Below are 115,343 nucleotides of genomic sequence, written 5' to 3' on the forward strand. Positions count from 1 at the left end.
CAGATTGGCAAACGCCGTCTTGGTTTGCTCACCGATGAACGTGGCTTGCGACAGCTCGCGCAAATACGCTTTCAGGTCGGTGCCGTTGCCCGAGGAGAGCTTGTAGATCCGCCCGATCGTCGGGAACAGGAGAAACTTTTTGGGCGTTTTGCGTTTGCATTTCTCGTCAAACTCTTCAAACGAGTAGAGCGCAAAGGCAGCGAACGCATTGCGCGCTTGGCTGACCCAGAACTTCTGATCGTCCGAACCGTCCGGATAGAGCATCGCGGCGATGGCTTGGATGTCGGAAATGCGAAAGGCCGGATCATGCGAAATATAGGTCAGCGGGTTCCAGCGATGGGTGCGCCGGTCTTCCGCAAAGGGGTTGAACAGGAAAATCTCCTGCCCCTGGGACTTGCGCCAGCCACTGGTGAGATCGAAGTTCTCCTGTTTGATGTCCAGGACCACCACGCTTTCCTGGTAGTCGAGCAGATTGGGGATCACCACACCCACGCCCTTTCCGCTGCGCGTGGGCGCAGCCAGAATCACAAACTGCTGACCCGCCAGCCGAACAATCTTGTTGCCGTATTTTCCCACCACGATGCCATCGAGCGCCTCGCTGAACATGCCTTTACGGGAGAGCTCGCCACTCGACGCAAAGCGCGCATCGCCGTGCAACGACTGCTTTTCACTTTTGAACAAAGGAATGAGAAGACCGAGCCAGACCAGTCCCGGCACGCCGAAGCCCACCACCCCACTGATCTTGATCTTCTGGACGTAGGGCGCGACCTGAGGCATATCGAGCGCGCGGAAGTAGTCCCAGTAAGTGTTCCACCGCAGTGGGGCACCGTGGATACTGAGCCACAACAAAGTGATGTAGCCGGAAAGGAACAAGCCGCCGATCAGCGCCGCCACGAGCAACACAACGGCTGTGCCGGCTTTCAACGAACCACCCATTTTCTGCACTCCATGCGCGGGGTCTGGCCCAAGTCTATCGCCAAATGGGCTGTTGCCAAACGTCAAAAAATCAAAAAAATGATGTCAGGAACAATTTGAGGAACGTGGGGGTCGTCGGACAGTCGCACTGCGGTGGGTTCTCATCCCCGTCGTCTCCGCCAAAAAAGCAAAACGCCCCACTTGGGGCGTTTTGCTTTTTTGGCGGAGAGAGTGGGATTCGAACCCACGGTAGGCTCACACCTACGGCAGTTTTCAAGACTGCTGCCTTAAACCACTCGGCCATCTCTCCAAAACTTGGTCTATGCAAGATTGCGCTTTTGCTCAGCGCCGCAGTTTATCAGGAACCTGGCGCTGGACGAACTGGTGAATCTTTCTTGGATAGTGCAATCAAGCAACCGACGACGATGGCGATGGGGATGGCGGCGGCCAGCAGCGGAAATAACAGCACCGGTTCGCGGCAGACCATCGGCACGATCTGGGTAGCGCTGGCCAGGGCGATGACCCAGAGGCGCCAACTGCGGCGGTGGCGGGCGAACCAGAAGCTGGCCAATACCAGCACCAGTGCGGCGATGGAAAGAATCAGGTCGAGCGTGGGCAGCTCCCACACCGTAGCGAAAGCCAATCGGGTGCCGATGAACGAGGCAAGCACGACCAGCAGGCAGATGCTCGTGACTTTCTCCACCTTGCTCCAGCGACCCTGCGGCTGAGCCTGGCTGCCCTGCATCGACGCATTCATGCAATGCGATCCAGCCCGGCCATATAGGGGCGCAACACGTCGGGCACGATGATGGAGCCGTCGGCCTGCTGGAAGTTTTCCATCACCGCAATCAGGGTGCGACCGATGGCAAGGCCGGAGCCGTTCAAGGTATGCACGAGTTCGGGCTTGCCGGTGTCGGCGTTACGTACACGTGCCTGCAGGCGACGCGCTTGAAAATCCTCGCAGTTGGAGCAGCTGGAGATTTCGCGATAGGTCTGCTGACTGGGCAGCCAGACTTCCAGGTCGTAGGTCTTGGTTGACTGGAAGCCCATGTCGCCGGTGCACAGCAGCAGCTTGCGATATGGCAGACCCAGCTTTTGCAGCACGGTCTCGGCATGACCGACCATTTCTTCGAGCTGGTCGTAGGAGTCGCTGGCGCGGGCCACCTGCACCATCTCGACTTTCTCGAACTGGTGCTGGCGGATCATGCCGCGCGTATCGCGACCGTAGCTGCCGGCCTCGGCGCGAAAGCACAGCGAGTGCGCGGTGAAGCGCAGCGGCAATGCATCGGCGTCCTGGATGGTGTCGCGCACCAGATTGGTCAGCGACACTTCGGCGGTGGGAATCAGGTAACGCGTCGTGTCGCCGATCTCGGTGGCGAACAAGTCTTCCTTGAACTTCGGCAGCTGAGTGGTTGCCAGCATGCTGTCGGCGTTGACGATTACCGGCACGTTGCATTCGAGGTAGCCGTGCTCGCCGGTGTGCAGATCGAGCATGAACTGGCCGAGCGCGCGATGCAGCCGGGCGAGCTGACCGCGCAACACGGTGAAGCGCGCGCCGGAAAGCTTGGCACCCGCGTCGCCGTCAAGCCAGCCGTGTTTTTCGCCGAGTTCGACGTGGTCCTTGACCGCGAAATCGAAGGTCGCGGGCGTACCCCAGCGGCTGACTTCGAGGTTATCGCCTTCGTCCTTGCCTATCGGCACGGACGCATGCGGAATATTGGGGATGACCAGCGAGATATCGGCGAGTTGGGCCTGCACCTCGGCCAGCACCTGCTCGTTCGCTTTGAGGTCGTCGCCGATGCCAGCGACCTCGGCCATCAGCGGCGCGACGTCCTCGCCCTTGCCCTTCGCCTGACCGATCGCCTTTGAAAGCTTGTTCCGCAGGTTTTGCAGGTCCTGCGTCTCAGTGGACAGTTGCTTGCGGGTGTTCTCCAGCGCCTCGACTTCGGACACGTCGAGCATGAAGCCGCGGGTTTCCTTCAGGCGCGCGGCGGTTTCGGCCAGGCGCGAACGCAACAGTGCGGGATCCAGCATGATCGAGTCCAAATAAAGGCTTGAACCGCTAATTATCGCTGCCCGGCCCTACCGGCCGCAATGAAAGCGCTCGGCACGAGATAAACCGCGATGTGCCAGCACGGCCGGATCAGGATGCCAGCTTGCGCTCTTGCCGACCGATCCACCACGCCATGACCGCACCAGCGAGCAGCCAGCCGACCAGTTGTTCGACCAGCGAAGCCCAGGTGAAATCGAGCGGAAAGCGATACCAATTCCAGTACGGAATCTGCAGGTTAAGCCAGGCGAACATCACGGCAGCAGCAGCCATTGCAAGGCGGCGGCGAAAGCTCAAACCAGCGACGCCAATGACAAAGGCAAGCGCCAGCGCGGCCAGCGTATCCGACGCCCACTGGCGCGGAAGTTGTTTTCCCATTTGGGTCAGATCATCGCCTTGCGGGAGGTAGACCAGCCATGCATAAGGCGAGGATTTACTTTTTTCCGAATAGGCTTTAACTGCTGTGGCATCGCTCATCTTATGCGGATCGAGTGATGGCAGGATGTACACGCCGGCCTGATCACCAAGCCCCTCGCGCAAACTGCTCAGCACCGCGTTCTCGCTGGCGGGCTGCCTAATGCCTACGTTGCCGAGGCCCAAAGCCATATGCGCTATTGCGCCCCAGACAAACATCACGATGCCGCCGATCAGACCTGCATACAAGATACGCATGACATGAGCTCCCCAGCTATCTGCGTTGCCGACAATCTAGGACCGCTTGTGGCTCAGCTGCAAGGGCACCCGCACAATCGTTCCCGGTTCACCGACGAGCGCGCCAGCGCATCGACTCGTGCTCAGGGATTTTTGCGTGCCACTTTACGCGCGGCACGCAACGCCAGCAGTTTTTCGCGCAACTGCAGCTCCAGCCCGCGTTCGACCGGCTCGTAGAACACGGTACCGGCCAGTTCGTCGGGCAGGCACTGCTGATCGAGCGCGATGCCGCCTTCGGCGTCGTGGTCGTACTGATAGCCCTTGCCGTAACCGAGGCCTTTCATCAGCTTGGTTGGCGCATTGCGCAGATGCATGGGTACTTCGAGTGTGCCCTGCTCCCGAATCGCCGCGCGTGCCTTGTTGTAGGCCATGTAAGCGGCGTTGCTCTTCGGCGCGATGGCCAGCCAGATGGCCAGCTGCGCCAGGCCCAACTCACCCTCGGGGCTGCCGAGGCGTTCGTAGGTATCCCAGGCGTCCAGCGCCATGCGCCAGGCACGTGGTTCGGCCAAGCCGACGTCTTCGACCGCCATGCGCGTCATGCGGCGGGCCAGATACAGCGGATCGACACCGCCATCGAGCATGCGGCATAGCCAGTAGACGGCAGCATCGGGGTCGGACGAGCGCACGGATTTGTGCAGGGCCGAAATCTGGTCGTAGAACTGCTCGCCCTGCTTGTCGAAGCGGCGCGTGCGGTCGGCCAGCACCTGACTCAGGGTGGCGTCGTCGATGCGGCCCTCTTCTGCCAGCTCGGCGGCGATTTCCAGCAGGGTCAATGCGCGGCGCACGTCGCCGTCAGCAGCCTGGGCGATCGAATCCAGCGAGATATCCGCCACTTGCAGATGCAGGTCGCCAAGGCCGCGCTCGATATCGACCAGGGCACGTTTGAGAGCGGCGACGATGTCGTCTTTCGAGATCGGCTCCAGCACGTGTACGCGGCAGCGCGACAGCAGCGCGGAGTTCAGTTCGAATGACGGGTTCTCGGTGGTGGCACCGATAAAGATGATCACGCCCTTTTCGATATGCGGCAGGAACGCGTCCTGCTGGGTCTTGTTGAAGCGGTGCACCTCGTCGACGAACAGCACGGTCTGCCGACCCTGCGCGAAATTCACCTCGGCCTCGGCCAGCGCCTTGCGCACGTCGGGCAAGCCGGAAAGCACCGCGGAAATCGCGCGGAAATCGGCATCGGCATAGCGCGCCACCAGTAGCGCCAGCGTGGTCTTGCCGCAACCGGGTGGCCCCCACAACACCATCGAATGCACCTTGCCCGCTTCCAGCGCGCGGCGCAGCGCCTTGTCGGGCGCGACCAGGCGCTGTTGGCCGACGATCTCGTCGAGACTGCGCGGACGCATCCGCTCGGCCAGCGGCTTGAGCGCATCGGATTCGGGGAACAGGCCCGGGGACAAAGAGGAAAGAGGCATGGCAACAGCGACCGTGGCGATCAGGGGAAAAGTCGATCAGGTCTGGTCATTATCGCGCCGGGATTGTTTAAGCAGGCTCAATGCCATCCAGACAACGAGCAGCGCGCCACCGACAAGCACCAGCCAAAGCAGTGGCTTGCTCCAGTCGTATGGCTGCTTGGGCGGCAACAGCATGGCGTCCCCGCCGGCATCGCTGCGGGCACCAAGCACAGCCAACGGCGGTTGCCAGTTGGCCGTGGCATCGGTCGGGCGCATCTTCACCAGTGCGGCATCGACCGGATAGTCACTGCGGCGCGCGGCGTAACTGCCAGCGAGCAGGCTGTAAGGGCCCGCTCCTTCGGCGAGAAAAACAAATGTATCCGCGTGCCAACCCACGGCTAACGTCGGTGCCTGCGGCAGCGGCGTATCCGTGTGCAAACGCAAGTGCTGCACTCGCAACGAATCGAATGTGCTGGCCGATGAATCCGGTTTGGCGTTGCCCACCTGCACTACCGTAACCGTCGTCAGCGACACGGCATTGACGTCCCCGTCATCGTTTGCCGACAACGTAAAGCGTGCGGCGGTGTTGGCATCGATCAGCGTGACGCGCGCCGCGTCGACCGGCAGCGCTGCCGGCAAAGTGTAGTCATAACTGATGCCGCCGCCGGTTGTCGCGATGGCCGCCGATGGCGACAACGTGAGCCACTGCCGCGAAGCGACTTGGTCGGCCAGTGGATCGGTAAAACTGCCGCTCAAGCTCACTGCCGGTGTCTGCTGGCTGTCCCACGGCGCGTCGCCGTCGATCAACCGCAGCCGGTAATAACGGGCGGGATCACCACCGACGCTGATCTTGCGCTGCTCGACGGCATCTTCACCGCGCTTGACGCTGACAATGTCGTTGCCCTCACTGCGCGTTTGCCATTGCTGCAGATCGTTGCTGGCGTCCACGGCCAGTCGAACACGCAAATCCTGCATGAGTGCGGATGGATCGATTTCGATGCTGTCCAGGCTCACCGCGCGACGCGCATCGAGTAGCCATTGCGTCGGCTTGGCCGTGCTGCCGGCGGGCGACTGTCCGATCACGATGTCGCCGTTTACGCTGCGCTGCACGCGCACGTTGCCCGCCATGTTCGTATTGTCGCCGGGCAACGGCAGCAATCGGGTGTTCAAGCTGTAAGGATGCGATAGCGGCGGCGCTGGCGGCAACGGCGCGAACGGCACCTCACCTCCTTGCGCGTTGACCACGACCAGATCGCGTAGCTCCGCATCGCGTTTTGAAACGGCATACACCGCGGGCGTCAGTTCGACCCGCCATGCCTCGCTTGTGCCATGCGTATTCAGTGCAAAACGGTAGGCGTAATCGGCGCTGGCCAGTGCCATCGCGTAGCTCGATAGCATCAACAGCATGGCAGCGAGCAAAACGCGCCGGCTCCATCGAATATCACGACGCATCAGCAGTCTCCAATGGTGCAGGCTCGGCGCGCTTCGGCGGCGCCGGCGCGAGATAACCGATCACCGTACACAGCAACCCGTACGCAATGAACGAGCCGATGCCGAAAAGATTGCCCAGATGGCTGCGATCGATCAGCAGCAACTTGGCCAGCACGACCGCCATGGTCACGGCACCAGCCAGCCACACGACCCGCTGGCCGCGACGCGAACCCCATACCCAGGCCAGCAGGCCGAGTGCGCTCCACACCACCGTGAGCGACATCTGCGCGAGGCTCGAATCGCCGAGTGCGTCATCCCACGGCACACCCGCCAGCTGATGCACTGCACGCAGCGTGACGCTAGTGGCGAAGGCCATGAAGAGCAGGCCGAGCACGATCGGTCGGCGCTGTCGCAGTACTGGTGGCGTGGCGGCATCGCCCATCCATCGCGCCACGCAAAAAAGAACCATCAGCAACAGCAGCTCGATCGGATTGAGTATCGGCAGGTAGCGCAGCGGTGACACATCGCCATCCATAAACAGCGCACCTGCCCAGATGATGCCGAGCACGATCAGCACCGAATACTGCAGCGGCGCGCGCAACTGTGGCCAGTACTGGGGCAGCGGTCGCGCAATCCACAATGGCCGCGTCAGGCTCAGCCAGAGAACGATGCACATCGGCGCGGCTGTCAGCAGCATCGCCCAGCTATCCGACAGCTGCAGCTTCGGCACAAGCAATACTCGCAGGGCAAAAACAACCAGCAGCATCCAGCGCCAGCACCATAGCCACTGGGCCAGCAGCACGGCTCGCGGCCGATCATGCAGGCACCGCAGCGTGCGCCATCCCAGCACCGCACTGACAAGCACCGCCAGCAGGTTCCATGACGACCAGAAGAATTGCAGCGGCAGCATGAACAGAAACATCAGCGATGCGGTAAACGCCAGCGCTCGGCCCAACACGTGCTGCTCGATCCGCCGCGCCAACTCGGCAACGACCCAGCCGGTTAGCGCAAACAATAAAGTTGAAGCGGCCACCTCGGTATTGATCGTCAGGTAACGATGGATCTCGACGCCACTGGCGCCCAGCCAGCAGCACAGGCCCCATGCGTACAACAGTACAGACGCCAGTTTCTGCAGCGTGTTGTTGCTGCCCATACGCACATAAAAGCCGCTGCTCGCAAACGCTCCGGCAGCCAGCAGAAGCAAGCCGACGAAGCCGCGGTCAAGCCACGGGCCGAATCCAATCGAAAAACCATCCGCAACGCTGATAACCAGTGCGATGGCTGCGAACAGCTGCAGCGCGATGCCGCTCCAGCGCGACAGCCAGCGCTGCTGACGCAGACCCAGCCAGATCAGCCCCGCGCCTTCCAGCGCAAACACGCTGCTGGTAAGGCTGGCGCTCAAAACCAGCGGCACCGCCAGCGTGGCGAACGCCACCGCCATTACCGCCCACGCATCGCGCAGTAAACCCAGCCCGACATGATCGCGGATGCGCCAGGCCACGGCCAGATAGATCACCGCGGCTGCCAGCGCCGAGATGGCCAGCGGCTGACCGTGCCAACGCAACAACGCAGCCTGCAGCAACAGGCTGATCAGTGGATTGCCGAACAACAGGCAGCCATCAATGACTCTGCCACGGTCCGCTGGTGCGCGCAGCAGATAAAGCAGAGGAATGACCAGATAGAAAAAGAAATTGAGGATCAGAAACGGTTCGGTACCCGCGAACAGCGCCGGCTGATATTTCAATACGCCCCACGCCGTGCCGATGCCGAACGTGGCCACGAAGCCCAGCAGATTGAGCACCCGCCACGAGCGTTTCCACGCGATGCCGAGAATCGCCAGATTCAGCAGCGCGTAGTAGGAGAACAGCGCGACCTGACTGCCGCTACCGGTCGACACCAGAATCGGTGCGGCGAAACCGGCGATCAGACCCAACACGGCAAGCGCCAACGCATCCTGCAGAATCGCCAACATGCCTACGCCCGCCACCAGCACGATCAGCAAACCGAACGCTGCCGTTGGCGGCAGCAGACGATACAAGCGAAACGCAGCAAACACGGTGATCAGCAGCACGCCGATCGCGCCGCCCTGCAGCGACAGCGCAAATACCCGCCGCATGTCGCGCTGACGCCAGCCAAAGGCCAGCGCGGCGATCGCCGCCAGCGCTACCAAGGCCACGCGCAATCCGATCGGCAAATTCAGCAAACCGGTATCGGACGCATATTTCAACAGCGCGGCCACACCGGCAAACAGCACCAACATGCCTATCTTCACCGGCACGTTGCCTTCGGTAAACCAGCCTTTGAAGCGCGCCATTGCCAGCTCGACGAAACCGGGCTTGGGCGGCTCGAACGGCGGTGCGGCCGTGGAAATTCTCACCGGTGGCGATGCCCGTTCGGGCACAGCGCGCACTGGCGACGGCGTAAAACGAACGGCCTCATCAACGGGAGCGGCAGCAACAGTTGGCGGCGCCGCGGGAATGGGCGGCGCATTCGATGGCTCGATCACCGATCTTGGCGCGACAACTGACGATGGCACAGCAACGCGATGCGCGATCAACTCGTCGAGCTGCTGGCGAGTTTTCTTCAGATCACGACTGACGCTGGACAACCGCGCCCACATCAGACCCAGCATTGCACCGAGCGCCAGCCCCAAAAAAATCTGGCCGCCACTAGCGATCAAACCAAACAACGACAGCCCTGCGACTGCCCAGACGATATACATGACCTCTCCCTGGATAACGCACCGTCCCATCGCACCCAAGCTTTAGGTTGCGTGCAAACCGATGCGCAGCGAGTCTGTCATGGAAGCCGATGGCTGCAAAGCTGCCGCTCGTTATCGCCAACAGGATCGCTAAAGCGAACGGCCAGACCGACTTGCATACACGTGGTAGCAGAGCCCGGTGATACCTGTCAGGGCAGCAGGGATCAGCAAGGTATCTTCCTGCAGCCAGCGATACGCCAAGCCGCCCATTACGCTGCCGACAAGAAAGCTACCGATCAGCATCACGCACAGCCGTACGCGCAACATGTCGGCCTCCAGCCCACGCAACAGTTGGCCCAGCGCAATACCCAGATCGGTGAACGATCCCGACAGATGCGTGGTGCGCAGCACCGTGCCTGAGTACGTACTGACCATCGCATTTTGCAGGCCGCAGGCTACGGAGGCGGCATAAAGACCCAGATCCATCTGCGCATGCAGCAGCGGCACCGCCAGCAACAGCAGCCCTGCCTCCACCAGCAGTGCCACGCCGTAACGACGACCGAGTTGCAGCGTGTGATGCTGCACGATAAAACCACTGAGCATGGCACCAAGCAGAAAAGCCAGCAGTACCAGCAGCCAGTGCAGGCCTTCGCCAAGATCGCCATCCGCAGCAGCGATACCCAGCAACGTGGTGGTTCCGGTCAGATGGGAAATCGCCTCGTGGCGAAAGCCGAGATAACCAACTGTATTTATCGTCCCCGCAATACACGCCAGCAAACCACCACCGAGCCAGGCCCAGCGCGGCAGCTGCCGAATCATGCGGGTGGTCGATACATGACGACAGGGTCTGAGTTTCGGGTCAGTCCTTCAGCGGTTGCGTGCTGATCACCGGGGCATCACCAATCACGTCGGTACCTTTCGGCGGCACGAAGTTGAACGTCGACGGTGGCACCGGCGCGTTGCGCTGCCAACCGGAAAAGCGGATGTCGGTGGTCGAGCCCAACTGATCGCGGAAGGTCATGCGTGCGAGGCCGTTGGCGTCGAAGCCGAGGTCGGCATAGTCGAACTGCGGATCCTTGCTGGTGGAGGTGAGTCGAAGCCACACCAGGCCATCATGCTCGCCCTGCTCGCTTACCTTGAAGTTCTTGTCGATCTGCTTGACGTCGGTGAGCACGGTCAACGGGCTGTGTGCCTCTTCGCTGCTCTGCACGCGTACCGTGACCTGCTCGAGCTCGGGGTCATAGATCCACACGCGGCTGCCGTCGGCGACGATAGTCTGCTTGTACGGCGTCAGCGTGTCCCAGCGGAACTGGCGTGGTGCCTCCAGCGCCAGCGTGCCGGCACTGGTCTTGCTGGACTTGCCGTTGATGTCCGTCAGCGACTGATTGAACTGACCGGTCAACGAATGCAGGTTCTGCGCAAACGCATCGAGCCGCGCACGCGCCGCGCCGGCCGGCTCAGCCTGGGCGACGAAGACCAGTCCCAAGGCGAGAAAGGTGGTCGATAGAATGAGCATCAGGCGCTTCATGAAGTTTCCTGCAACGATGGATGGGAGTATCAGCACGCAGTTTGCTCAGCGGTGACTTAATGGCGGCTAGTCTAAGGCCCGGGCCTCGGTGCCGATACTGGCGACGCCTGTTGACGATCCAATCAGACAGGCGGTGACTTGCCGGGTATCCGTTTGACCACGGCACGTCATTACCATGCAAAACCGACCATTCACAGTAACTTTCCCACTTCTTCGGCAAGCTCGCTCCATGAATTCAAAAAACACGACACACCCGGAAATCTGGCTGATCCGCCATGGCGAAACCGAGTGGAGCCTGTCCGGGCAACACACCGGCCGCACCGACATCCCGCTGACCGAGAACGGCCGCCGCCAGGCCGCGGCGCTGAAGCCGGTGCTGGCGCAACAGCCTTTCGACCTAGTGCTATGCAGCCCACTGACCCGCGCACAGGACACCTGCCAATTGGCAGGTCTCGGCGGGCAGATGGAGCTGGAGCCGCGCCTGCTGGAATGGAATTACGGTATCTACGAAGGCCGCAAGACGCAGGATATCCGAGAAGAAACGCCGGACTGGTCGGTATGGAATTCCCCCATTCCCGAAGGCGAGGATGTCGCCGCGATCCAGCAGCGCGCCGAGTCCTTGATCGATCGCCTGCTGACGGTAGACGGTCGCATCGCTCTATTTGCCCATGCGCACATCCTGCGCGTGCTGGCCGGCTGCTGGATGGCCGACGATGCACGCCTGGGCGCGCACCTGGTGCTGGGCACGGCGTCGGTCAGCAAGCTCGGCTTCGAACGCGAAGATCGCGCCATTACGCAATGGAATGCGCTGCATGGCTGACAGCAAAAACATTGTCGCCAACAGGCCATACCGATGACACCTATCCGTACCGGCTTGATTGGCTACGGTGCCGCCGGCACCACTTTTCATGCGCCCCTGATCGCGGTCGAGCCGCGCCTGCGGCTGACCCGCATCGCGAGTAGCCGGCGCGACGATATCGCCCGCGCGTTTCCCGATGCGATCATCGACGCGTCGCCTCAGGCGCTGATCGAAAACGCAGACATCGATCTCGTCGTCATCGCCACCCCGAATGAAACACACTTTCCGCTGGCGCTCGCCGCGCTGCAGGCGGGCAAGCATGTGGTGGTCGACAAACCCTTCGCCGTGACGGTCGATGAGGCGCAGGCTCTGATCGCTGCCGCGCAGGAGCGCGAGCTGAAGCTGAGCGTGTTCCATAACCGGCGCTGGGACGGCGACTTTCTCACGGTCGCCGATCTGATCCGTCGAGGTGTGGTGGGTTCGGTCAATTATTTCGAATCGCATTTCGATCGGCATCGCCCGGCCATCAAGGAAGGCTGGCGGGAGCATGCCAAACCAGGCTCGGGCGTCTTTTTCGACCTGGGCGCCCACACAATCGATCAGGCCCTGCAGCTGTTCGGTCTGCCCGAGGCGGTGACCGCCGACATCGCGATCCAGCGCGAACAAGCTGAAGTCGACGACTATTTTCATGTCGTGCTGCGCTATGGCCAACGTCGGGTCGTGCTGCATGCCTCGACGCTGGCTTCGGCACCCGGCCCACGCTTCACCGTGCATGGCTCGCTCGGCAGTCTCGTCGTAACGGGGCTCGACGGCCAGGAAGCCGCCCTCAAAGCGGGCAAGACACCAAGCGGCAGCCACTGGGGCAACAGCACCTACACATCCACAGCCACGCTGACCCGTGCCGATGTGGCAGAAATCATCGACGTCGCCGCGGGTGCCTACCCGAGTTTCTACCGCAGCATGGCTGCGGCAATTGCAGACATGGGCCCGGTGCCAGTCGACCCGCGCGAGGCGCTCGACGTGATCCGCATCATTGAAATTGCCAAGATCAGTGCGCGCGACGGCCGCACGATAACGCTGCTGTAAAGTTGCTGCGTGGTTGAGCAGTGGCCGGCGTGGCGTCAGTCGCGCGGGAAAGGAAACCGTCGATCAGTGCGAAGCGCATCAAGTGCGCTTAAAAACGATGGAAGGGGAAAGACGGCCAGACGCGACGAGAACACAGCACCATGTCGCAGCAGCAACCACGCAAGCGCGTAGAGCACAGCAGCAAAAGCCAGTGAACCAAGCTTGGCGTGCAGCAAGTCGCGGTGACTCATTGAAATGGAGCGCCGCATCGGATCAGTTCTTTGGCGGTGGTGGCGCCAATACTTCGCGGTTGCCGTTGTGTTGTGGCGCGCTGACCACACCATCGGCTTCCATCTGTTCGACCAGGCGTGCTGCGCGGTTGTAGCCAATGCGCAGGTGGCGCTGCACGCCGGAGATCGATGCGCGACGCGTCTGCGTGACGATGGCGACGGCCTTGTCGTACAGCACGGTTTCGGCATCGCCACCGCCTTCTTCACCATCCTGTGGCAGGCCGGAGTCGCTGATGAACTTGCCATCGCTAGTAGCCTGCACTTCTTCCAGCACACCTTCGATGTACTGCGGCGCGCCCTGCGATTTCAGCCAGGCAACGACCTGATGCACCTCGTGATCGTCGACGAAAGCGCCGTGCACACGCTCGGGCGTCGCGGTGCCTGGCGGCAGATAAAGCATGTCGCCATGACCGAGCAGTGCTTCGGCGCCGGACTGGTCGAGAATGGTGCGTGAATCGATCTTGCTGGATACCTGAAACGCGATGCGCGTGGGGATATTCGCCTTGATCAAGCCGGTGATTACGTCAACCGAGGGACGCTGCGTGGCCAGGATCAGATGCACGCCAGCGGCGCGCGCCTTCTGCGCCAGGCGCGCGATCAGCTCTTCGACCTTCTTGCCGACGATCATCATCATGTCGGCGAACTCGTCGATGATGATCACGATGTACGGTAGCGGTTCCAATTGCTCGGCCGCCAAGTTGGGCATTTCGGGATTCGGCCGGAACAGCGGATCGAGCAACGGCTGACCGGCGTTCTCGGCGTCCTTCACCTTCTTGTTGAAACCACCGAGGTTGCGCACGCCCACGGCAGCCATCAGTTTGTAGCGGCGTTCCATTTCGGCGACGCACCAGCGCAAGGCGTTGGCGGCCTCCTTCATGTCGGTAACCACGGGCGCCAGTAGATGCGGAATACCCTCGTACACCGAGAGCTCCAGCATCTTCGGGTCGATCATGATCATGCGCACATCTTTGGCACTGGCCTTGTACAGCAGGCTCAGCACCATCGCGTTCACCGCCACCGATTTACCCGAACCGGTGGTGCCGGCAACCAGCAGATGCGGCATCTTGGCCAGATCGACCACGATGGGCTTGCCACCGATGTCCTTGCCCAGCGCCAGCGCCAACGGCGACTTCAGCTGGTCGTATTTGTCCGAGCGCAGAATCTCCGACAGGTAGACGATCTGCTTCTTGGTATTGGGAATTTCCAGGCCGATCACGTTCTTGCCCGGAATCACGTCGACCACGCGCACGCTGACCACCGACAGGCCACGGGCGATATCCTTGTCCAGGCTGGACACCTGCGAGCCGCGCACGCCAGCCGCCGGCTCCATCTCGAAACGGGTAATCACCGGGCCTGGATAGGCGCCGACGACCTTGGCTTCGATCTTGAAGTCCTTGAGCTTGAACTCGACCTGGCGCGAGAGGACTTCGAGCGTTTCTTCGGAATAACCCGGCCCCTGCGGTGGCGCTTCGTCCAGCAGCGACAGCGGAGGCAGCTCGCCGGGCGTAGCAGCGCCGGTAAACAGCGGAATCTGCGTTTCCAGCTTGGCGCGCTCGCTCTTGACGACCGGTGCTGGCGGCGACTCGATACGCACCGGCTCGCGGTTGGCCTGCTTCACCGCGTCGGCCTTCTTGACCACCTCGCGTTCGGTGCGGGCCTGACGTGCGGCCATCGCCTGCGGCGCTTCACGCAGCTTGCCCTTGAACCAGTTACCCAGACGCAACACGGTCTGTCCGGTCCAGTCCATCACCTTGAACCACGACAGTCCGGTAGCCAGAGTCACGGCCACGAGGAATAGCGCCAGCAACAGCAGCGGCGCGCCCTTCTCACCGAAGGCGCGCAGCAGCCCGTCGCCAACCCACAGGCCGATGATGCCGCCGACACCTTGCGGCAGCACAGGATCATCCTGGAAATTGAGATACAGCAACGCCGGGCCGGTGATGAAGAAAAACACCAGCCCGATCAGACGCAGCGACGGCTCCCAGGCGTGCACCGTGCGCACGCCGCGCTGGCGCAGCACCTGCACGCCAAGCAGCAAGAGCAGCAAGGGGAAACAGTAGGCGGCGAGCCCGAAGATCCAGCGCAGCACGTTGGCGATATTCGCGCCGACTGCACCGCCAAAGTTGCGCGCATGGTCGACACTGCCGACATGGCCCCAACTGGGGTCCTGATCGTTGTAGCTGAACAGGCAGACCAACAGGTACAGGGCCAGCGGCATCAACAGCAGGGCGCCGGCTTCACGCAGCCGGCGCTTCAGCTCCTCGCTGAGGCCTTCCTTCGGTTGCTGTTTTGCGGTTGCAATGCGCGCCACCTTGGAGGGCTTCCTTTTTTCCGTCTTGATCAGAGCATACCCTGCAATGCCGGATGCACCAGCTTGCCGCCGTCAATATTGATGCCGACGCGCAGCGGTTCGAAATCGCGCCACTCGTTGCCGCCGGCCAGACGCTGCACGTACGGCAGGATCGCCGCCGAAATGGCGACCGACGAGGTCTGCGGCACCGCGCCCGGCATATTGGTGACGCAGAAATGCGTCACGCCGTGCACGTCATAGGTCGGCTCCTTCCAGGTGGTCGGCTTCGAGGTTTCGAAGCAGCCGCCCTGATCGATGGAGATATCGACCAGCACGCTGCCCGGCTCCATCGTCTTGACCATGGCTTCGGTGACAACCCGCGGCGCCTTGGCGCTAGGGATCAGCACGGCGCCGACCACGATGTCGGCATTGCGCACTTCCTCGGCCACCGACGACTCATAGGCGTAAAGCGCCGTCACGTTCGGGCCCATCGCCATCATTTCGGCCAGGCGATCCTGACGCTTGTCGAATACCACCACATTGGCACCGGCAGCGGCGGCCAGCGCAGCCGCATTGCCACCGGCAGCACCGGCGCCCAGCACAACCACCTTTCCGCGCGGCGTGGAGGCCATGCCGCCCAGCAGCTTGCCCTTGCCGCCCTGCGGACGATGCAGCAGCGTGGTGCCGATCTGCGTGGCGATACGGCCGGCGATCACCGACATCGGCAGCAGCAGCGGCAACACGCCGTTTTCTTCCACCGATTCGAACGCCACGCCGGTCAGACCGATATCCAGCAGGCTCTTGGTCAGCGCCGGCTCGGCGGCCAGATGCAGGTAGCAGAACAGCAAATGATGCTTTTTCAGCAGTGCCAGATCGCCAGCGACCGGCTCCTTCACCTTGACGATCAGCTCGCCGGCTTCATACAGCGCCGCGGCATCCGCCGCGATCTTGATGCCGGCGCTGCTGTACGCCTCATCGGAAAAGCCGCTTTTCAGGCCGGCACCGGCCTGGATGAACACTTCGTGCCCACGGCGCACCAGATCGGCGGCGGCGGCGGGTACCAAGGCAACACGACCTTCGAGGGTCTTGGTTTCGGAGGGGATACCGATACGCATGAGGAGGCAGTCCTGTTGTTGTCATTGCAGGCGCTGTGGGGAGGCGCCAGATAGGGTTGGTTTCTAAGTTGTATTGGGGTTGGTAAACGTCAATAGCCGTAACGCTTGAATCGCAGGGCTGCGTTCCCCATCCTTGCGGATGGAAAGCTGCCGTCCCGAACAGTCCTTTCGACTGACACAGGGACGACGCGAACGACTATCAAGCTGCGATCAAAGCGTCCAGCAAACCCAAGGATTATACCCATGAGCACCGTCACCAAACACAGCCGCCTGTTGATCCTCGGTTCCGGCCCCGCCGGCTACACCTCGGCGGTGTACGCCGCGCGCGCCAACCTGAAGCCGACCATGATCACCGGCCTGCAGCAGGGCGGCCAGCTGATGACCACCACCGACGTGGATAACTGGCCGGGCGATGTCGAGGGTCTGCAGGGTCCGGAACTGATGAAGCGCATGGCCGAGCACGCCGAGCGTTTCCATACCGAAATGATCTTCGACCACATTCATTCAGTGGACCTGAAGCAGCGCCCGTTCGTGCTCAAGGGCGACTCCGGCACGTATACCGCCGATGCGCTGATCATCTCCACCGGCGCTACCGCCAAATACCTGGGCATTGCCTCGGAAGAGAAGTTCAAGGGCCGCGGCGTCTCCGCCTGCGCCACCTGCGACGGCTTCTTTTTCCGCGAGCAGGACGTGGTGGTAATCGGAGGCGGCAACACCGCCGTCGAGGAAGCGCTATACCTGTCCAACATCGCGAAAAAGGTTTACCTGGTACACCGCCGTGACAAGCTGCGTGCCGAAAAGATCATGCAGGACAAGCTGTTCGAGAAAGCCGCTGCCGGCAAGATCGAGCTGGTGTGGAACGCAGGTATCGACGAGGTGCTGGGCGATGACTCCGGCGTCACCGGGGTGCGCGTGAAGGATGTCGAGACCGGCGTCACCCGCGAGATCGAGGCGACCGGGTTCTTCGTGGCGATCGGCCATACGCCAAACACCGGCATCTTCGACGGGCAGTTGGAGATGCACGACGGCTACATCCAGATCCAAACCGGCCTCAAGGGCATGGCGACGATGACTTCAGTACCCGGCGTGTTTGCCGCCGGCGACGTGGCCGATCACGTTTATCGCCAGGCGATCACCTCGGCCGGTTTCGGTTGCATGGCCGCGCTCGACGCCGAGCGATGGCTTGAGCAGGAAACGCACGCGGTAGCAACACCCGAAATCGCCGTGCCTGCGACTGTCGGCTGACCACCACGGTACGAGGCTGATCAAATGCAGGCTGCGCCGGCGTTGGCAGCCTGCGTTACCGTAACAGCGTCATGACCGAAATCCATGTTCTCGACAATCTGGCCAGCGTCGATGCTACGCAGTGGGATGCGTTGATCGCCGATGGCAACCCGTTCGTCTGTTACGCCTTTCTGCGCGGCATGGAAGAACACGGCTGCCTGCGCCACGACTACGGCTGGCAGGCGCATCATCTGGCTATTTACCACGACGGCAAACTGGTCGCCGCAGCGCCGGCGTATCTGAAAGGCAACTCGCACGGCGAATTCGTGTTCGACTTTTCCTGGGCCAATGCCTTCGAACGCGCGGGCGGCGATTACTATCCGAAGCTCCTCGGCGCCGCACCCTACTCGCCAGTGCCCGGCCCGCGCCTGCTCGCCACCAACGATACCGACAAGAGAAAATTGGTCGCCGGGCTTGTGGCCGAAACCGAGCGGCTCGGGCTGTCGTCGGCACACGTCAATTTTCTGCTCGAGACCGACCTCTCCGCGTTCGATGAGCGCTGGCTGCAGCGCTTCGACTGGCAGTTTCACTGGCACAACCGCGGCTACCGGCACTTCGAAGCGTTTCTCACCGGGCTGACGGGAAAGAAGCGGAAAAACATCCGCCAGGAGCGCCGCCAAGCCAGCGACTCCGGCCTGCAGATCGCCATGGAAGCGGGCAGCACGATCAGCGACAGCGACTGGCGCGTGCTGCACGCGCTCTACGAAACCACCTTCGACATGAAAGGCAACCATGCCGCGATGACGCTGCCGTTTTTCCGGCACCTCGGCCGCTCGCTGGGCGATCGTGTGCAGGTGGCCACGGCGCGCATGGACGGACGCATCGTGGCGATGGCGCTATTCATGGTTGGCAACAGCACGCTCTATGGCCGCTACTGGGGCAGCGTGGTCGAGGTGCCTGGGCTGCATTTCGAGCTGTGCTACTACCTCGGCATCGAGTTCTGCATCGCCAATCAGCTGCAGACTTTCGAGCCCGGCGCGCAAGGTGAGCACAAGATGGCACGCGGCTTTCTGCCAACCCGCACGCATTCGCGCCACTACCTGGTCAACGAGAGTTTTGATCTCGCGGTGCGCAACGCCCTGGTGCATGAAGCGCATTCGCGCGAGGCTTATTACGGAGAGTTGATGGAGCACTCGCCATATGCCTCGACTCGCCCAGGGCCATGATTATTTTGCCGGAGCAGAAGAGTAGAACTCAACGGGCTGCTCGTGTTGATCCAGACAAAATATTCTCTGAACTCCAAAAGCCAACACACATAATCCTCACCCATAAAAAGGCCGAGGGAATCTCTCCCCTCGGCCTCCAAACCTAGCCGGCTATCGGTGGATAGCTACGCTGGACTTCAGTTCGACTCGGTAAACTGAATCGACGGCGACGATCCGCCGGAGGCAGTACAACTGCCCGCAGTCAGGTTATTGGTTTCTCCGGTCGTGCCGGCATTCGCAACACAAGTCGGCGCCGCCGTGCTGCCGGAGGTCACGGCGACATTCACCGTAACCGATGAGCCCGAGTTGAATTCAGCGTCCGATCCGCCGGCGTTGCCGACGACATTGAACTCCGACTCATTCCACACAGTGGCAATTTTAAGAACGCTATCATTGGCGCTGATGGTGTAGGCCTCGGTGCCATCGGTGAAGACCGTCGTATCGCTGCCGCCGGACGCAACGGTGCCCGAGAGCTTCAGATTCGCAAGCTGGGTAATCGGCACATCGGGTGCTGTTACGGCCGCACTGTTTTTATAGCAATCGCCACCGCCATCGCTTCCAAATCCGCTCGGACACGAACTGCCGCCATAGCCGATCAGCCAATACTGCATGAACACCGCCGCCTCGCCCTGGGTGCTGTAATCCGGCGAATAAATGAATTGCTGCCACACCGTGCAACCGGAGTGGCTCTTGCAAACGGAGGTGGTCGCATTCGCGTTGGAATTGATCTGAAGCGTATATTCGTTCGAGCCGAGAATACCGCCACCACCAAACGCGGCAACGCCGACGCTTTGTTCCGATGTCACGCCAGTCACCGAGGGAAAGGTTCCGACCGTTCCGGTGATCAGCCCCGAAACTTCTGCAGCATAATCATCACCGTTGCCTGTCGTTTGCGCTCCGCCAGACAGCGAGCTGAGGCGCGACACCTTGCGTGGGAGCGGATGGCTGCGTGGGGTCACCACATTGCATCCGACCTGCTTCCAAAGGATGCTGGGATATGTGGCGTGAAAGCAGCCTTCCGTCGGCGGAGTGGTGTGCGAGATGTCTTCGCGCCAGCTCGCTCGCGCCTGCGTTTCTGCCTGACTGACCATTTGCTCATCGCCCGCTGCTGGCGCGGCGACAGCGGATGGAAGCCACGCCGCGCCTGCAAGGCTTGCCAGAACCGCGACCTGAACCATGCAACGTGCAGCCGGTTTCATCTTCAAATGCATACATCTCTCCCATTGTTTTCGGCTCTGGACCATCCAAGAGTCGACTTCCCAAAACATGTACAGCACCATCAAATGAAACTTTGGAAACGAGGTTTTTCAGCTTTAACGTTGAAATCTATCTCTGCCCAAAAAGACTTGGCTACTGGAGGTTTTTTCAGTGATGCTCATAGGTTGTTGGCGCAAGAACATGCGAAAAAGACACGCAACTGTCTGGCCCGACGACCTTGACTACTGGATGGCTTTCAAGGTTCTCTCTGTAGAAATGAACTCATATCTCCATCCAGCGGATTTTCCACTTTGCCATGACGACCTTGACGTCGAGTTCCGCATCGCCCGCAAGCTGCAGGCCTTCGAGTCTGCGCGAGGGAGAAGCGCAAGATGATGCGTCGCTTTCTGCAAGCCAGTTCGCATTTGCATCACTGCCTAGTCAACGCGAATTTTGATTTGACGGCGCACAAATCGTTGATGGAGCACTCGCCATACGTATCCACCCGCGTCGAACCATGATCGTCTTGCCGCAGCTGCATGCAGGAGTCCTCGAAGCCTTTCCAAATCCGCAGCGTGCGCTGAGCCAGCCGAACGGGCTGCTTGCCTTCGGTGGCGATCTCTCACCCGATCGCCTGCTCGACGCCTATCGCCACGGCATCTTTCCCTGGTTCAACGAAGGTGAGCCGATCCTGTGGTGGTCACCTGATCCGCGCTGCGTATTTCACACCGACGCTCCGCATGTCAGCCGGCGCACGCGTCGATCGCTGGCGAACTGTGGCTGGACGGTGACGGTAGATCGCGCGTTCGATCGCGTTATTCGCGCTTGTGCCGGTGAGCGGGCGAAGGAACGCGGCACCTGGATCAGTCCTGCAATGATGCAAGCGTATGAAGCGCTGCATCATCGCGGCGATGCGCATAGCGTGGAAATCTGGGATGGAACGAATCTCGTCGGCGGTATCTACGGCGTGGCAACCGGCAAACTGTTTTGTGGCGAGTCCATGTTCAGTGCCGTCAGCGGTGGATCGAAAGCTGCGCTGATCGCGCTATGCGCGCTACTGGCGGAGCGTGGCTATCCATTGCTTGATGCGCAGGTGACTAATCCGCATCTGATCAGCATGGGCGCTGTCGAAATAGCGCGAGACGATTTTCTCGCGCAGGTAGCCGCGCTCACGGCCATGCATGTTCCTTCTGGAAACTGGCAAGACGCGACGCCCACTTTCCTGCCTTGACGGCGCGGCCCGAATGAGCCGTTCCGCCACTTCAAACCAAGCTCAGTTGAGCTCGTCGGGATTCGGACCCATGCGGTTGCCACCATCGAGACCGTTGATCCTTTTCAGCTGATCGTTGCTCAGCTCGAAGTCGAACACGTCGAAGTTTTCCTTGATACGCGACGGGGTCTGCGATTTCGGGATCACCATATGACCCAGCTGCAGATGCCAACGGATGATGACCTGCGCAGCAGTCTTGCCATGCGCGTCTGCGACTTCCTTGATGATCTTGTTTTTCAGCAGATCGCCACCCTGCCCGAGCGGACTCCAGGCTTCGGTGACGATGCCCTTGGACTTGTTGAAGCCGGCCACATCGACCTGGGCAAAATCCGGATGCAGCTCGATCTGGTTGACTACCGGTACGACGTCGGTTTCCTTGATCAGTTTCTCGAGATGCTTCGGCTGGAAATTCGATACACCGATCGACTTGATGCGCCCCTCATCGCGCAAACGGATGAAGGCTTTGAACGTATCGACGTACAGGTCTTTCGCGGGACACGGCCAATGGATCAGATAAAGGTCGACGTAATCCTGCTTGAGCTTGTCCATGCTGGCATCGAAGGCCTTCAACGTGGCATCGAAGCCCTGATCGCCGTTCCACAGCTTGGTCGTCAGAAAAATGTCGCTGCGCGACAGGCCCGAATCGCGGATGGCTTCACCTACGCCTTTTTCATTCTTGTAGAACGCCGCCGTGTCGATCGAACGGTAACCAGCCTTCAGCGCGGTGGCGACTGCGTCAGTGGCCTGCGCGTTGTCGATCAGAAAGACGCCGAAACCGAGCTGCGGCGCGTAAATACCATCGTTGAGCTTCAACAGGGGTTGCTTGTCAGTCATGCGGTGTTGCTCCATCAGTTTCAAAACCTAAGGAGCAACCATGCACCATCCACCCCTGAAAGCGGCGTGATCAATCCGTGCGCGAAACGTAATGACTGGCCACGTAGCCATCGAGAATGCCGACGAATTCGCTGGCGATATTGTCGCCACGCAGGGTCATTGCCTTTTCGCCGTCGATGAACACCGGCGCCGCCGGAGACTCGCCGTTGCCCGGCAGCGAAATGCCGATATTGGCGTGCTTGGATTCACCCGGTCCATTGACGATGCAACCCATCACCGCCAGCGTGAGGTTCTCCACGCCGTCGTACTTGATACGCCACACCGGCATCTGCTCGCGCACGTGTTCCTGCACCTTTTTCGCCAGCTCCTGGAAAAATTCGCTGGTGGTACGACCGCAGCCCGGGCATGCGGTGACCAGCGGTGTGAACGAGCGCAGGCCCATCGTCTGCAACAGCTCCTGCGCCACGATCACCTCGCCGGTGCGTGCGCCACCGGGCTCGGGCGTGAGCGAGATGCGAATGGTGTCGCCGATGCCTTCCTGCAGCAGCACGGCCAGCGCGGCGCTGGACGCGGTGATGCCCTTCGAGCCCATGCCGGCCTCGGTCAAGCCGAGATGCAGGGCGTAGTCGCAGCGCGCGGCCAGATCGCGATAGACCGCGATCAGCTCCTGCACACCCGATACCTTGCACGACAGGATAATCCGATCGCGGGCTAGGCCGATTTCCTCGGCGCGCGCGGCGGAATCCAGCGCCGAACGGATCAACGCCTCACGCGCCACGTGCGAAGCATCCCACGGATCGGCACGTTTGGCGTTCTCGTCCATCAGCGTAGCGACCATGCTCTGATCGAGCGAGCCCCAGTTGGCGCCGATGCGTACCGGCTTTTTGTATTGGATCGCCTTCTCGATGATCGCGCCGAACTGACTGTCTCTCTTCTTGCCAAAGCCCACGTTGCCGGGGTTGATGCGGTACTTGGCCAGCACTTCGGCGCAGGCCGGCTCGGCCTCCAGCAGTTGGTGGCCGTTGTAGTGGAAGTCGCCGATGATCGGCACGTCCACGCCCATCATCGCCAGCCGTTCGGCGATTCGCGGCACCGCGGCGGCGGCGGCCGGTGTATTCACGGTGATGCGCACCAGCTCGGAACCGGCGCGCGCCAGCTCGGCGATCTGTTTGGCGGTGCTCACCGGGTCTTCGGTGTCGGTGTTGGTCATCGACTGCACCACGATCGGCGCACCGCCACCGACCATGATCTTGCCGATCTGCACACTGACACTGGGGCGACGCTGGGCGGACTCGGCGAGGCGGGGTTTGTACGAGGAATCGTGGCTCATAAGAGGTAACCGGAAACGCGAAGCGCAACGAGGCGCGACAAACGCCAAGGATACCCGATGCTCCGCATGCACCAAGACAACCTCAAGACAGTGGCTTAAGCTGCGCCGACTTCGCGGCTTCCCAGCATGCGCCCTCCCCTTTTCTGCCTGCCTCATCGCCAAATGACCGAGCTTGACCACTCCGCCTCGCCTCACGTGGCGAACTGCACCCTGCCAGCACCAATGCCGGCCGAAGCCATGCGACTGGGCGCCCTGCACAGCTACGGCATTCTGGATACCCCGCGTGAAGGCGCCTTCGACGACATCACCCGGCTGGCGGCGCTGATTTGCGGCGCGCCCATGGCGCTGGTCAGTCTGGTCGATCGTGAGCGGCAATGGTTCAAGAGCGAAATCGGTATTGGTGTCAGCGAAACGCCGATCAGCAGCTCGATCTGCGCGCATGCGATCCAGCAGACCGACGTATTTATCGTGCCCGACACGCTGCAGGACGAACGCTTTCGGCATAACCCGCTGGTCACCGGCGAACCGCATCTGCGCTTCTATGCTGGCGCATCACTGCGCACCGCCGACGGCTTGCCGCTGGGCACGGTATGTGTGCTGGACACGCAACCACGCGAGCTGAGCCCCGAGCAGGCTGAAGCGTTGCGGGCACTGGCCCGCCAGACCATGGCGCAGATCGAATTGCGCCGACTGCTCACGCAGGCGCAGGAATCCAACCACTACCGACGCCAACTGATGGCGATTGCCGGACACGATCTGAAGACACCGGTGCGCTCGGCAGCGTATGCCATCCGCAAAGTGCAACGCGAGTTGAGCCCCGAGCAGGGCGCGCCGCTGAATGTCGCCACCGAGGCGCTGGCGCGGATTGATCGCGAGTTCACCCAACTGGCGACGATCGCCGGTACCGAAGGAACAACGGTCGCGCCCGATCAAGCTGGCTTCGACCTCAGCGAGGTGCTGGAGCCGATACTCGGTAACTGGCAACAACCTGCGCTGGCCAAGGGTCTGCGTTTGCGAAGCGTGCCGACCCACCTGCGTGTGCTCAGCAACCCGACCCTGCTGGCAACCCTGCTCGGCAACCTGCTGGGCAATGCGATCAAATACACCAAGCACGGTTCCGTACTGATCGGCTGCCGTCGCCGCGGCGATCGCGTCGTGGTGGAAATCATCGATACCGGCATGGGCATGGACGATCTGCAAACCGGTGAAATGTTCGGCGCGTTCCGCCAGGTCGATACACGCAGCGAAGGCTTGGGGTTGGGGTTGTGGATCGTGCGCAGCACGGCCGAATCACTCGGCCACCGGGTTCGCGTGCAATCGACGCTCGGCCGCGGCAGCCGGTTTTCGGTAGAACTGCCGCGCGCCTGAATCAGCGCATCCTGGATTATCCAGTCTGGCCGCTCGACGTTTTTCGGCGGAGTGCGGCGAGCAGCAGACGCCGCTCAATACGCTCGGCCAAGGTCTGCGGATGTTCCAGATTCATCCGCACCAGCGCCGCCAGCTCTTCGTATACGGGTGCGCCCGGATTCACCGCCGCGCGCAACAGTTGCCACTTGCCGAGCCATGTCGCTTGCGCTGACTGCAACCACGTCAGCGCGCCAAGCAGCAGCTGTTCGGTCTCGGTGAAATCGCTGCCGAACGGAAACTTCGGCAGCAAGCCTTTCTGCTGAAACGGCGCCAGCGCCTCGTGCAAATGCTCCGGTGTATGGCGTCGCCAGATGTCGGGAATCACAAAGTCCCTGGCCAGCTTGCCGTGCGATTTCGCCTCGGCACACAGCGCTTCGAGAAAACGCGCATCGCTGATCGACAGCATCGCCTCGATGCATTCGCTGTCACTCTTGCCGCGCAGGTCGGCCACGCCGTATTCGGTGATGTACAGATCGCGCAGATGACGCGGAATCGTGGCCTGACCGTAGTTCCAGCGGATGTTGCTGTCGATGCCGCCGCGCACTTTGCGGGTTGCACGCAGCAGCAGTGCCGAGCGACCGTCCGGCAATTCGTGCGCCATCGCCACGAAGTTGTACTGGCCGCCCACACCGCTGACCACACCGCCATCGTCGAGCGTGTCGGACACCGCTGCACCGAGCAACGTGGCCATCATGCAGGTGTTGAAGAAACGTGCACCGCGCCGCTGCAGTGTCGCCAGCGCCTGATGATCGCCGTACAGATGATTGACGTTGGAAACCGGACACATGTCGATCGCGTCCGGATCGGCCGCCTCGGTCGCGGCAAGCCAGTCGTAGAGTTCGCGCGTACCGAGAAAAAACGCGCCACGCAGATAATGGCCGCCCGGCGTCGCCGGGTTCAACCTGCCGCTGGCGGAAGCACGCTCCAGCGCCAGATTGTCCCAGCTGCGACGCTTGAGCACGCCAGCGCGCTGCAGGTGCATGAAGCCATCGAGCACCATTTCGCTGGCGCCGTACAAACCCTGCTCGAATGGCGCTAGCCCACCGACGCGTTCGGCTATCGCCTGCGTATTGCCCGTCGTATCCAGTGCCGCCAACGCACGCTGCCACTGGGCATTTTCCTGCTGCCGCAATAACAACCCTTTGACCAGCGCATCGGACAGCGCACCGATGCCGATCTGCAGGCAGCCACCGTCTTTCACCAACGCGCTGGCATGCAGGCCGAGGGCGTATTCGGCGGTATCAACCGGCAGACGCGGCAAAGCGAACAGGCGCGGCGAAGCATCGGGACGCAGCTCAAGATCGAAAAAATCTTCAACCACTTCGGCCATGCCGCCCATGTACGGAAGATCCGGATGCACCACTGCCACACACAAAGGCCGCGGCTTCCCGGCGGCTTCGATCTGCCGCAGTAGATCGAGCGTGAGATCCGGATTGCACGACAGGCTGTAACGCACGCCGTCAGAGCCTTCCCGCCGCGCCACCAGCTGCACCAACACGTTGATGTCCTGCAGCGCCAGATCTCGCGCCACGTGGGTGTAGTTCTGGCTGATGTAGTTGCGCTGCGCTGCGCCGGAATGCAGCAACGCGCCCGACTGCATGTAGAACTCGTGCACCTCGATATTCGACGGCAGCGCGTCACGGGCCTGATCCAGCGCGTATTGCGGATCGACTTGATCAGCGCCAAAGTGCCGCTGCAGAAATGGCTTGAGAAAACGCGCCTCAAGTCCCGGCTTTGGCTGCGGTCGCGTCAGGGACAGTGCCGTGAACAAGCGCATCGAGCGGCCGGCGTCATCCGCTGTCAGCCGATACAACGCGTTGAGCAACCCATGCGGCTTGCCCAAACCCAGCGGCGCAGCCATGCGCAGATCTACGCCAACGTGATCGGCAATCTGCTTCGCGCACGCTTCAGTGTTGCTCAGTCGGTGCTGGATCGGCATGCGCAGGATGATGCCAGATCAGGTCGACAAATATAGCGATGCGAAAGAATCGAGTGTGCGAGGTGTCGGCACCTTGACGAACCATGACCTAGACTCATCGCATGCCTGCAAAACCATTGATCGCCTCCCCTATTCATCGCCTGCTCGCGCAGCAGGCGCTTAGCCGTGCCGCCGGCGCGCCGCTGATCACCGGCAATGCTGTCGAGCTGCTGATCGACGCACCCGTGCATTACGCCGTCTGGCTCAAGGCCATCCGCGGCGCGCAGCATCGGGTACTGCTGGAGAACTACATCATTCGCGATGACGAAGTCGGCCGCGAATTTCGCGATGCGCTGATCGAACGCGCGCAGGCCGGCGTGTTGGTGGCGGTGATCACCGACTGGGCCGGCTGCCTGGGACAATCGCGCAGCGCGTTCTGGCAACCGCTACGCGCCGCCGGCGGCAATGTGCGCGTGTTCAACCCGCCGCAGCTGGGCGAACCGTTCGGCTGGATCAGCCGCGACCATCGCAAACTGCTGGTGATCGACGGCCTACAGGGCTTTCTCTCCGGCGTATGCATCAGCGCGAAGTGGCTGGGTAATGCCTCGCGCAACGTGCCGCCGTGGCGCGATACCGGCGTGGCGATACGCGGCCCGGCGGTGACCGAGATCGAGGCCGCGTTTGCGCAAAGCTGGAGTGGCATGGGCGCGGCCCTGCCCGAGTTTTCAGGCTCCATGGAGCCTGCAGAACCGGCCGGCTCGACCGATGTGCGAGTAATCGCCACGCAACCGGCCAGCGCCAGCATGTATCGGCTCGATCAATTGATTGCCGCCATGGCCAGTAAAACCCTATGGCTCACCGATGCGTACTTCGTCGGCGTGTCGCCGTATGTGCAGGCGCTGATCTCGGCCGCGCGCGACGGTGTGGACGTACGCCTGCTGGTACCAGGCAGCAGCGATATTCCGGCGGTCGCCGGCATGTCGCGCGCGGGCTACCGACCGCTGCTGAAAGCCGGTATCCGCGTATTCGAGTGGAATGGCTCGATGCTGCACGCCAAGACGGCGGTGGCTGACGGCCAATGGGCGCGCGTCGGCTCGTCCAACCTCAATATCGCCAGCTGGCTGGGCAATCACGAAATCGACGTAGCGGTAGAGGACGAAGGCTTCGCCGGCCAGCTCGCCGCGCAATATGAACGCGATCTGGAAAACGCCACCGAGATCGTGCTGGTGCCGCGCAAGCGCCGTCATCGCACCACCGAAAAAGTGCGCAGCAGCGAAACACGACCACCACGCGTCCGCCATGCCGGCGGCAGCTCCAGCCGCGCTGCCGTCGGCGCACTGCGAATCGCCAACAGCATGAGCGCGGTACTGACCAATCGTCGCGTGCTCGGCGATGTCTCGATAGGTCCAATGCTGATCGGCACGCTCGCCCTGGTTGCGCTGACTATCGTGGCAATTCTCTGGCCTGCGTCGGTCGCGTGGCCTTTCGCACTGTTCGCTGCATGGTTTGCGCTGAATCTCGCGATTCGCAGCTGGCGACTGCGCAAGCGCCAGCTGCGCAATGCACAAGCCACTGACGACGACTGATCCGGAGCCGATGGCATCGCTGCAATGCCGCTTGCCGCGTCGGTAAAACTGCACCCGATGGATATTTTCGTACAGCTGGGTGACATCACCCATGCTAGGCTCGCCCTCCCATGTCTGCGCCCAACGACACCCCCACCCGATCGATTCTGACCCCCAGCACGCTCAACCGGCTGGTTCGCGACCTGCTGGGCGACGTGTTTCCGTTCGTGTGGATCGAGGGTGAACTGTCCAATGTGGCAAAGCCCGCCTCGGGGCATTTGTATTTCACCCTGAAGGACAGCGGCGCCCAGGTGCGCTGCGCGATGTTCAAACCAAAGAGCGCATCGCTGCGCTTTCGCCCGGTGGATGGCATGCAGGTGCTGCTGCGCGCCAAGGTCGGCCTGTACGAGCCACGCGGCGAATTCCAGCTGGTCGCCGAATCGATGGAGCCAGCCGGCGAAGGTGCACTGCAGCGCGAGTTCGAACAGCTCAAGGCGCGGCTCGATGCCGAGGGACTGTTCGCGCAAGCGCGCAAGCGTCCACTGCCCCGCTATGCCAAGCGCATCGGTGTAATCACCTCGGCCACCGGCGCTGCCGTGCGCGACGTGCTCAGCGTCCTGTCGCGACGATGGCCACTGGCCGATGTCGAGGTGCTGCCGGTGCCCGTGCAGGGCCGCGAAGCCCCACCAGCGATCGTCAAAATGCTCAACAAGGCCTCGGCCAGCGGACGCTACGATGTGCTGCTGCTGACCCGCGGTGGCGGCTCGCTCGAGGATCTGTGGGCGTTCAACGACGAGGCTGTCGCACGCGCCATCCACACCAGCGCCGTACCGGTCGTTTCCGCCGTCGGTCACGAAATCGATTTCAGCATCGCCGACTTCGTCGCCGATCTGCGCGCACCGACGCCGTCAGCCGCCGCCGAACTACTGGTGCCCGATGCCGTGGCAACCATCCGTCACCTGCAACAACTGCAGCAGCGCCTGCTCACCCTGCAGCAGCGAAAGCTGCAGGCACACTCGCAGCGCGTCGATCACCTTTTCGCACGCCTGCAGGCGCAGCGACCGCAGGCGCGCTTGGCACGCGACCGCGAGCGCCTGATCCACTTGCAGCGCCGCCTGACCGGCGTGCTGCGCGAACAAAGCCAGCAGCGCCAGACGCGACTCGAACGCCTGCACAATCGCCTGCTCGCCCAACACCCACGCGCACGACTGCCATTGCTTGCACGCCGGCTGGCCGAACAGGATCAGCGCCTGCGCCGCGCAATCGCCCTGACGCTCGAACGCAAGCAGACGTCCATCCGCCATACCAGTCGCGCACTGCATGCGGTGAGTCCGCTGGCCACACTGGATCGGGGTTACGCCATCTTGTTTGATGAAGGCGGGCACGTGTTGCGCTCTGTCGCTGCGACGAAGCCGGGGGATCCCTTGGTGGCCCGCCTTGCCGATGGCCAGCTGCGAATCAAGGTGCAGAGCGACTGATCAACGGCTGGCATCAACCCGATTTACCCGTCGCATTATCCGCCAACCGCACCAGCGCACTCGCTGCACTGACAAACTCCGACGGCATCATCACGATGGTCATCGTGTTCTGCTCGGCGCCGACTTCGGTCAGCATCTGCATACGGCGCAGTTCCATCGCCATCGGCATATGCGCCATCTTGGCGGCCGCTTCGGTGAGCTTGAGCGCGGCGTCGTGCTCGGCTTCGGCCTTGATGATGCGGGCGCGCTTTTCGCGATGCGCTTCGGCTTCCTGCGCCATGGCACGCTGCATGGATTGTGGAATTTCCACATCCTTGATCTGCACACGATCGACCATCACGCCCCATGGTTCGGTGACCTTGTCGATGATGTCGCCCAGCATGCTCGAGAGCTTCTCCTGTTCCTTCAGCAATTCGTCCAGCGAGTGCTGGCCCATCACGCTGCGCAGGCTGGTGAGCGCGGTCTGACGTACGGCGTCCTCGAAATTGGCTACCTCAACGATTGCGCGTTCGGGGTTGATCACCTTGTACCAGACCACCGCACGCACCTTCACCGGCACGTTGTCGTTGGTCATGGTCTCCTGCGGCTCGATGTCCTGGGTAACCACGCGCATGTCGATCATCAGCATGCGATCAATGACCGGAATGATCCAGGTCAGACCCGGGCCTTTGGTGGTCTCGTACTTGCCGAGCCGGAACACCAGACCGCGCTGATACTGCTGCAATACACGAAGACCGGAAATAAGCAGAAACGCGATAAAAACAATCGGTATCAGAACGGACATGGACGTTGCACCCACGACATGAGGAAGTTGCAGGCGATCATTGTACGCCCGCCCAGTCGGGCCAGCGCCTTGCGCCAACGGCGACTCAAGCGAATTGACTGCATCTCACAATCGCTGAACATGCCGCTCTTCTATGCTTGGAGAATTACAGCTCGCAGGACTCCCCGCCATGCTCAAGAAAACCTACCCCTACTACCTCGCCAACCAGCCGCAGCAGCCGAACACCGACTTGGAAGTGCTGGACAAGTACACCGGCAAGGTCGCCACCCGCGTTGCCGTGCCGGATGCCAAAGCGACTGAAAAGGCGATCGTCGCGGCCGTGAAAGCGACCAAGCCGATGCGCGATTTCAAACCGTGGGCGCGGCAGGCGGTTTTGCAGCATTGCGCCAGGCGCTTTGCGGAACGTCGCGACGAGCTGGCTGAAGCGCTGTGCATCGAAGCCGGCAAACCGATCAAGGATTCGGCGGGCGAAGTGACCCGACTGATCGAGACATTTCAGATCGCCGCTGAGGAATCTGTGCGCACCAATGGCAAAACGCTGAACCTTGAGCTGGCCAGCCGTCTGGACGGTTACCACGGCTATACCCGTCGCGTGCCGCTGGGTCCTGTTTCGCTGATCAGTCCATTCAATTTTCCGCTGAACCTGGTCGCGCACAAAGTGGCGCCGGCCATCGCCGCCGGCTGCCCGTTTGTACTGAAGCCCTCGGAAAAAACGCCGATTGGCGCACTGATCATTGGTGAAGTACTGGCCGAGACCGATCTGCCGAAAGGTGCGTTCTCGATCCTCACACTGGACGGCAAACATGCCGATCCGCTGGTCGAAGACGAACGCTTCAAGCTGCTGTCCTTCACCGGCGGCCAGATCGGCTGGGATCTCAAGGCGCGCGCTGGCCACAAAAAAGTGACGCTGGAACTTGGTGGCAACGCGGCCTGCATCGTCGATGCTGACCAAGGCCCGAAGCTCGACTACGTGGTCGAGCGGCTGGTATTCGGTGCGTTCTACCAGTCCGGCCAGAGTTGCATCGGCGTGCAGCGAATCTACGTGCATGACGCCATCTACGACACGCTGAAAAAGAAGCTGGTTACCGCCGTGAAAAAGCTTAAGGCTGGCGATCCAAAACTGAAGGAAACCTTTCTCGGCCCGATGATCGACGTGGCCGCGGCAGAACGCCTGCACGGCTGGATCGAAGAGGCGCGCAAGACCGGCGGCAAGCTGCTGTGCGGCGGCAAGCGCAACGGCAACATGCTCGACGCCACGCTGATGGAGAACGTGCCGGCCGATGCCAAGGCCAACCGGATGGAAGCCTTCGGCCCATTCGCCCTGCTCGCCCGTTTCAGCAAGTTCGACGACGCCATTGCGATGGTCAACGACTCGGACTTCGGACTGCAGGCCGGCATTTTCACCGACAGCCTGGAGCACGCCATGCGCGCGTGGAACGAACTGGAACAAGGCGGCGTGGTGGTCAATGACATCCCCAGCTTTCGCGTCGACAACATGCCGTACGGCGGCGTAAAACTCTCGGGCCTGGGCCGCGAAGGTGTGCGTTACGCGATCGAGGATATGACCGAGCTGCGGTTGATGGTGATGCGCGAACGCTGACCGCGCATTGCTACTCCCACCATCGGCTGCTTATGCGTGGCCGGCGGGCTTTGCCACGGGCATCGTGTTCCATCCCAGCGCTTCGTAGACGTGATACTGCGCGATGCCGATGTATTCATGCAGGGCAACGTCGAAAAGTCCAAGATTGAACGCCTGTGGCCAAAACGCCCATGTCGCCTCGACTTGATCGCCTCTGACGGGGATCGGCTGCATGCTGAAATGCTCGAAATAGATCAGGCTACGACGCAAATGAATGCCCGATGTCACCAGCACCAGCGTTTGCGGATCGTAGGCAAGCATCAGACTCCGGCTGTAGCGGGCGTTCTCGAAAGTATTTCTACTGAGCGTTTCGGCCTGGATATCCTGCGGCGACACGCCCAGCTTGGATAACACGCCGGCGTAAACCGTCGATTCGGCCATGCCGTGATGCTGCGGATCACCACCGCTGACCAGCACCAGGCACTGTTTGCCGGTCGATTTACAGTTGCGATAAAGCACAGCCGCTTGAATGATGCGGCCGTTGGCAAATAGTGTCGGCTGCAGCGGATCACCGTCGCTGATCCGGGTGGTGCCAGCGGTGAGAAGCACGATGGCGTTGCGCGATGACCATTGCACGAAAGGCGTCGTCGCGTAGTTCTGCTGCAGGTTATCGAGCAGCCAGGCCGTCACCGGGCCACAGGCTATCGCCAGAAAAAGCACCACTGTAAAAAAAGCAATACTGCGCGCCAGCAAATGCCTACGCGCCCAGCTGGCTGCTGCTGACAAAAGAACAAGCACTCCGAACAGGCTCAGCGTCATGACACCGGTATCTAATGGCGAATGTGTCCAGCGTAACGCAGCCCGCTAGCCAGCGTCTTCAGGACGCCCTACCGATTGGCTGAATCGTTCTTTGCAGGAAACACAGCGGTGACGAATGACCTATTGAACGGGTGACCTGTCGTGACCACGTTGGTCGCATCAAACCGGACGCCCGTCGTGAACAAACCTCTGCTACATCTGCTAACCGCCTTATTTTTCGCCATTGCTGCGCTACCCGGAGTTTCCCAAGCCGCGTCGGAGGGAGACGACTACGTTGCAGTGCAAGTCCCCAACGTGAACCAGGCTGTGGTCTTTTTTCGTGATGTCATGAATTGCAGCGTGATAAGCGACGACAGCCAGGCCCTGACGGCACAGGCTGCGCTGATGGCCTGTGGTCGCGAGACCACCGTTGAAATCACCCAGGCTTCTGGGCACACGCAGCATGCCAGTGCCCTACCACAAGGTCTGACGCTCGATACGGATGATGCCACCAGCGTTGCTGCTTGGCTGCGCGCCAATCACGTTCAACTGATCGGATCGCCTACCCGTCTGACTACTGGGCCGGATGCAGGCAAGATCGCCGTGAGCTTTTTTACACCTTGGGGCCAGCCGTTGCAGTTGGTCAGCCGCATGAAAGCCGATGATTTGCTGCAGACCACAACGCCTGCGTCCAGGGTGGCGGTGCAATAGAGGGGTTCAAAGGCCGAGGCGAAGCATCTATTTTGAGGCCCTCTACCGAGCCCGCAACAGTGTCGCGACAGCATTCAGCATGGTCTTCGAGTCGTATGGTTTCAGCAGCATGTCGTAGTTGTGAAAATCTTCCGGGATTTCATCCTTGCTGTAACCGGAGGCGAATACAAACGGCACGCCTTGCTCTCGCAGCTGCTCAGCCAGCGGAAACACCAGCTCTTTGCCCAAGTTGACGTCAAGAATTGCCGCATCGAAGTCCTCGCGCTGCGAAACCTTCAGTCCTTCGGCCACGCTGGACACGCCATGCACCTGATAACCCGCGTCAGACAGGACGTCTTCCAGCACCATTGCGATAAACATCTCGTCTTCAACCATTAGAACGTGAGGCCTGTAACCCATAAACCATCTCCTGACCGGTGCGGGACTTCATGCGCCTCGAAAACAAAGCAACCTGAGTGGCTGCAGAATGGCTTTCCATCAGTGACGGGCCTGTGTCGCATCAGTGAATGGCCAAGCCGTGATTCATAACGGATTGAGCGAATTTCTGATCGGTCCGAGAGAAAGCACCGGCCTCGGAGGGCGAATAAGTTGCGCGATCCGGCGTCGGGGTCCACCTCTGGGTTAGATCCGGAAAACGGCTAACTACCGCCTTCGCCGTACCAAGCCCGTTTCAGCAAGCCGCTGTAGCTGCCGCCATCGGCCGAGGTGTACGCTCCACATCCTCGCCGCGATCAACGCCGGCGACACTCAGGGGAATGGAAAGTCACATGAAAAATCTACTGCTGAACGGCGGCACCGGTCTCACTGGAAAATTCACCGCCTGGAAGATTCTCGTTCCTGTTGTCGTCATCGCGGTTTTTTTGAATAGCGTTTTCGTCATCTCGCCCAGCGAAGAGGCCGGTACGCGCTGGCTCGGCGGTACGCCGATGACTACTGCACCGCTGACCACCGGCATGCACTTCAAAGTACCGTTCTTCGAAAATGTGGATCGTATCCAGACCAGCCGCTCGGTCTACACACTCAACGCTTTGGACGTCTATACCAACGACAACCAGAAAGTCACCATCGACCTCAGCATCATCTACCAGATCCCCAGTGCTGCGGTGATGAACCTGCTTTACCACGTCGGCCGTGCCGGCAACTTCGATATCGACGGCACCATTCTGCCGGTTGTTCGCGATCGCGCGCTGGCTGCCTTCGCTCAGTACAACACGCTGACCATCTCCGATCAGCGCGCGCAGATCACGCTGCAGATGCGCAAGGACGTCAGCGAGGCCTTGCAGCGACTGTTCGGCGTCGACACCATCGATGTGCAGCTCACTGGCATCCACTACTCGCCGGTGTTCGATCAGTCCATCGAAGAAGCGGTACGTGCGAAGAACCTTGCCGTGCAGGCCGAAAACACCGTCGCGCAAAAGAAATTCGAAGGCCAGCAGAAAACCGTTACCGCCTCCGCCGAGGCCCAGGCCTCCGTCGAACGCGCCACCGGCGAAGCACAGTCCACCGTGCTGCAAGCCGATGCCCAAGCCAAGGCCATTGCGACCGTCGGCAACGCCCTGAAAACCAACCCCGACTACGTCCACTTCTACGGCATGCAACGCTGGAACGGCATCCTGCCACAAGTCGTCGGCTCCGGCTCGATACCGATGATTGATCTGAAGAGTGGCGACGCAGGGAAGTAGTCGGAAATGACGACGTACTTTGCTGACTCAATATATTAAACGACGTAATGCCCGCTATCGACCCGGGCATTGCGCCGAATCGGGTTGACTGCACACTTTTTGCCTCAAATTTGCCATTGCAAAGGCTGTGTCAACACTCGCAACAAGGGTATCGTTTTGGTAGTTGTTGGCGCCGTCACGCTTGGCGCACATCATATGAAAGGCTGCTCGTTTATGAAGTGCTTTGCTCTTGTGATGTTGATGGCAATTTCTAGTGCGGCATCAGCTTTGGATTGCCAGCATCCAAACAGCACGCCAGAAAATAACCAATGCGCGGCGCTTGATGCAGCGGCAGCGGATACCAAGCTCAACGAGACATATCAGCGTGTTCTTGCGCTGTTCGAGGGGCCTAATGATGAGGCCGGACGATGGTACCCGGCGTCCACGAAGGCCTCTTTAATTGCTGCGGAAAGAGAATGGATCAAGTATCGCGACGATAACTGCACCGCGATCTTCAATAACTACAAGGCGGGAACTATCCACACGGTCATGGAACTGGAGTGCCGCAAGGAACTTACCGACCAACGCATCAAAGCGCTGGAACTCTTTTCGGGACCTGGATGACCTCTATGCGTTTGGGTCAGCGTGGTCTGAACGTCCGCTATTGGCCATAGCAGACGTTACGTCGGGATAAGTCGCAGCACTTTTCCATCTCAGCCGTTGGCAGACGCAGCAGGAAATCCATCAGCTGCCACCGCGCACGCGCAACGTCAGCCCCTTCAAAAAATTCCGCAGCAGCTGATCCCCGCACAGTCTGAAATTCTTGTGGTCGGGCTGGCGAAACAGCGCGCTGAGTTCCGGCTTAGAAATCGGAAAGCCTGCGTCGGCGAGGATCTGGTGCATGTCCACGTCTTTCAGCTCGAAAGCCACGCGCAGTTTCTTCAGCACTACATTGTTGGTGACGCGCTTTTCCACCGGCCGCGGCGGCAGGCTTTCGTCGCGGCCGCGGCGTTGCACCACCAAACCATCGAGGAAGTGCGCCAGTACGCTGTTGCTGCACTCCACGTAGCCGGCGTCCTCGTCCTTTTTCAGAAATTCCTGCACATTTTCTTTCTCGATCGGGAAACTCGCATCGGCGAGTTTGGTGATTTCCACCACCTTGCCATCGCTGAGGTCGAGCATGTAGCGGATGCTGCGCAGTACGTCGTTGTTGATCATGTCGTTCCGATGGTGTCGCCAAAGCCGACATGCTACCGCGCCTTGCACCCTCAACCCCTTTTTCGCCGTGGCTGCGTTTCATCTAGCACACCACCGGAGGAGGACCCGTCCCATGAATCTGAAAACCCTGTTATGCAGTCTGCTGGTCGCCCTGCTGGTATGGCTGGCCGGCTGCGACGTATCAAAGCCCCAACCGGACAAGCCGGCGCTGCCCACGCCGCCGCCATCCCATCCACAACAAACCCAGCCTAAGACACCGGCGGATTCATCAGGACAGTCATCCACGACACCGCAGCCGTCGGCCATGGCGACCACGGCGGTACACGCCTCGACAAGCTCACATAGCGAGGCTCTGGCCGTTAACGCTCTTCAAAGAAAGACCCTGCCGATGATGCCTGCACCCATGCCTGCGCCTACGCCGCCCATGCCGATCCAGGAAATGTCGATGCCGGCGCCAGCCCCCGCCATGGCGATGCGGATCACCGGCGGCAACGCGATGCGTATCGGCTACATGCCGCTGCAGCCGATGCCGGGCGACATCGACCGCGAGAATTACACGCACCGCGATACCAATTCCGTGCAGCTGGTCAGCGAACAGCCGGTGTCGACCTTCAGCATCGATGTCGACACCGGCTCGTACACCAACGTGCGACGCATGTTGAACGAGGGGCAGTTGCCGCCGGCCGATGCGGTGCGCGCCGAGGAATTCATCAACTACTTCGACTACGGCTATACGCCGCCGGCCAGTCGCGAGCAGCCTTTCAGCGTCACCACCGAGCTGGCGCCAGCGCCGTGGAACGCCAAACGACAGCTGCTGCTGGTCGGCATCCAGGGCTACCGCGTGCCGAAGGAAGAGATTCCCCCATCCAACCTGGTCTTCCTCATCGATACCTCCGGCTCGATGAACGAGCCAGCCAAGCTGCCGCTGCTGCAGGCATCACTCAAGCAGCTGGTGCGCGAGCTGCGCAAGCAGGATCGCGTGGCCATCGTCACGTATGCGGGTACTGCCGGCATTGCCCTGCCCTCCACGCCCGGCGATCAGCACGCCACGATCGATGCTGCCATTGATAGCCTCCAGGCCTACGGTTCGACCAACGGCGGCGCCGGTATCGACATGGCCTACGCCCAGGCCGAGCAGGGTTTCATCAAGGGCGGCGTGAATCGGGTCATCCTTTCCACCGATGGCGACTTCAATGTCGGCACCGTCAGCGAAGACGCGCTGAAAACCAAGATCGAGGACAAACGGAAAACCGGCATTACGCTCACCACACTCGGCTTCGGCGAAGGCAACTACAACGACGCGATGGGCGTGATGCTGGCCGATGCCGGCAACGGCAGTCACCACTACATCGACAGCCTGCAGGAAGGACGCCGTGTTTTGGTCGATGAGATGTCATCCACTTTGTTGACGATTGCCAAGGACGTGAAAATCCAGGTCGAATTCAACCCCACACAAGTGCAGGAATACCGTCTGATCGGTTACGAGAAGCGCATGCTCAAGCGTGAGGATTTCAACAACGACAAGGTCGATGCCGGTGAAATTGGTGCCGGCGCCAACGTCACCGCCATCTATGAGATCACACCCAAAAGCTCGGACGCTGGTCGTATCGATCCGCTGCGCTACGCGCAAGATGGCGAACAAAAGCCTTCCGCCACGCGTAGCGGCGAACTGGCCTTTCTGCGCTTGCGCTACAAGCTGCCCGACCAGTCGCAAAGCCGGTTGATCGAAACGCCGATCGCAGCTCAGCCACAAACTACCGCGAGTAGCCGTTTGCGCTATGCCGCGGCCGTGGCCGCATTCGCCGATGCACTGCGCGGCGGCAAATATCTGGACGGCTACGGCTATGCGCAGATCGCGAAGCTGGCGGCTGGCGCGCGCGGCGACGATGCCAACGGCTATCGCGCCGGTTTCGTACAGCTGGTGAACCTGGCTGATGGACTGTCGACGCGCACGCAGGCGGAAGCTGCCACGGCCGCGCGCTGAGTGGCTGACTCGCAGGCACGGCGGCGATATCGGGATCGCTATTCTCCGATCGCCGCCGCTCTCCAGAACCCGTAATGATGTCGTTTTCGGCAAACGCTTCCCCGCACCGCGCCGTAGGATTAACCTCGACCGCCATGGATGTGGCGGTCGACCCCGATGCAATGCTGATGCTTGCCTACGCGCGCGGCGATCTCGTCGCGTTCGAAACCTTGTATGCGCGACACCGAGGCACGCTATACCGCTACCTGCTTCGCAGCCTGCGCGATCCACATCGCACCGACGAACTTTTTCAGGAAACCTGGAGCCGTGTGATTAACGCACGCGCGAGCTATCAGCCACAGGCGAAATTCAGCACCTGGCTGCTGCAGATCGCGCACAACCTGATCGTGGACAGCCTGCGTCGGCAAAAACCGATGGCCGTCGGCGACGAAGCGGAGGCTGCGCTATCCAACGTGGCGATGCCCGAACGCGAACAGCCCGAGCACGCGCTGTCCAACTTGGAGCGTCGTCGCAACCTGCAGCATGCGATCGACCGGTTGCCCGACGAGCAGCGTGAAGTCATTCTTCTGCGTCTGGAACAGGAATTGAGTCTGGAGGAAATCGCCTCGGTGACCGGCACCGGCCGCGAGACGGTCAAGTCGCGCCTGCGCTATGCCATGAATCGATTACGCGAAGTACTCTCCGAATGACCACGCATCTGCCACCGCAAGACCCGATGGAACCGGACGACGCGCTACCCGGCGAAGCGGAGCTGTCGGCGCTTTATCGCCAGCTGCTGCGAAACGAACCGGGACCGGCGCTTGATGCCGCAGTGCGGCTTGCCGCAGCGGCAGCCATCGCATCCGAGACACAACAGAGTGAGCAGCGCCTTCATGCCGAAGCTTCAGCGGCGACGTATGCAGCTCCAAAAAATGCGTCCGATGTGGTTACACCGATTGGCGCTGCTCGCCCAAGGAAAGCCGCGCCGCGCTGGCTGATCGGTTTGGCCACTGCGGCCACGCTGGTGCTGGTGGCCGGCGTGGCGTGGCATATGCGCGAAATGCCGAACAGCGCTTCGACCGCCGCGGACGGTGCGGACTATCGGGCTGCCATACCCGCGGCTTCGACAGTTGTGCCTGCCGCGCGCGAGGGTACTCCGATGGCGCCGGTCGCCAGTGCAGTCGTGGCGGCACAAGAAAGTTTGCGCACGCCAGTGGTGCATCCCACCGAACCCGTAAAGCCGCGCGCGAGAACTATCGATTCAAGTATCGTCTCCAACGCGATACGCAAATCGCCCCGCGCGGTCGCTGAAAAAGCCATTGCCATGCAATCGCGCGTGGCCAGCATGCCGCCACCTTTCGAAGAAATGTCTTCTAGCGCACCGGTATCGCCAAGCCACGAGGCTTATACATCGGGAAATTCATCGACGTTGCAACCAGAGAAAATGCAGACTGCTCTTGCGCAGCCCGCCCCGACGAATGCGAACATCGTCGCGTTCAGCGCCACAACCATCGCGCGGCCAGCGGCCCCACCGGCACCAAGTCCGCCACCAGCTACCCCGGTGCCAGCACCTGCGCCCGCTCCCGCCATCGCGAATATTCCGTCTGACGCTGCGCCAGTGGTGATGGCCACTCCGTCACCCGAACCATCCATCATCATTGCGGGCAGATCAGCGCCGATGCCGGCCCCCGCGCCGGCACCCGCATTCTCATCGTCAGTGAATCAAACGGACACCGCCAAACAGCCTAGCGATACGCCCGCGCAGGAACTCGCCAAGATCAATGCGCTGTTCGCGCAACACAACGACACTGAAGCGCAGCGCCGCCTGCAGCAATTCCATCGCGATCACCCGACCTGGAGTCTCGATTCATCACTGCGCGCGCGGTTAGGCGAACCGTGAACGCGATGCCGGAAACGCTGGCCCTGCACGGCTGCACGTGACCGCTATCGGCAAAGAAGCGTGTGCTGCAGACGGCTGTATCACGCCTGCGTCTACCTGATCGGTGCTGCGTAGATGACCCAAATAAAAACAGACCTGCCAACCCGCGCAGGCCTGTCAGGCCGATCACATCATGGCGGGCCACTCAGAACGCAAAACCCTTCTGCACCTGCAACCAGAATCGGGTGGAATATTCTTCGTTGAGCAGCGCCGGGGTGTTGCCGACCGGAACCGAGATGCTGGCGCTGACCAGCCAGTTGTTGGGACCGTTCCAGTTCAGGCCGAGGCCGGCGCTGTTCATGCGAGCGCTGTTCGGGCCAGGGACAAAGGTGGTCTTGTACGGCTCGACATGGCCGCTGTCGACGAAGCCGCTGACCTGCCATGCGCCGGGCCAGGACAGCTCCAGGTGATGACGGAACTCGATCGTCGCCAGGTTGCCCTGCGCGCCGGTGAGTTCGCCGACATCGTAGCCGCGCACCGTGTTCGGTCCGCCCAAGAAAAATTGCTCGGATGAGTCCAGATTCTTGCTGGCCCACTGGTCGGTGAAGCCGACATACAGCGCATTGTTGGTGCTTAGCGTCTGCAACCGCGACACGGACAGGTTGTAACGGTTGTAGCTGCCCGCCGTATTGGCGCTGATCGCATCGATGAACTGCGCCAGGTCGTTGTCGAACCGCAGATCGCCGTGGGTGGCGCTGACCATGTAGTTGAAATTGCCATGGTCGTCGATATGGTCGCCGGCCAGCGTGGCAGTCCACGAATCGGTATGGCGATTGGTGTCGATCGCGGTCACGTCGACATCGTCGTTCAGTCGCTTGTGGTCGAACTCGATCTGGCCGTAGAGATTGCTCGTTGCGCTGCGGATGATCGGCTGCGAGAGATAGATGCTCTGCACCTGCGCGGTGCCGTGCGCGTGCAGATCCTGCAGGCCGTTGCCAAGCCGATAGCTCAGCGCCGATACCGAGGCACCGATCGTCGTGCCCTGGCCATTGAGCAGGTACTTGTAGCCAACCCGGCCGTAGCTCATGTCGGCGCCGGAGGTAATCGCGTTGAGGTCGAGCACATCGCCCTGATGCAGCAGGCTGTTGATATCGAAGGTGCCGGTGAAGCGCGCGCGACCGGTATAGGTGTTGCCGAAATTGTCCAGCCCGACGGTACCGGAATAGCGCGGTGCCGGGGTGGCGGTTACCGCGAGATCGGACGTACCCGCCGTAGCGCCGGGACGCAGCACCGAACTGACGATCACGCCCGGGATATCCGACAGCAGCAGCAGGCTGCGATCGAGCGAGCCCTGCTCCACCGGCACGCCCGGCGACAATGGCGACAGCGTGGCACGCAATGGGTGGTCGGACACGGTGCTCTGGTTGTCCAGGCTGACCGTGCCGTAGCGCGCTTCGACCACAGCGATGCGCACCACGCCGCCGTTCAGCGTCTGCGCCGGAACGTACGCGCTGTCCAGCGGATAGCCGAGCTGGTGGTAGACCTGCGTGATGCGCGCGGCCAGCACGTTGAGTTGCGTGAGCGTCAGCGTCTGGCCTTCGCTCGAGGCGACCTGCCGATGCAGCAGATCGGTCGACACCAGCGTGTTGCCGGTGATTTCGATCTTCGTCACCTGGAACGGCACATTGCTGTCCGCCGCACTTTCAGCCGGCCTTTGGATGGTTAATCCCGTATTCGACGACGGGGTCGGCGTGGCCGTGCGTGGCGTCTGCTGCTGCAGGATCTGGCCGCTGTCCGGCGGACGCGACTGCGACTGCGCTGCGCCGGTAGCGAGCAGGCACGCCAGGCCGAGCGCGGAGAGGGGCGGAAAGGTGGAGCGCGTAGTCATAGCAAAATGCCGGAAGCCGAGGGGAGAGAAAAACCGGGACGGGCGTCGCGTGGCGCTGCGTCCCGCAAACTGTCATGTCGCCAGTTCACAGCGGTGCATCCGCCGGCAGCCGCACGCCACCACCGATCACCTTGAGCGCGATGCCGGGACGGAAGTCCGAACGATTGACGTTGGGTTCGATCGGCTGCGTCTGGTCCTGGTTCTTTTTGTGATTGCCGGTGTAATCGCTCACCGTATCCGTCGTCGCCGTGCCATACGGCGTGGCGATGGCGTGCGGCCACAACAGCCACTGTGCCTGCGCGATCGCGCCGTTGACGGCGCTGTTGCCGGTCGCATTGGTGATGTTGGCGGTGGTGGTGGTATCCGGATCGAGCACCATGTAGTTGCCGGCATCCGCGCCGGTGTCGGTGATGCCGTTCACGGCGATCGACTTGTTGTTGCCGACATTGGGATCGGAGAACAGCGCGGTGAGGTAGTTGAAGCCCACTGCATCGCCCGGCAGCACGCCGGTACTGTTCAGCGTGACGGTCGCGTTGCTATTGCCGTCGAACCGCTTGTTCTTGCCGATGGCGTTGACCGTGATGCCCAGCGGCGTGACGTTGGCGGCGATGCCGGTCGGCTGCACCAGGATGTAATTGCCCGCATCGCCACCACTGATGGTCATCGCGGTGGTGATCGGCTTGTTGTTGCCGACGTTCTTGCTGTCGAATGTGCCGCTGGTGTCGTTGCCCAGTGCGACCGCATCGTTGCCGAACAGACCGGACAGCATCGAGCCACTGAGCGTGTCGCCGGTGAGGCCGTTGTAGACGCGATTGGTACCGACCGTGCCGATTACCTGCAGCAGTGCCGGTGTGATCGTCAACGTATCAGTACCACCGACGAAGGTGTAGTTGCTGGCCAATGCGCTGCCGTCGCCAGTGAGGGTGAAGCCAGCCAGACCACCCGGGGCGAACGGCAGGTTCGTACCGACATTCTTGGTCGATACCACACCGGTGCCACCCAGCGTCAGCGTTTCACCGTTGACACCGGTCAGCACGCCGTTGTTGCCGAACAGGTTGGCGCTCGCATCGGTGGCGCCGTCATAGGTACGCGTGCCGTTGAGGTTGAGAATGGCTGGGGTGATGTTGGCCGCCGTGGTCGCGGTGGTGTTGAAGGTGTAATTGCCGAGGTCCGCGCCGCTGCCGCTGATGCCGCTCACCGCGATCGCAATGCCGTTGCCGGCGTTGGGTGAGGCGAACGTGGCCGAGCCGTCGGTAAAGCTGAGCTGATCGCCCGGCAGCACGCCATTGCCGGTCAGCGCGACTGTCGCGGCGTTGCTGCCGTCGTAGGTCTTGTTGCTACCGGTGGCCGTGATGTTGAGCGCCAGCGGAGTGATGGTGACCCAGTCGTTGCTGATCGGGCTCAGTGTGTAATTGCTGGCGGTGCCGGTACCGTTGCCGAGCGCCAGCGTGCCGAGGCTCTGGAACGGCTGCTGGCTGCCTACGTTCTTGGTGGTCAGCACGCCGCTGCCGGTCAGCGTCAGCGTCTGCCCCGGAATGCCAGCCAGCGTACCGCCGGTGAGGAACAGGCTGGCAGCCGCGTCGGGCAGGCCGTCGTAGACGCGTGTGGACTGCAGCACGATCGGCACCGGCGTGATCATCGCCGTGGCCGTCGCGCTGGTGTTGAGGATGTTGTAGTTGGCCAGGTCCTTCCCGCTGCCGGTGATGCCGAGCACGTTGACGGTTTCGTTGCCCACGACGTTCGGATTGACGAAATTCGCCGAACTGTCGGTGAAGCTCAGATTATCGCCCGCGATCACGCCGTTGCCGGTCAGCGTGACCGCCGCGGTGGTGGTGCCGTCGTAAACCTTGTTCGCCGCTGCCGCGCTGACGGTGATATTCAGCGGCGTAACGTCGACCGTATCGCCCGTACCGGTCCCCAGCGTGTAGTTGCTGGCAAGACTGCCGTTGTTGCCACCCAACGTCAGCGAACCAAGCCCGGCGAAGTCTTCCAGTGCCGCGTTCTTGCTGTCCAGCGTGCCGCTGCCAGTAAGGGTCAGGGTCTGGCCAGCGATGCCGGTGGTGAGCGTGCCGCCGATGGTGAACAGGCTGGCATCGGCGCTGGTGGTACCGTCGTATGGCCGTGTCGCGTTCAGCGTAATCAGCGCGGGAAGGATGTTGGCCGGCGTCGTCGAGGTGGTGTTGTAGCTGTAGTTGGATGCGTCGGTGCCAGTGGCGGCGATGTTGACGGTCGTCACCGTGCCGGGACCGGCGTTCGGCGAAGCGAAGTTGGATGGGCCGCTGGCGAAGCTGATGTTGTCGCCGGGAATCACGCCCTCGGGCATCAGTGTGATCGTGGAGGTCGTGGTGCTGTCATAGGTTTTATCTGGCGCCGTAGTGGCCACGTTGATCGCCAGCGGCGTGATGGTGAAATTGTCGACGCCGCCGATCAGCGTGTAATCGCTGGCCGCGGTGCCAGCGTCGCCGACCAGGCCGAGCGTGCCAAGCGTGAAGGTGTTCGGTGCAGTTCCCGCCGAGGCATAGGAGCCGACATTCTTGCTGCCGGTCACGCCCGATCCGGCCACGGTCAGGGTCTCGCCGCCGATGCCATTGATCGTGCCGAAAAGGCCGCCAGCCGCATCGGTCAGGCCGTCATACGCACGCTTGCCCGTGAGGTCGAGGATCAATGGATTGATCGTTACCGTATCGGCGGTAAACGGCGACAGCGTGTAATTGCTGGCCGATCCGGTACCACTGACCAGCGCCAGCGTGCCGAGGCTATTGAAAGCCTGCGTGCCAACATCCTTGCCGTCCAGCACACCGCTGCCGGTGAGCGTCAGTGCCTGGCCCGCGACGCCGGTGTTCACGGTGAACAGGCTGGCATCGGCATCGGTTGTGCCGTCATAAAGACGGGTCGAGTTCAGCGTGATCGGGCGCGGCGTGATGTTCGCCGCGGTCACGGCGCTGGTGTTGAAGGTGTAGTCGCCGGCGGTGACCGCGGCGCCGTGGGCAGCGGTGTTGGCGACGTTGATGAGGATGCCGTCGTTGACATTCGGATCGGCGAAGGCCGCCGAGCCGAAGGTGTAGGTCAACGTGTCACCCGTTGCCAGCGGCGTCGATGACGACAGACCCACGGTCAGGCCGGAATCCGCCGTGGTGCCGTCATAGATCTTGTTGGCACCGGTGGCGATGATGGTGATGGCCAGCGGCGAGATCGTCGCGAGGATGCCGCTCTGCTGCACCAGGATGTAATTGCCGGAATCCGTGCCGCTGATGCCAGCGGCAGTCGTCACGCTCGTCGCGTTCACGTTTTTGCTATTGAACGTGCCCTTGGTCGGATTGGTGAGCGCCACGACATCGCTGAGCAACACGCCACTGAGCTGGGCGCCGCTGACGGCGGCGGCGGTGGTGCCGTCATAGATCTTGTTCGCGGCGGAGCCGTCGATCACGTTCAACGTGGCCTTGGTGATGACGAATTTGTCGGCGCCCCCCACCAAGGTGTAGTTGGTGGCGATTGCTCCGTTCCCGGCCGAGACCAGCCCCAGGCTGCCTAGCTGGAAATTGGCGGGCGCGGCAGACGCGGCGGTATAGGTGCCTACGTTCTTGCTGCCGGTCACGCCTGACCCATCGACAGTCAAGGTGTCACCGTTGAGGCCGGTGAGCGTGCCGAACAGATTGCCGTTGGCGTCGGTCAGGGCGTCGTACACGCGGGTGCCGCTGAGGTTGAGCACGTACGGCGTAATCACGCCGTTGAAGCCCTGGCCGCTGGTCGGCAGGACGTAGTTGGCCAGGTTGGTACCCGAGTTCGCCAGGAAGTCCGACGAAACCAGGGTCGAATCGACCTCCAGATTGTTGCCGGCATTGGGCGACGCATAGTTGGCGGTCGCCGATTGCGGGACGGTCGCGCCCTGCCCGGCAACGAAGCCGCCAAGCGTGTAATCAGCGGCAGTCAACGTGGCCGAGTTGCTGCCGTCGTAAGCCTTGGTCGGCGTGCCGGTGATGTTTGCGGTCAGCTGCCGCGGAGTGATCGTGGCAGCCAGTGGGCCCGGCTGCACCAGTGTGTAATTACCCGAAGCCGTGCCGTCGATGGCAAAGCCACTAGTGTTGACCAGTCGATTGCCGGCGTTGACGTTGTTGAACACGCCGGTACCGATCGTCGACAGATCGACGTTCGCCGTATCCTGGGCAAACACGCCACTCAGCGCGGCCGCAGCGGTATCCAGCGTGGCTGTGTTGGTGGCGTCGTAGGGCTTGTTTTCGGCGGTGACGCCAGTGACCGTGATGGACTTGGCCGTGATGTTGGCGAACAGGCCGGTCGGCTGCATCAGGTTGTAGTTGCCGGCCTGCGTGCCGCTGATCGTGAAGCCGCTCGCGGTCACGGACAGGCCTGTGCCGACATTGACTTGCCCGAACTGGCCCGAATTACCGGAAGTCGACAGGGTCACGTCGCCCGTATCGGTATCGACCAGCCCCGCCAGCGCAGCGTTGGTGACATTCAAGGGATCGGCGTTGGTGGTGTCGTACACCTTGTCGGTGCCGTAGACGCCGGTGATGAACAGCGGCGCCGGGGTGATCGTGCCGGAGCCGGTCGGTGCGTAATCCAGAACGTAGTTGGACTTCAGTGCGCCACCCGTGCCGGTGTAGTTGTTGCCGGTGAGCGTGCCGCTCACCGTCGTGGCGCTGACGTTGGGCGTGTTGTAGTTGAACGCTGCCGTCGGCGTGATGGTGAAGCTTTCGCCGGCCACGCCGGTATCGACGGTGAAATTGGCCGAGTTCAGTTGCGCGCTACTGGTGCCGTCATAGACCTTGGTGATGCTGCCGAGTGTGACGGTCAGCGGCCGTGGCGTGATCGAGCCCGTGCCGTAAGCGATCACCGGATAGGTGTAGTTGCCCGCATCGGTGCCCGGGGTAAAAGTGAAGTCGGCATCCGCCAGGGTGGCAGTGAGCGCGATGCCCGTGCCGGCATTCTTGTTGGCGAACGTGCCGTCGATATTCTGGTTGATCACGGCGCTGTCGCCGTTCACAAAGCCGGACAGAACAAAATTGCCCGGCAGCAGGGTGATGTCGGTGGTGCCGTCGTAGACCTTGGTCGCGCCGTTGATGCTTGCGGAAATGCCGAGGGCCGCCGGAACGATGGTGCCGAGGCCGTTGAATACCAGCGGCAGGATGTAGTTCGATGCTATGGCACCGTTGGCGAACGTCAGATCACCGGCCGTGAGCGTGGCAGTGACGTTTTGCGTGCCGGCGTTGACCGTGGCGTAAGCACCGGAATACGTCCCGTTGTTGACGGTGATCTGTTCGCTACCGATCGCGCCACTCAAGCCCAGGTTGTTCTGCGTCAGCGTGGCCGTGTTGGTGCCGTCGTAGGTCTTGGTCGGATTGTTGACGATGGCCGTGTCCAGCGGTGCCGGGGTGATCGAGCCGGCGCCGTTAACGGTCGCGGGGAAGCTGTAGTTGGAAAGCTTCGTGCCTGAGCCAACCGCAAAGTCGGACGCCTGCAACGCGGTCGTGACCGTCGTCGCACCCAGCACGTTCGGGCTGTTGTACGTACCCGACGCCTGCGCAACGGAGCCGCTCTGGCCGGCGATAAATCCGCTAACGTCGAAGTTGCCGGTAGTCAGGTTGGCGGCATCGGTACCGTCGTAGATCTTGGTAGGTGCGTTGGCGGAATCGAGGGCGATCGTCAGCATCTTCGGCGTGATGTTGGCGGTCAGCACGGGCTGCGAAAGGGTGTAGTTGCCTGTGCCTGTGCCGGCGAGGTTGAAACCGGAGGTGGTGACGGTCAGGGCGTTGCCGACATCGGACTGGCTGAAGCTGCCGGCGGCGCTGCCATCGGCCAGCGTTACGGTGGTGTCGCCGGTAACCAAGCCCGACAGAGTTGCCCCGCTCACGTCGAGGGCCGCGGTGGTGGTGCCGTCGTAGATCTTGTTGGCGGCGGTGGCATCGATCACCGTCAGCGCCTTCGGCGTAATGTCCGCGCTCAGGCCTTGCGGGGCGATCAACATGTAGTTGTTTGCCGCGCTACCACCGATGCTGAAGGTGGCGAGGTTGGCGATGACGGCGAGATTGTTGCCGACATTGGCCTGGCTGAAATCGCCCGTAGCACCGGCAGCATTCAACGTGACATTGCCGTTATCGACGGGAATCACGCCGCTCAGCGCTGCATTGGTCGTGTTGAGCGCGTCGGTGGTCGTGCCGTCGTAAACCTTGTCGGTTGCCAGCAGATTGAGGATATTCAGCGGCGCCTGCGTGATGGTGCCCGGACCGGTCGCGGTGGTCGGCAGGATGTAGTTGGCGAAATTGGTGCCGGCGTTGGCGGTGAAGTTGGTCGGTCGGAGCGTGGCTGTGATGGTCTCAGGGCCCGCATCGACACCGGCATAGGCGACCGAGCTGGGCTGGCTTACCGTCGCGCCCTGCCCGGCCACGAAATTGAAGCTGTAGTTCGATGAATTTAACGTCGCCGTGGTGGTGCCGTCGTAGACCTTGGTTGGATTGCCGACAATGCTGCCGATCAATTGCAACGGGTTGATGGTGCCGATATTCGCGCTCTTGGCGCCTGCGGCGAACTGGTAGCCGTAAGCGGTAAGGCCGCCCGTCGTGGTGACACCAAACGATGTCGGGCTGGCCGCACTCGTTACGCTGATGCCTGTAGCCGCATTCGATGAGGCGTAGGTGCCCGACAATGCCAGGGCATTGAGCGCATCGCCGTTGACCAGGCCGCTGGTGGTGACATTGCCGAGGGCGAGCGTAGCGGCAGTCGTGCCGTCGTAGGTCTTGGCGACATTACCGGTCAGGCCGGTAATCGTGATGGTCGGCGCAAGGCTGTACAGAAAGCCGTTGCCAGTGCCCAGCGCGGCCGTGCCGAATGGCGCGTTGTACTGGACGAAGCTGGGCGTGAGGCCACCGGCCGTATCCAGCGTGGGATTGGTCGAATAGATCAACCAGTTGCCGGTCGTCGCCGTCACCGCCGCAGCGCCCGCCGCGTTGGTGAAGTTGGCGCTGGTACCGAGCGTGGCGCCGGTGCCACCCGTGATCGATCCGCCCGCGGCGATGGCGAAGTTGCCGCCGATCGCATGCATCGCCACCGTGGCCGCGCTATTCACCGCGGCGCCGACGTTGATCGCACCCGCCGCCGTGTTCATCGTTACGCCCGTGTCCGCCTGGGTGGCAGCGTTGATGCTGATCGGGCCAGTGGCAGCGGTCAGGTTCAAGCCGCCAGCGCCAGTGATGGTGTCATTGACCGCGATGCCGTGATACGCCGACAGCGTCAGGCTGGCAGCCGCATTGGTCCAGGTGATATCCGTATTGACGTTGATATCACCGGCGGTGGTCCCGCTGATCACCGGCGTACCGAAGCCGCCTGTTGGCGCACCGGTAGCCGAGGTGGTGAGCGTGACGCTGGTACCGCCGTTCAGTGCGGCATCGAGCGCAGTCTCATCGCCGGGGTTGATATCGAGGTCGGTGGGATCGACCAGCCAGGTGCCCGCTTTGCCGGCTTTCGCACCGGCCGTGATCAGCGCACTGCTGGCCAACTTGAAGTTGGCCGCCGAGGTTTCAATCGAACCGCCGTTGCCGCCGTTCGGCGCGCTGGCGTCGAGCGTGCCACCGACATTCACGGTGCCCGAAGCCATGCCGCCAAGCAGGGTGATGGTGCCGTTGTGGTTTTCCACCGTCTGCGCGCGCACCACGCCGGTGTTGTTGACCAGACTGGCCAACAGTGCATCTTTGGCGCCGGCGGTCATGATTACCTGGCCACCATCGGCCTGGATGATCTGGCGGTTTTCGGCCAGGTTGTCCAGCGTGCTCTGGTCCACCTGCAGGTGCAGTAGCTGGTTGCCCTGGAAGGTGAGCGTTTCGGCCGAGCCGGCACCGAGCGCGACCGTACCGAGCCGCGCACTGACCACCCCCTGGTTGGATACCTGGTTGCCCAGCAGCGCGATGTAACCGCCGTCGGCCGCGTTCAGCGTGCCCTGGTTGACCACGCTGCCCTTGCCGTTACCGCTGAAGGTGCGTGTGTTGGAGCCGAGGTCGCTGTCGTTGACGTCCAGCGTGGAAGCGACCAGGCCGCCGACATTCACCTGCGCGCCCTGACCGAAGATGATGCCATTCGGATTGATCAGCCAGACCTGACCATTGGCATTGAGATGCCCGAGGATCGTGCTGCCCGTACTGCCAAGAATGCGATTGACCGCAATCGAACTCGAACCCGGCTGCACAAAATCCACAGTCTGATTGGATCCGATGTTGAAGCTTTGCCAGTTCAGCGAAAGGTTCTGGCTGCTCTGCTGGATCGTCGTGGTGTTTCCGCTCTGGGTGATCTGGCCCGAGCCTGCCGTGATCTGCCCACCCGTTGCGCTGGCGCACGCCAGCCCGGTCATACCCAAGTACATCGCCAGTACCGAAAACCATGCCGTACGCGGGCCTATTACCCTTGCACGGGAAGGCGCGGGCGAGGTGCTGCGGGCAAACTCACAGGCCGGTACCCACTGTGCGCTGGATCGATTCCAGCACAGGCGATAGACATGATTCATGATGGAATTCCCCTTGTATGGACATCAGATGGGCTCCTAACTCCATCAGTGGCTCAAGCGTTTTCCAGCATTTGCTTGTATAGCCGTGGACCGTGGATCCCCAGCCGTTACTATAAATCAAGTATTGAAGAATGTGACTTTATTCACAAAATTTAACCTAGTTGTTCAGCTACTTGAGCTTTCTCTCCGACATGGACATCAACGCGTCAGGTGTCCACGAAATCGTGTCGATGCATATGAACGCTGCGAAACACACGAGAAGTGCTTGCGAGAATTAGGGTGCCACCGATTTCCATGCCTATTATTTATGGGTCTGCGGGCATCAAGCTTGGCGCCGGCTGCTTACTGTGCGCCTATGACGACACTGCGACGGAATGCCTACGACCGCCGATTGTCGTGATGAGCCAGCTGCTAGGCGTGCACTACGATTTCGCCGAATTGACGTTGTTCAAGGCACGCGTAAAGGAGTGGCAAGCAGATATCGACAGCGGAAAGTTTTGACACCGATGGCGTCCAGCTGCAACAGCAATTGCCGGAAAACCGAGTTGCCGAGGTGCAGGCGCGCATCGTCGACATCAGCCACGAGCGAAGCGCGGCCAGGCGACTGGATTGAATCGGCGACCAGACGCCCCACCTTCAATGGCAATGCCCACGTTCGGTACAAGGTTTCGCTGCTTGGCGAGAGCGGGCCGCGCACCATCGATCCACTCTGCGAGAACTCATGAGCGATTCCGCCAACGACAAACCCCGCTCCGTTCGCCAAATCGGCGCATTGCGCCTGCTCTGGCCATTCCTCAAACCGCATCGCGCACTGGCGATCGGCTGGCTGGTGTTTCTGGGGTTGTCTTCAGGTGCAACGCTGGTATTGCCGATGGCACTGCGGCAGATGATCGATCGGGGTTTCGGCAACTCAAGCATGGTCGTCATCAATGCCACTTTCCTTGGCTTGTTCGGCGTGTCCCTCGTGCTGGCCGTGGCCACTGCAGCGCGTTATTTCTGCATCGCTCTGCTCGGCGAGCGGGCGCTGGCTTCGCTACGCGAGAAACTCTACACCCATGTCATCCGACTGGACGTCGGCTTTTTTGAGCGCAGCCGCGTCGGCGAACTGATCTCGCGATTGGGTACAGATACTGAAGTAGTGCAAGCACTGATCGGTTCGGGTATCTCGGTGTCTTTACGCAGCGCTGTCATGCTGGTGGGCTGCATCGTCGCGATGACATGGACCAGTCCGAAGCTTGCCGGCCTTACGGCCTTGGTTATTCCCGCGGTGATGCTGCCGATACTTATCTTCGGCCGGCGAGTGCAAAAGCTCTCACGTGCCAGCCAGGACCGTCTCGCTGATGCCGCCGCCATTGCCAATGAAACGCTCAACGCCGCACCAGCGGTAAAAGCGTATTCACGTGAGGACATCGAGAGTGAGCGCTACGGCAGCGCGATTCGGCGCGCGCTGAGCACTGCACGCGAGCGCATCGGGATGCGTTCATTACTCACCGCCGCGGTGATTGTGTTGATATTTGGCGCGATCACTTTGGTACTTTGGGTCGGCGCGCGCGAAGTGATGGCTAAAACACTCGATCCCGGTGTGCTCGGCCAATTTGTGGTCTACGCGATTTTAGCCGCCGGCTCAGTCGCAGGTCTTAGCGAGGTCTGGGGCGACGTGCTGCGCGCCGCCGGCGCCATGGGAAGGATCGGTGAGCTGTTCAATGAAAAAGCAGACGTCGCCAGCCCGGCACAACCGATCAACCTGCCCCACCCGATTCGCGCCGCGTTGCGGTTCGAGCATGTGGCATTCAACTACCCCACGCGCCCCGATGCCCCTGCGCTGTACGACTTTGATCTGACCATCCAACCAGGCGAAACAGTGGCGCTGGTCGGCCCGTCCGGCGCCGGCAAGAGCACCGTGCTGGCGCTGCTGCTGCGTTTCTACGATCCGCAGTCCGGCCGCATCACGCTGGACGGCATAGACCTGCGCCAGCTGGCGCTACCAGAGCTGCGCGGCGCTATCGCATTAGTGCCGCAGGAAACGGTGATTTTCGGCGGCAGTGCCGCGGACAACATCCGCTTCGGCCGCCAGACGGCCAGTGATACCGAGGTGCGCGAAGCAGCCCGTGCAGCTGAAGCGCATGAGTTCATCAGCGCGATCGGCGATGGCTACGATGCCGCCTTGGGCGAACGCGGTGTGCGCCTGTCCGGCGGACAGCGCCAGCGCATTGCGATCGCCCGCGCCATCCTGCGCGACGCACCGCTGCTGCTGCTGGACGAGGCGACCTCGGCACTCGATGCGCAATCCGAGGCGGCTATCCAGCAGGCACTGGAGCGGCTGGAAAAAGGCCGCACCACCCTAGTCATCGCCCATCGCCTTGCTACCGTCAAACGCGCCGACCGCATCGTGGTGATGGACGGCGGCCGCATCGTGGCGCAAGGCACGCACGAAAATCTGCTCGCCGAAGGCGGGTTGTACGCTGAGCTGGCGCGACTGCAGTTTGTGGCCTGAGGGACGTCGAAAAGCCCGGTCTTGAAATCATGACTAAGTCATGATCAAAAAAGGGGGCGGTTTATTTATCACCGCCCCTCCTGCCTTGAAATGAACCCGACCCATTTCATAGCCGTGACTTCCGGCAGTGTCAGGCGGGTCACATCCCCTCCAACATGCTCGATTTATACGGGGAGATAGTCATGGAGAGACTTTATATGCGCCGGTTACTGGTATCGGGTATTGCGCTGGCATTGGCTGGCACCAGCCTTGGCGGCATGGCGACTCCAACGACGACGGCCAACGCGCTGGCGCCAACCCAGCTGCCGCGCGGCGTGGTGCCAAGCCATTATGACGTGTCCATCGTACCGCATGCGGCTTCGATGAACTTCGATGGCCAGGTCACCATCACCGTCGATGTGCAGAAGCCGACGTCCAGCATTAGCCTCAATGCCATCGACATGGCGTTCTCCAAGGCGACTCTGAGCTCGGTCGACGACAAGCCGCTGGCCACACCGAAGGTAACGGTGGATGCCCAGACGCAGACGGCGACTTTTACCTTCGCCAAGCCGGTAGCCTCGGGCAGCTACAAGCTGGCGATGACTTACACCGGCAAAATCGGCACCCAGGCCAACGGCCTGTTCGCGCTGGACTACGACACCAAGGCCGGCAAGCAGCGCGCGCTGTACACGCAGTTCGAGAACTCCGATGCGCGCCGCTTCATTCCGTCGTGGGATGAGCCGGCCTACAAGGCCACCTTCAACCTCGATGTGACTGTGCCGTCCGATGAGATGGCAGTGAGCAATATGCCCGCTGCATCGACGACCAAGCTGGCCAACGGCATGAGCCGCGTGACTTTCCAGCCGTCACCGAAGATGTCCACCTACCTGCTGTTCTTCGGTCTTGGCCAGTTTGATCGCGCAACCACTTCCTCTGACGGCACCGAGATCGGCGTGATCGCGCAGAAAGGTTCCGTCGGCCAGGCCGACTTCGCGCTCAAGTCAGCCAAGGACGTGCTGCACGAATATAACCAGTATTTCGGCGTGCCGTTTCCGTTACCCAAGCTGGATAACATCGCCGCACCGGGCCAAAGCCAGTTCTTCAGCGCGATGGAAAACTGGGGCGCCATTTTCACCTTCGAGTACAGCCTGTTGCTGGATCCGGCCATTGCTACGCAGTCGGACAAACAGGAAGTATTCAACACCGCCGCGCACGAAATGGCGCACCAGTGGTTTGGTGATCTGGTGACCATGCGCTGGTGGGACGACCTTTGGCTCAACGAGGGCTTTGCCTCGTGGATGGCCAGCCGCACCACCGAAAAGCTGCATCCGGAATGGAACACCAAGCTTTACGCCGTCGGCGTGCGCGAAGGCGCAATGGCGCGCGACGCGATCGCCACTACGCATCCCATCGTGCAGCACATTGCAACGGTTGAGCAGGCCAGCCAGGCCTTCGACACCATCACCTATTCCAAGGGTGAAGCCGTCATCACCATGCTCGAGGGCTACGTGGGCGAAGACGTCTGGCGCACCGGCGTGCAGCGCTATATCAAGGCTCACGCCTATGGAAACACGGTATCCGATGACCTGTGGAGAGCCATTGATGCCACCGGCGACAAGCCGATCACCGCCATTGCGCACGACTTCACCCTGCAGCCGGGCATTCCGCTGATCACCGTCGATGCTGAGAGCTGCCAGGACGGCGACACCACCTTATCCCTGAGCCAGGGCGAATTCACCCGCGACCGCCCCGACAAGAAGCCCCTGCGCTGGCATGTCCCGGTGATCGCCCAGTCCATCGGCGGCACCCCGGTGACGACCTTGGTGGTCGACGGTCACGGCAACCTCAAAGTGCCCGGCTGTGGTCCGGTGGTGGTCAATGCCGGCCAAAGCGGTTACTACCGCACGCTCTATTCACCGACGGCGTTCAGTGCATTGAGCCAGTCCTTCACCCAGCTGCCTGAGATCGACGAGCTAGGCTTGATGAGCGACACCTGGGCGCTGGGCATGGCAGGTCTGCAGCCAGCCTCCGACGTACTTGATCTCGCCCAACGCGTGCCCGCTGATGCCAGCCCGGAAATGTGGGAAGAAGTCGCTGGCGTGTTGTCGGGACTGGATAACTACTACAAGGGCGACGACGCGCGTCAGGCCGTGTTGCGCGAGTTCGCCATTGCACGCCTGTCGCCTGAGTTTGCCCGTGTCGGTTGGACGCCGACCACCGGTGAAAGCGGTCCAACCAAAATTCTGCGCACCGAACTCATCGATACGCTGTCACAACTCGGCGACAACGACGTGATCGCCAAGGCACGTGACTACTACGCCCATCCGGACACCATGTCGGCGGAGCTGCGCAAGTCCATCCTCTACGTTGTGGCCAGTCACGCCGATGCCACCACCTGGGACAAGCTGCGCGCCCAGGCCAAGGCCGAGACCACGCCGCTGATCAAGGACGAACTCTACAGTCTGCTATCGACCAGCGAGGACGAAACCCTGGCCAAGCGCGCCCTGGATCTCGCCCTCACGCCCGAACCTGGCGCCACCACCAGCGCAGGGATGATCTCCGGCGTCTCACGCCGCCACCCGGACCTGGCCTTTGACTTCGCTGTGGCCCATCGCACCCAGGTCGACAAGCTAGTCGACTCCACCTCCAGCAGCCGCTACTACCCGGGCCTGGGCGGCGCATCGATCGATCCAGCGATGATCGGCAAGATCGAGGCGTATGCAAAAGCACACATCGCTATCGGCTCGCGCCGCGTCGCCGACACCGTCGTCGCCGGCATCCGCTATCGCATGATGATTCGCGAAAAGCGCCTACCGGCTATCGATGCATGGTTGAAGAAAAACGGCGGGTGATGTTGCTGTAGCAAGAACAAAAAAGCCCCGCAATGCGGGGCTTTTTTATGTCGCACGGTCGCTAAACGGTAGTTGGTGCACAAGACTTAATGCACTCACGTCGTTAACCTTTAGGCATACCAAGCACGCTAACTCATAGATAAGCAAGTCCGGCTTGCCGGAGAAATACTCCGAAAGCAGGACCGGATGAAAGGCCTTCGCGGGCAACCGAGTTAAAACTTGCTAAGGAGGCCGATGCCATGGCGCCTATGGCCCGCATGTCCTCTTGCGCTAACCGGCGGTGTGAAACAGCAGCACTGGCAACGACCTCGCTGACCAACAATCAGCACCAGTGGCGATGGCAGCTGATCCGACTCGAAATTGCATGAGTCATTTCAATTTTGATGCCCACGAACGTCATGGAGAGATCACAGCAGGCACGCGGGTCGAACGAATTGAACGAGCTGAACAACCAATCTGGAGTCAAGAACACCGATACCGATATCTCTTTACGACCCGAAGGTGCGCCCACATGGGCATGTGGGGATGTAGGAATGGCTATCAAGCTCTTATGGTTCGGATTGCCACTTATTCATGGCGTAACTGCTGTGTTCGTCTCGCAGCTACTTTGATTGACGTGGTATCTGCCTCTGACGATGCATTAGCAAACTGAACGCGCGCTGGGTTGACGGAGATTCATTTAAAGGGTGTCGATGCAACCATTAACGCGAGCGCCCATGCCAAGGTGATCGCGAGTAAACGAATTCCTTTCATTGCGCCTATCCTTTTACAGATGCTCCAATGATGCCGGATGTGTTCACCAGAATATCGGCGCGCATGAAATCAGCGGCTAATTATTTCACGGCGAAACGGCGTCTTCAGACTGCGGACGCCCTGCTGCTGCGCGCTTCAAACGCGCTGCCCAGCGCCGCCACGATGGTGCGTATCTGCTCGACATCGCTGCGCCACTCACCGTCCTGCATGTCGGTCAGCAACGGCGGTTGCCATTGCATGGCGGAGGGGTGCTGGCATTTAGCCGACGCATGAAATTCGCGGGCACCGGTGACGGCCAGCAGCTCGCCGATATTCCGGGCACTCACCCCAGCGCCCGGCATCACGGCAATGCGAGCAGCCGATAACTCGACCAGTTGACGAATCAGCGCCGCTCCCTCGATCGCACTGGCCTGTGCGCCCGAAGTCAGTACACGCTCGCAGCCGAGTGCGATCACGTCCTCCAATGCCGATAGCGGATCGCGTGTGAGGTCGAACGCCCGATGGAAGGTCACGCCCAAGTCGCCCGCTGCTGAAATCAGCGAACGACAGCGCGGCATGTCGACTTGACCGTCAGCATCCAGCACACCGAGTACGACCCCATCGCAACCTGCCTCGACGCATGCTTCGATGTCACGCAACATGGTTTCGCATTCAAGGTCGCTGTAGAGAAAATCGCCAGCACGCGGGCGGATCAGCACATATAGCGGGATCGTGAGCTGTTCGCGTGCCAATGTAATCTGTGCCGACGATGGCGTAAGGCCGCCCAGCTCCAGCGCCGTGCAAAGCTCAATGCGCCCTGCTCCACCCTCCTGCGCTGCCAGCGCGGAGGCGACGGAGTTTGCGGCGATCTCCAGTATCATGAATTGCTCGTCGCGTAGACGCTTTGCGAGGGGATCAGGCCGTCCTGCTTCTTGGCATCGCACACGGCGTAGGAGAAGCCGTGCTGGATTGCCCAGGCGCCGACCTCGCCATGCTTGTTCATGGCCAGGAAGCCCACCTGCAGATCCTTCGCCGCAGTCGGCCGACGGTGGATGATGCGCATCACTGCCTCGCGGCAGGCGTCCTGCGGCGAGCGTCCCTGACGCATCAGTTCAACGACGAGGAAACTGCCAGCGTTGCGAATCACTTCCTCGCCGACGCCGGTGGAGGTCGCTGCGCCGACCTCACCATCCACGTACAGGCCGGCGCCGATGATCGGACTGTCGCCGACGCGGCCGCGCAGTTTCCATGCCATGCCACTGGTGGTGCAGGCACCCGCCAGCCGGCCCTGCGCGTCGATGGCGAGCATGCCGATGGTGTCGTGGTTACCGGCGCCGCCGGGCATGCCCGTTTTGCTGTTATTACCGGTGCGGCCGTAGTCCTGCACCTCGCTGTTGATCGATGGTTTGTAACGCGCCGTCTTCAGCCATTCGTGCCAGGCCTTTTCGGATTCCGGTGTCAGCAGCTCCTGCTTCTTGAAACCCTGCTCCAGCGCAAACTGCAGCGCGCCCTCACCGACCAGCAGCACATGCGGCGTGCGTTCCATCACCATCCGCGCCACGCAAATGGGGTGTTCGATATGTTCGATCGCGGCGACTGCCCCACAGTTGCCATCGGCATCCATGATGCTCGCATCGAGAGTGACGTGGCCATCGCGATCCGGATAGCCGGCCTTGCCGACGCTGTGGTTCTTCAGATCGGATTCCGGCACCTGCACCCCAGTTTCGACCGCATCCAGCGCATGACCGCCCTTGCCAAGCACTGTCCATGCCACCTGATTCGCCGCCACACCGAAATCCCAGGTCGACACCACGCGTGCGCCGGAAAACGGCTGTGCTGCAGCGGCCTGGTTCGCCGCCAGCTTACTGCCCCACGCAAGCGCCGAAGCCGTAGCGCCAAGCAACGACGCCTTCAGGAAGTTTCTGCGATTGGTCATGCAAGGCTCCATCAGCGGAAAATAAAAAACCCCGCGCAGTGTGCGGGGTTCTTTTATGCGTCACAACACAAGCGTCAGATCAGGCTGCCGCCTCGACAGCAGAAGCCTGGGCACCCTTCGGACCTTGGGTCACTTCGAACTGCACGCGTTGGCCTTCCTGAAGGCTGCGAAAGCCCTTGGTATTGATGGCCGAAAAATGGACGAAAACGTCATCCCCACCGTCCTCAGGCGCGATGAAACCGAAACCTTTGGCGTCGTTAAACCACTTGACCGTACCGAAACGCATTGCGTGAACCTCTGGATCATGGATTGGGTGCGCCAGGTGCGCGCTGAACCACCATATCTCCCCTGGTTCGCCGCCCCGACATGGCGAAAAATATCAACATGACCGGCATCAGCGCAATATCTGGAGACTAGGAAAATACCCTAGGTCGTGACGGCACCCTCAGTTTGCAGCAGCGCTGCGAGGATGCGCGGCACCTCCGCCGTGGCAGCAGCCAGATGTGCAAAGATTTCATCGATACTGATTTCCGCCTCGTCACCGCATCCAGCCGCAAAGTTGGCCACCAGTGCCAGGCACGCGTACTCAAGCGACAGCTCGCGTGCCAGTGATGCCTCTGGCATGCCGGTCATGCCCACCAGATCGCAGCCGTCACGCTTCATGCGGGCGATCTCGGCACGAGTTTCCAGCCGTGGTCCTTGCGTGGCGCCGTAGCAGCCGCCGGCGATCACCGCGATACCGGCCTTGCCGGCCGCTGCCAGCAAAGTCTGACGCAGCGACTCCGTATACGACTCACTGAAATCGATGTGCTTCACCTCAGCGCCCTCGACATCGCAGAAGCTGGTGTAACGCCCGTGCGTGTAATCGATGATCTGGTCAGGCACCACGATCACGCGCGGACCCATGTCCGCACGGATGCCACCCACCGCGTTCACGCCAATGACCTGACGCGCGCCGAGGCTGTGCAATGCCCACAGGTTGGCACGGTAATTCACCCGATGCGGCGGCAGACTGTGGCTCTCGCCGTGACGCGCAAGAAACGCGACACGCTTGCCGGCGAAATCGCCGATCACCACGTCACCCGACGCCGGACCATAAGGCGTGTCCACCGAATGGCGCTCGGTGTTTTCCAGACCCGGAAAGTTGTACAAGCCACTGCCGCCGATAACAGCGAGATCCATTGCGCTCATGCTTAGCCCTCCTTCAATGCATAGATGGCCGACAAGTTGCGCCCCTGCTCGTGGTAATCCATGCCGAAACCGAAAACGTAGCGATCGGGCAATTCGATGCCGTGGAAGTCCGCGGTGATGCCTTCAACCAGGCGATCGTGCCGCTTGGTGCAGAGGCTGACGATAAGCACGCGTTTGGCGCCCCGCTGGTAACAGTCGTCACGCACGGCCTTCAGCGTATGGCCTTCGTCAAGAATGTCGTCGACCAGCAACACCACGCGATCGACCAGCGATACCTGCGGCTCGCGCAGCCAGTGCAGCTCGCTGCCGGTGGTTTCACCGCGGTAGCGAGTCGCGTGCACGTAGTCGAATTCGAGATCGGTGCGGATAGCTAACGCCAGCTGCCCAGCGAAGATCAGAGCCCCATGCATGACAGTGAGAAACACGGCACGTTCGCCATTCAAGGCGACATCGATCCGATGCCCCATCTCGGCGATGACAGCGTCGATCTCGCTGCGGTCGTGCAGCAGATCGGCGCCGACCAGTGCATCAGCAAGCGAAGGTGTGGGCGTATTCATGCATTTCCCCGATCGGCGTTCAACGCCGTGATGCGCGCGACGAAACGATCGCGCTGCGGATTGTTGAGAAGGCCAGCCCAGCTGGCGCCGATGGCACCGCGCAGGGCCGCGAGCTGTGGCGGCATCGATGCAGCGGCCGCGGGTAAGGTTATTTGGTTCTGCACGGCGGCAATTGCCTGCTCAACCACATGGGGGAAACAGGCCAGCACCAGGTCGCAGCCGGCATCCAGATGGGCTTGCACCCGCTCACCCACGCTGCCAGCCGCACCGGCAGCCGCCATGCTGATGTCGTCGCTGATCACCGCGCCGGCAAAACCCAGCTCGCCGCGCAGAATCTGCTCGATCCATACGCGCGAATAGCCGGCAGGCGGTGCATCCACCGCTGGATAGGTGACGTGGGCCATCATCACCGCCTCGACTTTCGCCTCGATGCATTCGGCGAACGGCAACAGATCGTCGCGACGAATCGTATCCAGGTCCCGCGGATCGATCGCTTGCGCCTTGTGCGTATCGGCGGCGACCGAGCCGTGTCCGGGGAAGTGCTTGAGCACCGCCGCCATGCCGCCCAAATGCATGCCGCGCACATAGGCCTCTGCCAATTCGGCGGTAACCACCGGATCGGTGTGGAACGCACGCAGGCCGATTGCGGCGTTGCCGCGCGCCAGGTCGACCACCGGTGCAAAACTGAAATCCACGCCGCTGGCACGCAACTCGCTGGCCATCACCCAGGCGTGTTCCTCGGCCAGTCGTACCGCCTCCACGGGATTGCGATCGTAGACCTCGCCAATACTCGCCAGCGCGGGCAAGCGGGTGAAGCCGTCGCGGAAGCGCTGCACCGGGCCACCCTCCTGATCGACCGCGATCAATAACTCGTCACCGCCTGTCTCACGGATCGCATCGCAGAGCGCCACCAGCTGTTCGCGACTGGCATAGTTGCGGGCAAACAGCAGCACCCCAACAACGCCCCTCGCCTTCAGCCAGGGCTTTTCGTGTTCGGCCAGCTCCAGGCCAGCAACACCAATCATCAGCATGCGGCGTCCTCGGCAGCACGTTCGACCGGTGACCACTGCCGGTAGGGATGGGCAATCAGATTGACGTTGTAGTAGCGCTTTAGCGCGCTCACTTCCGCACCGAGCCATACCGGATGCGGAAATGACGCGTCGACGGCCGGCAGCTCAATCTCGGCGACGACAAGGCCTTCGTTCTCACCGAGAAATTCATCGACCTCGAACAATGCATTGCCGACGTGTACGTGGTGCCGGATCTTTTCCAGTACGCCATCGCACAACGTGGCCAGCAATGCCTGCGCATCGGCCAGCGGGATGGCGTACTCGAACTCCGCCCGCTCGATGCCCGCGACGGCAGCCTTGATGTTCAACCAGGCCTTGTCACCGGCGACGCGTGCACGCACCGATGAACGCGCCGAGCCGTCGCGCAAGGCCTGCGCACCGATCAAGTAACCCTGCGCGATCGTCTCGCTGCACGAGATGCCAGCACGCCAGCTGTCGTCGCGCAGGAGGAATTTTCGTTCGATTTCTACTCCCACCCTCTACCTCTCAAACAGCGCAATGGATTCGACGTGCGAGGTGTGCGGAAACATGTCCATCACGCCGGCGGACTTCAAGGTGAAACCATGCTGGTTCACCAGGATGCCGGCATCTCGCGCCAGTGACGCAGGATGACAGGACACGTAGACGATGCGTCGAGTCTGCTTGTGTGGCAGGTATTCCAGCACCTTGTCGGCGCCCGCGCGTGGCGGATCGAGCAGCATTTTGTCCCAGGGCTGACGCGCCCAGTCGGCGCTGCGCTGATCCTCGAACAGGTTGGCCACTTGGAAGCGCGCGTTGCCGATGCCATTGCGCGCGGCGTTCTCCGCCGCCCGTTCGACCAGCCCGTGCTCGCCTTCCACGCCGACCACTTCCCCCACGCGACGGGCAATCGGCAGGGTGAAATTCCCCAAGCCACAGAACAAGTCGAGCACGCGATCAGTCGGCTGCGGATCGAGCAGTTCCATCGTGCGCGCCATCATCCGCACGTTCATGCCGGCATTGACCTGGACGAAATCGAGCGGCTGGAATTCCAGCTCCACGTCATCGATCTGCGTATCGCCGCTGGGAATGCGGAAGGCCAAGCGCGGGTTTTCCGGCCACAACGGATGCACGCTACTGTTGCCGCCGGGTTGAAGATAGATGGCCAGATCATGCTGCTGGCCAAACGCGGTGAGCGCGGCGAGGTCCGAAGCACCGAGCGGCTGCATATGCCGAAACACCAGCGCCATGGTGTCGTCGCCGGCAGCGAATTCGATCTGCGGAATATCGCTGGCCGCGTCCATACCGTTCAGCAAGTCGGCAAGCAGGCCGATCTTCGGGCCAAGCGCCGGATGCATCACTTCGCATTGTTGGATATCAGCGACGAAGCGCGGGTTTTCCTCTTCGCGAAAGCCGACCAGCACGCGGCCCTTCTTCACCACGTTGCGCACCGAGAGCCGGCCCTTGCGGCGGTAGCCCCATGACTGGTCGGTCAGCGGCGGCAGCCACACTTGTGGCGTGACCTTGCCGATGCGCTCGAAATTCTCGGTCAGCACGCGCTGCTTGGTCGCGATCTGCGAGTCGGCGTCCAGATGCTGCAGCGAGCAGCCGCTGCATTCGCCAAAGTGCCGGCAGCGCGGCTCCACCCGATGCGGCGAGCGGGTGATCAGCTCGACTACTTCGGCCTCATCGAAATGGCGATGGCGCTTGTGCAGGCGCAACACCACGTGTTCGTCCAGCAGCGCACCGCTGACAAAGACCGCCTTGCCATCTACCCGCGTCACGCCACGACCGTCGTGGCTTAGGTCGGTGATCACAGCTTCAAACGGCGTCGCTGGCACAGAGTTGGATCGGGACATAGGCAGTCAATCTAAGCAGTGAATCGGACGTATCGATGGATGGATGACACGGTAACCGCCGATTATCACAGATCGATTGCGCCACCGTGCACCGGCATACACTTACCCGATTACTTCTGCTGCCAGGCACCAGCGTCATTCTGGACGTACCAACCAGCTTTGGCGCGGTCGATCCAGCCCTTGGCGAAAGTCGCCTGGATCTGTGACTCCCATTCCGGATGATTGTTGGCGTTGGCCACTTCGCGATACAGCGCGCTGCGGTCGCGGTTCTCGTCGGCTACGGTGGCATTGGCCTGCGCGCGCTGGCTCAGTGGCACCTTGGCGGCATCACGCATCACCACCATGCCGTCCCGGGTGAAGCCCACGGCACCGCTATCGAGCAAGGCACCAAGCGCCCCCTGGAAGCGATCGCGCATGCGGCCACTGATTGCTTCAGTGGCCGCCGTCTGGATACGGATATTGGGTACATCGGCAGCAGCAGCGGTGGGAATCAACAGATCAAGCAGCATCGCCGATGGATGCTGGCCGCCGCTTTCCGTTGCCTGCGATGGATCCTTCGGCACAGGCTTCGCCGGGCTGGCGCTGTCGATCACGTTGCCGATGAATTGATCCGCCGCTTTCTGCGCCGCTGCCTCGGGGAAATACACGTTGATGGTGACACAGCCGACCAGTGCGATGGCGAGCGTAACCAGTAGTCCGAGGACGAGCTTGCGCATTTGGAACTCCAACAATGGGATAGCAAATAGTCAATGCAAAACCGGTCAGCGCACCTGCGGAGTCGCGCCGTTCATGGCCGCCTGCAACCTGTCCACCAGCGTCGGCCAATCGACCTGGGCCTGGTGGCCGATCACCTGCAAACGCGGCAGGCCGCTGCCTTCGAGAATAGTGTAGCTGTCGGCACCGGACTCCAGCCCGCCCATCTGGCAGACCGAGGCTTGCAAGGTGCAGCTGAGCCCGATGCGCTTGTAGCCGAAGGTCTTGAACAACTTCAGCACAGCGCCCTGCAGACCCGCCGCGATGCCGCCACCACCGACCGTAGTCAGATTGTTGACCGCACGCTGGCTGATTCGCCCACCGCTACCTGCCAACAGGCTGGCCTTGAACGCCACCGGTTTCCAGTCGACCAACTGCAGATTCTTGATCGAGCCATCCATGCGCCCCGTGATGCTGCCGAAATCGAACACGCTGGTCATGGCACCCAGATCAAGCTGGCGCAGGCTCATATCGCCACTCAATGCCGGACTTGGCCCAAACGGCTGCTGCAGCGAAAGCCGGGTGATATCGACAAAGCCGCCGAACAGACTCGCAGACAGGCCACCCTGCAATTCGATCCGATCATCGACCCAACGAAGCGAGGGAATCGCTCCCGCCAGCGTGCCGGGAAACGCCGGCCAACCCATCGCGTGACTGAAGGCACTGATGTCAATGCCAAGCAGCACCAGTGACGTGGTCAGGCGCTGGCCCTTCGCCGCTGCAGGGCGCCAGTCCAACTGACCAACCCGCAGCTGGCCTTTCAGCAACGGCACTTCCAGCGGCTTTTGCAGGCTCAGCAGACCGTCGCGACTTTGCCAGTGCGACTGCGCGGCACCGTTAGGTATCCGGTAAAACTGCAGGCTGCTCCAGCTCAGCGCGGTCGCTGGCCGATCGCCCTGCATGGCCCAATCCAGTCCACCGCGCAGACCTCTGATAGCCACGCGCCCGTTGGCGTCGGCCAGATCCAGATTATCGGTGTTGAACGCAAACGCATGCGGACCATCGGCCCCCATATCCATGCTGCCGCTCAGCTGCCCGGCACTGGTGAGATTGCGCAAACCCATGGTTGCCAGCCACGCTTCACCGTAACGCTGGTAAGCAGCGGGGAAACTGGCGTGGAAACGGTCCATATTCAGTGTTTTCAGCACACCCTTGGTATCGAAGGTCAGCGCACCCTCAAGCTGCAGCGCGTCGGGGTCATCCAGTCGCAGATGGCTAAGTGCGATCGCGCCGCTCTGCGCAGTGGCATGCAACCCAAGCGATACGGGATGACTGGGCAACTTGGCGAAGATGGGCCCGAGCAATAAGTCACCGCCGTGCAGACTGGCTTCCAGATCGATCTGTGCCGGTCCATCGGTCGTGTCGAGATCGAACTGACCATTGCCACTGAGTTGTTGCGCAGCCAGCGTTCCGCTCGGCGTATCAAAACCCGCTTCGTTGAGAGTGAACTGCCCCGACGATTGCAACCCGACGTCGCGCATGTCCAGCGCCAGCTCGGCATCCAGCCGGCCGCCAGTGGGATGCCCCGACCAGACCGTGCTGAGCAACCCTTGCAACCAGCCGACGGGCAAATTTTTCAGGCTGATCTGCACGTGGCTGAGCTGATCCAGCGGCAGCGCCGCACTGGCCTGCGCCTTGCTCTGGGTGATATCGACTTGCAGGGTATTGGCCTCTTCGCTGAGCAGCATGGTCGCGTGCGCTTTGCTCAACGCACCGCCGGGCGCGCCCACCAGTTGCACGCCGCCATCAAAGATCCAGTTCAGGTGTTCGTCGCGATGCAGGCCGCCGTCCAGGATCAGGCCCAACCGATGCCACCCCATCACGGGGATATCCGCCTGCGCCGAGTGCAGTTGCAGGTGCAGTCCACCGCTGCCGTCGTCGCCAATGCGCATCGTCACCGACTGCAACCGAACACCGGGCACGCTGATCGCCTTGGCGGTCAATGCCATGTCCGCCCACGCCGGCGCCACCCACGACAAACCGAGCAGGAGAATGCAGTACAGAAAAAGATGGCTTGATGTCGAACGCATACCGCGCCATTCTGCCAAACTCAGATGAACGATATGGATTTCGTCATGCAACGCAACCCGACCGACTCGCCAACCCATGCTGTTCCTGCCATCGATAGTCCAGCCAATTCATGGCAAGCCACCCATTTACGCGTACTGGTAGCCGACGACGATCCCAGTAGCTGCCGCTTTCTCTGTGATGGATTGCGCTCCATGGGAGCGCGCACCGAAGCCTGCACGAATGGTCTCACGGCACTGGAACGGGCGCAGGCCGAGAGCTTCGACCTGCTGCTGCTGGATTGCCGAATGCCCGGCGCTGGCGCGCTGGACATCCTGACCCAACTCCGTGAAGACGCGCACGCCCGCTCCGCTGACAGCACAGCCGTGGCCACCACCGCCGAACTGGCGCCGGGCGATCGCATGCCGCTGCTCGCCGCCGGCTTCAGTGAAATACTGCTCAAACCCTGTCGACTGACTGATCTGCAGCGTGTGCTGACACTATCGGATCGCAGCGGCATGGCGATACTCGACGATAGCGCCGCGATGATGACAACTGGCGACGCCACCACGATGCGCGCACTGCGCTTGCTGCTTCGCGAAGAGTTGGCCTTGCTGGAACGGGAACTGGATCAGATCAGCGCGGACCGCGCCGATTTCGGCGAACGTCTGCACCGGCTGCGCTCGTCATGCGGATTCTGTGGCGCCACTACGCTGTCGACGCAGACGGCTTTGCTGCAGCGGCAGCTGGCGCGAGCGAATATGGCGCCGGTGTCGCTGACGCGGTTCCGCCACGCATTGGTGGCGACCATGCAGGCACTGGATCGCTGATCCATTGCTTCAACGGCCGCCTCCGGCGGCGAATGATCAACGGCGCGAACCAGCCATCGCCAGTACACGCCAGGCACGCAGTTCACCACCACCGAGATGGAAGCGGATGATTTCGCGCATCAGATCACGCAGTGCGCGCAGGCCGGCGTTATCCGGCATCTGATCCTGCTGCAGTGCCAGCAAATCGCTGCCGCGCATCACTTTTGCATGGCTGGCAACGCTGCGTACGGCACCCTGATCGACCAGATAACGATAGTGTCCATCGGATTCCAGCGGCTCACCGTTTTCGGAGTCGTACTCCAGTTGCAGGCCATAGCCGATCGTTTCCAGCAGGTCGCGCTCGAAGCGGCGCAGCGTCCATGCCAGCGGCTCGCCCGTGGCCAGTCGCACCAGCGTCTTCGCGTAAACATCGAACAAACCAGGGAACGGGTCCTGGCGCTCGGTCAGACGCACCACCAGTTCATTCAGATAAAGGCTGGCCAGCGCAGCGTCGCCGATCATGCGCAGTGGAACGCCGACCGGCTCCACCGCTGTCAACGTCGCCAGTTCGCCGCGAAGCAGCAGATCCATCGCCACAGGCTGAAAAGGTTCGAGCTGCGCACGGCGCAGCCGGGCCTTTTCGCCGCGCACGCCACGCGCGATCACGCCGAGCCGGCCGTGTTCCCGAGTCAGGCATTCGAGCAACAGCGACGTCTCGCGATAAGGCCGCGCGTGCAGCACATAGGCGGGTTGCTGTTCGATGCGCATGGGAAAGTCCAGGGGCGAGGAACGAGGGCGTATCCATGGGAGGCGTTGCGAACCGCAAGGCTAACGCAGGCCAGTCGAACTTGCGTCCTCGCTACTCTCCCCTCGTCTTTCTCTCCTAATCCGTATACCCGAACTTCTTCAACATGTTCTCGTCGTCGACCCAGCCTTCGCGCACCTTCACCCACAGCTTGAGGAAGACCTTGCGCTCGAACATGCGCTCCATGTTGCGACGCGCGCCCGTGCCGATCGATTTGAGCTGGGCACCGCCGTTACCGATCACGATCGCTTTCTGGCCATCGCGTTCGACCCAGATGATGGCGTGGATCTCCGCGATGCCGTCGGGGCGGTCACTGAACTGCTCGATTTCCACCGTGGTGGCGTACGGCAATTCCTGATCGAGCCGCAACATCAGCTGTTCGCGCACCATCTCGGCGGCCAGAAAGCGCTCGCTGCGATCGGTGACTTCGTCATCGGCGTAGACTGGCGGTTGCACCGGCAGGCGCTTCAGAATGGCCTGCTCGAGTTCTTTCAGGCCCTGTTTTTTCAGCGCGCTGACGTAGTGGATTTCGTCATAGCTGTGCTTGGCCACCAGCTCGGTGACAAACGGCAGTATGACTGTCTTGTCCTTGCTCAGGTCGACCTTGTTGATCACCAGGATGCGCGGTGACGATTGCTCGACCAGCGCGGCGTACAGTGCCTCGTCCTCGTCGGTAAAACGACCGGCCTCAATCACCTGCACGACCAGATCGACATCGCTGATCGCCGAACGCGCCGCGCGGTTCAGGCTGCGATTCATCGCGCGCTTGGCGCCGCGATGCAGGCCGGGCGTATCGACGTACAGGATTTGTCCGGCTTCGCTGGTGGCAATGCCGAGAATGCGGTGGCGCGTGGTCTGCGGCCGCGGGCTGACGATCGACAGGCGAAAACCGATCAGCGCGTTCAGCAACGTGGACTTGCCCACGTTGGGACGGCCCGCCAAAGCCACCGTGCCGCAGCGAAAATCATCGTGCGGCAGGCTGGGGCCAGTGTCGTCGGTTAAGTCCAGTTCGTGATTCATGACATGAGTTGCTCGACAAGTCGGACGGCAAGTGTAGTGCTTCGCCGCAAACAGCATGGAAAGGGACCCGCCCGCGCGAGGCACGTGGTGGGTTTCGGTACTCATATCGGCCAGCACCGGCGATGACGAAGAGATCAGGAAGTCTTACGCTGCTTTTCCAGCAGCTGGGTCAGCACGATCTCGGCTGCGTCCTGTTCGGCCGCGCGTCGACTGTCACCGCGGGTCTCGGCACTTAGCGGTAGCGGTTCGCCAATGGCACAACGGATGTCGAACGTCTTTGCATGATCCTCGCCGTGACTGGCGAGCAGATCATATTGTGGCAGCGGCCAGCCACCAGCCTGCAGATACTCCTGCAGACGGGTCTTGGCATCCTTGGACGATCGCCGCAACGCGGTGACACGTTCACTGAAGAGTCCGCGCAGCACCTCGCGGCAGGCATCGAAACCGCCATCCAGATAGACCGCGGCAATCAGCGCTTCGAACGCATCAGCCAGGATCGAATCACGCCTGAAGCCACCGCTCTTCAGTTCGCCAGGACCCAGTTTCAGGCCGTCGCCCAGCTCCAGCTCGCGCGCCACCGCAGCCAGCGCCTGACCGTTGACGAGCTGCGCGCGCAGCCGGGACAGCTCGCCTTCGCTGGCCTTGGGATGAACTTCATACAGCAGCTCGGCAATGACTGCGCCCAACAGCGCATCGCCAAGAAACTCGAGTCGCTCGTTATTCGGCTTGCCGATACTGCGATGGGTCAGTGCCAGCTGCGCCAGCGCCGGATCGCTAAAACGGTAGGACAGCTGCACCATTTATTCCGCTACGTTGCCCTGCAGCGCTACGCTCTTGTCGAAGTGCAGCAGGAAATCGATGTTGTACATGAAGGGGATTTTCTTGTCGTAATCGACATTGAGCGTGCTAGCGCCGCCCGCATCACGCTTGATGGTGACGTCGGCGGGCTTGATCGTGGCATCGTCCACATACTGGAAACCCAGCTTGAACGCCAGGTCGCGGCGGATCTCGTCCAACGACTTGCCGTTGGTACCGGCGGTGGCGATCTGGTTCATCGCCTTGCTTACACCCATGGCCTCGGAATACGACGGCAACAGCTTCATGGCCATGAAAGCGAAGAAGCCCACGATGACGATGATGAATAAAAACCCGATCAGAGTGACGCCCGACTGCTTCGATTTCATAGTCCCCTCACTATGCCGCCCGCAGGGCGTGCCTGTTGTTGAAGTGCTGCTGGATGAAAATCTTGCCGGAATGCTTGGACAGCCACTCGACAGTGTTTGCTGTGGCTTATCGGCATCACTTTATTGATACGCCGAACGACAGATGGCTTTGCTGACGCAGCTCCCAGATAAGCGGATTCTCGCATGCTCAGCGAACTTGTGTTGCAGCCGCACAAAAAAATGTGCGCCGGCTCGAACGCAATCGCTCAGTGAATCAGCGTACCGATGCGCGAAAAATCCACGCCGCCAGTGTGCAAGCCCTTCCAGCTCATCCAGATCAGGAAAGCCTTGCCAGCCAGATTCTGTTCCGGCATGCACCCCCACCACCGACCATCGAGGCTGTTTTCGCGATCGTCGCCCATCACCAGATAGCAGCCCTGTGGCACCTTGGAAGGCACCAGCGGGTTGGGAATGGGATTGGTCGACATACGCAGCGGCATGCGCGCGATCAGATGATCGCGATTGCCCAGATGTTCGTTCCAGATGGTGGCGCCGAAATTCAATAGTTCGCCATCCTCATCACGCAGCGGGTTGCCGACGAAGGGACCGATCTCGTCGGCAACGACCGGCTTGCCGTTGATGATGATCTGGCTGTCGTGCACTTCGATGGTGTCGCCAGGCAGACCAATCACACGCTTGATCCAGTTCTGGCTGGTGACCGGCAGGCGCGGCATTGGGCAGGCATCGTCATCGCCCAACCGCGGCGGGCCACTTTCACTGCCGCCCACGCGGATCAGCTTGCCGCTTTCATCCTTGCACAAATAACCGGGAAACCGGAACACCACTACATCACCGCGCTTGGGCTCGCCCAGGCTCAGGAATTTGTTGTTGAAGGCCGGTAGGCGGAGGCCGTAGGCAAACTTGTTGACGAGAATGAAGTCGCCCACGTCCAGCGTCGGCATCATCGAGCCGGAGGGAATGCGGAACGGCTCGGCCACGAACGAGCGCAGCAGCAACACTACCAACACCACCGGAAACAACGAGCGCGCCCAGTCGACCGGCACAGGATCGGTATATTCGGTACCGGCCGCATCGAGACGTGCCTTGCGTTTCTTGTACAGGAACAGGCGATCCAGACCCCACACCACGCCAAACAGCACGGTGAGGCCAAGCAGAATCGCTGAAAAATCGAAATCCATGTGTTGCTCCGTCGTTGTCCTGTCCAGCCCAGTTTCAATTTGGTTCCGGGCGGATCATGGCCTAAATCAATGGCACAGCGCTTATTTATCCACTCGCAGCACGGCAAGAAAGGCTTCCTGCGGGATTTCCACGCGCCCGACCTGCTTCATGCGCTTTTTGCCTTCCTTCTGCTTTTCCAGAAGCTTCTTCTTGCGGCTCACGTCGCCGCCATAGCACTTCGCCAGAACATTCTTGCGCAGGGCTTTCACGGTGGACCGGGCGATGATCTGCGCACCGACGGCAGCCTGGATCGCCACGTCGAACTGCTGGCGTGGGATCAAGTCCTTCATCCGCTCGACCAGTTCGCGTCCTTTGCGATCGGCATGACTGCGATGCATGATCAGGCTCAGTGCATCGACGCGATCACCGTTGATCAGCACATCCGTACGCACAAACGGGCCGGCCTCGAAACGATCAAAGTGATAGTCCATCGACGCATAGCCGCGCGACACCGACTTCAATCGGTCGAAGAAATCCATCACCACCTCGGCCAGCGGCATCTCGTAACTGATCTGCACCTGTGTCGCCAGATACTGGATCGAGCGCTGCACGCCGCGCTTCTCTTCGCACAGGGTGATCACGTTGCCGATGTAGTCCGGCGGTGTGAGGATATTGGCGACGATGATCGGCTCGCGGATTTCCTGTACCTGCGGCGACGACGGCAGCTTGGACGGGTTGTCCAGCATCATTGTGGTGCCGTCGGTTTTCAGGATCTCGTAGACAACGGTGGGCGCAGTGGTGATCAGGTTGAGATCGTATTCACGCTCGAGCCGCTCCTGCACGATTTCCATGTGCAGCATGCCGAGAAAACCGCAGCGGAAGCCAAAACCCATCGCCTCCGACGACTCCGGCTCAAAGAACAACGCCGCGTCGTTGAGGCGCAGCTTGTCCAGCGCCTCACGCATCGCCGGGTAGTCATCCGAAGACACCGGAAACAGGCCCGCGAACACGCGCGGCTGCATATGCTGAAAGCCGGGCAACGCCTTCTCTGCCGGTTTGCCGGCGTGGGTCAGCGTGTCGCCGACCGGCGCGCCGTGCACGTCCTTGATTGAGGCGTTGATCCAGCCCACTTCGCCAGCGCCCAGGTGATCGAGCTTCTTGCGCTTGGGCGTGAACACGCCGACATCGCCAACTTCATGCGTACGCCCGGTCGACATCACCAGCAGCTTGTCGCCGGAGCGGATCTCGCCCTGCATCACGCGCACCAGAGATACGACACCCAGGTAATTGTCGAACCAGGAATCGATGATCAGCGCCTGCAACCGGTCGGTATCACGCGGCTTGGGCGGCGGGATGCGGGCGATGATCGCCTCCAGCACCTCGATCACGTTGAGGCCAGTCTTCGCGCTGATCGCCACCGCATCGGTCGCATCGATGCCGATGACCGCCTCGATTTCAAGCTTTACCTTTTCAATGTCAGCCGTCGGCAGGTCGATCTTGTTGAGGATCGGTATCACTTCCAGCCCCTGCTCCACCGCGGTGTAGCAGTTGGCGACCGATTGCGCCTCAACGCCCTGCGCCGCATCCACCACCAGCAGCGCGCCTTCGCAGGCGGCCAGTGAGCGGCTGACTTCGTACGAGAAATCGACGTGACCGGGCGTGTCGATAAAATTCAGCTGGTAGGTCTTGCCGTCGCGCGCCGTGTAAGGCAGCGAAACCGACTGCGCCTTGATGGTAATGCCGCGCTCGCGCTCGATCGGGTTGTTGTCCAGTACCTGCGCTTCCATCTCACGATCGGCCAGGCCGCCGCAAAGCTGAATGATGCGGTCGGCAAGCGTCGACTTGCCGTGGTCGATATGGGCAATGATGGAGAAGTTGCGGATCAATTCCATGGAGCGCTGGCGGCCTGTCGAACGTGGGTCTGCCGCCAAACGCATCGCGCAGGCAGCGCATCACCGGCTGGCAATGCTAACCCCGTATTATCGCATGGAACCCCGCAGACTGGCCCGAACCGATGGAAGGACCTGATGGACAGGTCTCACATAGTGAATTTGCTGGCCATTGACCACGTCTCGTCCATGCCCGGCTGATGCCAGACATGAACGAGTCTCTCAAGGCTTTACTTGCCTTCAGGCACCGTGAGCCCGATGAACTGGCTCTGGTCACCCCGGCGAACCAGCAAAAGCACGGTGTCTCCTGGCTTCAGGCCCTTGGTTGCGGCCTGGAATGCAACCGCGCTGCCAATACGTTGCTGGTTCGCCATCAGAATGGCATCGCCCTGCTGCAGACCGGCACTCGAAGCGACCTGCCCGGTGATGCTGCTGATCTCGACACCGTCACCCGACTTCAGTCCAAGCTGCTGGCGCGTGGTTGCGTCGATGTCCTGTACCGAAAGACCCAGTGCCGTCGAGCCTGACGGAGCCGACGGTTGCTGCGCACCTGACGCCGTCGACACGGCACGGCCATCACGCGGTGCGGCACCCACGATCACCTCAATGGTTTTCTTCTTTCCATCGCGAATAATCTCCAACGGCACCTTGGTGCCCGGCTTGGTCAAACCGACCAGCGGCGGCAAATCAGGGGCCTGATTGATCGATTGCCCGTTGTAGCCGACGACGATGTCGCCAGCTTGCACACCAGCCTTGGCCGCGGCGCTGCCGGGATCAACATCGGAGACGATCGCACCATTCGCATTAGGCAGTTTCAGCGCCTTGACTACATCGTCGCTGAGCGGGCCGACATGCACGCCGAGCTGCCCGCGGGTGACAAACCCGTGCTGTTTGATTTGCTCCACGGCGCTCATCGCTACATCGATCGGGATCGAGAAGGCCACACCCTGATAACCACCAGTACTGGAATAGATCTGCGAATTGACGCCGACGACCTGGCCCTGCAGATTGAACAGCGGGCCACCGGAATTGCCACGATTGATCGGCACATCGGTCTGGATAAACGAGGTATACGGCTGATCACTGCTGCCCAGATTGCGGCCGATCGCACTGACGATGCCCTGCGTCACGGTGTAGTCGAAGCCGAACGGCGAACCGATCGCCAGCACCCACTGGCCAGGCTTGAGGCTACGCGAATCGCCGATGCTGACCATCGGCAGATTGTTGCCGTCGCTGATCTTCAGCAGCGCGATGTCGTATTTCGGATCGGTGCCAACCACCTTCGCGGTGAGCGTACGCCGATCCTGCAGGCGCACCGTCACTTCATCAGCACCATCAACGACATGGTTATTGGTCAGCACATAGCCATCGCGCGAAATGATGAAGCCCGAGCCCAGCGACGTGTGCTTCTGATCTTCAGGCGACGGCATCATCGGCATGCCGAAGAAGCGCCGGAGCATGTCCGCCTGTGGATCGTCGGGTGTGCCGTCCTGATCAGGACTTTGCTGGTCGGGGCTGGACCGATCCGGCGACGTACGCGACGGCTTGCGGCTTTTGCCAGTGTACTTGGCTTCGACATGCACCACGGCCGACGCATTTTTCTCGACGATACCGGTGAAATCAGGCAGAACTGCTGCGGTGGACGTGGATGCAGCCTGTGCCTGCGCACCGGCAACAGCAGCAAGGCTTACCCACGCGCAGCACACCGCAGTGCGCAAGATGGACCGATTCATGACTCCTCCTTGTTTGAAGTTGTTTGAAGTTGTTTGGAACGAATAAAGCACGACAGAATTCGCCGATTCATGCAGCCCCAGCAGCTACCGACCTTGGGCAATCGCGACTTGAGACAGGCAGATACAAAAAACCATCGGCCCAGTTAAGGGCCGATGGTCGATGTAACGCTTAGCTGCATGCAATCACCAGCAACTAGCCAGGCTCAGTGGACAGCCGCTGCGGCTTGACGCGATGGATTCCTCGACACCGACACCGGCTGTTGCTGTGGGTCGAGCAACAACAGGTAGCTGCCGTCGTTATTGTTCAACGTGCGATAGCGGTGCATCAGCGGATAGGCCGACAGGCGCTTGCTGCCGTAAACCGGCGGGTTCTCGCCTGGAAAGGCATCACTCGTGGCCGATGCCTGCTGACTCAACATACCCGCCGAATTGCCGCTCAACCATGCCGGCACAGTGGCAGGGACGGCCGATTTATTTATCGGCATGACGTCGGCAGAGACGTCAGCAACTGCACTGTTGGCACGCTGACCTGCCAATGTAGCCGTGCGGTCAACATCACCGGTTGGCTGACCGATCATCAAGGCAGCAGCAGCCACACTGGCAGCGATGGCGCCACCCGCTGACCAGCGTAACCAGTGGTTGCGCTTCGTACTGACGGGCGCCGCTTCCTGCTCGATCGCCAGCATGACGCGAGAGGCGAAAGTGGCGGAGGCCATCATTGGCAGCTGCCGACGTAGTCCGTCGCGGGCGAGATTGTAGTGAGTCCACGACTGTTGCAGCGTCGTATCGTGATCAAGCCGACGTAGCAGAAAGCGCATGGCTTCCTTGGATAGCTCACCGTCGATACCGGCGGAAAGCTGTTCGTTACCACCCTGATTTACATCCGCCTGAGTCATGTCTGCCTTATTCATGTCTTGTCCTCGCGGTCCGACAATAGTGGCCGCAGCTTTTCATCGATCGCTTCACGTGCCCGGAAGATACGTGAACGCACCGTACCGATCGGGCAACCCATCGCCTCTGCGATTTCGTCATAACTGAGACCATCCACTTCACGTAACGTAATGGCGGTGCGCAGTTCTTCAGGTAATGCTTGGACAGTGGAAAACACGGATTGTTCAATTTCCTGGCGCATCATTTCGCGTTCGGGCGTGGCGCTATCGTGCATGCGCTCGGCGCCGGCCATGAAAACCGCGTCTTCCGCGTCGACGTCGTCGGTCGGGGGGCGCCGACCCATCGCAACCAGATGGTTCTTGGCGGTGTTCACCGCAATCTTGTAAAGCCACGTATAGAACGCGCTGTCACCGCGGAACGAACCAATCGCCCGCCAGGCACGGATAAACGACTCCTGTGCGATGTCCTCGCACTCGGCATGACTGCGCACATAGCGGGACACCAGCCCGATGACCTTGTGCTGATACTTGCGCACCAGCAGATCGAAAGCTCGTTTGTCCCCGTTCTGAACCCGCTCGACCAGCGCGCGATCCAGTTCGTTTTCGCCCATTCGGGCTGTATCCATCGTCAATGCCATCATCCGCTGCGGGAACTGGTTTAAAACTGAACATGCGGCTCAGACCGCAATCGGGTGTTCAAGTTCAGCGTACACATAATATCGCGCCAACCATAACGCACCGCCTGTTGGCAGCTTGTCAGACCAGCACATTAGGCTTGTAGCCCACTTCGACCCAGGGCAGAGATTATGGGAACACCGCGCCCCAGCTCAAGCCGCTGTGGTGCTGCGCTCCTCCATCAGGCGCTGCCGCTCGGCCAGCATGTTGTCGAAGCTTAGCGTAGGCTGCGGCCGGCAGAACAGGTAACCCTGTAGCTCATCGCATTGGTGAGCGCGTAGAAATTCGAAGTGCTGCTCGGTCTCCACACCTTCGGCAACCACGGCACGCTTCAAGCGATGCGCCATATCGATGGTCGCGCGCACAATCGCCTCATCGTCGGGGTCGACACCGATATTGCGCACGAAGCTCTGGTCGATCTTGATGCGGTCGGCCGGTAACCGGCGCAGGTAATCGAGCGAGGCGGCGCCGGTGCCGAAGTCGTCGATAGCGATATGGCAACCCAATCGATGCAGCGCATTGAGATTTTCGATCAGGTTCGGCGCGGTCTTGATGCTGATGCTTTCGGTGATTTCCAACTCCAATAAGCTGGGGTCGAGCCCGGTTTCATCGAGTACCCTAGCGACCATGTCGACCAGATCCGGCTCGATCAGCTGCACCGCCGAGAGGTTCACACCCAGCCGCAACCGCAGTCCATAGCGTCGTTCCCACTCCTGCGCCTGCAGACATGCTGTGCGCATAACCCACTCGCCGATCGACACGATCAAGCCCGTTTCCTCGGCCAGCGGAATGAACACCGCCGGGCTGATCATGCCCAGCTCGGGGTGCTCCCAGCGCACCAGCGCCTCCATCCCGACGATGTCCTCGCTCGTTGTATCAACCTGAGGCTGGTAGACCACGCGCAGTTCGCCATTGCCCTCGGCATGACGCAGGCGCGATCGCAGCACCGTACCGTGTTGCTGCGCATACTCGGGACTCATCTCGTAAATTTTGAACGTATTGCGCCCCTGATGCTTGGCCGCATACATCGCTTCGTCAGCATGCCTGAGCAGGGTTTCCGTATCGGTTGCATCATCGGGGAAGAAACTCAAGCCCATCGATGCACCGAGCTGCAGCTCGGTCCCGCTATCCAGGCTCAGCGGCATGCCCATGACCTGCATGATTTTTTCAGCTACCCGCGAAACATCGTCGTTTTTGACGATATGCCGCAGTACCACGATGAACTCGTCGCCCGCGTAACGCGCCACCGTGTCGGAAGCACGAACGCTAGTGCTCAGACGCTGCGCGACGACACGCAAAACCTGATCGCCGGCGGCATGCCCGTAGGTATCGTTGATGATCTTGAAGCGATCAAGATCGACGAAAAGCACGGCAAAGCACTCACCGTTGCGTGTCGCCTCATGGATGATTGTATTCAGCCGGTCGTTGAACAGTAGCCGGTTCGGCAGACCGGTCAACGCATCGACCAACCCCTCGGCACGCCCCTGAGCGCGCGTGCGGTTCAACTCAAGCACCTGCGCAAAGCGTGCGGCCGCACAGCGCAATACTGGTTCGATGATGGACATCTCGCCAAAGCCCTTACGGCTGCCGGCGAGCATCGCGCCAAGCACCGTATGGCGCTCATCGTAGAGTGGCAAGCCGGCAAAACCCACCAGATCAAGCTGCAGCAGCAGCGGATCCATCGGTGCCAGTCGGGTGGCATCGGTGCGATAGAAAAAGGGCTTGCCACCCAGCACTGATTGGAGCGAGCTTTGCACCTGCACGGCAGGCCACTCCAGATCGTCGCCGCTCCACAGCTGCAGCAACTGACTCGGCGCTTCGAAGCCGTCAAGACGGGCGGACCAGACGGTGAGGTAATCCAGCCCCAGTTCGTCGAACAGCAGTCGGGCTGCTGCAATTTGCGTATCCACGCCACTGGTGGACACAAACATGCGCGATAGCAACGAGAGCGCCGCTTCCGCGCGCAAGTCAGCACGATCGCTGCGAAACATCAGCGCCAGCGCGTCGAGCCCCGCGTGACGGATGCGCCGCGCGCTGGCCTGACCGGTATCCACGCCCTGAGCTGATTTGCGCTGGCATGGATACCACCGACGATCAGCGTCGAACAGCACCTGCTCGATCGCAACACCTTCGAACTGCAGCACTTCGGACAATGGCAGCCCTTGCCACTGGCTGGCTTGCAGGCGGCTGTGCCGGGCCACCGTCGGACTGACTTCCAACAGGCATTGGGATTGCGGATCGACGATCAGCCACTCGCTATCGCCCTCGTCGAACAGATAGCGGTAATCGCCCTGCCCTTCGATGCTTGTAACGACAGCGGTTGGCTCCGTTTTCGCGCGGACCGGCAAAGTCATTTCCACGCGACGCCAGCGGGTGGCCAGCTCGCTGCTGATCTGCGTAGCACGCAACCAGTCGGAAACACCTACTGGCAACTCGATCGGATCAAACGACGCCTCCTCCGTAACCACCGCGATCAGCGGTACCTCGGCGCCACCGGATAGATCCTTCAGCTGCTCGCAAGTGATACGTGCCTGCTGCGCATCACCCGAGAATACGGCGATGATCAACTGCAATGCCGGGCGACCTTCCAACAGGATGGCTGCATGCGACACATCGCGTGCGCTGTGGATGCTCGAATAACCCGCCTGATCGAGCGCATCGAACAGGTTACGACGCAGCTCACGCTCCGTAGCCACCACCAGAATGCCGGAATGCGCGCTCATCAGTCTCAAACCAGCCAACGGCCGTCGCGCAGACGCAGGCGCTTGGAGGAGCTGTCTTTGCTGTTCAGACGCACCGTCAAATCGCCAAGATGCTCGGCCAATGCGGCAGGCACATCGATCAACACCACGCGTCGCAAGTGTTCTTTCGGCATGCGTGCGAGCTGGCGCAGCAACGTGGCGTCCATCGCCGATAGTGGCAGTTCCAGCCCAACCAAAAAGTAGATACCGAAATGCATGCTTTGCTGCATGTAGCGCAGCGCACTACCCAGACGTTGACAATCGGGAACGCGCACATGTGCATCGCGAAGGCTGCCCAATCCGGTATCGGGTTGCCAAAGGTACATGGCCTGACCGGTATTGCGCGCGACGGCACGAAACTGACCGATCAATGCCAGAGCGTCAGGACTGTCAAGCACGACAAGCCCGCTCGCAGCACCGATGATGCGCTCGAGAATCTCCGCTGCCTGCGGTGCAGCGGCGGTCATGCCGGAATCCATGGTTTCCCCGTCCTTCGAGATAGCGGTAACGGAGCCCCACACGCCCAGGTCAATCGGCCGTTCATTAAGCGGTGGATGGGGTATCGCTTTTGAGCTGCTGAACCACCGAGCATCGACATCTTCTTTTCAATAAGGCCGAATGCGGTTGCGTTTTCACGCAGCGAGGCTGATCGGTCAGGTCCGTCGCTATTCCGTCCGAGATTTCACACCGGCTTTACTTTACGGTCAAGTACACCGGTCACATCTCGCAATCAAGCCGTCGGAACGGTATGGTTCCAATCTCTCCCACTGACGTTTGCATGCTTATGTTCGAAGGATTGCGATTCAACCATTGGAAGACCAGCCAAAGCGACGATGGCATCGTCACTCTCAGTCTCGACCGAGAGGGCAGCAGCGTCAATGCGATTTCGCGCGCTGTGCTCAACGAGCTCGAGCAGATTGTCGAACGCTTGGCGATAGAGAAACCGGCCGGCGTCATCATCCATTCGGCGAAGCCCTCAGGATTCGCCGTCGGCGCCGACATCAAGGCGTTTCTCGAATACGCAAAAAATGACACTGTGCTCGAAAATATCGAACACGGCCAACGCGTTTATGAAGCGCTTGCAAAACTCCAGTGTCCGACCGTCGCGGCCGTTCACGGCGCCTGCATGGGCGGCGGCACCGAACTGATACTGGCCTGCCGCCAGCGCATTGCGGCAGACGATGAAAAGACCAGGATCGGCCTACCCGAAGTCATGCTTGGCATCCATCCCGGCTGGGGCGGTACCGCGAGGCTGCCGCGACTGATTGGTGCGCCCGATGCGCTGCCGATCATGCTGACCGGCCGGGCACTGTCGGCCAAGCGTGCGTTCGCCATGGGTGTGATCGATCGCCTGTCACGACCCGAGGAACTGCTGGCCGAAGCACGCCATCTACTGCGCCGTCCGCAGACACGTCCGTTCGCTCGCCGCGCCAAAGCGTGGGCAACCAATACCTGGCTGGCCCGACAGATTCTTGCGCCAGTGATGATCAAGCAGACTGCCGCCAAAGTTCGCAAAGAACATTACCCGGCCCCGTTCGCCATGATCGACGTGTGGAAGCGCGGCGGCTCCAGCATCACCCAGCGGCTGAAGCTGGAAGCGCGCTCGGTAGCCAAGCTGGCGAAGACGCCGACGGCGCAAAATCTGATTCGCATCTTCTTCCTGCAGGAACGGTTGAAAGGCCAAGGTGCCGGCGTCGACGCCGCAATCCAACATGTACACGTGGTTGGTGCCGGCGTGATGGGCGGCGACATTGCCGCTTGGGCAGCCTTCCGTGGCTTCGAGGTAACCCTGCAGGATCGCGAGATGAAGTTCATCCAGCCTGCACTGGATCGCGCCCGCCAGCTGTACGAGAAAAAGCTCAAGACACCTGAAAAAATCGAGCAGACCACACGCCGCCTGCGCGCCGATGTCGAGGGCAAGGGCGTGGCCAGCGCCGACCTGGCGATCGAGGCGATCTACGAGAATGCCGAGGCCAAGCGTGAACTTTACGGAAAAATTGAGCCGCAGTTCCAGGGCAATCAGATTCTCGCCAGCAATACCTCGAGTATTCCGCTCGATGAACTACGCATGGGGCTGGCCGCACCACAGCGCTTTCTCGGCCTGCACTTCTTCAACCCGGTGGCGCAGATGCCACTGGTCGAGGTGGTACGACACGACAAGCTTGATCCAGAGATCGAAAAACGCGCGCTGGCCTTCTGCAAGGCGATTGGCAAGCTACCGGTAGCGGTCAAGGGCACGCCCGGCTTCCTGGTCAACCGCATCCTGATGCCCTATCTGCTCGAAGCCATGCGGCTTTACAGCGAAGGCGTGCCTGGCCCGGTGCTCGACCGCGAAGCGAAAAAATTCGGCATGCCCATGGGTCCGATCGAACTGGCCGATACGGTAGGCTTGGACGTCTGTGCATCGGTGGGCAAAGAGCTCGCGCCGTTCCTCGGACTGGAAGTACCACCAGGGCTCGAAGACAAGATGGAGGTCGGCAAACGTGGCAAGAAAGACGGCCAGGGCTTATACACATGGAGTGAAGGCAAGCCGCAAAAGCCCGAAGTCGACAAGGACTACGTCATGCCGCCGGATCTGCAGGAACGCATGATTCTGCCGATGGTCAATGAAGCCATTGCCTGCCTCGCCGATGGCGTGGTCGACGATGCCGATCTTCTCGATGCCGGCGTGATCTTCGGTACCGGGTTTGCGCCATTTCGTGGTGGCCCGATCCAGTACGTTCGGACCGAAGGCGCTGACAAACTCAAGCAGAGGCTGGAGCAACTGGCGCAGCGCTATGGGGATCGTTTTCGTCCCAAGCAGGGCTGGGATCATCCGGCGTTGGCACCACAGACTCTCGAGCAGCAGGCGGGATCACTCGGTGTCGCGTCAGCCTGAAGTGCATTTGGCGTAGTTGCCACCGACATTCTCAGAAAAAGCCCGGCCATGAGCCGGGCTTTTGTTGAGCATAATCGTTGGAGCGTCAAGCGACGAACTTCGCCCAGTCGCTCGTGTTCACCACATCAAATCGTCGGGCACGCCATCGTCGGCCATACCGCCGCTGCCCGGCTCGACCAGCAGCGCCAGTTGATGTGCGTCGATTGCCCGCACCTGCTCGGCGACTTCGCGACTGACCAGAAAATAGCGCCCGGCCTGCTGCACTACGCCAAGCTCACCGGCGTTGAGCGCGGCCAACTGCGCAGCATCCACGTGCACGCGTCGGATCTTGCCGCCGTATTCAAAATTACGCGGCTGATCGGCGTCTGGCTTGTTGAGTGTCTTGCCTTCGAGCAATTGCTGGATCTTCAGCTTGCGCTCGCGGCGCAGCCGTGCCTGCTCGGCAGCCTCCTGCTCGACGCGCTTGCGTTCGCTGGCTTCCGTTTGCGCGCGAATCGCGTAAGCCTTGGCCAGATCGATCTCGCTCTGATCCTTGCTAGGCGGTCGCGAAGTATTTTTATTCTGCGATTGATGCGGCTTGCCGCCAGAGTGCGCTGGCTTGGCGCCTTTGCCTTTGTATGCAGACCGGCTGCTTTGCGGCGGCGGCTTGGGCTTGCTGTCGTGAAGTTGTTTGACGATGCCGCTTTTCAGCAGCAGGTCGCGGAGAGAGTCGGCCATGCTGGCAATCCGTGATCGGAGGATTTGATGATTATTCTGATGGTCAATAATGCGGCGGTGGCGGTTCGCTGTGCGAATCATCCGCCTGTCCGATCCGCATGGACGAAAGTTCGCCCCGCAAATCGCGCAGCGCTCGTTCCAGCGACGCAATGCGCACGGACTGATCGGCATCGGCGGACGCCAGCGCCTGCACCGTATCATCGATAAACGTCAGCTTGACCTCCATTTCGGTCAGCCGCTGCTCGAGCGTATCGATAGGAATGCTCATGGCTTCCTCTCTATGCCTTCAGCTGCAAGCTGCGACCGCGGCCGATGCCGTAATAGGCAACACCCGCCTCTTCGACGGCAGCCGGATCGTAAAGGTTGCGTCCATCGAAGATGGCCCGCTCGCCGAGCATGCTGCCAATACGCAGGAAGTCCGGGCTGCGAAAGGCTTTCCACTCGGTCACGACCGCCAGTACATCCGCGCCTTGCAATGCATCGTATGCACTTTTGCACAACACCAGATCCGTACGCTCACCATAGAGCCGGTGCGTTTCCTCGCTCGCCTGGGGATCAAATGCGCGGACCTTGGCACCTGCTTTCCATAGCGCTTCCATCAGATGCCGACTGGACGCCTCACGCATGTCATCGGTGTTCGGTTTGAATGCCAGCCCCCATAGCGCGATCGTCCGACCGCTCAGTTCGCCATTGAAGTGGCGCGTGATCAGTTCGAACAATTTGTCTTTCTGCTGCCGGTTTACCGCTTCGACCGCAGTGAGCAGTCGCGCGTCATAGCCATAGCTGCGCGCCGTGCGCTCGAGCGCCTGAACGTCCTTGGGGAAACACGAGCCGCCGTAACCCGCACCCGGATAAATAAAATGGTAGCCGATGCGTGGATCCGAACCAATGCCTTGTCGCACCAGTTCCACGTCAGCACCGACACGTTCGGCAATGTTGGCGATCTCGTTCATGAAACTGATCTTGGTTGCCAGCATGGCGTTGGCGGCGTACTTGGTCAGCTCGGCGGAACGCTCGTCCATCACCACCATGCGATCGTGATTGCGGTTGAACGGCGCATAGAGTTTGCGCAACACCGCCACAGCACGCTCGCTGGACGCACCGACGATGATGCGATCAGGCCGCAGGCAATCCTCGACAGCCGCGCCCTCTTTCAGAAATTCGGGATTGGACACCACGTCAAATTCGACGTGGGCGCTACGCTGATTCAACTCGGCGCTGATGGCTGCGCGTACACGATCGGCGGTACCCACTGGCACGGTCGATTTATTGACGACCACCGCATAACGATTCAAGTGGTTGCCGATGGTCTTGGCGACTTCCAGCACGTAGCTGAGATCAGCACTACCGTCCTCGTCCGGTGGCGTACCTACCCCGATGAAAATAATTTCACCGTGTGCAATGGCCGCAGCTGCCTCGGTGGTGAAATTCAGTTGGCCGCTGGCATGGTTGCGTTTGACGATGGCTTCCAGACCAGGCTCGTAAATCGGAATTTCACCGCGTTTCAGCCGTTCGACCTTGCCGATATCGATGTCGACGCAGACGACGTGATTACCCATTTCGGCCAGGCACGCGCCGGTGACGAGTCCCACATAACCCGTACCAAAAATTGTGATCTTCATCATCGCTGGGACGATTTCCTTGGAGCATCAGCCACACATTCTAACTGGCTGCGGATTTTGCATCGAGTTGCCGCTGACAAAGCAAAGGGCGCGAATCGCTTCGCGCCCTTTGCTGTCTCGGGTCGATTAGACCTCGAACTTATTACTGACCACCGGGACCGGCAGCACCCGGAGCGCCACCTGGAGCAGCGCCAGCTGGCGTCGGACCGGTCTTGACCAAGGTCACGTCGAAAATCAACGTGGCATTCGGCGGCATCGGCGGCTGCGGCTCGGCACCGTAGGCCAGCGTCGACGGGATGTACAGCTTGTAGTGACCGCCAACCTGCATCAGCTGCAGACCTTCGCGGAAACCGGGGATCACGCCAGCCAGCGGAATCGAGGCCGGACCCGGCGGATTGTGCTTGGCCGAAGCGTCGAACACCTGACCATTGACGAACGTACCGGTGTAGTCGATCTGCACGGTGTCATTCGGACCCGGACGGGCGCCCGTGCCTTGGCTGACCACCTGATACTGCAGACCGGACGCGGTGGTCTTCACACCAGGTGCGCTCTTGTTCTTGGCCAGGAATGCATCGCCCTCGGTCTTGTTCTTCGCACCGACGCGAACCATCTCAGCCTGATACTTGGCCTGAATCTTTGCCATGAAAGCATCATGCACTTCCTTGGCTTCGGCATCGCTCATGGTCGGCTTCTGACCGGACAGTGCGGCCTGAACAGCACGGCCTACAGCAGCCGCATCCAGTTCGTCGCGCATGATCGGTGGAACCTGGGAAGCAATCTCCCAACCGACCACATAGCTGGCCTTGGCCTTGTCGACCGTGCCCGTGGCGGCGGCGCCGGTTTTGGCAGCCTGGGCGTACACGCTCGCAGTCATGCCCAGCGCAACAGCCATCGCGGCTGCTGTCAGCGTGGGACGCAGAAATTGCTTCATTCGTAACTCCCTCGTGTTTTGATTTGCCGGCATTGCCAACCGGGCCCCCCCAATGGAGGCAGGCCACACATTGTGAGGCGCTAGTCCAATCTTGGCAACGTTGCCATGCAAGGACCGTCATTCAGCATAAAGGTTCATTGCGCGGCGCTTCATCCAGCCTGATGGCCCCGATCAGTCCATTAACTTCATGGTGGTGCGGGCTTTTCCAGGGTTTCCTTGAGCGCCGCCTGCAATCGCGCGTGCATCTTGACCATCCCTCGCCATAGCACGATCGCAAGAACCAGACCGACCAGTATCAGCGAGAGCGCTACACCGCGCGGCGGCAGGATCGCCGAACCTAATGCACCAACCAGCAACGCAAGCGCAAACAGGGTTGCCAACGGAATAACGCGCGCCAGCACGCTTCGAATTGCCTGCGTGTAAGAACCGGTAAACCGCTCACGTATGCCCAGTTCTGCCAGCACCATGCCCAGCGCCTCGGCCTTGCGGTAGACCGCAATCAGCATCGGTAACGAAAGAAATAACGCACACGCCCAGATAACCGTATGACGCAGATCACGCCCGATGCCAAACAGAGTGAACCAGTCCCAGTTGTGCGCATTTATGTAGGCACCGATGATGAAAAGCGCCACCACCAAAAGTACGTTGACCGCGATGTGCCACAGCAATCGGCGGAAAATCGCGGCTATCGCGGCGTTTTCATTGACTGGCTTCAGGTTCTCCAGCCAGCCGCTGTAGCTGGTTGCCAAAAGCCGCACCGGACGTGGTGTGACCGCTCGCAATCCATTCGCCAGGCTGTCGGCGGAGCGCGCCAGATAGGGCGATGCCGCCATGCACACGACGGATACCGCCACCGCAATCGGATAAATAAAGTCGCTGATCACATGTAGTGACAGCCCCAGCGTCGCGATCACAAAAGAGAACTCGCCGATCTGCGCCATGCCCAGACCCGAGCGCAGCGACGTGCGTGCATCGTGACCAACGATAAAGATACCCAGGCTGCAAGCCACCGTTTTGCCGATGATAACTACCGTGGCGATAAGCACCGCGGGCAACGCGTATTGCACCAGCATCACCGGGTCGATCTTCAGTCCAATCGCCACGAAAAACAGCGCGGCGAACATATCGCGCAACGGCTCAATCAGCCGCATCACCCGATTGACGCTCTGCGACTCCGCCACCACAGCACCGGCGAGAAATGCGCCCAGCGCCACGCTGAAACCCATCCAGACGGCGAGCAGGCTCGCGCCAAAACAGATGCCCAGCACGCTGACCAGCAACGTTTCGTCGCGACCAAAACCGGCCACGTAATCAACCAGTCGCGGCAGCAATAGCAGGCCGAGAATCATCCCGACAATGACGAAAAGGCCCAAGTGGCCGATCAGCGTGAACGCCGTTTCAGCTTTCACCGAACCGCCGATCGCCACGGCCGTCAACAAGGTGAGCATCACAATGGTGAGCATGTCCTCAGCCACCAACAGACCCACCACCAGCTTGGCGAATGGCCGATGCCGCTGGCCGCTCTCGGACAACGTTCGGGTTGCCACCATGGTCGAGGACAGCGCAATGATCGCGCCGAGAAACAACGCATCCATGCCTTTCCAGCCGAACAGACTGCCGAGGCCGACACCGATCCACATCATCAGACCGACTTCGGCCACCGCCACCGCCAGTACGCCGATTCCGACTTCGCGCAATTTGCGCACACTGAACTCGAGACCGAGCGTGAACATCAGCAGCACGACGCCGAGATTGGAAATATCGTCAATCGCCTGCGGATCTGCCACCAGCATGCCAGGCGTATGCGGTCCGATCAGCACGCCGGCCAGGATGTAGCCCAGAAGCACGGGTTGCCGCAGGCGCTGAAAAAGAATCGTCGTGGCACCGGCCACGAGCATCACCATGGCAAGATCGCGAATAAAACCGATTTCGTGCATGCCTTGTCCGCTCTTGCATCAAGTCAATCGCAGCTTAAACGAAGCGCTTCGTTTTGGTATTCGCCTGATGTGCTGGCCTGTATCAACCGCGTGATAACAACTCGATCCTCATCGACGGCGCCAGCATGAAATCTGAAAAAAAGTCTTGACGGATATGTGACTCGGACCTATTCTTTCGGGCTTCCAGCAGCGGGGCCATAGCTCAGCTGGGAGAGCGCCTGCATGGCATGCAGGAGGTCGGCGGTTCGATCCCGCCTGGCTCCACCAACTTGAATTGTCCCCATCGTCTAGAGGCCTAGGACATCACCCTTTCACGGTGGCGACCGGGGTTCGAATCCCCGTGGGGACGCCAAGTTGACTCGTAATGCTGGAAAGATGTTGGAAAAATGCGGAGTGGTAGTTCAGTTGGTTAGAATGCTGGCCTGTCACGCCGGAGGTCGCGGGTTCGAGTCCCGTCCACTCCGCCACTAAACGGAAACCCGCCTTGCGCGGGTTTTTTGTTGGGTGTTGTTGATGATCACGCGTCGGTCGTCTGACGTTCCAGCGTACCGGCAGAATGCCCCTGCTCGCCTAGATATTCCAGCCAGCGCGACAGAAAGCTGTTCATCCGCAGGCGATGCTGGAACACCGTATTCGCTGCCGGAAAGGGGCCGAGCACCTGCCAAAGGTGTCGACCCGGATGGCAATGCAGCGCTTCCGCCACGTGGGCATCGGTATACATGCGCAGCTGCGCCGACGGTGAGCGTTGCCCGGTGTGCGCATCGACAAAGTCATAAGTGAGTTCGAGCTCCATCGTATACGGATGGACTTCCTGCAGATGCAGATGCACATCGAGATGGTCATCCACATTGGAGACGTAATGGCCCGGACTCAGATCCTGCGGCGCGAACAGCCGCGCCAGCCGATGATAATTTTCCGCATACAGCCCCATCAGGAACTCGAAGCGCCCGGGCAGCAAATTGGGTCGATGGGGGGGCGTAGCGATCATCGGTAGCAAAAACTCCTGGCGGGCCGGCACTCAGAACATAGTCCGCTCGATACCAAAGCGGGAGAAAATCTTGCTGGAAATTTCTTCAATCGACGTGTGGGTGGTGTTGAGGCTGGAGATGCCGGCGTGACGCATCAGCCTGTCGGCCTGCTCCAGCTCCCAGCGACACTGCTTCAGCGTCGCGTATTGACTGCCGGCACGGCGCTGTTCACGGATCTGCGCCAGTCGCTGCGGATCGATCGTCAGACCGAATAGCTTGTTCTTATGGGGAACCAGCCGTTTCGGCAGTTCAAGTTTGTCGAGGTCATCATCGGTCAACGGATAGTTGGCGGCGCTGACACCATAATGCAAGGCCATATACAGACAAGTGGGCGTTTTGCCCGAACGCGATACGCCAACCAGGATCAGGTCCGCCTTGCCGTAATCGACATCCAGGCCGTCATCGTGGGTGAGCGCGTAGTTGGTCGCATTGATCCGCGCTTCGTACTTCGCGAAATCCACGATACCGTGAGATCGGTTGACTGCGCCCGAACGCTTGGCGCCCAACTCATCTTCCAGCGGACCGATGAACGGTGCAAAGACATCCAGCATCAGCGCACCGCTGTCAGCGACGATATCGCACAGCGCACGCTCGGCCATGGTGTTGACCACGATCGGACGTTCGCCGGTCTGCGCATAGTGGGTCTTGATGCGCAAGGCGGCGGCTTCCGCTTTCTTGGTGTCGTCGATGAACGCCAGACGATGCTTGTCGAACTGCACGCCCTCGAATTGCGCCAGGATGCTGTTGCCGATGGTCTCCGCCGTAATACCAGTGGAGTCGGAGATGAAGAAAACCGTTCGCTGCATACCGTCGCCTGATCACTTCGATGGACTTGTTCGCACCATAACGCAAGCGTCAAACGCTGTCGCCGATTGACTGCCACCTGACTGGTATGCAGTTGGAGTGGCGACGTTTCGCAATGGTCTTCTTGTGCTGTGCATCATCGACAGCGGACAATACCAGTCCTTTGCAGACCGCTTCGACACTGCATCCCGCACCAATCCCACTTTTTACCGCGCTCTTGAGGAGATACCCTTGAACGATCTGGTGCTATGGCTTGACCAACTGCGTATGACCGACCTCGGCAAGGTCGGCGGCAAGAACGCGTCGCTCGGCGAAATGATCGGCAATCTCGCCAAGCTGGGCGTCTCGGTACCCGGCGGCTTCGCCACCACGGCCGATGCCTTTCAGCAGTATCTGGAAAAAAGCGGTCTGGCCAAGCGCATCCAGGAACGCCTTGCTGATCTTGACGTGGATCATGTCGACACACTCGTTGCTGCCGGCAAGGAGATTCGCGGCTGGATCGTCGATACCGCCCTGCCCGCCGAACTCGAGCAGGCGATTCGCGACGCCTACATCAAGTTGTGCAAGGACGCTGGTGCCGAAGATATCGCCGTCGCGGTGCGTTCGTCCGCCACGGCCGAAGATTTGCCGGATGCTTCGTTCGCCGGCCAGCAGGAAACTTTTCTCAATGTGGTCGGCATCGATGACGTGCTGCACAAGGTGAAAGAAGTTTTTGCCTCGCTCTATAACGATCGCGCGATCTCCTATCGCGTACACCAGGGCTTCAAGCACGATGACGTATTCCTCTCTGCCGGCGTGCAGCTGATGGTGCGCTCGGACGTGGGCGCCTCGGGCGTGCTATTCACACTGGACACCGAGTCTGGCTTTCGCGACGTCGTGTTCATCACCGGCTCGTACGGTCTTGGCGAAATGGTCGTGCAGGGTGCGGTGAATCCCGATGAGTTCTACGTATTCAAGCCGACCTTGAATGCGGGCAAGCCCGCCGTGCTCCGCCGCAACCTCGGTGCCAAACAGCTACGCATGGTGTATTCCAGCACCGCCGGCGAGCGTGTCCGTACCGAAGACACGCCAGCGGAGCTGCGTAACAAGTTCTGCATCAATGACGACGACGTGCAGGAGCTCGCCCGCCAGTCGCTGATCATCGAAAAGCACTACGCCCGACCGATGGATATCGAGTGGGCGAAAGACGGCAATACCGGCAAGCTGTACATCGTGCAGGCCCGCCCCGAGACGGTGAAGTCGCGCGCACACGCCACCCAGCTTGAGCGTTTCCACCTCGGCGAACGCGGCAAGGTCCTCGCCGAGGGCCGCTCGATCGGTCAGAAGATCGGCGCCGGCAAGGCGCGCGTGATCCGCACGCTGGCCGACATGAGCAAGGTGCAGCCCGGCGACGTGCTGATCGCCGACATGACCGATCCCGATTGGGAGCCGGTGATGAAGCGCGCCGCAGCAATCGTCACCAACCGTGGTGGCCGCACCTGCCACGCGGCGATCATCGCGCGCGAGCTGGGCGTACCAGCCGTAGTCGGTACCGGCAATGCACTGGACAAGATTCCCGATGGCGTCGACGTCACCGTATCGTGCGCCGAGGGCGACACCGGCACGATCTATGAAGGCATCCTGAAATTCGAGCGTGTCACCGCGGATCTGGGCGACATGCCTGAGGCGCCGCTGAAAATCATGATGAACGTGGCCAACCCGGAACGCGCGTTCGATTTCGGCATGCTGCCGAATGCAGGTATCGGCCTGGCCCGGCTGGAGATGATTATCGCCAGCCATATCGGCGTGCATCCGAAGGCGCTGCTGGAATACGCCAAGCAGGACGCCGCCACCAAGGCCAAGATCGACGAGCGCATCGCCGGCTACGCCGACCCGGAGAGCTTCTATGTCGATCGTCTGGCCGAAGGCATCGCAACGATTGCCGCATCGGTCTATCCGAAAACGGTGATCGTGCGCATGTCCGACTTCAAGTCGAACGAATATGCGAACCTGCTCGGCGGTTCGCGCTACGAACCGGATGAAGAAAATCCGATGATCGGTTTCCGAGGCGCCAGCCGCTATGTCGATCCCAGTTTTGCTGATGCTTTTGGCCTGGAGTGCAAAGCGGTCAAGCACGTACGCGAGGTGATGGGGCTGGACAATGTCTGGGTGATGATCCCCTTCGTGCGCACGCTGGGTGAAGGCGCGAAGGTCATCGAGGTCCTGAGGAAAAACGGCCTGGTACAGGGCGAGCACGATCTGAAGATCATTATGATGTGCGAAGTACCGTCCAACGCGCTGCTGGCGGATGAATTCCTCGACATTTTCGACGGCTTCTCGATCGGTTCCAATGACCTGACCCAGCTCACGCTCGGTCTCGATCGCGACTCCAGCATCGTGGCCGGCCTGTTCGACGAACGCGACCCTGCGGTCAAGAAATTGCTATCCATGGCAATCAAGACCGCTAAGGCCAAAGGCAAGTACATCGGCATTTGCGGCCAAGGGCCGTCAGATCACCCGGATCTCGCCGAATGGCTGATGGATCAAGGCATCGAGTCGGTGTCGCTGAATCCAGATACCGTCGTCGATACCTGGCTGCGACTGGCGAAAAAGAAGGCTGGCTAAGCGCAAGATTCTGCTGTAACTGAACAGACTTTTCGCTGCACTGCAGCAAGGGAGCGAGGAATACCTCGCTCCCTTGAATACCAAGGCGCAAGCGTTCACGGCGTTGTATCGGCGCCATCCCTTGCACAGCCACAAACTCCTGCCATTCCCTAATCTGGATAAGGTTTTAGCACTACCTGTTCACTGCGTTAGTGCAGTGCAGCTTGCTGCGAAACAGCTGGGGATTTAACGTTCACACACATGTTTGAATCCTGGATTTGAAGCAGATGTCTTCACTCACGCTCAACCCAGTTTCGGTCCACCTCGCTTGACTGCGACTCTTCGCAGCGGTGCCGGGGATACGCGTAAGCGCTTGCTGGAAGCGGCCGAATCGCTGTTCATCGAATGCGGTTACGAGGCTATGTCGCTGCGACAGATCACCGCGAAAGCGCATGCCAATCTCGCCGCGGTCAATTATCACTTCGGCAGTAAAGAAGCGCTGATGCAAGAACTGCTATCGCAGCGCCTGGATCGACTCAATCTGGAACGGCTGCAGTTGCTGAGCAATTGCGAGAAACAGTGGCCGGACGGGCTGGGTCCGGCGGCCGTATTCGGCATGCTGTTCATACCCGCCTTTCGGATCAGTCATGAAAGCGTGGGGGGCAAGTCGTTCATGCGCCTGCTGGGACGCGTTTACAGCGATCGATCACCGTTCATCCTCAGCTATCTGCAAGAGCATTACCGGCCAATCTTCGGTCGCTTTTTCGAAGCGTTTTCGCGCACCCTTCCCCAGCTGCCACGCAACGAACTGGGCCTGCGCCTGCACTTTGGGCTCAAGGCGCTATCGGGCATTCTTGCGGGCGAAGACATGCAGAAACTGATTGATGACCTCAGCATGGGCGAGACGATAAATGACGGCGAGTTACTCGCCCGATTGATCTCACTCATTTCGCCAATACTCACCGCGCCATTCGGCAGTCCCGAGCAGATTCGGGTGATTGAACAGGTGCTGGAACTGGACAATGCGACCGCCCTCGCCAGCAAAGAAGCTGTCGCAGAACCCACCGGTGAGCTTAATGCTGCGCCGAGTGTCCTGGAATGGCTCAAGGAAGGGAGGCTGGCCCTCTAAATAAAAACAATAGTTCGACAACGCTTGTAGCGATCCGGTTCTTAAATCGACCAAATTGCCTACTCCCCAATCGTTACAGTCCCACAACACGACTATTCACTCTGAGGCATCACCTCAGGCTGTCGTCACAGGAGAACCACCGTGAACCGTCAAACCTTGCAAGGCTTCACCCGCTTCGGCACCAAGGCAAGTCTCGCCCTTGCTGTTGTTTCCGCGCTGTCGCTGCCGCTATGCGTGCAGGCTGGCTCCTTCCAGCTTCCCACCACAAACGCCGCCGGCTGGGCCCGCGCTGGTGCAGGTGGCTCGCTCTTCCCGGATGATCCCACGGCGGCCTACAACAATCCTGCGGCAATGGCATTTTTCGATGCTCCACTGATTCAGGTCACCGGCACAGGCATTCGCCCCAGCGCTGAATTTCAGGGCCAGTTCCGCGATCAGCAGGGCAATTCAACCACCGGCAGCAATCCCAACGGCTTTGGCAAGTTCATTCCGTTCCCCGATATCGCCTGGGCCCTCCCGGTAAATGACCGCCTGACTATTGGCGGCAGTGTCACTGTTCCCTACGGACTGGCCAGCAATTACAACCCGACCTGGGAAGGTCGTTATTTCGGTACCAAAACCAGCCTGGAGTCGATCGCAGTCAGCATGTCGGCCGGCTTCAAGGTCAATGACGAATTCTCGGTCGGCGCAGGTATTGAGGGTCAGCGCACCAAGGCGCAGCTCAACACTGTGCTTGATCCATACGGTTCGGCGGCCGCCCTGTTCGGTGCACCCATCCTCGGCGCTCCGCAGAGCGGCGATGTGCAGTTGAACGTCAACGTCAAGAAGCGCTTTGCATTCGGCTATTTCGGTGGCTTCGAATGGAAGCCGACGCAGCAGGACAGCGTCGACATCAGCTACCACTCACGCGTCCAGCAGACGTTGAGCGGCACCTACAAGCTGTATGGCTCTGCCGCCAGCTTGCAACTGCTCACGCTGGCCCCTGTCGTGTTCCCGAACGCAGGCCTTCCGACATTGAACTCCGCTGGCGCATCAGCCAATGCAGTGCTAGACACACCAGCATTTGCAAGCGCCGACTGGCTGCACAAGTTCAACGATCAGTTCAGCCTTGCGGCTACTGTCGGCTGGACCGATTGGTCGAATTTCCAGAGCCTGGCATTGACCTCGCAGGGCCAAACCCTGGTCGCGCTGCCACAGAAATATAAAGACACGTGGACATACTCGATCGGCGGCGACTACAAGTTGAACGATGTGTGGACCCTGCGTGCTGGCCTCGGTTACGACGAAACCCCAACCAACATCGTCAGCCGCGATCCACGTATCCCCGACGGCGCCCGCCGCATCGTGGGCCTGGGTGTCGGCTATCAGGCAACCCAGCGTATCTCGATCGATCTCGGCTACCAGCATCAGTTCGTCAGCGACGTGCCGGTTAACCTGACCAATCCGGTTGCATTGGGTGCCGGCACAATGGTCGGCAAGTTCAAGGATCACGGCGACGTAGTCAGCCTGACCGGCACCTATGCGTTCAAGTAAGAAGCAATAAGTTGCAAAAAAGAAGGGCCGCGCAAGTGGCCCTTCTTTTTTGTTTTCCTCGCGCAGAAAGATGAACTGACACACATCATATTTTCACTGTCAGCGGGTTGAACCTCTCCTGGGCTACTGTGAGAGTGTAAGCAGATGCATGAGATCCACCGCCGCTACCATCCTCATTAAAAATGATTAATAAGTGCAAATACATACTGATCGGCCGGAATATCGAGCGTGAATGTCGTTCGATACCAGTCGGCACCAGGCTCGGATGTGGCGCGCGGAAACGTCACTAGCGGCCAGTCCCGATCAGGATATCCGGATAACGTCCAACCCATGCGTTCGCCATAGAGGTCGCCGTTGTTCAAAGAACCGCGTACCGGATCGACCAGCGTTTCGCCACCGCGCCCGCCCTGGATGCACCAGTCGATCGTCGCCGACGAACCCGACAACGTTGCCCTGGCCAGTCCGCGCGCCTCCTTGTAGGCATCGCTGAACTCTTCCTGGTTGTGCCCCATGTTGTCGACATATCAAAGTCGCTGTCCGTCAATCTTCAGCGAATAGCGGCGTAGGTAATGCTATGGGTGCGCGGCGACGCCAGCAGCGCAGAGGCAACGTGCGACGTATCAGCAGCACTCGCTGTCACGAAGGTAGACAGTCCGAACACCATCACACCCAGCAGCCATGCGCACACACGCCAACGCGCGAGCCCGACGCCGAAGGCCATCACGTGTTGAAATAAACGCATCTCGACTCCTGCTTGTTTGGCGTCGAGTCGTCACATTCGCGACTCGCAGATGCACGCAGATGCTGCGTATACAACAACCTCAACGACCGGCAGTAACGACCGGTAGATCGATATAGGTGGACTGCATTACTGAGTGATAGACGCGTTGCGTGGCCTTTCGATAGTCGCCCGGCTTAGCCAGGAAAATGTTCGGTACGAACGTTTGCGGATTGCGGTCATACAGCGGAAACCAGCTCGACTGGATCTGCACCATCAGACGATGTCCCTTCTCAAAGACATGGTTCGATGTCGGCAGAGCGAACTCATAGACCAGTGGCTGATTGGGTGTGATCGGTTGTGCGTGCGCAAGACTCTCGCGATAGCGGCCACGGAAGATATCCATCGCCACGCCAAGCTGATAGCCACCCATCGACGGCTTCTCGCGCACTTCATCCGGGTAGACATCAATCAGCTTCACGACCCAGTCGCTATCGCTGCCACTCGTTGATGCAAACAGATGCACGCTCGGCTCGCCGCTGATCTGCAGCGGCACAGTAAGCACGTCCGACACATAAGTCAGCACGTCAGTACGCGTTGCGAACTGGCGTTGATCATCCACCAGCCATTCGGGCCACGAGTCGACCTGATCAGGTATGCCATGGCTCCACGGCTGGATCGGACGAACGCGATACGGAACCGGTTTGGCCGGATCGGAAACATACTCGTCGTAGTCACCGTCGTCGGATGACGGCGCTGCGAAACCGAGGCTATCGCCACCGTGCAGATACAGCGGCGTCATCTTTGGTGCGCAACCGTTGTCGCAACCGGATGGCCACTGCCGGAGCTTTTCCCAGCGATTGGCACCGGTCACAAACGCATTCACCGGTACGATATCGGCAGCGGGCGCACCGTCCTTCAGATACTGAGCGAGAAACGGCCGCAGGATCTGCTGACGAAAATAGCCGGCGGTATCACTGCCGAGCTCGATTGCACCGATCGTCGGTGCGGTCTCGAGCTGCTTGGCGTGGCGCCATGGGCCTAGCACGAGAAAGAGTTTCTGGCGTTGTGGATCCTTCGACGCAAGCGCGCGGTAGACCGCCATGTCGCCGTAGATGTCTTCCTCGTCCCACAGGCTGTGCACAAGCATCGGCGGCACCGTAAGCGGTATCTCCGCCAGCAACTTGTCGGCCGCCTGGTCCTGCCAGAACGCGTCGTAGGCTGGATGCTCGATCAGCTTGCGCCAGAAGCCCAACTGCTCCATGCCGCGCGAACGCGCAAGTGCGTCGGCAGAACCGGCATGCAGATAAAGATCGTAGTCATCGCGAAAGCCAGACCACCAGCCGTACTGGCTGGAACGATCCGCGACCTGACCGTAGATGTAGGGAATCATCTGCTCGCGGAACGCGCCGTTGTGAAACCAGTCGTCACCCATCCAGCCATCGACCATCGGGTTGATCGGCACAGCCACCTTCAACGCCGGATGCGGATGCACCGTCGCCATCAGCGCTTCGAAACCGTCGTAGGAAATACCGATGATGCCGACCTTGCCATTGCTTTCCGGAACGTGCTTCACCAACCAATCAACGGTGTCGTAGATGTCTGTGGCATCATCCACCGGTGTCTTGTTCTGCGGGCCGCGCAGTGGACGATTCATGACGAAGTCGCCCTGCGAGCCGTACTTGCCGCGAACGTCCTGCACGATGCGGATATAGCCATCCTCGACGATGATGTCGGCAGGATTGTCGTAACCATTGATCACCGAACCCAGGTGTGGGCTGTCGGCGCGATGCGTCATGCCGTCGGCGCCGTAGGGGGTGCGTGTGAGCAGCATGCCGGCATGCTTGGCACCTAGCGGTATCAGGATGACGGTATGCAGTTGCACACCGTCACGCATCGGGATCATTACCTCGCGCCGCGCGTAATCGAAGCCGTCGTTGACTGGCGCGAATTGTGCAGGCGTCTCACTGGGCAGCTGCGCATAGGTCTGATCGCCGCTCCATGCCGCACCGCTTACCACGACGGCAAGCAGACAGAGCAGGAGCACGCTGTATCGAATGGAATGGAACATGCTGGACTCTCTCCGCAGCGGATAAAACACAAACACCATTGCAACCGGGCCGCATAGGCCCGGTTGCAAGCTCTACGCCACGATCAGTAGTCGCACGTGACATCCGAACGTAACGCGGCGTTGCGTAGCTGTCGACACGATCGTAAGAGTTGATGATCGCCGTACTCGCACCCAACCGTGCCGCCGCGGCAAGCCGTTGAGCAAGCTTGTTGGCCGCGCGGGTGCAGTTGAGGCCACCAGGCGGATGTTCGAAATATAGTTGCGTTGTGCGTCGTTGTGACCCACCTGCGGCTGCCGGGTGAGATAGATACCCGTGCTGTCGGCATTAATCAGTCCCGATCGCTCACCGATCAACACCACAACGATGGCCACGTGCAACGTGGCATCGATTTGATCGCCCAATACCACCCGCACCTCGCGCGCAACGACCACCGTGCTGACGCAACTCATGACGGGCATCTCCGCTGTTGGCCGCGGTCACGCATAGATCACCTGCCCGACCACGCGCGCGATTGCCTTCATCCCTTTGACCTTCTGCGCGCGCTTGTCCGTCACCAGCACATCGACGTCCTTCAGCGCGCAGTAGCCAACCCGGCTGCGCACGCCGATCTTGGAGTAGTCGGCAGCAATCACGGTGCAACGTGCATTGGCACTCATGGCACGAGCCACTTCGGATTCATCGAGCACGAAGCTGCTGGCGCCGAACGCAGTATCCACACCCACAGGCGACAGAATCGCCAGATGCGCCTGGTAGCGGCTGATCTCGGCGACCGTGGCAGCGCCGTAGGTTGAGCCCAGCTCACCTTGGAAGCGCCCACCAAGCAACTGCACATGGTTGCTGTTGCTGTTGCCTTGAGTGCCGGCGATGCGCGTGGCAACGTCAACCGAATTGGTGATCACCGTCAAGCCACTGAGTCCGGCGAGTACTTCGGCTACCAGCGACATCGTGCTGCCGGCGTCAAGGAAGATGGTCTGACCGCTCTCGACCAGCGAACCGATGCACTTGGCAATCGAGCGCTTTTCCTTCACCCGCGTCGTTGCGCGCACACCGATCGGCGGTCCGCCGCCTGCCAGCACCGCGCCACCGTGGACGCGCAGAATCTCACCTTTCGCTTCGAGCTCAAGCAGGTCGCGGCGAATGGTCTCGCGCGAGACACCTAGATCGCTGGTGATACGCTCGACCGATACCTGGCCGAAGGTCTTGAGCAAACCCCGTATGCGCTGGTAGCGCTCCTCATGCCACATAGTGCCGCCTCCGGTGCTGTAGATACATGCCAAGACGCGTCGCGAACAGGTGGCACCACAACAGCGCGGTCGTGACCACAACAACAATCCAGGTGGAATACGCAGTCGCCTGCGACACGAAACCGTTCTGATCCAGTTGCATCATCGACACCGATGCCAGGCCGAGATCAGGCCTGACCAGAAACATCACCGCCGACAGTCGGCAGGTTCTGCGTCTGCAATGCCTCGGTATTGACGCACAACGTGACGACATAACCGGTGGTGGCGAATCATGTACCGTTGGCCGCGCGATAGCGCGGCGGCAACCTGGCAATATTGGGCGAAGTGACAGACGCGAGGTTGGTATCGATGCGCGGGTCGAGCATGTTCGTCAGCGCCTAGCCCAAGAAGACATTGTTGCGAGGTGCCGCAGACTCGGCGATCAGTCGCGCTGCAAGGTCGCCGGTGGAGAGCCGCAGACATGCACCTGGATGTCGGGCAGCCGCCAGACAGATAGAAATCTTGTCGTTTTCCAGCGCCGAATAGACCGTGATCGAACCCGCCTGCGCATAGCCGCACGCAAGCACCGATACGGCGAGCGCGAGGACAATTCTGGTGGCGATGCGCATAACACAACTACCCCGTGAAACGTGTGGCGTTTATTCATGAGCGCTCGTGACTCCACATGCGTTACGGAGGGCACCCGCTCACCGTCGTTCCCAGCATGAGCGAAGAATGTGTCATTTTATGTACATTTGCAAATTTGTGGCATTCAACTATTCAAACGATCGCTGCCCTGTCATGATCGGAACATGGGCGAGGATGCAACCCTTGCTCTTTTCTTTCCACGTAAAAAGGAAAGCCGATGATCCTGCTGGCGCCGCCGTCTATTGAGGATTTCGGTGTTTTCGCCGCAGGTGTCGCCGATCGTGCACGCGCCCTGTCGCTGCCATGTTTTCGCGGCGATCTGCACGTCAACCTCAAGCACGATCATAGTCCGGTGACCGCAGTGGATCGCAACGTCGAGGCGATGGTGCGCGACTGCATCCACGATGCTTATCCCGAACACGGCATCCTCGGCGAGGAGCATGGCGAAAGTCACACTGAAGCCGAATACGTCTGGTCGATTGATCCGATCGACGGCACCCGCAGCTTCATCACCGGCTGGCCTCTGTGGGGCACTCTGCTGGCACTGCTGCACCGTGGCGTCCCGCTACTGGGCGTGATCGACATGCCGGTGCTCGACGAACGCTGGATCGGCATCGTTGGCAGCGGTACGACGCTCAATGGCAAGCCCTGCCGCAGTCGACAGAACACTCAGCTGGCGAACGCGACGATTTATGCGACATCGCCGGATGTGTTTTCGCCGCCCGAGCTCGAAATCTTCGAGCTCGTCTGCCGCGCCGCGAAAAGCCGGCGCTTTGGTGGCGACTGCTACAGCTATGCTCTGCTCGCCTCCGGCCATATCGACGCGGTGATCGAGGCGGATCTGAAGCCCTACGATTATCTGGCGCTGGCGCCAGTGATCGAATCGGCTGGCGGCATGATCACCGACTGGGAAGGCAAGTCGCTAGGCATGCACAGTGGTGGTCAGGTGGTTGCCGCAGCGTCACCGACACTGCATCGCGAAATTATCGCGTTGACACAAGATCGTTAACGATGCCCGTTAGCATTTCAATCTGTGGCCGAACGACGGCCTGACGCAACGACAAGACATACGGCTCCATGACCTCCATCGATCGTCGAAGCTTTCTGAAAATGGCTGCCGGAACCATCAGCGCCGGCCTGTCCACCCAGGCCCTTCCGCTCAGCGTACGCCGCGCGCTGGCGACGCCGCCGAATCGCGCGACCGGAACGATCAAGGACATCGAGCATGTGGTGATCCTGATGCAGGAAAACCGATCGTTCGATCATTACTTCGGTTCCCTGCGCGGCGTGCGCGGCTTCGCCGATCCGCGACCCTTTCAGTTTCCCGATGGTCGACCGGTCTGGTACCAGCCAAACGCGACGGTGTATACCAAGCTGTTCCAGTCACGCGGCGTCGCTGTCGACGCGCCATATGTACTGCCCTTCCACGTGGATACACAGCGCAATGGCGATCACCAGCACGGCACCGATCACAGTTGGAGCACTGGACACCTTGCCTGGAACAACGGCAAGTTCAATCAGTGGGTGAATCAGAAGCAGGACGCGCTCACCATGGGTTATCTGCGTCGCGAGGATCTGTCCTTCCACTACGCGCTGGCCGATGCCTTCACCGTTTGCGACAGCTATTTCAGTTCGGTACACGCCGATACGGCGATCAACCGCATCTTCCTGTGGTCTGGCACAGCCGATGTGCATAACAGGTTGGGGAAAAAGCCGAATGGTCCGGGGCTGGCGATGCGTCCGAACGTCGATGGCTACACATGGAAAACCTATCCCGAACGTCTGCAGGCGCATGGCATAAGCTGGCGCCTGTATCAGGGGGGCAGCGGTGAACCGGGTACACCGACCGACAACTTTACTGACAACTCGCTGGAGTTCTTCGCTGCCTATCAAGTGGCCGAAGGCGCTGATCCGAACAGCCCGCTCGTTCGCAACGGTGTATCCCAGCATACGCTGAAGGATCTGCGCGAGGACGTGATGCAGGATCGCCTGCCACAGGTGTCGTGGATCGTTTCGCCATTCAAGTATTCCGAACATCCCGATGCCTCGGCGGTGGACGGCGCGACCTATATCAATCTTGTGCTCGAAGCCCTCACCGCCAATCCGGAATCCTGGAGCAAGACGGCGCTGTTCCTGTGCTACGACGAAAACGACGGCCTGTTCGATCACATCGTCCCGCCCATGCCACCACCAGACAGTCACCGCAACAGTCATGGCATGGTCTCGCCGTCGCTGGTGGAAAGCCTGCAGGATGAATTCCTCGATATGGACATCCATACGTCCATGATCCATCCGTTGATTCCTGGTGCCGATCCGGCAGGCCGACAGCCACTTGGGCTCGGTGTGCGCGTACCGATGATCGTAATTTCGCCGTGGACCACCGGCGGATGGGTCTGCTCGCAGACCTTCGATCACACCTCGATCCTGCAATTCCTCGAGGCACGCTTCGGCGTCGCTGAGCCAAACATCAGCACATGGCGACGCTCGATCTGCGGCGACCTGACTAGCGCTTTCGATTTCGCGGGCGAGCCGCAGACCGCAGTGCCAAGCTTTCACCTGCCGCCAGCGCACCCGGACGCACATGCGCCGATCACGGTGCCGGCTGAACCATCGTTGCCTACGCAGGAAGCAGGCTTGCGACCGGCGCGCGCCATTCCGTATCAGTGGACGGTACATCATCGCCTGGATCTTCGCGTCCAGCGCTCCTGGCTGGAATTTTCCAACACAGGTCGCGCCGGCGCAGCGTTCTATGCATACGACAACACAGCACCCGATACTGCGCCGCGCCGTTACACCATAGCTGCCAGAGACACACTTACCGACTACTGGCCGCTCCAGACAAAAGACATCGGCTATGACGTGACCGTCTACGGACCGAACGGCTATCTGTTTCATGCTCGCGGCGAAGGCGGCAGCACGACGTCGGTGACGAACGATCTCGAAGTGCAACTGCGGCCGGATCCGAACCATCGTTCGATCCGCGTGCTGATGAAAAACAAAGGCACGCTAGCCTGCCTGGCCACCGTCAACAACGCATACAGCAGTGTCGCCGTACGCCAATCGGTAGCACCCAACACGACGATTGAATCGGTCTGCGAGCTCAACGCCAGCAATGGCTGGTATGACATCTCGGTTACCCACGACACATCGACAAGCTATCTGCGCCGATTCGCCGGCCATCTGGAAAATGGCAAGCCGAGCACCAGCGACCCGCGACCCGGTGCCTGACCACAAGCTACCGCGTCGACGCCCCGCGAACGGGCATGATGGCGAGTCGACGCACATTGCTGAATGTTCATCGCATGTCTTGCTGGCAGCTAGCTCTGGGAAGTTAATCTGCCTGCGTACGCGGCACCGGCGACGCGGGTAAGTCATCGCCCTCCTCCGGCGCAGCGTCAGTTTGTCAGCCCTGCGGTGGAAGCCTTTATCAGGCGCACCAAGGCGCTGATCGGATATCCGGAACTGGCGTGGCTGTTCTAGAGCTGCTATCCGAACACGCTCGACACGACGGTGAAGCTGGACACCCGAAACAGCAAGCCGGATACGTTCATCCATCCGAGATGTAATTCTCGGGAAAAACCCACGCGTCGGCGATTACGTAGGCACTCTCACCTACCCTTTGTCCAAACACGAGGGGCAACTGCACAGGGTGGTTGTTCTACCCGATTCACAGACAGGGCAGCTGATGGCTGACGTCCAGCTTTTCAGTGACTCAGAGGCTCCGCGCTACGGAATACTCCTCGGGGAGCTGGCGTAGCCAACCCGGCGGACTTCTCAGCCTTCCGGAGCAAGGTTTCGAACTCAGTTCGCTGAGTTACGCGTTGGGCCAAAAGAACAACTGCGCGGTGATCGCCTTGAACAGTGGAAGCTTCTGCGGAGCTATGTCCGCCATGCGGCCATAGGCTCGCGCGAGTTCGTTGTAGCAAAGAATATCGAGCGCCACGTATGCGGGTGGCTCGTCTGACTCGATAGTGAGGCGCTTAACCTTCCACGCGGCGATCGAAGCTTCGGTTGGCGCTAGCTCGCGAGCGATATCTGCCTCGAGTTCGCAATATCGACGTCGCAGATCGTTGTGCTTGCGTGCCATTTCATTGGTACCAGCGACGAGGTCAACACCGGACATGCACACGACGATGAATGTCGCGGTGAGAGCAACCCAAGAGGGAGCGATCTTACCGAGCGAGGCGATCACAGAGGATCCACCCACTACACCCACGAACGCCGTGGCCTTGTGCCAACGGTCATAGAAAATGCTTCGGCGGGCATGATAGCGCTGGGAGCGCTGCGAAGCCCACAGCACCTTCCATCGCTCCTGCTTGATTTCCGTGGTATCTCCATGAATCAACCATAGCACTGCCACCCGCGCTTCCCGGGTGGCGCAGGTGGAGGGTGGTCAGTGATCAGGAGTCTTTCGGAGCGGCTCGGATGGAAGGCCTGGGCGCGGCTCTGGTGGTGGCGCAGGGACATGGATCATCATGTCAGCATGCCTCACTTTTTCGGCGGTGGCGGCGGCGGAACTCGAGAATCGCGGACCTTAGAGTTGCTGTCCTTTCTAGTGAAACCGTCGTTCGCGTGCTCGCTTTTAGGAGCGGGTTTAGGTGCTACTGGTGGTGCTGGTGGCTTTTTGCTTTTGTCGTTCATGTCCTTCCCCTGTGACTGCGGACGATGCCGCTGAGCTAATTCCTTCAAGCGTCGTCATGGCACTGACGTCGATGCGCATTGCAGACTATCTAATCGAGGGCCTTTATGCATGTATGGGACGAGATTGTGAACGGCATACCGCTCGCACAAAAAAGCCCCTGAAATCAGGGGCTTAAATGCATTCTTGGCGGAGAGGGAGGGATTCGAACCCTCGGTGCGCTTTCACGCACGCCTGATTTCGAGTCAGGTACATTCGACCACTCTGCCACCTCTCCAAAGGTTTTGCATGGTGGTTTATGCGAACCGCGGATGATACGCGGACGCGTCTATCGTGACAACAACCGTGGCATCCGGCATGCTCCGTCCATTCGCCGCACAAGACAAATCATGATCGAATTCGGACACGGAACGCACGTTGGCCTGCGCCGCCTGCGTAACGAGGACACCTACTACGCGGACGCCTCACTAGGCCTGTTTTTGGTTGCCGACGGCATGGGTGGTCACCAGCACGGCGAAGTGGCATCAGCCATGGTGCGGGATGCTGTCGTCGACTTGATCACCCGTGGACATAGCTTGGTTGAGGCCGTGCAAGGTGCTGGCGAGCGGCTACTTACGCATACCCGAGGCAGTTTCGAGGTATTGCCCATGGGTACGACCATCGCCGCACTGCGGGTGACCGCAGACAGCTACGAGGTTGCCTGGGTTGGCGACAGTCGCATCTATATGTGGAAACAAGAGCTGCGGCAGATCAGTCACGATCACTCACTGGTACAGGCATTGGTCGAATCCGGCCAGCTGGATGCCTCACAGACGTCAAAGCACCCACAGCGCAACGTGCTGACCCAGGCACTGGGCGTAACAGCCACCGAACAGCTGCATATCGGCATGTCTCGCGGTCGGCTGGAAGCGGGCACCGGATTTGTACTGTGCAGCGACGGCCTGACCGAGAGCATCGACGATGCATCGATAGCTAGCATCGTCGCGCGTACGGATCTCGCATCGCAGGAATGCGTCGATCAGCTATTGCTGAATGCGCTGGATGGCGGTGGCGACGACAACATCACGGCGGTCATCGTGCGCTACTCCTGAATGGATCGATCAAGCGATCAATTCAGCTGGCGCCACATGCTCCTGCCGCCCACGCTCTTATCCAGTGCATCCAGACGCTGCTCGTGCAGCAATAACTCGTCGCCTGCCGCGCGCAGGATGCGTGGTCGCGCCCGCAGCGTGACGGGTGCCAAGGCAACAGTGTGCTTCTGTTCGCTAGCCGCTTCAAAACCAAGATCAAAAGCCACCTGTCCCGAAGTCATCGCCAGATAAACATCGGCCAACAACTGGGCATCGATCAAGCCACCGTGCAGATCCCGTCGTGAGTTATCCACGCCCAGACGCTTGCACAGCGCATCGAGGCTGTTGCGCTGGCCCGGGTAGCGCTCGCGTGCCATCTTGAGCGTATCGAGCACGTTGCAGCGATCACCGATAGAACCCGAACCGTTTGCCAGCGCAGCGAGTTCAGCGTCAAGAAACCCGACGTCAAAGCTGGCGTTGTGGATGACCAGCTCGGCACCATCGATAAAGGCAAGAAACTCATCGACTACTTCGGCAAACCGCGGCTTGTCGAGCAAAAAATCGTCTTCAATACCGGTGACCTGCCGCGCGCCCTCATCAATGCGACGCTCCGGGTTGAGATAGGTCTGATAGTGCCGGCCGGTGAGCCGGCGTTCGACCATCTCGACGCAGGCAATTTCAATCAGGCGGTGGCCTTGGCGAACTTCAAGGCCGGTGGTCTCGGTATCGAGAATGATCTGTCTCATGCGGAACGCTTCATCGAATCAGCCTTCATCAACTCGGCCTGCGCGCGCGCGGCCTGGTCAACACGTTCGTTTTCGGCATGCCCGTTATGGCCTTTTACCCACTGCCAACGCACCTGATGCGTGCTAACCGCTTCGGACAAACGCTGCCACAAATCCTGATTCTTTACCGGCTTCTTGTCAGCGGTTCGCCAACCATTGGCGCGCCACTTTGGCACCCACTCTTCGATACCCTGCATCACATAGCGCGAGTCGGTGGTGAGCTGCACCTGGCAGGGCCGCTTCAACGCTTCCAGCGCGCCGATGGCCGCCATCAGCTCCATTCGATTGTTGGTAGTGGCAGGGTCCCCGCCTGCAATGACACGTTCACTGCCCTTGGCGCGCAAGAGAGCAGCCCAACCGCCCGGTCCCGGATTGCCCAGACAGGCGCCATCGGTAAATGCTTCCACTTCGTTCATCGTTGCCTGCTTATCTCTTCATGGTCAAAGTACGGCACTACGTCGCGTACTCGGCGACAGCCGCCCGCTTGCCGGCACCTTCAGCGGTGTCGGGCGGATTCTTAGCGGCGTGACCACGCGCCGTCGCTTGCGAGCGATGACCACGTAGCCGCCACCCAATAGTTTCGTGCTGATCGTGTAAGCATTCACGCCAGCCGGCAGAACGCAACCCACGCGCCGCGCTTGCTCAATCTCAAATCCAGCCTGCTGCAAGGCATGCATGAGCCGCAGCGGCATGCTCAGCGTCAGACGCTTGCCACGGGCGCGCCAGCGAAACCAAGGCGCCCACGCGCTCATCGGATGCACGCCAGTTATCGCCAGCACCCCCCCTGGCGCCAACACGCGAACAGCTTCTTCCAGTAGCGAAGCAGGCATCACCGTTGCCTCGAGCGCGTGTTGCAGAAGTACCAACTCGAACGCGTCATCAATAAAAGGCAAGCCTTCATCGCTCGCCGCCAGCAGATCACCTTGATAGCGATTGCCTTCTACCTGCATCCGTATCCAGCAGCCGAGCATCGGCAATGCGGGTGGTGACGCGTCTTCGGCCGATGTGCCAACCAGCAAGGCATAGTCGCCAACACAACGCTGCAAGTCGGGCGTCATTGCATGGGTCTGATCATCCAGCAATCGGCGCACTGGCGCACTGGCATAGATGCTTTGATCGCGTTGGGGCATGCTGCCGATCCGGTTTTCAAACTGTCGAGGGAGTGTAACGGCTCATGACAATCCGATGCCGCCTGAAGTGGAATCACTAACGCGGGAAGCCGGTCGCGTAGCTGAACAACCCGCTGCCCGATTAACACCAGAATAACGAGTCAATGGTCCCGGATGTTTATAGTCGCTCGGCTGACATCTGCCCAATCAACGTATCCGACCGAAGGGGACTTTGAAAACACCACAGATACCGCGGTGAGGCCAGTAGTTAGAGATCTGACTGTGCCGCATGACACATAAGGCATGACGCCAACGAATTTGATAACCGCTCGTCGTAACCGATCCGCTTCAATCGCCGAGTCGTCAGACAGTCGATCAATAGTCCGGAGATCATGGTGCACCTGATACCTTTGCCGGCACTCGCCGATAACTACATCTGGCTGATCCATGACGACGACGGAATGGCCATCGTTGTTGATCCCGGTGAAGCCCCGGTTGTCGAACATGCCCTGGCGACCCGGCAGCTCAGGCTACGGGCGATCCTGCTGACGCATCACCATCCCGACCATATAGGCGGTGTCGCCGAATTGCGTCGGCATCACGACGTCCCGATCTACGCGCCTGTTGACGAACGCATCATCGAAGCGACCGAGCGAGTCGAAGACGGTGATCGCATTGAGCTTTCATCACCGCTGCTGCAGTTTGAAGTGATCGCCATCCCTGGCCACACCCTCAGCCACGTGGCGTACTTCGGAAGCGGTCTGCTGCTCTGCGGCGACACTTTGTTCAGTATGGGCTGTGGCCGGATGTTCGAAGGCACGCCCAAACAGATGCTCGATTCACTGGATCGCCTGTCGGCATTGCCCGGTGAAACCGAAGTCTGTGGCGGACACGAATATACCGAGACCAACGGGCGATTTGCCATCACCATCGAGCCGCAGAATCCCGAGTTGCGCATACGCCAGCAGGAAGTTGCAGCGCTGCGCGCCGAGGGTAAACCGACATTGCCGATTTCGCTTGCGATCGAACGAGCCACCAACCCGTTTCTGCGTGTAGATAGCGAGGCAGTGGCAAACTGGTGTGACCAGCGAGGTGTCGGCGATGATCGTATTGCCCGCTTTGCAGCATTGCGTGGCGCCAAGGACGCGTTCCGGTGACGGTGACAAACAGATCACTGCGACCGCTATTGCCAGCGCTATCGATGCTGCTGACCGCGTGTGTCGGCATGCCCACCTCAGGTCTACACCAGCCAGCCATTCAGAAGCCGGCTATCAAGATCCCCCAGGCGACTGTGCAGCCGGTTACGTCACCCCCAGTAATCGCTCCTCAGGTCGTCGACTTCTGGCAGCAAATGCGCGGCAGCTTCGCGATGAGCGATTGCGATGCCGATCCTTCCATATTGACCTGGGCGGAGCGCTATACCAAAAATCCCGAGCGTTTCGAAGATCAATTGCGAGAAGCGATGCCGCAATTGACCTATGTGCGAGAGGTGGCCGCGCACTATGACGTCGCGGGCGAATTCGTGCTGCTGCCGTGGATCGAGAGTGGCTTTCAGTCATTGCCGGGGCGCAAGAACCGGCCGGCCGGCATGTGGCAGATCATGCCGCTTACGGCCAACAAGATGGGATTGCGTGTCGACGGCCGCTACGACGCACGTCTTGACGTCGATGCGTCGGCCAACGCAGTAATGAAAATGCTCAGGCAATACCACGACAAATTCGACGACTGGCGTGTGGTCGATTACGCGTACAACACCGGCGAATTCAACGTCGCCAAATTGGTGGAGAGATTTGGCACGCCTCCCGCTGAACCCGTGATACCGCATTTGCCCGTAAAAAACGTGACGAGAGAACATTTGACCCGGATGCTGGCCATGGCTTGCGTGGTACGTGAGCCGGGTCGTTTCAATGTCACCCTGCCCACCCTATCCGATGAACAACATCTGGTGCAGGTCAGTATCTCCCACTCCATGCCGATCGCTCAGGCTGCTGGCCAGGCAGGTGTTCCGGTGAGTACGCTGAAAAACCTCAACGCGGCGTTTCGGGGCAACACGATGGATGCCGGCGCCGTTTCGTATCTGATGCTGCCTGCTAACCATGCCCAGCAATTTCGCGATTCATTGGTGCAGCAACCCAGTACTGCGACAACCGCTGGCCAGCCTTTGAATTCCATAGACGACAGCGAAGATAAGCCAAAGCAGACAAACTTCTCAGCATCATCGACCTCGCGCGAGAAAACCCACACCGTTAAAAGTGGCGAGAGCCTTTGGCAAATCGCGCGGCGCTATTCGGTAAGCAGCAAGAAGCTGCAGCAGTGGAACCATCTGCATGGGCAGGCACTCAAGCCGGGACAGGTACTCAAGGTGAGCGGCTCCGATTGAGCCTGCGTAAATAAATAAAAAGGGGCAGCCGTAGCTGCCCCTTTTTATTTCGCGATGACAACTTCATCGCCGCATCTCAAAAACCTACATCTGCGCTTTGTTGATCTGGATCTTGGTTTTCGCTCTCAGCTGATCAATCAGTTCACGCGTTGCTTCGGCACCGTAAGCCTGAGCCATCTGTTGACGCAGCGCATCGTGTTCTTCCGGCGGGATCTTGGACAAATCACCGTCCTGCACTTTATCCACGGCCAGCAGCGCGAAGGTTCCGTCCTGCATATCCACCGCGGCGTACTGCGACTTGCCCGCCGCCGGATGCGGCATCAGGAAAGCCTGCTTGAGCAAGGGCGCTGGCGTCGGGGTTACAGGGGCTTGCGGCGATTGAGTCCGAACCGCTTCAGCCACGGTCTTGATCGTGGCGTGGACCGACGCGGCAACCGTCTGCATCGCATCACCCTTGTTCAGACTTGTGACCATGTCGTCTGCCTGCTTCTTTTCGGCAGCTACCGTGCGCTCGTCGAGAATTTTTTTCTGTATGTCAGCGCGTACCTCAGCCAGCGGACGCAGTGCGGCAGGCACGTGTTTGTCGATATGCAGTACCGCCGAATGGTCGTTGCCAAGATCGATCAGGCCAGAGTTATTGCCCTGAACAAGCACGTCGTCGCCAAACGCCGCCGTGACAAACTTGGGATTTGCAGTCAGCGCATCGCCGCCACCCTGGCGCGAAAACAACGCTGTCGTCTTGATCGGAAGACTCAGCGCAGCTGCCGCCGGCTCAAGTGAAGATGGATTCTGATAGGTATTGTCGGAGAGCTTGCCAGCGACATCGTTGTACTTGCGATCCTTGCCGCCGGCCGACAGTTCCTTGACCAGCTGATCGCGCACTTCGTTGAATGGTTTGGACTCGCCGCTGCGAAGATCCCGCAAAAAGATGATGTGATAACCATCGGGCGACAGCACCGGCTTGGATATCTGGTTTTTCTGCAGGGCAAACATCGCCGCTTCGAACGGTGCATTGGTCACACCCTTCTGCAACCAACCCAGGTCGCCGCCCTGGATTTTGGAGCCAAGATCTTCGGAATCCTGCTTGGCCAGGCTGGCGAAATTGTCAGGGGTTGCCTGGGCCGCGATTTTCTCGGCCTTGGCCAGTGCAGCCTTCTGCTGATCCGGCGTGGCATTGGCCGGCACGTTGATCAGGATGTGCGAAACGAGGCGCTGTTCCGGCTGCACGAAACGCTGCTTTTCATCTTCATAACGCTTCTTGAGGTCATCGTCGCTGGGCGCTGCATCCAGCTTGAGGTCGGCACCGTTGACTTCGAGATACTTCACCGAGACCTGCTCGGGATTCATGTAATCGGCTTGATGCGCCTTGTAATAAGTGTCGATCTGCGCGTCGGTGACCTGATCGTCGGCCAACTGGGGCCGCGGCAAGACGAAGTAACGCAGGTCGCGACGTTGGCTGATCAAGCTCAGGAACCGGTCCGTAGTGGTGTCGGTAATGATCGTGCTGTCGTTGATCGCATCGGGAATCAGCTGACTGGCCAGCGACGAACGGATGTCGCTCTCGAAACTATCCGGCGTCTTGCGCTGGCTTTCAAGGTAAGTGCGGTAGGTGGTCGGATCAAACTCATTATTGAGCTGGAAAGCCGGAACTGTCGCGATGTAATCGCGCACGGCCTGATCGGATACCCGCATGCCCCAGTCGTCGTTGGCCTGCAGCAGAAGCTGCTGGTCAACCATGGCGTCGAGAATCTGCTGCTTGGCTTCCGGCTTTTCGAAAACGCTGGAGTCGAAATGGTCGCCCTGCTCCTCGCTGGCCTGCTGACGCAGCTGATTTACGCGCGTCTGGAAATCATTCTGGGAGATTTCATGCTTGCCGACCTTGGCGACAAACGTGTCGTTGTGTGAGGTGAAATAACTTTCCATACCGAACAGCGACATCGCCAAAACGCAAATACCCAGAAGGATGACCGATGGCCACCCATGCATCTTGTTACGTATTGCCTGCAGCATTGGAATCTTCCCGCAACGTGATTGATGGCGCGTAAAACGGGTGACTCACGAGTAGCGCAAAAACCGCCGCAAGCGACCGCTACTGATTACTGCACCCCAACAACAAACGCGCACTGCTAAAAAAACAAAGGCGCCACAGGGGCGCCCTTGCGAACTGTGGCGGAGCGGACGGGACTCGAACCCGCGACCTCCGGCGTGACAGGCCAGCATTCTAACCAACTGAACTACCGCTCCACATTTTTCTGGTGGGTGCTGTAGGGATCGAACCTACGACCACCGCCTTGTAAGGGCGACGCTCTACCGCTGAGCTAAGCACCCAAAACCAAGCAGCCGCTTAGTTTAGGGCATCCTTGAGGGTCTTGCCAGCCTTGAAAGCGGGTACTTTCGAAGCCTTGATCTTGATCGCTTCGTTAGTACGCGGATTGCGGCCAGTACGTGCTGCGCGCTTGCGCACAGTGAAGGTGCCAAAACCAACCACCGAAACGTCCTCGCCCTTCTTCAACGACTTCTGCACGGTCGCAAAGAAAGCCTCGAGTGCGCGGCCGGCGTCGGCCTTGGTCAACTCGGCGGTTTCGGCGATGGCATTGATCAGATCAGTTTTATTCATTGAGAAACTCCCTTGATTCGGTTTACGGCCGGCGTAAATTAGTTGTGGTAAGAAATGGTGCCGGCACGGATGGTTAACTCTTTACTCTTGCTAGGCGCCGTTACGCAATCCCGCATCACTGCGCTCACAGGTCACGCCGGGATTGCGGTAACGCCTTTATACCAGTGCGTTGCCAGACTCCGCAACACAAGCTGCACCAACGTTTTTGGCCTGTACACACTTGACAAAATCGGTTGCGAAACAAACGCCGAGGAGCCAAGTCCAAACTTTGCTCAGGAATAACCGATATCTACAAAAAAATGCTCCACGAATGCGGAGCATTTCTTCAAATCAGTCTGATCCCATCGCAGCCATCAACACGGGGGAATCAGTGCGTACGTGAATGCACCTCGGGTGGCTCACCGACAGCCGCAGCAGGTGCCTCCTCCTTGGCCTGGTTCGGTTGAAGCGGACGTTCCAGCGCAATATCCAACACCTCGTCAATCCAGCGTACCGGATGAATCTCCAGCGAGGAAGTGATGTTGGCCGGCATGTCCGCCAAATCTTTCTTGTTGTCCTCCGGAATGATGACCGTCGTGATGCCGCCACGATGAGCCGCAAGCAGCTTCTCCTTGAGGCCACCAATGGGCAGCACGCGGCCACGCAGGGTGATTTCACCCGTCATCGCCACTTCCGAACGCACCGGCACCTTGGTCAGCACCGAGACGAGTGCCGTGCACATGGCAATACCCGCACTCGGACCATCTTTCGGCGTCGCGCCCTCCGGCACGTGGATATGCACATCGAGCTTCTGATGGAACTCCGGGTCGATACCAAGCTGATCGGCGCGCGCCCGCACAACGGACAAGGCCGCTTGAATCGACTCCTTCATGACATCGCCCAGCTGACCGGTATGGACAAGCCGACCCTTGCCGGGGACAACCGATGCTTCGATGCTCAGCAGCTCGCCGCCGACCTGTGTCCATGCAAGCCCGGTGACGAGGCCGACTTCGTTCTGCAATTCCTTCCGGCCAAAGTCAAAGCGGCGCACGCCAAGGTAATGCTCAAGATTGCCTGAATCGACCTTGACCTTTCCAGGAGTCTTGGCTTTCTTGGAGGCAGCAACTGCCTTCTTGATCAGGCCTTGAGTGGCCAGTTCCTTGACCTTCGATCTCTTGACCTCGCCCAGCGTCAACTCCTTGACCACCTTGCGGCAGATCTTGGATATCTCTCGCTCAAGATTACGTACACCCGACTCGCGCGTGTAGTAGCGCACGATGTCACGCAACGCTTCTCCGTTGACACTGAGCTCCTCTGGCTTCAGACCGTTGGCCTTGAGTTGCTTTGGCAGCAGGTATTTCAGCGCGATGCCCAGCTTCTCGTCCTCGGTATATCCCGGAATGCGGATCACTTCCATGCGATCGAGCAGTGGCCCGGGAATGTTCAGCGAATTGGCCGTGGCGATCCACATCACTTCGGAAAGATCGAGATCGACCTCAAGGTAATGATCGTTGAACGCATGGTTCTGTTCCGGATCGAGCACTTCAAGCAGGGCCGATGACGGATCGCCGCGGAAGTCCATCGACATCTTGTCGATCTCATCCAGCACGAACAGCGGATTCTTGGCACCCACTTTATTGATGTTCTGCACAATACGGCCCGGCATCGAACCGATGTAGGTACGACGATGCCCGCGAATTTCGGCCTCATCGCGTACGCCACCCAAGCTCATGCGGACAAATTTGCGGTTGGTCGCCTTGGCGATCGACTGTCCGAGTGATGTTTTACCCACACCCGGCGGACCGACCAAACAGAGGATCGGCCCCTTCATCACCGTTACACGTTGCTGCACGGCAAGGTATTCAAGGATGCGATCCTTGACCTTTTCGAGCCCGAAGTGATCGGCGTCCAGCACCTCTTGCGCCATTTGCAGATCTTTTCGAACCTTGCTGCGTTTTTTCCACGGCACGCCAACCAGCCAGTCCAGATAATTGCGCACCACGGTGGCTTCAGCCGACATCGGCGACATCTGCTTGAGCTTGTTGAATTCCTGTTTGGCCTTGGACAGCACAGCCTTGGGCATGCCGGCAGCATCAATTTTCTTCTGAAGCTCCTCGACTTCGTTGGTACCGTCCTCGCTGTCGCCGAGCTCTTTCTGGATCGCCTTCATCTGCTCGTTGAGGTAATACTCGCGCTGGCTCTTTTCCATCTGCGACTTGACCCGACCGCGGATGCGCTTCTCGACCTGCTGCAGGTCCATCTCGCCATCGACCAGCCCAATCAGCAATTCCAGGCGTTCGCCAACGTCGGTAGTTTCCAGCACCTTCTGCTTGTCAGCCATGCGCACGGAAAGATGTGCCGCAATGGAATCGGCAACACGCGACGGATCGTCAATTCCCGACAGGCTGGCGAGCACTTCAGGCGGCAACTTGCGGCTTTGTTTGACCAGCTGCTCAAACAGCGAGATCAATGTGCGTGAAACCACATCGAGCTCGCGCTCCTTGGCGTTGTAAACCGGCTCGATGACACGGGAACGGGCGGTAAGCATGCCGCCGTCCTCGCGAAAATCCTCGACCGCGACGCGTGACTGGCCTTCGACCAGCACCTTGACGGTGCCATCGGGCAGTTTGAGTAACTGCAGCACGCCGGCCAGCGTCCCGATCTGATGCAGGTCAGATATCTCCGGATCATCGATATCCGGACTCTTCTGCGCCACCAGCAAAATCTGCCGCTCGCCTTCCATCGCACGTTCCAGCGCACGCATGGATTTGTCGCGCCCAACAAACAATGGAATGACCATATGCGGATAAACCACGACATCTCGCAATGGCAGTACCGGCAGCGCATCCATCAGCACGGAGGGTAAGGTGTTCTTGGCCATCGAAGAGGGTTCCCTCAGAAAGTCGAATCTAGGTTCGCCCCGACACTGCGCCGGGTGCATCTGTTATTCAAATGGAGGCCAACCGGCTTCCACTCAAGGTGTCACTGTTGCGTAAAACAAAACGGCTCCGGTGATTTACCGGAGCCGTTTTTAGTGCCCGCCTGCGCGCAGTGTATGGCTGAATGAATCAGGCAGCGTCGCTGCCCTCTCCCGCCACGCGTTGCTGCAGGTTGCCACGATAGATCAGGTACGGCTCGGCCTGACCATTGATCACAGCATCATCCACAACGACCTTGCTCACATGCTCGAGCGATGGCAGCTCATACATGGTATCCAGGAGCACCTGCTCGAGAATGGTGCGCAGGCCGCGGGCACCGGTCTTGCGCTTGAGCGCCTTGCGGGCGATCGCCTGCAGCGCTTCCGGCCGGAACTCCAGTTCCACCTCTTCCATCTCGAACAGCTTCTTGAACTGTTTGGTGACGGCATTCTTCGGCTCGGTGAGAATCTTCACCAGCGCAGGCTCATCCAGTTCGTCAAGCGTCGCCACCACCGGCAAACGACCGACAAACTCCGGGATCAGGCCGAAACGCACCAGATCGGCGGGTTCCACGTCGGACAACGTCTTGCCCAGATTCTCCGTGCGCTCCTTGCTGCGCACTTCGGCCGAAAAACCGATACCCGTGTTCTCCGAGCGTTGCTGAATAACCTTTTCAAGCCCGGCAAACGCGCCACCGCAAATGAACAGGATATTTTTGGTGTCGACCTGCAGGAATTCCTGCTGCGGATGCTTGCGACCACCCTGCGGTGGCACCGAAGCGAGTGTGCCCTCGATCAGCTTCAGCAATGCCTGCTGCACACCTTCGCCGGAAACATCCCGGGTGATCGACGGGTTTTCGCTCTTGCGCGAGATCTTGTCGATTTCGTCGATATACACAATGCCCGACTGCGCCTTCTCGACATCGTAATCGCACTTTTGCAACAACTTCTGGATGATGTTC

General features: G+C 60.5%; 91 protein-coding genes, 7 tRNA genes and 1 pseudogene (2 of these 99 running past the window's edge). 31 read left to right on the forward strand and 68 right to left on the reverse strand.

Annotated features, from left to right (window positions below; all coding sequences use genetic code 11):
* The 10 genes from HDE79_RS12810 to lolA form a co-directional block, all read right to left on the reverse strand.
* A protein-coding gene (locus tag HDE79_RS12810) for a type IV secretory system conjugative DNA transfer family protein (protein WP_184602364.1) crosses the window boundary here: on the reverse strand, positions 1 to 936 show its 5' portion. 747 nt of this gene lie to the left of the window's left edge; only the first 936 of its 1,683 coding nucleotides appear in the window; the start codon lies at positions 934 to 936; its stop codon lies beyond the left edge, outside the window.
* Positions 937 to 1,135: 199 nt separating this feature from the next.
* A tRNA-Ser gene (locus tag HDE79_RS12815) sits at positions 1,136 to 1,225 on the reverse strand.
* A gap of 48 nt (positions 1,226 to 1,273) precedes the next feature.
* Positions 1,274 to 1,672, reverse strand: coding sequence for an LrgA (locus HDE79_RS12820; protein ID WP_255488403.1), 399 nt, complete (start codon positions 1,670 to 1,672; stop codon positions 1,274 to 1,276).
* Positions 1,669 to 2,949 carry a serine--tRNA ligase gene (serS, locus tag HDE79_RS12825; protein ID WP_184602365.1) on the reverse strand — a complete coding sequence of 427 codons (1,281 nt, stop codon included), beginning with the start codon at positions 2,947 to 2,949 and terminating at the stop codon, positions 1,669 to 1,671. The genes HDE79_RS12820 and serS overlap by 4 nt, the downstream gene beginning before the upstream one ends.
* Before the next feature lie 109 nt (positions 2,950 to 3,058).
* Positions 3,059 to 3,637, reverse strand: a complete 579-nt coding sequence (locus tag HDE79_RS12830) for a hypothetical protein (protein ID WP_184602366.1) — start codon at positions 3,635 to 3,637, stop codon at positions 3,059 to 3,061.
* Positions 3,638 to 3,759: 122 nt separating this feature from the next.
* The gene (locus HDE79_RS12835; protein ID WP_184602367.1) at positions 3,760 to 5,094 is read right to left on the reverse strand and encodes a replication-associated recombination protein A; all 1,335 of its coding nucleotides are present in this window, start codon (positions 5,092 to 5,094) and stop codon (positions 3,760 to 3,762) included.
* 36 nt (positions 5,095 to 5,130) lie between these two features.
* Entirely contained in the window at positions 5,131 to 6,525 is a 1,395-nt protein-coding gene (locus HDE79_RS12840; RefSeq protein WP_184602368.1) for a DUF3999 family protein, read from the reverse strand.
* Positions 6,515 to 9,226, reverse strand: a complete 2,712-nt coding sequence (locus HDE79_RS12845; RefSeq protein WP_255488404.1) for a DUF2339 domain-containing protein — start codon at positions 9,224 to 9,226, stop codon at positions 6,515 to 6,517. The genes HDE79_RS12840 and HDE79_RS12845 overlap by 11 nt, the downstream gene beginning before the upstream one ends.
* Before the next feature lie 129 nt (positions 9,227 to 9,355).
* Positions 9,356 to 10,024 (reverse strand): YoaK family protein, encoded by a 669-nt coding sequence (locus tag HDE79_RS12850; protein WP_184602370.1) that lies wholly within the window; start codon positions 10,022 to 10,024, stop codon positions 9,356 to 9,358.
* Positions 10,025 to 10,064: 40 nt separating this feature from the next.
* Positions 10,065 to 10,733, reverse strand: coding sequence for an outer membrane lipoprotein chaperone LolA (lolA, locus tag HDE79_RS12855; RefSeq protein ID WP_184602371.1), 669 nt, complete (start codon positions 10,731 to 10,733; stop codon positions 10,065 to 10,067).
* Between the two features lie 229 nt (positions 10,734 to 10,962).
* Here lolA and HDE79_RS12860 point away from each other — a divergent pair, with 229 nt between their 5' ends.
* Positions 10,963 to 11,553, forward strand: coding sequence for a histidine phosphatase family protein (locus HDE79_RS12860; RefSeq protein ID WP_184602372.1), 591 nt, complete (start codon positions 10,963 to 10,965; stop codon positions 11,551 to 11,553).
* 33 nt (positions 11,554 to 11,586) lie between these two features.
* Complete coding sequence (locus tag HDE79_RS12865; RefSeq protein ID WP_184602373.1) at positions 11,587 to 12,618, forward strand: oxidoreductase; 1,032 nt, start codon at positions 11,587 to 11,589, stop codon at positions 12,616 to 12,618.
* A 252-nt stretch (positions 12,619 to 12,870) separates the two neighbouring features.
* Here HDE79_RS12865 and HDE79_RS12870 read toward each other — a convergent pair whose 3' ends face one another.
* A complete protein-coding gene (locus tag HDE79_RS12870) occupies positions 12,871 to 15,144 on the reverse strand; it encodes a DNA translocase FtsK (protein WP_221440168.1) in 2,274 nt (757 codons plus the stop codon).
* An 83-nt stretch (positions 15,145 to 15,227) separates the two neighbouring features.
* On the reverse strand, positions 15,228 to 16,292 hold the full coding sequence (gene ald / locus HDE79_RS12875; RefSeq protein ID WP_184602375.1) for an alanine dehydrogenase: 1,065 nt from the start codon (positions 16,290 to 16,292) through the stop codon (positions 15,228 to 15,230).
* Positions 16,293 to 16,535: 243 nt separating this feature from the next.
* On the opposite strand from ald, the gene trxB reads away from it, so the two are divergent.
* Together trxB and HDE79_RS12885 are read left to right on the forward strand one after the other, a co-directional pair.
* On the forward strand, positions 16,536 to 17,537 hold the full coding sequence (trxB, locus tag HDE79_RS12880) for a thioredoxin-disulfide reductase (protein WP_184602376.1): 1,002 nt from the start codon (positions 16,536 to 16,538) through the stop codon (positions 17,535 to 17,537).
* Positions 17,538 to 17,608: 71 nt separating this feature from the next.
* On the forward strand, positions 17,609 to 18,742 hold the full coding sequence (locus HDE79_RS12885; RefSeq protein WP_184602377.1) for a GNAT family N-acetyltransferase: 1,134 nt from the start codon (positions 17,609 to 17,611) through the stop codon (positions 18,740 to 18,742).
* A 176-nt stretch (positions 18,743 to 18,918) separates the two neighbouring features.
* Here HDE79_RS12885 and HDE79_RS12890 read toward each other — a convergent pair whose 3' ends face one another.
* Positions 18,919 to 20,061: a hypothetical protein gene (locus tag HDE79_RS12890; RefSeq protein ID WP_343205961.1), complete on the reverse strand. Its 1,143-nt coding sequence runs from the start codon at positions 20,059 to 20,061 to the stop codon at positions 18,919 to 18,921.
* Positions 20,062 to 20,495: 434 nt separating this feature from the next.
* Between HDE79_RS12890 and aat the strand changes: the two genes are divergently transcribed.
* Positions 20,496 to 21,209, forward strand: coding sequence for a leucyl/phenylalanyl-tRNA--protein transferase (aat, locus tag HDE79_RS12895; RefSeq protein ID WP_184602378.1), 714 nt, complete (start codon positions 20,496 to 20,498; stop codon positions 21,207 to 21,209).
* Positions 21,210 to 21,251: 42 nt separating this feature from the next.
* Here the strand turns inward: aat and HDE79_RS12900 are convergent, their stop codons facing one another.
* On the reverse strand, positions 21,252 to 22,082 hold the full coding sequence (locus HDE79_RS12900) for an aldo/keto reductase (protein WP_184602379.1): 831 nt from the start codon (positions 22,080 to 22,082) through the stop codon (positions 21,252 to 21,254).
* Between the two features lie 70 nt (positions 22,083 to 22,152).
* Positions 22,153 to 23,412, reverse strand: coding sequence for a flavodoxin-dependent (E)-4-hydroxy-3-methylbut-2-enyl-diphosphate synthase (ispG, locus tag HDE79_RS12905; RefSeq protein WP_184602380.1), 1,260 nt, complete (start codon positions 23,410 to 23,412; stop codon positions 22,153 to 22,155).
* Positions 23,413 to 23,538: 126 nt separating this feature from the next.
* On the opposite strand from ispG, the gene HDE79_RS12910 reads away from it, so the two are divergent.
* Positions 23,539 to 24,780 (forward strand): GAF domain-containing sensor histidine kinase, encoded by a 1,242-nt coding sequence (locus HDE79_RS12910; RefSeq protein ID WP_255488405.1) that lies wholly within the window; start codon positions 23,539 to 23,541, stop codon positions 24,778 to 24,780.
* A 16-nt stretch (positions 24,781 to 24,796) separates the two neighbouring features.
* On the opposite strand, the gene HDE79_RS12915 is transcribed toward HDE79_RS12910, so the two are convergent.
* On the reverse strand, positions 24,797 to 26,758 hold the full coding sequence (locus tag HDE79_RS12915; protein WP_184602381.1) for an acetyl-CoA hydrolase/transferase C-terminal domain-containing protein: 1,962 nt from the start codon (positions 26,756 to 26,758) through the stop codon (positions 24,797 to 24,799).
* 101 nt (positions 26,759 to 26,859) lie between these two features.
* Here HDE79_RS12915 and HDE79_RS12920 point away from each other — a divergent pair, with 101 nt between their 5' ends.
* On the forward strand, positions 26,860 to 28,323 hold the full coding sequence (locus HDE79_RS12920) for a phospholipase D-like domain-containing protein (RefSeq protein ID WP_184602382.1): 1,464 nt from the start codon (positions 26,860 to 26,862) through the stop codon (positions 28,321 to 28,323).
* Positions 28,324 to 28,433: 110 nt separating this feature from the next.
* Positions 28,434 to 29,780: an exodeoxyribonuclease VII large subunit gene (gene xseA, locus HDE79_RS12925; RefSeq protein WP_184602383.1), complete on the forward strand. Its 1,347-nt coding sequence runs from the start codon at positions 28,434 to 28,436 to the stop codon at positions 29,778 to 29,780.
* A gap of 13 nt (positions 29,781 to 29,793) precedes the next feature.
* Here the strand turns inward: xseA and HDE79_RS12930 are convergent, their stop codons facing one another.
* Positions 29,794 to 30,564 (reverse strand): slipin family protein, encoded by a 771-nt coding sequence (locus HDE79_RS12930; protein WP_184602384.1) that lies wholly within the window; start codon positions 30,562 to 30,564, stop codon positions 29,794 to 29,796.
* Positions 30,565 to 30,733: 169 nt separating this feature from the next.
* Here HDE79_RS12930 and HDE79_RS12935 point away from each other — a divergent pair, with 169 nt between their 5' ends.
* The gene (locus tag HDE79_RS12935) at positions 30,734 to 32,164 is read left to right on the forward strand and encodes an aldehyde dehydrogenase family protein (RefSeq protein ID WP_184602385.1); all 1,431 of its coding nucleotides are present in this window, start codon (positions 30,734 to 30,736) and stop codon (positions 32,162 to 32,164) included.
* A 30-nt stretch (positions 32,165 to 32,194) separates the two neighbouring features.
* Here HDE79_RS12935 and HDE79_RS12940 read toward each other — a convergent pair whose 3' ends face one another.
* Positions 32,195 to 32,962 (reverse strand): YdcF family protein, encoded by a 768-nt coding sequence (locus HDE79_RS12940; protein ID WP_184602386.1) that lies wholly within the window; start codon positions 32,960 to 32,962, stop codon positions 32,195 to 32,197.
* 177 nt (positions 32,963 to 33,139) lie between these two features.
* On the opposite strand from HDE79_RS12940, the gene HDE79_RS12945 reads away from it, so the two are divergent.
* Positions 33,140 to 33,652, forward strand: coding sequence for a VOC family protein (locus HDE79_RS12945; protein WP_184602387.1), 513 nt, complete (start codon positions 33,140 to 33,142; stop codon positions 33,650 to 33,652).
* Between the two features lie 42 nt (positions 33,653 to 33,694).
* On the opposite strand, the gene HDE79_RS12950 is transcribed toward HDE79_RS12945, so the two are convergent.
* Complete coding sequence (locus tag HDE79_RS12950) at positions 33,695 to 34,051, reverse strand: response regulator (protein WP_184602388.1); 357 nt, start codon at positions 34,049 to 34,051, stop codon at positions 33,695 to 33,697.
* 368 nt (positions 34,052 to 34,419) lie between these two features.
* On the opposite strand from HDE79_RS12950, the gene HDE79_RS12955 reads away from it, so the two are divergent.
* Complete coding sequence (locus HDE79_RS12955; RefSeq protein ID WP_184602389.1) at positions 34,420 to 35,334, forward strand: prohibitin family protein; 915 nt, start codon at positions 34,420 to 34,422, stop codon at positions 35,332 to 35,334.
* 84 nt (positions 35,335 to 35,418) lie between these two features.
* Positions 35,419 to 35,937, forward strand: coding sequence for a lysozyme inhibitor LprI family protein (locus HDE79_RS12960; protein WP_184602390.1), 519 nt, complete (start codon positions 35,419 to 35,421; stop codon positions 35,935 to 35,937).
* A gap of 120 nt (positions 35,938 to 36,057) precedes the next feature.
* Here HDE79_RS12960 and HDE79_RS12965 read toward each other — a convergent pair whose 3' ends face one another.
* Positions 36,058 to 36,531 (reverse strand): DUF1456 family protein, encoded by a 474-nt coding sequence (locus HDE79_RS12965; protein WP_184602391.1) that lies wholly within the window; start codon positions 36,529 to 36,531, stop codon positions 36,058 to 36,060.
* A gap of 112 nt (positions 36,532 to 36,643) precedes the next feature.
* Here HDE79_RS12965 and HDE79_RS12970 point away from each other — a divergent pair, with 112 nt between their 5' ends.
* The 3 genes from HDE79_RS12970 (at position 36,644) to HDE79_RS12980 (ending at position 40,394) form a co-directional block, all read left to right on the forward strand.
* Positions 36,644 to 38,515: a VWA domain-containing protein gene (locus HDE79_RS12970; RefSeq protein ID WP_184602392.1), complete on the forward strand. Its 1,872-nt coding sequence runs from the start codon at positions 36,644 to 36,646 to the stop codon at positions 38,513 to 38,515.
* Positions 38,516 to 38,649: 134 nt separating this feature from the next.
* Positions 38,650 to 39,204, forward strand: coding sequence for an RNA polymerase sigma factor (locus HDE79_RS12975; RefSeq protein ID WP_184602393.1), 555 nt, complete (start codon positions 38,650 to 38,652; stop codon positions 39,202 to 39,204).
* On the forward strand, positions 39,201 to 40,394 hold the full coding sequence (locus HDE79_RS12980) for a hypothetical protein (protein ID WP_184602394.1): 1,194 nt from the start codon (positions 39,201 to 39,203) through the stop codon (positions 40,392 to 40,394). The genes HDE79_RS12975 and HDE79_RS12980 overlap by 4 nt, the downstream gene beginning before the upstream one ends.
* Positions 40,395 to 40,578: 184 nt before the next feature.
* On the opposite strand, the gene HDE79_RS12985 is transcribed toward HDE79_RS12980, so the two are convergent.
* Both HDE79_RS12985 and HDE79_RS12990 read right to left on the reverse strand, forming a co-directional pair.
* On the reverse strand, positions 40,579 to 42,261 hold the full coding sequence (locus HDE79_RS12985) for a ShlB/FhaC/HecB family hemolysin secretion/activation protein (RefSeq protein ID WP_184602395.1): 1,683 nt from the start codon (positions 42,259 to 42,261) through the stop codon (positions 40,579 to 40,581).
* An 85-nt stretch (positions 42,262 to 42,346) separates the two neighbouring features.
* On the reverse strand, positions 42,347 to 50,770 hold the full coding sequence (locus HDE79_RS12990; protein ID WP_184602396.1) for a YDG domain-containing protein: 8,424 nt from the start codon (positions 50,768 to 50,770) through the stop codon (positions 42,347 to 42,349).
* A 721-nt stretch (positions 50,771 to 51,491) separates the two neighbouring features.
* Here HDE79_RS12990 and HDE79_RS12995 point away from each other — a divergent pair.
* Both HDE79_RS12995 and HDE79_RS13000 read left to right on the forward strand, forming a co-directional pair.
* Complete coding sequence (locus HDE79_RS12995; RefSeq protein WP_184602397.1) at positions 51,492 to 53,264, forward strand: ABC transporter transmembrane domain-containing protein; 1,773 nt, start codon at positions 51,492 to 51,494, stop codon at positions 53,262 to 53,264.
* A 197-nt stretch (positions 53,265 to 53,461) separates the two neighbouring features.
* Positions 53,462 to 56,095, forward strand: coding sequence for a M1 family metallopeptidase (locus HDE79_RS13000; protein ID WP_184602554.1), 2,634 nt, complete (start codon positions 53,462 to 53,464; stop codon positions 56,093 to 56,095).
* Positions 56,096 to 56,952: 857 nt separating this feature from the next.
* Here HDE79_RS13000 and HDE79_RS13005 read toward each other — a convergent pair.
* The 10 genes from HDE79_RS13005 to HDE79_RS13050 all read right to left on the reverse strand — a co-directional run bounded on the left by HDE79_RS13005 (position 56,953) and on the right by HDE79_RS13050 (position 66,181).
* Positions 56,953 to 57,708, reverse strand: a complete 756-nt coding sequence (locus tag HDE79_RS13005) for a copper homeostasis protein CutC (RefSeq protein ID WP_184602398.1) — start codon at positions 57,706 to 57,708, stop codon at positions 56,953 to 56,955.
* On the reverse strand, positions 57,705 to 58,763 hold the full coding sequence (locus HDE79_RS13010; RefSeq protein ID WP_184602399.1) for a N(4)-(beta-N-acetylglucosaminyl)-L-asparaginase: 1,059 nt from the start codon (positions 58,761 to 58,763) through the stop codon (positions 57,705 to 57,707). Before HDE79_RS13010 ends, HDE79_RS13005 begins: the two co-directional genes overlap by 4 nt.
* A gap of 79 nt (positions 58,764 to 58,842) precedes the next feature.
* Positions 58,843 to 59,049 (reverse strand): cold-shock protein, encoded by a 207-nt coding sequence (locus HDE79_RS13015; RefSeq protein WP_179476822.1) that lies wholly within the window; start codon positions 59,047 to 59,049, stop codon positions 58,843 to 58,845.
* A gap of 140 nt (positions 59,050 to 59,189) precedes the next feature.
* The gene (locus HDE79_RS13020; protein WP_184602400.1) at positions 59,190 to 59,954 is read right to left on the reverse strand and encodes an S-methyl-5'-thioinosine phosphorylase; all 765 of its coding nucleotides are present in this window, start codon (positions 59,952 to 59,954) and stop codon (positions 59,190 to 59,192) included.
* Between the two features lie 2 nt (positions 59,955 to 59,956).
* A complete protein-coding gene (locus tag HDE79_RS13025) occupies positions 59,957 to 60,511 on the reverse strand; it encodes a hypoxanthine-guanine phosphoribosyltransferase (protein ID WP_184602401.1) in 555 nt (184 codons plus the stop codon).
* A complete protein-coding gene (nagZ, locus tag HDE79_RS13030; protein WP_184602402.1) occupies positions 60,508 to 61,542 on the reverse strand; it encodes a beta-N-acetylhexosaminidase in 1,035 nt (344 codons plus the stop codon). Before nagZ ends, HDE79_RS13025 begins: the two co-directional genes overlap by 4 nt.
* Positions 61,536 to 62,057: a CYTH domain-containing protein gene (locus HDE79_RS13035; RefSeq protein ID WP_184602403.1), complete on the reverse strand. Its 522-nt coding sequence runs from the start codon at positions 62,055 to 62,057 to the stop codon at positions 61,536 to 61,538. The genes nagZ and HDE79_RS13035 overlap by 7 nt, the downstream gene beginning before the upstream one ends.
* Before the next feature lie 3 nt (positions 62,058 to 62,060).
* Positions 62,061 to 63,398: a 23S rRNA (uracil(1939)-C(5))-methyltransferase RlmD gene (rlmD, locus tag HDE79_RS13040; protein ID WP_184602404.1), complete on the reverse strand. Its 1,338-nt coding sequence runs from the start codon at positions 63,396 to 63,398 to the stop codon at positions 62,061 to 62,063.
* A gap of 110 nt (positions 63,399 to 63,508) precedes the next feature.
* On the reverse strand, positions 63,509 to 64,114 hold the full coding sequence (locus HDE79_RS13045; protein WP_184602405.1) for a YdbL family protein: 606 nt from the start codon (positions 64,112 to 64,114) through the stop codon (positions 63,509 to 63,511).
* Between the two features lie 45 nt (positions 64,115 to 64,159).
* Positions 64,160 to 66,181 (reverse strand): hypothetical protein, encoded by a 2,022-nt coding sequence (locus tag HDE79_RS13050; protein ID WP_184602406.1) that lies wholly within the window; start codon positions 66,179 to 66,181, stop codon positions 64,160 to 64,162.
* A gap of 45 nt (positions 66,182 to 66,226) precedes the next feature.
* Between HDE79_RS13050 and HDE79_RS13055 the strand changes: the two genes are divergently transcribed.
* Positions 66,227 to 66,988, forward strand: a complete 762-nt coding sequence (locus HDE79_RS13055) for a response regulator (protein ID WP_184602407.1) — start codon at positions 66,227 to 66,229, stop codon at positions 66,986 to 66,988.
* Positions 66,989 to 67,024: 36 nt separating this feature from the next.
* Here the strand turns inward: HDE79_RS13055 and recO are convergent, their stop codons facing one another.
* The 11 genes from recO to HDE79_RS13110 all read right to left on the reverse strand — a co-directional run bounded on the left by recO (position 67,025) and on the right by HDE79_RS13110 (position 79,541).
* Positions 67,025 to 67,735 (reverse strand): DNA repair protein RecO, encoded by a 711-nt coding sequence (gene recO / locus HDE79_RS13060; RefSeq protein ID WP_184602408.1) that lies wholly within the window; start codon positions 67,733 to 67,735, stop codon positions 67,025 to 67,027.
* A gap of 115 nt (positions 67,736 to 67,850) precedes the next feature.
* On the reverse strand, positions 67,851 to 68,792 hold the full coding sequence (gene era, locus HDE79_RS13065) for a GTPase Era (RefSeq protein WP_184602409.1): 942 nt from the start codon (positions 68,790 to 68,792) through the stop codon (positions 67,851 to 67,853).
* Positions 68,793 to 68,926: 134 nt separating this feature from the next.
* The gene (rnc, locus tag HDE79_RS13070; RefSeq protein WP_184602410.1) at positions 68,927 to 69,589 is read right to left on the reverse strand and encodes a ribonuclease III; all 663 of its coding nucleotides are present in this window, start codon (positions 69,587 to 69,589) and stop codon (positions 68,927 to 68,929) included.
* Positions 69,590 to 69,592: 3 nt separating this feature from the next.
* On the reverse strand, positions 69,593 to 69,976 hold the full coding sequence (locus tag HDE79_RS13075) for a DUF4845 domain-containing protein (protein WP_184602411.1): 384 nt from the start codon (positions 69,974 to 69,976) through the stop codon (positions 69,593 to 69,595).
* A 245-nt stretch (positions 69,977 to 70,221) separates the two neighbouring features.
* On the reverse strand, positions 70,222 to 71,154 hold the full coding sequence (lepB, locus tag HDE79_RS13080; RefSeq protein WP_184602412.1) for a signal peptidase I: 933 nt from the start codon (positions 71,152 to 71,154) through the stop codon (positions 70,222 to 70,224).
* Positions 71,155 to 71,235: 81 nt separating this feature from the next.
* Positions 71,236 to 73,026 (reverse strand): translation elongation factor 4, encoded by a 1,791-nt coding sequence (gene lepA / locus HDE79_RS13085; RefSeq protein WP_184602413.1) that lies wholly within the window; start codon positions 73,024 to 73,026, stop codon positions 71,236 to 71,238.
* A gap of 227 nt (positions 73,027 to 73,253) precedes the next feature.
* Positions 73,254 to 74,756, reverse strand: coding sequence for a DegQ family serine endoprotease (locus HDE79_RS13090; RefSeq protein ID WP_184602414.1), 1,503 nt, complete (start codon positions 74,754 to 74,756; stop codon positions 73,254 to 73,256).
* A gap of 203 nt (positions 74,757 to 74,959) precedes the next feature.
* Complete coding sequence (locus HDE79_RS13095; RefSeq protein ID WP_255488406.1) at positions 74,960 to 75,667, reverse strand: sigma-E factor negative regulatory protein; 708 nt, start codon at positions 75,665 to 75,667, stop codon at positions 74,960 to 74,962.
* Positions 75,664 to 76,257 carry an RNA polymerase sigma factor RpoE gene (rpoE, locus tag HDE79_RS13100; protein WP_184602556.1) on the reverse strand — a complete coding sequence of 198 codons (594 nt, stop codon included), beginning with the start codon at positions 76,255 to 76,257 and terminating at the stop codon, positions 75,664 to 75,666. Before rpoE ends, HDE79_RS13095 begins: the two co-directional genes overlap by 4 nt.
* A 216-nt stretch (positions 76,258 to 76,473) precedes the next feature.
* Complete coding sequence (locus tag HDE79_RS13105) at positions 76,474 to 79,044, reverse strand: EAL domain-containing protein (RefSeq protein WP_184602415.1); 2,571 nt, start codon at positions 79,042 to 79,044, stop codon at positions 76,474 to 76,476.
* A 5-nt stretch (positions 79,045 to 79,049) separates the two neighbouring features.
* Positions 79,050 to 79,541: a hypothetical protein gene (locus HDE79_RS13110; protein ID WP_184602416.1), complete on the reverse strand. Its 492-nt coding sequence runs from the start codon at positions 79,539 to 79,541 to the stop codon at positions 79,050 to 79,052.
* A 299-nt stretch (positions 79,542 to 79,840) separates the two neighbouring features.
* Here HDE79_RS13110 and HDE79_RS13115 point away from each other — a divergent pair, with 299 nt between their 5' ends.
* Positions 79,841 to 81,940 (forward strand): 3-hydroxyacyl-CoA dehydrogenase NAD-binding domain-containing protein, encoded by a 2,100-nt coding sequence (locus HDE79_RS13115; RefSeq protein ID WP_184602417.1) that lies wholly within the window; start codon positions 79,841 to 79,843, stop codon positions 81,938 to 81,940.
* A gap of 117 nt (positions 81,941 to 82,057) precedes the next feature.
* Here the strand turns inward: HDE79_RS13115 and HDE79_RS13120 are convergent, their stop codons facing one another.
* The 5 genes from HDE79_RS13120 to HDE79_RS13140 form a co-directional block, all read right to left on the reverse strand.
* Complete coding sequence (locus HDE79_RS13120) at positions 82,058 to 82,657, reverse strand: DUF2058 family protein (protein WP_184602418.1); 600 nt, start codon at positions 82,655 to 82,657, stop codon at positions 82,058 to 82,060.
* A 43-nt stretch (positions 82,658 to 82,700) separates the two neighbouring features.
* Positions 82,701 to 82,925: a SlyX family protein gene (locus HDE79_RS13125; protein WP_184602419.1), complete on the reverse strand. Its 225-nt coding sequence runs from the start codon at positions 82,923 to 82,925 to the stop codon at positions 82,701 to 82,703.
* A 10-nt stretch (positions 82,926 to 82,935) separates the two neighbouring features.
* Positions 82,936 to 84,279, reverse strand: coding sequence for a UDP-glucose/GDP-mannose dehydrogenase family protein (locus tag HDE79_RS13130; RefSeq protein WP_184602557.1), 1,344 nt, complete (start codon positions 84,277 to 84,279; stop codon positions 82,936 to 82,938).
* 142 nt (positions 84,280 to 84,421) lie between these two features.
* Positions 84,422 to 85,210, reverse strand: coding sequence for an FKBP-type peptidyl-prolyl cis-trans isomerase (locus HDE79_RS13135; protein ID WP_184602420.1), 789 nt, complete (start codon positions 85,208 to 85,210; stop codon positions 84,422 to 84,424).
* A gap of 185 nt (positions 85,211 to 85,395) precedes the next feature.
* Complete coding sequence (locus tag HDE79_RS13140; protein ID WP_184602421.1) at positions 85,396 to 87,147, reverse strand: cation:proton antiporter; 1,752 nt, start codon at positions 87,145 to 87,147, stop codon at positions 85,396 to 85,398.
* Between the two features lie 191 nt (positions 87,148 to 87,338).
* On the opposite strand from HDE79_RS13140, the gene HDE79_RS13145 reads away from it, so the two are divergent.
* From HDE79_RS13145 to HDE79_RS13155, 3 genes are all read left to right on the forward strand, one after another.
* Positions 87,339 to 87,414, forward strand: a tRNA-Ala gene (locus HDE79_RS13145).
* Between the two features lie 9 nt (positions 87,415 to 87,423).
* Positions 87,424 to 87,499, forward strand: a tRNA-Glu gene (locus HDE79_RS13150).
* A 38-nt stretch (positions 87,500 to 87,537) separates the two neighbouring features.
* Positions 87,538 to 87,614: transfer RNA gene (locus HDE79_RS13155), tRNA-Asp, on the forward strand.
* A 50-nt stretch (positions 87,615 to 87,664) separates the two neighbouring features.
* Here HDE79_RS13155 and HDE79_RS13160 read toward each other — a convergent pair.
* Entirely contained in the window at positions 87,665 to 88,135 is a 471-nt protein-coding gene (locus tag HDE79_RS13160) for a DUF1249 domain-containing protein (protein ID WP_184602422.1), read from the reverse strand.
* Between the two features lie 30 nt (positions 88,136 to 88,165).
* Positions 88,166 to 88,981: a pyruvate, water dikinase regulatory protein gene (locus HDE79_RS13165; RefSeq protein ID WP_184602423.1), complete on the reverse strand. Its 816-nt coding sequence runs from the start codon at positions 88,979 to 88,981 to the stop codon at positions 88,166 to 88,168.
* A 229-nt stretch (positions 88,982 to 89,210) separates the two neighbouring features.
* On the opposite strand from HDE79_RS13165, the gene ppsA reads away from it, so the two are divergent.
* From ppsA to HDE79_RS13180, 3 genes are all read left to right on the forward strand, one after another.
* The gene (ppsA, locus tag HDE79_RS13170; protein ID WP_184602424.1) at positions 89,211 to 91,583 is read left to right on the forward strand and encodes a phosphoenolpyruvate synthase; all 2,373 of its coding nucleotides are present in this window, start codon (positions 89,211 to 89,213) and stop codon (positions 91,581 to 91,583) included.
* Positions 91,584 to 91,890: 307 nt separating this feature from the next.
* Complete coding sequence (locus HDE79_RS13175) at positions 91,891 to 92,691, forward strand: TetR/AcrR family transcriptional regulator (RefSeq protein ID WP_184602425.1); 801 nt, start codon at positions 91,891 to 91,893, stop codon at positions 92,689 to 92,691.
* A gap of 141 nt (positions 92,692 to 92,832) precedes the next feature.
* Positions 92,833 to 94,224: an outer membrane protein transport protein gene (locus HDE79_RS13180; protein WP_184602426.1), complete on the forward strand. Its 1,392-nt coding sequence runs from the start codon at positions 92,833 to 92,835 to the stop codon at positions 94,222 to 94,224.
* Positions 94,225 to 94,400: 176 nt separating this feature from the next.
* Here HDE79_RS13180 and HDE79_RS13185 read toward each other — a convergent pair whose 3' ends face one another.
* From HDE79_RS13185 to HDE79_RS13215, 7 genes are all read right to left on the reverse strand, one after another.
* Complete coding sequence (locus HDE79_RS13185; protein ID WP_184602427.1) at positions 94,401 to 94,736, reverse strand: beta galactosidase jelly roll domain-containing protein; 336 nt, start codon at positions 94,734 to 94,736, stop codon at positions 94,401 to 94,403.
* A gap of 35 nt (positions 94,737 to 94,771) precedes the next feature.
* Positions 94,772 to 94,966, reverse strand: coding sequence for a hypothetical protein (locus HDE79_RS13190; protein WP_184602428.1), 195 nt, complete (start codon positions 94,964 to 94,966; stop codon positions 94,772 to 94,774).
* A 79-nt stretch (positions 94,967 to 95,045) separates the two neighbouring features.
* Entirely contained in the window at positions 95,046 to 97,013 is a 1,968-nt protein-coding gene (locus HDE79_RS13195) for a CocE/NonD family hydrolase (protein WP_184602429.1), read from the reverse strand.
* A gap of 72 nt (positions 97,014 to 97,085) precedes the next feature.
* Positions 97,086 to 97,463, reverse strand: coding sequence for an ethanolamine ammonia-lyase light chain EutC (locus tag HDE79_RS13200; RefSeq protein WP_221440148.1), 378 nt, complete (start codon positions 97,461 to 97,463; stop codon positions 97,086 to 97,088).
* A gap of 27 nt (positions 97,464 to 97,490) precedes the next feature.
* Entirely contained in the window at positions 97,491 to 98,258 is a 768-nt protein-coding gene (locus tag HDE79_RS13205) for a DeoR/GlpR family DNA-binding transcription regulator (protein WP_184602431.1), read from the reverse strand.
* Entirely contained in the window at positions 98,248 to 98,445 is a 198-nt protein-coding gene (locus HDE79_RS13210) for a hypothetical protein (protein WP_184602432.1), read from the reverse strand. Before HDE79_RS13210 ends, HDE79_RS13205 begins: the two co-directional genes overlap by 11 nt.
* Positions 98,446 to 98,635: 190 nt before the next feature.
* Positions 98,636 to 98,866, reverse strand: coding sequence for a hypothetical protein (locus HDE79_RS13215; protein ID WP_184602433.1), 231 nt, complete (start codon positions 98,864 to 98,866; stop codon positions 98,636 to 98,638).
* Positions 98,867 to 99,102: 236 nt separating this feature from the next.
* Between HDE79_RS13215 and hisN the strand changes: the two genes are divergently transcribed.
* From hisN to HDE79_RS22000, 3 genes and pseudogenes are all read left to right on the forward strand, one after another.
* Positions 99,103 to 99,894 carry a histidinol-phosphatase gene (gene hisN, locus HDE79_RS13220; protein WP_184602434.1) on the forward strand — a complete coding sequence of 264 codons (792 nt, stop codon included), beginning with the start codon at positions 99,103 to 99,105 and terminating at the stop codon, positions 99,892 to 99,894.
* Between the two features lie 68 nt (positions 99,895 to 99,962).
* Positions 99,963 to 102,113 (forward strand): phospholipase C, phosphocholine-specific, encoded by a 2,151-nt coding sequence (locus tag HDE79_RS13225; protein WP_184602435.1) that lies wholly within the window; start codon positions 99,963 to 99,965, stop codon positions 102,111 to 102,113.
* Between the two features lie 138 nt (positions 102,114 to 102,251).
* Positions 102,252 to 102,437, forward strand: a pseudogene (locus tag HDE79_RS22000) (glycoside hydrolase family 125 protein); the annotation flags it as partial.
* 262 nt (positions 102,438 to 102,699) lie between these two features.
* On the opposite strand, the gene HDE79_RS13230 reads toward HDE79_RS22000, so the two are convergent.
* Positions 102,700 to 103,245 (reverse strand): hypothetical protein, encoded by a 546-nt coding sequence (locus tag HDE79_RS13230; RefSeq protein WP_184602436.1) that lies wholly within the window; start codon positions 103,243 to 103,245, stop codon positions 102,700 to 102,702.
* A gap of 466 nt (positions 103,246 to 103,711) precedes the next feature.
* Positions 103,712 to 103,801 (reverse strand) — tRNA-Ser (locus tag HDE79_RS13235).
* Between the two features lie 112 nt (positions 103,802 to 103,913).
* Between HDE79_RS13235 and HDE79_RS13240 the strand changes: the two genes are divergently transcribed.
* On the forward strand, positions 103,914 to 104,615 hold the full coding sequence (locus HDE79_RS13240; RefSeq protein ID WP_184602437.1) for a protein phosphatase 2C domain-containing protein: 702 nt from the start codon (positions 103,914 to 103,916) through the stop codon (positions 104,613 to 104,615).
* Positions 104,616 to 104,632: 17 nt separating this feature from the next.
* Here the strand turns inward: HDE79_RS13240 and dnaQ are convergent, their stop codons facing one another.
* Genes dnaQ through HDE79_RS13255 form a run of 3 tightly spaced genes read right to left on the reverse strand, consistent with a single transcriptional unit; the run spans position 104,633 to position 106,509 of the window.
* The gene (gene dnaQ, locus HDE79_RS13245; protein ID WP_184602438.1) at positions 104,633 to 105,340 is read right to left on the reverse strand and encodes a DNA polymerase III subunit epsilon; all 708 of its coding nucleotides are present in this window, start codon (positions 105,338 to 105,340) and stop codon (positions 104,633 to 104,635) included.
* On the reverse strand, positions 105,337 to 105,795 hold the full coding sequence (gene rnhA / locus HDE79_RS13250) for a ribonuclease HI (RefSeq protein WP_184602439.1): 459 nt from the start codon (positions 105,793 to 105,795) through the stop codon (positions 105,337 to 105,339). The genes dnaQ and rnhA overlap by 4 nt, the downstream gene beginning before the upstream one ends.
* Before the next feature lie 24 nt (positions 105,796 to 105,819).
* Positions 105,820 to 106,509 carry a methyltransferase domain-containing protein gene (locus tag HDE79_RS13255; protein WP_184602440.1) on the reverse strand — a complete coding sequence of 230 codons (690 nt, stop codon included), beginning with the start codon at positions 106,507 to 106,509 and terminating at the stop codon, positions 105,820 to 105,822.
* Between the two features lie 374 nt (positions 106,510 to 106,883).
* Here HDE79_RS13255 and gloB point away from each other — a divergent pair, with 374 nt between their 5' ends.
* Together gloB and HDE79_RS13265 are read left to right on the forward strand one after the other, a co-directional pair.
* Positions 106,884 to 107,645, forward strand: a complete 762-nt coding sequence (gene gloB, locus HDE79_RS13260) for a hydroxyacylglutathione hydrolase (protein ID WP_184602441.1) — start codon at positions 106,884 to 106,886, stop codon at positions 107,643 to 107,645.
* The gene (locus tag HDE79_RS13265; RefSeq protein ID WP_343205962.1) at positions 107,642 to 108,868 is read left to right on the forward strand and encodes a LysM peptidoglycan-binding domain-containing protein; all 1,227 of its coding nucleotides are present in this window, start codon (positions 107,642 to 107,644) and stop codon (positions 108,866 to 108,868) included. Before gloB ends, HDE79_RS13265 begins: the two co-directional genes overlap by 4 nt.
* An 84-nt stretch (positions 108,869 to 108,952) precedes the next feature.
* Here HDE79_RS13265 and HDE79_RS13270 read toward each other — a convergent pair whose 3' ends face one another.
* The 6 genes from HDE79_RS13270 to clpX all read right to left on the reverse strand — a co-directional run.
* Entirely contained in the window at positions 108,953 to 110,878 is a 1,926-nt protein-coding gene (locus HDE79_RS13270) for a SurA N-terminal domain-containing protein (RefSeq protein ID WP_184602442.1), read from the reverse strand.
* Positions 110,879 to 111,035: 157 nt separating this feature from the next.
* Positions 111,036 to 111,112, reverse strand: a tRNA-Asp gene (locus tag HDE79_RS13275).
* 9 nt (positions 111,113 to 111,121) lie between these two features.
* A tRNA-Val gene (locus tag HDE79_RS13280) sits at positions 111,122 to 111,196 on the reverse strand.
* Between the two features lie 16 nt (positions 111,197 to 111,212).
* A complete protein-coding gene (locus HDE79_RS13285) occupies positions 111,213 to 111,485 on the reverse strand; it encodes an HU family DNA-binding protein (RefSeq protein ID WP_184602443.1) in 273 nt (90 codons plus the stop codon).
* A gap of 367 nt (positions 111,486 to 111,852) precedes the next feature.
* A complete protein-coding gene (gene lon / locus HDE79_RS13290) occupies positions 111,853 to 114,345 on the reverse strand; it encodes an endopeptidase La (RefSeq protein WP_184602444.1) in 2,493 nt (830 codons plus the stop codon).
* A 187-nt stretch (positions 114,346 to 114,532) separates the two neighbouring features.
* Positions 114,533 to 115,343, reverse strand: partial view of an ATP-dependent Clp protease ATP-binding subunit ClpX gene (gene clpX, locus HDE79_RS13295; RefSeq protein WP_184602445.1) — the 3' portion only. It continues 482 nt past the right edge of the window; the window shows 811 of its 1,293 coding nt (coding positions 483-1,293); its start codon lies off the right edge, out of view — the gene reads right to left on this strand; it ends in the stop codon at positions 114,533 to 114,535.

Origin of the sequence: Rhodanobacter sp. MP1X3, from assembly GCF_014207165.1 — a bacterium.
GTDB lineage: Bacteria > Pseudomonadota > Gammaproteobacteria > Xanthomonadales > Rhodanobacteraceae > Rhodanobacter.

Excerpts from the sequence above, each read along its gene's own strand:
- aat (WP_184602378.1), top strand. The coding sequence starts at position 20,496 with ATGATCGTCTTGCCGCAGCTGCATGCAGGAGTCCTCGAAGCCTTTCCA.
- HDE79_RS12850 (WP_184602370.1), bottom strand. The coding sequence starts at position 10,024 with ATGATTCGGCAGCTGCCGCGCTGGGCCTGGCTCGGTGGTGGTTTGCTG.
- HDE79_RS12910 (WP_255488405.1), top strand. The coding sequence starts at position 23,539 with ATGCGCCCTCCCCTTTTCTGCCTGCCTCATCGCCAAATGACCGAGCTT.
- HDE79_RS12965 (WP_184602391.1), bottom strand. The coding sequence starts at position 36,531 with ATGATCAACAACGACGTACTGCGCAGCATCCGCTACATGCTCGACCTC.
- HDE79_RS13075 (WP_184602411.1), bottom strand. The coding sequence starts at position 69,976 with ATGAAATCGAAGCAGTCGGGCGTCACTCTGATCGGGTTTTTATTCATC.
- nagZ (WP_184602402.1), bottom strand. The coding sequence starts at position 61,542 with ATGCTGATGATTGGTGTTGCTGGCCTGGAGCTGGCCGAACACGAAAAG.
- HDE79_RS13120 (WP_184602418.1), bottom strand. The coding sequence starts at position 82,657 with ATGGCCGACTCTCTCCGCGACCTGCTGCTGAAAAGCGGCATCGTCAAA.
- HDE79_RS12885 (WP_184602377.1), top strand. The coding sequence starts at position 17,609 with ATGACCGAAATCCATGTTCTCGACAATCTGGCCAGCGTCGATGCTACG.
- HDE79_RS13115 (WP_184602417.1), top strand. The coding sequence starts at position 79,841 with ATGCTTATGTTCGAAGGATTGCGATTCAACCATTGGAAGACCAGCCAA.
- HDE79_RS13200 (WP_221440148.1), bottom strand. The coding sequence starts at position 97,463 with ATGAGTTGCGTCAGCACGGTGGTCGTTGCGCGCGAGGTGCGGGTGGTA.
- lepA (WP_184602413.1), bottom strand. The coding sequence starts at position 73,026 with ATGGAATTGATCCGCAACTTCTCCATCATTGCCCATATCGACCACGGC.
- HDE79_RS13205 (WP_184602431.1), bottom strand. The coding sequence starts at position 98,258 with ATGTGGCATGAGGAGCGCTACCAGCGCATACGGGGTTTGCTCAAGACC.
- HDE79_RS12985 (WP_184602395.1), bottom strand. The coding sequence starts at position 42,261 with ATGACTACGCGCTCCACCTTTCCGCCCCTCTCCGCGCTCGGCCTGGCG.
- HDE79_RS13160 (WP_184602422.1), bottom strand. The coding sequence starts at position 88,135 with ATGATCGCTACGCCCCCCCATCGACCCAATTTGCTGCCCGGGCGCTTC.
- rpoE (WP_184602556.1), bottom strand. The coding sequence starts at position 76,257 with ATGGGCGAAAACGAACTGGATCGCGCGCTGGTCGAGCGGGTTCAGAAC.
- HDE79_RS13215 (WP_184602433.1), bottom strand. The coding sequence starts at position 98,866 with ATGCGCATCGCCACCAGAATTGTCCTCGCGCTCGCCGTATCGGTGCTT.
- HDE79_RS13055 (WP_184602407.1), top strand. The coding sequence starts at position 66,227 with ATGCAACGCAACCCGACCGACTCGCCAACCCATGCTGTTCCTGCCATC.
- recO (WP_184602408.1), bottom strand. The coding sequence starts at position 67,735 with ATGCGCATCGAACAGCAACCCGCCTATGTGCTGCACGCGCGGCCTTAT.
- HDE79_RS13225 (WP_184602435.1), top strand. The coding sequence starts at position 99,963 with ATGACCTCCATCGATCGTCGAAGCTTTCTGAAAATGGCTGCCGGAACC.
- HDE79_RS13285 (WP_184602443.1), bottom strand. The coding sequence starts at position 111,485 with ATGAATAAAACTGATCTGATCAATGCCATCGCCGAAACCGCCGAGTTG.
- lepB (WP_184602412.1), bottom strand. The coding sequence starts at position 71,154 with ATGGATTTCGATTTTTCAGCGATTCTGCTTGGCCTCACCGTGCTGTTT.
- HDE79_RS13010 (WP_184602399.1), bottom strand. The coding sequence starts at position 58,763 with ATGACCAATCGCAGAAACTTCCTGAAGGCGTCGTTGCTTGGCGCTACG.
- HDE79_RS13195 (WP_184602429.1), bottom strand. The coding sequence starts at position 97,013 with ATGTTCCATTCCATTCGATACAGCGTGCTCCTGCTCTGTCTGCTTGCC.
- rnhA (WP_184602439.1), bottom strand. The coding sequence starts at position 105,795 with ATGAACGAAGTGGAAGCATTTACCGATGGCGCCTGTCTGGGCAATCCG.
- HDE79_RS12995 (WP_184602397.1), top strand. The coding sequence starts at position 51,492 with ATGAGCGATTCCGCCAACGACAAACCCCGCTCCGTTCGCCAAATCGGC.
- dnaQ (WP_184602438.1), bottom strand. The coding sequence starts at position 105,340 with ATGAGACAGATCATTCTCGATACCGAGACCACCGGCCTTGAAGTTCGC.
- HDE79_RS13110 (WP_184602416.1), bottom strand. The coding sequence starts at position 79,541 with ATGGATTCCGGCATGACCGCCGCTGCACCGCAGGCAGCGGAGATTCTC.
- HDE79_RS12840 (WP_184602368.1), bottom strand. The coding sequence starts at position 6,525 with ATGCGTCGTGATATTCGATGGAGCCGGCGCGTTTTGCTCGCTGCCATG.
- HDE79_RS13000 (WP_184602554.1), top strand. The coding sequence starts at position 53,462 with ATGCGCCGGTTACTGGTATCGGGTATTGCGCTGGCATTGGCTGGCACC.
- HDE79_RS13090 (WP_184602414.1), bottom strand. The coding sequence starts at position 74,756 with ATGAATCGGTCCATCTTGCGCACTGCGGTGTGCTGCGCGTGGGTAAGC.
- HDE79_RS12915 (WP_184602381.1), bottom strand. The coding sequence starts at position 26,758 with ATGCCGATCCAGCACCGACTGAGCAACACTGAAGCGTGCGCGAAGCAG.
- HDE79_RS12900 (WP_184602379.1), bottom strand. The coding sequence starts at position 22,082 with ATGACTGACAAGCAACCCCTGTTGAAGCTCAACGATGGTATTTACGCG.
- HDE79_RS13140 (WP_184602421.1), bottom strand. The coding sequence starts at position 87,147 with ATGCACGAAATCGGTTTTATTCGCGATCTTGCCATGGTGATGCTCGTG.
- HDE79_RS13020 (WP_184602400.1), bottom strand. The coding sequence starts at position 59,954 with ATGAGCGCAATGGATCTCGCTGTTATCGGCGGCAGTGGCTTGTACAAC.
- HDE79_RS12890 (WP_343205961.1), bottom strand. The coding sequence starts at position 20,061 with ATGGTGCTGTACATGTTTTGGGAAGTCGACTCTTGGATGGTCCAGAGC.
- HDE79_RS13190 (WP_184602428.1), bottom strand. The coding sequence starts at position 94,966 with ATGCGTTTATTTCAACACGTGATGGCCTTCGGCGTCGGGCTCGCGCGT.
- trxB (WP_184602376.1), top strand. The coding sequence starts at position 16,536 with ATGAGCACCGTCACCAAACACAGCCGCCTGTTGATCCTCGGTTCCGGC.
- HDE79_RS13165 (WP_184602423.1), bottom strand. The coding sequence starts at position 88,981 with ATGCAGCGAACGGTTTTCTTCATCTCCGACTCCACTGGTATTACGGCG.
- HDE79_RS12860 (WP_184602372.1), top strand. The coding sequence starts at position 10,963 with ATGAATTCAAAAAACACGACACACCCGGAAATCTGGCTGATCCGCCAT.
- ispG (WP_184602380.1), bottom strand. The coding sequence starts at position 23,412 with ATGAGCCACGATTCCTCGTACAAACCCCGCCTCGCCGAGTCCGCCCAG.
- HDE79_RS13135 (WP_184602420.1), bottom strand. The coding sequence starts at position 85,210 with ATGAAGCAATTTCTGCGTCCCACGCTGACAGCAGCCGCGATGGCTGTT.
- HDE79_RS12980 (WP_184602394.1), top strand. The coding sequence starts at position 39,201 with ATGACCACGCATCTGCCACCGCAAGACCCGATGGAACCGGACGACGCG.
- HDE79_RS13015 (WP_179476822.1), bottom strand. The coding sequence starts at position 59,049 with ATGCGTTTCGGTACGGTCAAGTGGTTTAACGACGCCAAAGGTTTCGGT.
- HDE79_RS12940 (WP_184602386.1), bottom strand. The coding sequence starts at position 32,962 with ATGACGCTGAGCCTGTTCGGAGTGCTTGTTCTTTTGTCAGCAGCAGCC.
- HDE79_RS12990 (WP_184602396.1), bottom strand. The coding sequence starts at position 50,770 with ATGAATCATGTCTATCGCCTGTGCTGGAATCGATCCAGCGCACAGTGG.
- rlmD (WP_184602404.1), bottom strand. The coding sequence starts at position 63,398 with ATGTCCCGATCCAACTCTGTGCCAGCGACGCCGTTTGAAGCTGTGATC.
- hisN (WP_184602434.1), top strand. The coding sequence starts at position 99,103 with ATGATCCTGCTGGCGCCGCCGTCTATTGAGGATTTCGGTGTTTTCGCC.
- era (WP_184602409.1), bottom strand. The coding sequence starts at position 68,792 with ATGAATCACGAACTGGACTTAACCGACGACACTGGCCCCAGCCTGCCG.
- HDE79_RS12950 (WP_184602388.1), bottom strand. The coding sequence starts at position 34,051 with ATGGGTTACAGGCCTCACGTTCTAATGGTTGAAGACGAGATGTTTATC.
- HDE79_RS13255 (WP_184602440.1), bottom strand. The coding sequence starts at position 106,509 with ATGCCCCAACGCGATCAAAGCATCTATGCCAGTGCGCCAGTGCGCCGA.
- HDE79_RS13130 (WP_184602557.1), bottom strand. The coding sequence starts at position 84,279 with ATGAAGATCACAATTTTTGGTACGGGTTATGTGGGACTCGTCACCGGC.
- ald (WP_184602375.1), bottom strand. The coding sequence starts at position 16,292 with ATGCGTATCGGTATCCCCTCCGAAACCAAGACCCTCGAAGGTCGTGTT.
- HDE79_RS13045 (WP_184602405.1), bottom strand. The coding sequence starts at position 64,114 with ATGCGCAAGCTCGTCCTCGGACTACTGGTTACGCTCGCCATCGCACTG.
- HDE79_RS12835 (WP_184602367.1), bottom strand. The coding sequence starts at position 5,094 with ATGCCTCTTTCCTCTTTGTCCCCGGGCCTGTTCCCCGAATCCGATGCG.
- HDE79_RS12955 (WP_184602389.1), top strand. The coding sequence starts at position 34,420 with ATGAAAAATCTACTGCTGAACGGCGGCACCGGTCTCACTGGAAAATTC.
- HDE79_RS13005 (WP_184602398.1), bottom strand. The coding sequence starts at position 57,708 with ATGATACTGGAGATCGCCGCAAACTCCGTCGCCTCCGCGCTGGCAGCG.
- HDE79_RS13095 (WP_255488406.1), bottom strand. The coding sequence starts at position 75,667 with ATGAATAAGGCAGACATGACTCAGGCGGATGTAAATCAGGGTGGTAAC.
- HDE79_RS12830 (WP_184602366.1), bottom strand. The coding sequence starts at position 3,637 with ATGCGTATCTTGTATGCAGGTCTGATCGGCGGCATCGTGATGTTTGTC.
- HDE79_RS12865 (WP_184602373.1), top strand. The coding sequence starts at position 11,587 with ATGACACCTATCCGTACCGGCTTGATTGGCTACGGTGCCGCCGGCACC.
- lon (WP_184602444.1), bottom strand. The coding sequence starts at position 114,345 with ATGGCCAAGAACACCTTACCCTCCGTGCTGATGGATGCGCTGCCGGTA.
- HDE79_RS13050 (WP_184602406.1), bottom strand. The coding sequence starts at position 66,181 with ATGCGTTCGACATCAAGCCATCTTTTTCTGTACTGCATTCTCCTGCTC.
- HDE79_RS13185 (WP_184602427.1), bottom strand. The coding sequence starts at position 94,736 with ATGGGGCACAACCAGGAAGAGTTCAGCGATGCCTACAAGGAGGCGCGC.
- HDE79_RS13270 (WP_184602442.1), bottom strand. The coding sequence starts at position 110,878 with ATGCTGCAGGCAATACGTAACAAGATGCATGGGTGGCCATCGGTCATC.
- HDE79_RS13025 (WP_184602401.1), bottom strand. The coding sequence starts at position 60,511 with ATGAATACGCCCACACCTTCGCTTGCTGATGCACTGGTCGGCGCCGAT.
- lolA (WP_184602371.1), bottom strand. The coding sequence starts at position 10,733 with ATGAAGCGCCTGATGCTCATTCTATCGACCACCTTTCTCGCCTTGGGA.
- HDE79_RS13210 (WP_184602432.1), bottom strand. The coding sequence starts at position 98,445 with ATGTTTCTGGTCAGGCCTGATCTCGGCCTGGCATCGGTGTCGATGATG.
- HDE79_RS13125 (WP_184602419.1), bottom strand. The coding sequence starts at position 82,925 with ATGAGCATTCCTATCGATACGCTCGAGCAGCGGCTGACCGAAATGGAG.
- HDE79_RS12920 (WP_184602382.1), top strand. The coding sequence starts at position 26,860 with ATGCCTGCAAAACCATTGATCGCCTCCCCTATTCATCGCCTGCTCGCG.
- HDE79_RS13240 (WP_184602437.1), top strand. The coding sequence starts at position 103,914 with ATGATCGAATTCGGACACGGAACGCACGTTGGCCTGCGCCGCCTGCGT.
- HDE79_RS12975 (WP_184602393.1), top strand. The coding sequence starts at position 38,650 with ATGGATGTGGCGGTCGACCCCGATGCAATGCTGATGCTTGCCTACGCG.
- HDE79_RS12845 (WP_255488404.1), bottom strand. The coding sequence starts at position 9,226 with ATGTATATCGTCTGGGCAGTCGCAGGGCTGTCGTTGTTTGGTTTGATC.
- HDE79_RS12970 (WP_184602392.1), top strand. The coding sequence starts at position 36,644 with ATGAATCTGAAAACCCTGTTATGCAGTCTGCTGGTCGCCCTGCTGGTA.
- HDE79_RS12820 (WP_255488403.1), bottom strand. The coding sequence starts at position 1,672 with ATGAATGCGTCGATGCAGGGCAGCCAGGCTCAGCCGCAGGGTCGCTGG.
- serS (WP_184602365.1), bottom strand. The coding sequence starts at position 2,949 with ATGCTGGATCCCGCACTGTTGCGTTCGCGCCTGGCCGAAACCGCCGCG.
- HDE79_RS12935 (WP_184602385.1), top strand. The coding sequence starts at position 30,734 with ATGCTCAAGAAAACCTACCCCTACTACCTCGCCAACCAGCCGCAGCAG.
- HDE79_RS13105 (WP_184602415.1), bottom strand. The coding sequence starts at position 79,044 with ATGAGCGCGCATTCCGGCATTCTGGTGGTGGCTACGGAGCGTGAGCTG.
- HDE79_RS12930 (WP_184602384.1), bottom strand. The coding sequence starts at position 30,564 with ATGTCCGTTCTGATACCGATTGTTTTTATCGCGTTTCTGCTTATTTCC.
- xseA (WP_184602383.1), top strand. The coding sequence starts at position 28,434 with ATGTCTGCGCCCAACGACACCCCCACCCGATCGATTCTGACCCCCAGC.